Genomic DNA, 115343 nt, shown 5'->3' with positions numbered 1-115343 from the left:
AGGCATTGTGAAGCGCCCGGATGACATCCGGAATATTGAGGTGTTTGAGAAAGATCAGGGCATTGACCTGATGATCACGCTCAAAGACGCACCGTTTGAGCGCTTCAAGCTGAAGCATAGCCGCCGGACGATGACAGGGCGCACAGGTTGCGGCCTGTGCGGCATCGACAGCATGGAAGAACTGTTCCAGACCGTGCGGCCCGTTGCAGAGATGCCGGCGGCGCTTGATGAAGCCGTTGTACGCAAGGCCGTTTGTGCCTTCGATGGCTTGCAACCGCTCAAAAAGCTGAACAGGTCCGTGCATGGTGCTGCGTGGGTGACCTTGGCTGGGGATATTACGCTCGTGCGCGAGGATGTCGGGCGGCATAATGCGCTCGACAAGCTTTTAGGCGCCCTGATGCGGGACGGCACAGACATGACATCCGGCTTTGTCCTGGTGTCCAGCCGCGCGTCCTATGAGATGGCGCAGAAATGTGTGGCGGTGGGTGCACCCGCGCTTGTGTGCCTGTCAGCGCCCACGGCTTTCGCTATCCGGCTGGCGCAAGAGGCCAGGCTCACGCTCGCCAACTGGTCCACTGATGGCCTTGTCAGCTTCTAGCCTTTCGGTTTCAGCAGCAGCTCGTCAAGCGGGCGCCGCTTGGGCGCGAAACTGTTGACCTTATGGTCCGCCTTGTAGCCAACCGAGACGCCGCAGATCAGCTTGTAGTTTTCCGGGATATCGAAGCGGGCTTTCACAGGCCCGGCCCAGGTGGCGAGCGCCGCCTGCATGCAGGTGCCAAGGCCACGTTCTTCGGCCGCCAGCGCCAGCGACTGCAGGAAAATGCCGGTATCCAGGGCCGAGTAGGCCCCAAGGCTGCTTTCACAGAAAACAAACAGAGCCGTGGGCGCGTCGAAAAAGCTGAAGTTGCGGGCCATCTGGGCGTGGCGCGCTGCCTTGTCGCCGCGTTCGATCCCCAGTGTGCCATACAGGCCGTGGCCCGTATCGCGGTAGCGCGCGCCCAACTCGGGCGGGTATTTCATGATGGTGTTAAAGTCGCCGTCCGGTTTGACGCCGCCTTTCATCAAGGCGCCGAATTTGGCGAACAGGCCGGCGCGCTGGACCTTGGCGGCGGTGTTGAAACGGGCGGTCAGTTCAGCCCCGATTTCTTTCGCCACTTCGCCAGAGGCCACGGCAACCCGGTAAGGCTGCACATTGCCCCAGGAAGGGGCGAGAAGGGCGGTTTCAAGAACATCGGTCAGGAGGTCTTCCGGTACCGGGTCCGGCTTGAATGCGCGAATGCTGCGCCTGTTCGCTAGTGCCTCTGTGACGGCCCCGGTTTGAGTCATTGCTGCGTCCTCCCATTATTTCTGCGTGCATATCACCATATTGGCTGTGCGTAACACACGACAAGGATTGTGGCCCCACGAATATGAATTTCTGCTATTCGGCGGACTTCAACCCCGGCATACCGTGGATTTTGATCTCTGGCGTTTTCATGCCGTAGAGGTCAAGGTCCCGGCCCGCGCGCATCATTTGGTCGCGGAACCAGCTGTGGGCCGGGTGGTTCGTCAGCCGTTTGTGCCACACCAAAACACCACCGATCATGTGGCCCGGGGGCGCGATAGGGCTTGGCACAACATGCAGATCAAAGAACTGGTTACATTTGTTGGCGATCCGGCTGGGGACGGTGACGATCATGTCGGTTGTAGCCACCAGCATGGGGGCAGGGCCGAAATTGTTGATCATCATGACGATCCGGCGCTTGAGGCCCATTTCCTCGAGTTGGTCGTCGACGAAACCGTGTGCGTCCCCCCGCGGGGACACCAGCACGTGGCGGGCAGCCGCATATTCTTCAACCGGGATGGCGTCCTTGTAGCGCGCCAGCGGGTGGTTCTTGCTCATCATGCAGACAAAATGGTCGCTGGATACATTCAGGCGTGCGAACCGGTCGGGCACATCGCCAAGGGGCATCAGGCCATAGTCCGCGTCCTGATGGTCAAGCCGTTCGAACAGGCGGCCCTCAATCGGGATGGTGTGGACATTGATACCCGGTGCTTCGTTGGTGATGTATTCGGCGACATAGGGCAGCAGCATCATGGCCACATAATCTGTTGTGGCGATGGTGAAGGTGCGCTCGGCCTTCGCCGGGTCAAACGCCACCGGGTTCAGGGCTTCTTCAATTTCACCAAGCGCCCGCCTGACCGGCAGTTCCAGTTCCAGCGCGCGCGCTGTCGGGCGCATGCCGTCTGTGCCGCGTACGAACAGGTCATCCCGCATCACATGCCGAAGCCGGTTGAGCGCGTTCGACACTGCTGGCTGCGACATGCCAATCTTCTGTCCCGCCTTGGTTGCGTTTCGTGTGCTCATCACCGCGTCAAACACGAGAAGCAGATTCAGGTCGATTCCAGCCAAATTCACCATATGAATATCCAAATTTCGAAATATCAATTTCCATAATATATGGGGCCTTCCCATATAGGCGCAAGGGTCGAACGTGGAGGGCGACACCCCGGGCATCGATTGCTGACAGAATTTGTCAGGGATGCGCGGGTAAGTTGCCCCCGAACCAAACGGGGGTCCCAACCGTTTGATCCATAAGGAAGGCGAGGAGACGCAAAATGCCTAAGACCATGACAGCAATGGACGAGTTTGCCGTCCGGCTGGCCAAATTTGTGATTGGCCACCGGTGGCTCGTTATTTTTGCGACACTTTTGACAACTGCGGCCGTGACCTACGGTGCGCAGTTCTTACAAATGTCGAACAACTATCGTGACTTTTTCTCTGAATCGAACCCTGAGTTGCAGGCGTTTGAGGAGTTCCAGGGAACCTACACCAAAAACGATAATTTCTTTTTCACCATCGTTCCCGAAGAAGGGGATGTGTTTACAGCTGAAACGCTGGCGCTGGTGGAAGAGCTGACCACCGAGGCCTGGCAGATCCCCTTCAGCCTGCGTGTCGACAGTGTGACCAACTTCCAGCACACCTGGGCCGATGAAGACGACCTGATCGTTGAAGACCTGGTCAAGGGCGCGGAAAGCCTGACGGCTGAGGAACTGGCGGAAAAGAGCCAGGTGGCCATCACCGAACCGCTCCTGAGGGACCAGCTTGTGGCCCGCGATGGCCGTGCGATTGCTGTCAATGTGGTGCTGCAGTATCCACAGGTTGACCCGTTCGAGGTGCCGCAGGCGGTTGAATATGCCCGCAATCTGCGCGCTGACCTGCTGCAGAAATACCCAGGCCATAAAATCTACATGACTGGTGTCTCCATGCTGAATATGGCGTTCCAGGAAGCCGGCATGAAAGATGTCATGACCATGATTCCTCTGATGTATGGGCTGCTGCTTCTGCTGATGGCGGTAACGGTTCGGTCGATCGCGGGCACCCTTGTGACACTTCTGATGATCGCTTTTGCCTCCATGATTGGTATGGGCGCGGCCGGTTTCTACGGCGTGGCCCTGACGCCCATTGCGCTGTCGGCGCCGACGATCATTCTGACGCTGGCGATTGCCGATGCGGTCCATATCCTGATTACCATGCGCAACAGCATGAAGGCGGGCATGACCAAGCGGGACGCGCTGATTGAAGCGGTTCGGGTGAATTTCCTGGCGGTGATGATCACGTCGCTGACGACAGCCATCGGCTTCCTGGCGCTGAACTTCGGTGACGCCCCGCCATTCTGGCACCTGGGCAACATCTCGGCTGTCGGCATCGTGGCGGCCTGGGCTATGTCCGTCACCTTCCTGCCGGCCATGATGAGCCTCCTGCCGGTGCGGGCACCGAAGCTGGCGGTGGCAAATGAAAACAATTTCTTTGCACGCCTGGCGGATTTCGTGGTGGCCCACAACAAGAAGCTGTTCTACGGCATTGGCGCGTTTGCCATTGTGCTGATTTCGGCGGTGCCGCAGATTGAATTCAACGACCAGTGGACCGAATATTTCGACGAGAGCATCGAATTCCGCCGCGACAGCGATGCCTCAACCGAATATTTCGGCTTCTACCCGATCGAGTTTTCGGTTCTGGCAAAGGGGGAGGGCGGCGTATCCGAGCCTGAGTTCCTGCAGAAACTGGACGAGTTCACCCAGTTCCTGCGCCAGCAGCCGAATGTGACCCACGTTTATTCGCTGACGGACATCATGAAGCGGCTGAACCGCAACATGCACGCCGATGAGGCCAGTTGGTACAAGCTGCCCGATGACCGTGAGCTATCGGCCCAGTATCTGCTTCTGTATGAACTGTCGCTGCCTTACGGCCTTGACCTGAATGACCGGGTGAATATCGACAAGTCCGCAACCCGGGTAACGGCAACGCTGACCAACACCTCAACCCTTGAAACCAAGGCGTTCCTGGATGCGGCCCGTGGCTGGATCACGGAGAATGCACCGGAATACATGCAGGCAACAGTACCGACCAGCGCGCAGGTGATGTTCACCTATGTGGCGGAACGCAATGTGGAAAGCATGATTGCGGGCAACATCATCGCCATCGTTGCCATCGGCATCGTTATGATGTTCGCGCTGAAATCCGCCCGCCTTGGGGCGCTTTCCATGGTGCCGAACGGCCTGCCGATTGTGGTTGCCTTCGGGGCCTGGGCGCTGATGGTTGGAACCGTGGGCTTCTCGGTTGCGGCGGTGGCGAGCGTGTCGCTCGGCATTGTGGTGGACGACACGGTCCACTTCCTGGCCAAATATGTCCGGGGTATCCGCGAGAAGGGCTATGACCGCGCGGGCGCCATCAAATATGCCTTCGAGACCGTGGGCACGGCGCTGGTGGTCAATACCGTGATCCTGGTGATCGGGTTCGCGTACCTTGCCACCTCCCACTTCAAAATGAATGCAGACATGGGCCTGTTGACGGCGCTGGCGATCACATTCGCCTTGGTGTTCGACTTCCTGTTCCTGCCAGCACTGATGCTGCGCGGGTCAGGCAAGCTCATTTCTGGACAAAAAGATGATAGCGAAGGAGTAAAACAAAATGTTCAAACGCAACCTGCAGAATAAACTGGCCGCCGCGCTGGCGGTGGTCACGCTGGGCTTTTCCCTCATTGCGCCGGTCAAGGCTGATGAGGCGGCAGACAAGGGCTATGAGATCGCGGCCCGGTCTGACCGGTCTGACCTGGGCTTCACCAGTTCCGAAGTGACCGCAGTGATGACACTGACCAATTCGGCCGGCAATACATCAACCCGCGAGATGTATTTCAAGACGCTGGAGAAGGAAAACGAAGAGGTGGGCGACAAGTCGCTCACCGTTTTCGAGACCCCGCGTGACGTGCAGGGTACGGCGCTCCTCAGCCACGCCAAGATCCTGGAAGCGGATGACCAGTGGCTTTATCTGCCGGCGCTGAAGCGCGTGAAGCGCATCAGCTCGACCAACAAGTCCGGCCCGTTTGTGGGGTCCGAGTTCGCGTTCGAGGATTTCACTTCAACCGAGCTCAACAAATATGACTATAAATTCATCGGCGAAGACGAATTCGACGGCATGAAAGTGGATGTGGTTGAGCGCTTCCCGCGCTATGAGAACTCCGGCTATGTGCGCCAGATCGCCTTGGTTGACCAGGACGTCTATCAGGTGCGCAAGATCGATTTCTATGACCGCAAGAACAGCCTGCTCAAGACCCTGACCTTGAAGGATTACCGCGAGTATGAAGGCGGTGTGTGGCGCGCGCACGCGCTTGAGATGGTCAATCACCAGACTGGCAAATCTACCACGCTGACCTACGGCGACTACAGCTTCAAAACCGGCCTGCATGACAATGACTTTGTCAAAGGCGTGCTGAAGCGCATTCGCTAGGGGCCGGTGATGACGAATTCTGTCCTGAGTAAAACCCCGATTGTGGCGGCGCTTCTGGCCCTAAGCTCCCCAGCTGCCACAGCCGGGGAATGGGATGTGTCCGGCTCCGTTGGCACTGAGTTACGTACATTTTTCGAAAAGGGTACGCAGCCCCGCCAGCTGGACACCTTCCAGCCTTCCCTCCTGCTCGAGGGAGACGTGCGCTGGCAGTCTGATAACCGCCAGTGGGATGTGGTTCTGGTGCCATATGCCCGACTGGACGGGAAAGACGGCCAGCGCACGCATGCAGATATGCGCGAAGCCTACGTGCGTTGGACCGGCGACGAATGGGCTGTGCGCGCGGGCCTTACCAAGGTCTTTTGGGGCGTCACGGAAAGCCGCCATCTGGTGGATATCATCAACCAGTCTGACAGCGTTGAGGACATCGACGACGAAGACAAGCTGGGCCAGCCGATGGTGGAAGTATCCACCATTCGCGATTGGGGGCAGCTCACAGCCTATGTGATGCCGCGTTTCCGCAAGCGCACGTTCGCGGGCGCGGACGGCAGGCTGCGGGCCCCTTTGCTGGTCGAGAATGACATGGCCAGGTCTGACGAAGGCCGGGATGATGACGAGGATGTGGATTTCGCCCTCCGCTACAGCCACTATTTCGGTGACTGGGATGTGGGCCTGTCCTTCTTCCGAGGGGCCGACCGCGAACCACGGTTGGTGTTTGATGAGGCGCGTGGCCTTTTCGCCCCCTTTTATGATGACATCACCCAAGTGGGCGTGGACCTGCAATACACCAAAGAAGCGTGGCTGTGGAAGTTTGAGGGCATCGTGCGCGACACGCCGTTCCAGACCTTCGCAGCAACTGTGGGCGGGGTGGAATATACCTTCTACGGCATCACAGACGCGGGCGCAGACCTCGGTGTGCTGGTGGAATTCCAGTATGACGGACGGTCATCAGACCCGCTTGTGGCGCCGCAGACCATCGCAGACAATGACATCTTCATTGGCACGCGCCTCGCGCTCAATGACGCGGAAGACACGGATTTCCTTGGCGGCATTGTCGTGGATGTGGAAGACGGCTCCATGTCGGGGCTGGTGGAAAGCTCCCGCCGGTTTGGCGCCAATTGGGTTGGCGAAATCGAAGGCCGCTTTTTCATCAATGCAGATGCGGACAACCTGCTGTACGGCTTCCGGCGCGACAGCCACGTGATGCTCAGGCTCACACGGTATTTTTAGGAAACTATCAGGGTAATTTCTCGCTTACCCAGTGACTGGAGCGGACGGGGCAGCAGCCCCGCCGCTTCTTTTTTGTCTATTTGAGCAGGTTCGAGACTTCATGCTGGAGCCCGTTGGCTACTTCGGTCAGGCGATCTGCTGATGCCTGCACTGCGTGCGCCACGTCTGCGGCTTTCTGCGAAGCCTGCTGCACTTCGTCCATGCTGTCAGACACTTCCTTGGTGCGCTGGGCGGCCTGATCGACACTGCGGGAAATTTCCTGTGTTGCAGCACCCTGCTGGTTGGTCGAACCGTCGATTTCCGTTGCGATGGCTGTCACTTCGCGGATGATTTCGGAAATCTCCGTGATGGATTCCACCATGCGGCGCGACTGTTCCTGAATGGATTCAACCTGATGCGAAATATCCTCAGTTGCCTTGGCGGTCTGGGTTGCAAGGCTTTTTACCTCGCTGGCCACAACGGCAAAGCCTTTGCCGGCTTCGCCGGCCCGCGCGGCCTCAATGGTGGCATTGAGCGCCAGAAGGTTGGTCTGGTCGGCAATGTCGTTGATCAGCTTTACCACGTCTGAAATTTTGCCGGATGCTTCTGAAAGCTCCTGACCCACGGTATTCGCCTGATCGGCCTTCTCGCTGGCATTGCCGGAAATGCGGCTGGCGTGGGCAACCTGGTCGGCGATCTGGGAAATTGAATTTGCCAGTTCCTCGGTTGCGGCGGCCACGGCCTGCACATTATCTGTCGCCTGGCCAGACGCGTCCGCCACCTTGGATGAAATGCCTATATTCTGTTCGGCAATAGAGGCCATCATGCTGGCCTGATCGGCAAGCGATGCGGTCTCGGCTGCAACTTCACCTGATGACTGGCTCACCATCGCTTCAACTTGCGCCTGGGCCGTGACGATAGCCCATGTGGCCATAGGGCCGATGTAGCCGCCGTGGTCGTCGGTGATAGCATGAATGCTGAGCCCGATTGTTTCCGGGCCAAGTTCGAATTTCGTCTTGAAGGGCAGCTTCTTCGGGTCAACCAAAAGGCCTGGTTGTTGCTGCAGTTCCTGGCAGAAAACGCTTAAATTCTGCCCGACCATGGCGTCTGCCGACACTGAAAGATGTTGTGCGAGGCCGGCCAGTGCTGCCTTGCTGCTGTCATTCATATAGACAATAGCGCCGGTTTGAGGGTCGCACATCATGGCGTTGATCGGCATCTTGTCGACCATCTGGGTCAGCCTGCCGGCTTCCGCCTTGAAGGTTTCGCGTTCTGTCACCCGGGTCCAGGACAGGATCGTGCGCTCATGGCTGCCGTTCTTGTCGCGCAGGATGTTGAAGCGCAGTTCAAGAAACTCGCTGCCAAGCGGCAGTACCCGGTTGAAGGGCAGGGCGGCCGGATCGCCCACCATGGCCTCAAAGTCTTCGCCCCCATCGGAGAAGATATTGATCGATGCCCCCTCAAGCGCGTCCGGGGTGACGGGAAAACTTTCTCCCATCAGCTCCACCGTGTGGCGGCTTGTTGCGTTGGCATAGGTGATCTGGCCGGTCGACGGCTTGCAAAGAATGATATTGTTCGGCAGCGATTCAAGGACATCCGCTTCTGTGAGCGTGGTCGCATTCTCAGCTGCGGCGGATGCGGTCTCCGTCCTTGTTGGCTGTTTTTCCTGTTCCTTCTGGAAAAAACTTAACATGAAAATCCCTCATTTCCCCAATGGTCCCGGCGTGTCGCCGCAACCCGTATCCCATTCTGGTACACCAGTGCCTCTACTTTGCGCAGGATACCTTAAAGCTTGGTTAAGTGTAATGCCAAGCACAGCTGAACCGGCCTTAGAAAAGAGTCAAAAAAAATTCCCAACTTCTGTAAGCTAAGCGTCCTTCATGTAAGGAGACATGTATGGCGTCGCCAGAGAAGCGGAAGAACGAGCAGCTGAAGGCTGAAGGGCAGGCCCCTTCGGACGATGCTCGTGCGCTCTCGCAGGACGACATCAAAGCGCTTTTCAAAAACCATAATGAAGAGCTGGTACGCTACCTGACAAGCCGGCTGAAGTCGCACGAAGAAGCGGTGGAAGTGGCACAGGAGGCATATGTTCGCCTGCTTCGGTTGGACGATACCAGCACCATTGGTTTCCTGCGGGCTTTCCTGTTCCGCACGGCAACCAATATCGCGATTGACCGGATCCGCCGCAAGGGGCTGGCCCAGTCGTATGTGGATCAGGAAGCGCCGCAACAGGTGAACGAGATGTTCGGGTTCACGCCGGAACGCTCCATCGCCGCCAAACAGGCCCTGAGCCGGGTTCTGGAATGTGTGTCCACGCTGCCGCCCAAATGTCGGCACGCGTTTGTGGAGTATAAGTTCAAGAACCGCAGCTACGATGACATTGCCCAGGAAATGGGCCTGACGTCGAGCATGATTAGAAAATATGTGTTACGCGCCCTCGTGCATTGCTCAGATAAAATGAGCGACGAGCTGGATGCGTGGAGTCTTTGAGTTGAGGATGTTGGTAGATGCCTAAGAGCCGCCAAATTGAAAAGAAGGTACTGGACCGGGCCGCAGAATATTATCTGGACCTGCAGGACGGCACCATGGATGCCGACGAGCTGAAAGCCTGGCAGGGCTGGATGGCGGCAAGCGGCGACCACCGGCGCGCCTTTGCCCGGATGGAAACCCTGTGGGGCGTCCTGGGCGAAGCCGAGGCGGATGAGTGGCAGGCTTTTGCCGATCAAACCCAGGCTGACATGGCCAAGGCGGCCACGGAGCCGACTGTGGCGGTACATCCATCAGCGGGCGGGTCGATCCTGTCGATGGTGGCGCCCGCGAATGAGCAACCGTCCGTTCGCAAGAAGCTGTCCTACGCCTGGGTTGGCGCCATCGCCGCTTCTTTTGCAGCTGTGCTGGTAACCACCTTCCTGCTGATGGGCACGCCAGACGGCAGCCAGGCTGTTCGCACCATTCAGTACCAAACCGCTGCCGGGCAACAGCGTGTGGTGAACCTGGCGGACGGGTCTATCGTTGAACTGGGCGCAGGCAGCGCTGTTTCCGTAACCTATTCGGAAGAGAACCGGTCGCTGGTACTGGACCAGGGCGAAGCCATCTTTACCGTTGCCAAGAACCCGAAGCGGCCGTTTATCGTGCGCGCGGGCCAGGGCAGCGTGACGGCCATTGGTACTGTGTTCAATGTGCGCAAGTCTGCTGCCAATGTGGAAGTGCGGGTGCTGGAGGGCACAGTTGCCGTGCGTCCGATTGACGACACAGAAGAGCGTTCGCGTGGCCGGGGCCGTGATAGTGCCACAGCTGTGGCCCAGCCCGTTGCGCTGGTAACAGCAGGCCGACGCACGGCTTATTCGCCTGCAGGCCTGTTGGCACCCATCGTGGAAGCTGACGTTCAGGAAGGCCTGTCCTGGCGTGTGGGCGTGCTGACCATGGTTGACTGGCCAATTGCAGATGTGATCCAGGAACTGAACCGGTATCTGACCGACGAGATCACCATTGGTGACGAAGCCGTGGGCACCATGCGCTTCACCGGCACGGTTTATCCGGACCAGGTTGATGCCTGGCTTGAAGGCCTGCAACAGGGCTACCCGATCGAAGTGGTGCGCTTGGGCGGAAGCACCATTTTGATGTTCGACGAAGAACAAAGCGGGACTTAAGCTTGCTGCAATAATCCTGTAGGCAGCTGGCAACTTTCAGGATAACAAGGGGGGGACGTCCGAAGATACGGGCGAGGTTGCTTTGGCACTGCCAAGGTAGCGGGAGGATCGCATGAAGTTGAGGGGGCGCACCGCCTGGCCGGATACGGCGTGGCAGCGTAAAGTCCTGACCACCAGTGCTGCTGCGGCGATAGGCGTGGCGGCTTTTGGTGTTTTCTCGCCTGCCCATGCGCTTCGCCATCATGACAGCCACGCCCAGGCCTTCCGGATTGTTGACTTCAATATCCGCAGCCAGCGTCTTCAGGATGCGCTTCTGGCCTATTCCGAACAGGCCGGGGTGCAGATCATCCTGCCTGGTGATATGGCCAAAGACAGCCAGCGTCGCAGCCTGAGGGGTGCGCACGATGTGGTTGAAGCACTGGTCACGCTGGTGAGCGGTACGGGCTACAGCTTCAGTTTTACCGGGGAAAATACGGTGGTGGTTCGCCGTCAGGTGCAGATGGGCCAGGGTGTTGCTCCTGTCCCTGCGCGGGCGGAAGTCACGGCAACGCGCGAAGAAGTGCGGTCGTTGTCCCAGCGGCGCGAGGCCGAAGAGCCCTACCTTGAAGAACTAGTCACGGTCGGCACCCGGAACCGGACGCGCACGGTTACCGAAACCGCTGTGCCGGTGGATGTGATCGGCTCAAGCGCGCTCCATAGAAATGGTTATACCCAGACAGGGCGGCTGTTGCAGGCGCTGGCGCCCAGCTTCAATTTCACCGAAACCACCATATCCGACGGCACGGACATCGTGCGCCCCGCAACCTTGCGTGGCCTGGGCCCCGATCAGGTACTGGTGCTGGTAAACGGCAAGCGCCGCCACAGCCAGTCTTGGGTGAATGTGCAAAATACGGTGGGCAAGGGTGCCGTGGGCACCGATATGAACACCATCCCCGTGGGCGCCATCAAGCGGGTGGAAATCCTGCGCGACGGCGCGGCTGCCCAATATGGCTCTGACGCCATCGCAGGCGTCGTCAATATCGTGCTGAAGGATTATGACGAGGGGTTTTCGGGCGCTGCCAGCTGGGGGCAGACTTATGAAGGCGACGGCGACACCTTCTTCGCGTCCTCTACCCTCGGGCTACCCCTGGGGGATGGCGGGTTTTTCAATGTTACCGCAGAATATCAGAACCGGCAGGCCACCAACCGGGCCGACCCGTCCTCGATTACCGGCGATGTGGTGATGCGGATTGGTGAAACCGACGTGGAAGCCATGGCGGTGATGTGGAATATGGCGCTGCCCGGCAAGGGTGGGGGTGAGCTGTATGCCTTTGGCGGCTATATGAACCGGCAGGGGCTTTCGGGCGGCTTTTACCGCCACGCACATCAGGCTGCCCGGTCTGTGCCGCAACTGTACCCCGAGGGCTTCCTGCCGCTTCAAACTACCGACGTCAGTGACTTCAGCCAGGCTGTCGGCTTCAGGCTGGATGCCGATGACGGCTGGCAATATGACCTAAGCGCCACTTATGGCCGCACGCGGTTCGCCTTTGGTGCTGAAAACACGGTGAATGTGTCTGTGGCCTCCGCCGCTTTCTATAACGGCCTTGACCCGCTGGACTATAGCTTCACGGAAGGCTTCTCGGGCGCGCTTGAATTTGAACAGCTGACAGCCAATTTCGATGCTGTCGGCAGTAGTCAGGTCGGCTCCGTGCCGTTCAACCTGGCCTACGGCTTTGAATATCGAAACGAACTGTATGGAATAGAGCAGGGCGACGAGGCCTCCTATAGCTGCGGCATGGTGGATGGTGATTTCGCGCCCTCGATTTTGGATGCGGACGTGTCAGCCGTGTGCGGCTTCCAGGGCTTCCCGGGCTACAGCCCCGATGTTGCCGGTGAACTGGGCCGCTCGAGCTATGCCTTCTATGTGGATACGGAGTTCGAGCCGGCTGAAAACTGGTTCTTCACTGCCGCTGCGCGGTACGAGAATTTCGGTCGCACGGGCAGCAAGATTACCGGCAAACTCTCGGCCCGTTATCAGGCTTCCGAAACCTTGGCAATTCGGGGGGCGGTGTCAACGGGGTTCCGGGCCCCGGCGCTGGCGCAAAGGGCGTTTACGTCCGTCATCACCAACACAAGTGCCGAAGGCCTGACCCAGACCCTTGTGGCGCCAGAGGGCCATATCATTCCGCGCACCTACGGCGTGGACAAGCTGGAACATGAAACCAATACCAACGTTTCTGTCGGGCTGGTCTGGAAGCCAAATGAGAAGCTGAATGTCACGCTGGATGCCTACCGTATCGATATTCGTGACCGCATTGTGCTGGGGCCGACGCTGCCGATCCCCGAGGGACTGAGCCTTGGGCCAATCGAGGCGGGGTCTTTCTTCTCGAACGGTATTGATACAAGCACGCTGGGCGCTGACCTGGTCGCCTGCTACGAGATGGCGCTGAAAGGCGGCGCGTCGCTTGACCTTATTGGATCTGTCAGCTGGAACCAGACCACCATTGAGGATATCAACGCGCCCGCAGGCGTGTCCGACGATGAATTTTTCCCGTTCGCGGAACAGGTAAATGTGGAGCGCGGTCAACCCCGCATCCGCCTTGCGGGCACCGTAGATTACCGCAAGAACCGGTTTGGGGCGCTTCTGCGGGTCAATTATTATGGCAACACGGAATCCGCTTTCTATACGGCTCAGGGCAACAATATACCGCGGGATATAGCAGTGAATGTGCTGGGGCTGGATTACAGCGCCACCACCAAGGCAGGCACCGCCGCGATTGTGGACCTGGAGCTTTCCTATGACATTGGCGAAAACCTGACCTTTGCCATCGGGGCCAATAATCTGTTCAATACATATCCGGACAAGCTGGCCAACAACGATATGTCGCGCTGGATTTCCGAAGGCCGACAGATTGGGGCGTTTGGCAACTTCCGCTATCCGTGGGTGACCATGCCTTGGGGCATAAGGGGCGGCTATTATTATGCCCGGATGGCGTTTGAATTCTGACGGGCAAAGGGGGCTGGGCGCGTGAAAACATTCTCAAATCCCGTAATCTGTTCGTCTCGTCTTATGGTAGATACATACAACTATCTGAAGAATAGGAGGGCATGTATGATACGAAAACCAGCTGCGGCTGGCGGCCTTGGGCGGCTGCTGCGGCTGATGGTAACGCTGATACTTGGGCTAAGTATCTCAGTGGCTGCCGCGGCGGACGATCCGCCGGAAATCCGTTTTGACATTGCGCCGCAGCCGCTCAGGCAGGCGCTCCTCGAGTTTTCCGAACAGGCACGCATTCAGCTGATCCTGGCGGTGGATACCGAGGATATCCCAATCAGCCAGGGCGTGGTTGGGGTGATGACGGCGGAAGACGCGCTTATGCGGCTGATGGAAGGCACCGGGCTCGAATATCATTTCTCAAGCGGGAACACCGTTACCGTCAGAAAATATAAATCAAACCCGAAGCCTCCCATGAGGCCAGAAAACACACCGGGGCAACTGGATGTCGATCAGATATCCGTTGCCCCGGCGTCGTTTGAGGAGATCATCAGCATCGGCACACGGGTGAAGGGGCGCACGGTTGCGGCCACGTCCGTGCCGGTTGATGTCCTCTCAAGCACAGCCCTCGCCTTCACCGGCCAGACGGAGACCGGCCGCATGCTGCAGATGCTGGTGCCCAGCTTCAATTTTTCCAGTTCAAGCGTGTCGGACGGCACAGATGCCCTGAGGCCTGCGACACTTCGGGGCATGAGCCCCGATCAGACGCTGGTGCTGCTGAACGGCAGGCGGCGGCACGCCAGTGCGCTGGTTCATGTGAACACCAGTGTGGGGCGGGGGTCCGCGGGTACTGACATGAACGCTGTGCCCGCTATCGCGCTTGGGCGGATCGAGGTGCTCAGGGACGGTGCGGCGGCCCAATATGGTTCTGACGCCATCGCGGGCGTGATCAACCTGGCGCTCAGGCGCGACCGCGAAGGCGGCATGGTCCAGGTCAGCCGCGGCGGCACCTATGCAGGCGACGGTGACACAACAACCGCCAGCGGGTTCATGGCCTATCCCATAAGCAGCCGGGGCTTTGTGAACCTGAGCCTTGAGTACCGTGACCGGGCGCCTACCAACCGCGCGGGCTTGAGTGCGAACCAACAGTATTTTGGCGTGAACGGTGAAAGAGACTGTGCTGCCACGGCCGAACCTGCGGGCTGTTATGACCCCCGTGAATACACGTTCGACCGGCGGAATTTCCGCATTGGCGACGCGGCAAGCGAACAGTTTGCCGCCGTCCTCAACGCTGAAATCCCGTTTGCTGACGTGGGCCATTGGTACGGCTTCGCAACCTATTCCGACCGCGATAACCTGTCCGCGGGATTTTACCGCCGGGTGACCCAAGCGGAACGCACGGTGGTGGACCTGTATCCAGACGGCTTCCTGCCCTACATCAATACTGAAATCACCGATATTTCAGCGGCAAGCGGTTTGGTATTGAATGATCTGGCGGGCTGGCGCGCGGACATTGGGTTTTCCTATGGCCGCAACGAATTCGCCTACCGCATCAAAAACAGTTTGAATGCGTCGCTGGGGGCAGACAGCCCGCGTGAAGCAGATGCCGGCAGCCTGTTTTTCTCCCAGTCGGTTCTGTCGTTTGACGCAGTGCGCGAAGGCACGGTGGGCACGCACGCCGTAACGTTCGCGATGGGGGCCGAGCACCGGCGGGACCGCTATGAAATCCGCGCGGGCGAGCCTGTGTCCTACAGCGATGGCGGCGCCCTGAATACTGACTGCCCGGGCTGCGACACCAGCCCTGTGCGCTACCAGCAGGGCTTCCAGGTGTTCAGGGGATTCTCAAGGGACAATGTGGTGGACCGGCACCGGGACAGTTTCGCGCTCTATAGCGATCTGGACCTTGAACTGACAGACGACTGGCGCATCGCCGGGGCCGCGCGGTTCGAGCATTATGACGATTTCGGCAGTCGGCTGACCGGCAAACTTACCAGCCGGGTGCGGCTGACGGGCGCACTGGCGCTTCGGGGTGCCATCTCCACCGGGTTTCGGGCGCCGTCCGTGCAGCAGAAATTTTTCAACAGTGTCTCGACCCAGTTTATTGATGCGGGCGGCATGACGGTTGCGCAGGAGCGCGGCACCTTCCGGAACGACAGCGCCTTGGCCCTGGCCATTGGCGTGCCGGAGCTGAAGGAAGAAACCGCCACCAACCTGAGCGCCGGTCTGGTGCTGACACTGCTAAACTTCACGCTGACGGCGGACTATTACCACATCAGTATCGACGACCGGATTGCCATATCCGGCAGTGTGGATATCGCCCGTCTGTTCCCGGATGTCAGTGACCGCATGGGCATCACGAACGGTCAGTTCTTCTTCAATGCCGCCGACACAGTCACCAAGGGGGCCGATATTGTCGCGGTGTATGATTGGCCGCTTTCGTCTGACGACAGCTTTGAGCTCTCTCTCGCCGCCAATTGGAACAGCACGCGTGTGCGCGACGGCAGTATCCGAACCACCATCGGGGACACGCTGGCGGTGCCTTTGTTCACGCCGCAGGATATTTCCATCCTGCAGGATTGGCAGCCGGACAGCCGGGTGATGCTGGCCGCGACCTACCAAACCGGGCCGCTGAGCTTTCTGGTGCGCGCCAACCGTTTTGGTGGTTACCGGATATGCGAAGGATCGTGCGACCAGGTCTCAGGCGAAGGGCTGAATGTGCAGGATTTTGGTGCCGAATGGGTGCTGGACGCGCAACTGAGCTATGAGCTGGAGGCGCTTGGCCTCACGGCCACCATTGGCGCCAACAATATTCTTGGCCAGTATCCGGACCGCAACCTGATCGGGCAGGCGGGTGCGGGTACGCTGCCGGGTATCCTGTCATCGGACGGGGTCTTTACCTACAGCCGCCGGGCCGCACCCTTCGGCTTCAATGGCGGCTATTGGTATGCCCGCCTGAGTGCGCGCTTCTGAGTGCCTGCATCTGATTAGAGAAGCACTGTGATGGTGTCCAGGTCATCAAGCACAAGTCCGATCAGGAACACGCTGCCGCTGGCGCCCAGGTCAATCAGCAAGCCCTCCTGACCGCTTTGGATCACTTCCGAAGCCGCCGCCTCCAGGGCTGTGATGTCGGCGAAAGGGCTGGTGATGGCCGTGAGGTCCAGCGTGTCGGTGCTCAGGTCAAAGTCTGTGACTGTGTCGGCACCGCTTGTGGCGGCAAAGGCAAAAACGTCAGCGCTCAGGCCGCCTGTGAGCAGGTCATCGCCCGCGCCGGCCCACAGTATGTCGGTGCCATCGTCGCCATTGACCGTGTCGTCGCCAGCGCCGCCGAACAGTTCATCGCCGCCAAGGCCGCCCTGCAGCAGGTCGCCGCCCGCGCCGCCGAACAAGGTGTCGTCGCCGGCCTCACCCCAAAGGGTATCGGCATAGTCGCCAGCGCCGCCAAACAGCATGTCTGCGCCTGCGCCGCCGAACAGTTGGTCCACGCCCAGCGCGCTATAGATCATGTCGGCGCCGTCATGCCCATGGATCGTGTCATCACCCGTGCCGCCGCCCAGCTCATCCGCGCCCGCTGCGCCAATCAGCAGGTCGTTGCCGGGGCCGGCCCAAATCTGGTTTGCGGCAAGGCCTGTGATGATGGCCTCGCCTTCATCATAGACGCCATTGTCTGCGATCAGGCCGTCGTCCCAGCCGCCGCCCAGAAGAATGTCATTGCCCTTGCCGCCGAACAGGATGTCGGCGCCGTCATCAAGCGCATTGCCGTTCTCGGGCAGCCAGTCCAGTACATTGCCATCATCCGCGCCGCCACCGACCAGGAAGTCATCCCCCGTGCCGCCGCCGATTATGTCTGCGCCCGCACCGCCAATGAACAGGTCATCGCCCGCGTCCCCTGGGCCTGCCCATATCTGGTCATTCCCCCCATGCGCATCGATCATGTCCCTGCCGAAGCCACCGCGCAATATGTCGCCGGCCGCCGTGCCCTGCAGGCTTTCGATAATCTGGGTGACATCCGGCTGCGGGAACACATCATCCAGCGCGCGGTTTTCCGCGACATACAGCGGGATACCCAGATCGTCCATCTGCTCTGCCAGCGCTTCGAGCACGGTCGAGAAGACGTCCTGGCGGGTACTGTTGAGATATTCGACCAGAAAGACTTCTTTGCCCGCGTTTTCCGCCAGCGTCAGCAGCGCCAGGCTATAGGCCACGCTGTCGGCGTCCTGTACGCTGAAGTCGCTCTGGTTTGTGTTCTCATAGTAGAACTGCAGGTCTTCCTTGCCGACGCCGTCGATGGCATTCAGGTAGGTGCTGTTCTCCAGCAGCTCTTCGCCGTTCTGGCCGATAACCACAAAGGTGCGGTCTGGTTCCACGTCTGCCAGATAGGCCTCGGCGTGGGCGCGGATGGCGGCGACGAAATCGGCCATTTCCTGGCGGTAGTCGACATCTGCGTTCGGCTCCAGCTCTTCCCAATATTCATAGCCGTCGATGATATCCAGATAGACGCCTTCAAAGCCGCCATCGATGATGCGTTCGACATAGTCGAAAATCACCTGCTGCCATTTGTCCATCCAGTAGCGGACCTTGAAATTGCCCACCCATTCGGGGTTTTCATTGTCAATGATGCTGTCGCGAATGGCGATAAAGTCGGCGTCGTCCCAATAGAAGCGGTAATCTTCCGCCTCACCGATGCTGAGGTAAGAGACGATCAGCTTGTCGTCATCGCCGCGCATGACCTCAAGGTCTGCTTCGGTATAGGGCGTTTCCTCGTCGGCATAGTTGGCAAATTCGATCACCACCATGTCAGCGCTGCTGTCGCCGATCTCAACAAGCCGGGCGGCGTCTGTATCACCCAGGTGATAGAGCCAGCTATCAACGTCGGAAAGCGGGTTTTCGCCCATGAAGTGAGTTCCCCAAATCTGGTATCAGTCAACAGTTGTAGGCCGCAGAGCTAGCCTCGTCGAGAGCATGACGCGAAAAAATGACAAAAATGCGAAAATGGTTATTGACCAAATAGTCAGGAATGCATATCGTGCTGGCGTTGCGTTGAGAATGCTGGCCTCAATTGAGGGCAGTGTGCTCAGAGCCATGAAAGTGAAGGGCTCGTTTGGTCGCCATTCAGTGGTGGGCGCCTCCTTTGGCGATAGAGCGAGCAGGACATGTCTTTCGGCCCGGGGCTTACGGCCGACCTTCCAACCCATCTTTCATGTGCTTATGAATGGCGGCAGCCGGTCTAACCCGGCTGCCGCCTTCACTCTTTTCTGGGCCTGTGTAAGAAGCTGATCAACCAGTCTTCAGTGCCGCGAACGTGCCTGTGTAATCAATCGCCACATCATCATCCTGCATCACATGGGCTGTCAGCTGGATACGGGCACGCCCGTGCCTGTCAAAGGTTTTGAGAAATTGCTGCCAGCGTGCGCCGTCGGGCAGGGTTGCGGTGGCCGTGAAATCCGCGGTGACGGGTCGGATATAGTCGATATTGCTGTTTGTGATGACAATCTCAGACGGGTCAGCGTCTTCGCGCAGGTTCACATGCAAGAGCGTCCAGCAGGCCAGCGTGGCAACGGCCTGCAGGCTGCCGCCGAACGCAGTGCGCTTGTGATTGATGTTGGCCTGAAGCGGCGCGGTCAGCGAAATGCTGTCGGTGCTGGCGCGGGCAACGCGCACGCCCATGGCTTCTGAAATGGGGATGTTCCGGTAAAGATAGTCTTCAAGGGCTTCTGGGCTTTTCATATCCTGCGGCTCTCTGTTTGTCATCGAGCCGCAGTTTCAGGATAACGACGGGTGATAGCAAGCTTTCAGTTTCCTCAGGGGCGTCATGAAAGCGGTCAATCATGTCCATCTGGCTGTTGGCGATCACATGGGCCGTGCCGTTCATAAGGGCGACAGTGGTGGGAATGTCGTACGTGGGATTGCCGCTGTCGAGCAAGGTGATAGCGGTCGAAGATACACTGATATCAATGGCAATCAAGCGCGGCAGGCCAATGCCGTTCTGGACCGCGATGATACTGTCGCCATGCAGGGCCAGCCCGTCCAGGCCACCGAGTGTTTGGCCTTCAGGGGCTTCCAGGCGGGCACTCGCGCCCGCTTCCGTATCAATCCGCATCAGGCCCAGCGCATCGGCAACATAAAGGCTGCCGCCCCGGTGGCAGACAATACCGTTGGGGTAATAGAGCCGCCGGTTGATCTGCAGAGGTGTGAGGGACCCGCGATTGCGGTCAAGTACCAGAACGCGCGCGCCCCGGCTGTCGGTGACATAGGCATGCGTGGCTGTCAGGCATAAGTCGTTCAGCTCTGTGGGTGTCCCGGCGGGCATGGGCCAGGACCTGACCAGCGCGCCGGTTTGCCCGTCCAGCAACAGGATTTCGGCGGCTGGGGCATCATCCTGCACGTCGTTGACGTCCGTGCGGTTACGCAACACCCACAGTTGGTTTGCGTCAGCGTCATATTTGATGCCGTAGATCGCCCGCAGCTTGTCGTGCGCGGGCAGCGGCCAGAAGGTGGCTGGCCCGGTTTCGGGAATGACGGCGACGCGGTTCTCGGTGAGGCTGCCAAGGAACAGGCGGCCTGAGGCGCCATCAGCGGCGATGCCTTCTGGGAAGAAGGATGGCGCTTGAAGCCTACGGCCCGGGGTTGCCCGGGGGGCAGGGACGACACGCGCATTCAGGCGCTTTGTAACAGCCAGTGCCTCTGTGCCCTCTGGTACTTCCGCGTCCAGGCCCAGTTGCCAGCCGCGCGCTTCAAGGGCCTGAAGCCAAGGTAAGGCGGCGTCTGGCTGCTCCCGTCGCAGCAGAAAACCGGCGGTGTGATAGATGGCGCTGCTCTCACACCCCTCTGCCAGGATTTCCTGCAGGGGAGGTGGCAGCGTATCTGTGTCTGCCCCCGGAACGCAGGCGTGTGAGACTGACGTCGCCAGCAGGGCGGTGAAGACCGTTATGGTCAGGCTTGTTTTCAGGCGCATTCCTTTTCCCTGTGCTGTCGGTAGGCGGTAAAGGCTTCCTCTGCAGATGCCAGGAAGTCGGGGTGGCCCGGTTGCCAGCCCAGTGACCGTGCAGCCGTGTTGGTGGCCACAATATCCTTTTCCAGATGATCGGCAAAGCCCCCAAGGCGTGCGCGGGCTGCCTCCAAGCTGACGCGTGTTAACGTGCCGCCCTGCAGCAGGCAAATCGCATTCAGAAGCCTTTCATGGGTAACGGGTGTGTCATCGACCGCATGGAAGATACCTGTGGCGCGTTCTTCTATGGCACTGAGGAAAAGGCGGGCGACATCGTCCACATGCACCATAGGCCAGCGGCCATTCGGTTCCCCACACCACAGGACTGTCCCGGACGCGTCCGGCGCGAAGCCGGGCCATAGATAGCCGCCACTGCCGCCATAAACAAACCCCAGCCGAATGACCACTGCCTGTCCGGCTTCCAGCAGCATGTTTTCATGGTCGTTCCACCAGTGATGGCCGTCGGCAATGGCCTGTTCCAAAAGCGCTTCGCCCGACCGATGGCTGGTATAAAGGTTGCCGGTGTAGGCCACATATTTGCCGGACCGAATGAAGGCTTCAACCGCGACACGGTCGATCATGCCCCTGTCTGCGCCGTCCTGATATTCCATTGCCTGGTGAACAATGGCGTCCACGTCCGAAAGGGCTACTTCATAGCTTGCGGGGTGTTCAAGGCTGCCCTTGTGCCACACAAGATGTGGGTGGCTGAAGGCCTGTGGCCTGCGGGTCAGGGCGGTCACCTGGTGGCCTGCTGCCAGAAAAGCCTGAAGGCAGCGGTTTCCAACATAGCCCGATGCGCCCGTCATGAAAATCTTCATTCTATCCTCGCTTCTGTGTTGCTGTGAGGAAGATAGGGCCTGCACTTTCATTTTTAAAATTAATATATTATGTTTCAATCATGCATAATTTTAATACAATGGACCTGAACCTGCTAAGGCACTTTGCCTGCCTGTATGAAAGGCGCAGTGTGACGGCGGCAGCGCACCAGGTGGGGCTGACACAGTCCGCCATGAGCCATGTACTCAAGCGGCTTCGGGATGCCTTCGGAGACCCGCTTTTTGTGCGCGACGGCAAGGCACTGGTGCCAACCAAGCGCGCGGATCAGCTCTATGCCCCCGTGATGGAAGCTTTGGACGGCCTGATGGAGGCCGTTCAGGATGCCGCCGGTTTTGACCCGCAAAGCACAGACCGGCAATTCACGCTGGCGATGGCCGATTATGTCGAGCTCTTGTGCCTGCCGCAGTTGATGCGGCGGCTGCCTGTGGATGCCCCAAAGGCGGCCTTGCGCGCATTTGATCCCGGTAACCAGGATTTGCCCACCACACTTCAACGGGCCGATCTTGCCATCGCCCGGTATACCAAGGCCCCGCCCAACTATCACCGACAAACCCTGTGGCGGGAAGAGTTTGTCACTGTCTGCAGCCGGTCTCACCCGCGGTTGCAGCGGGCAGACCTGACACTTGATGCCTTCCTGGCAGAAGGCCATATGATGGTCTCAACCGACGGGCAGGGGCTTGGCATGGTGGACCAGCATTTGGCGGCAATCGGGCATCGCCGTACCATGGTGCTCAAGACCGGCTTCTTCTATTCGCCGCTTCGGGTTGCGGCGGCAGGTGACCTGTTGGCCACTGTGCCGAAAAGGCTGGCAGAAGCATTGCAGCATGAACTTGACCTGAGGCTGTTTGAGCCGCCCCTAGATCTGCCGGGATTTGACGTTTCCATGGTGTGGGCGCCTCACCAGCATCGTGACCCCGGCCATGCCTGGTTCCGGCGCTGGCTGAAAAAGGCCGTGGCTTTCTAAAGCACGCTTTCGCTGAGGCAGCGGCGGATTTCCGCGAGGAATGCCTGCCTGTCGATGGGCTTGCCTACATAGCCCTGCATGCCGCCTGCTTTCAGGTCGTCCACCACCCCAACAACAGCGTGGGCCGTGAAGGCAATGGCTGGGATACCCCTTGCCCATCCGCCTAGGGCGCGGATGTCGCGCAGGGTTTCCATGCCGTCCTTGCCAGGCATGTTGATGTCCATCAGGAAAACATCGGGGGGCGAGTCCCCTTCCTTCTGCAGCGCAGCGATATGGGCGATCATGTCTTCGCCGCTTGGCAGGACGGTAGCGTCAAAGCCTTCGCTTTCGCATAGTTTTTTCAACACAGCGCGATTGACCGGATTGTCATCCACCGCCACAAGCTTCACCCCTTTCAGGTCGCGGTCCGGGCCAGTCTGCTTGTCTGCGGTTGCCCCTTTCGGCACGTCGGCGGCATGCAGCCTGAGGGTGACGATGAAGGTCGCGCCCTGACCAGGGGTGCTTTCAACGGCAATCCAGCCATTCATCAGCTGTACCAGTTCGCGGGTGATGGCGAGCCCCAGGCCCGTGGATTTGCCTGTTGTGCGGTTTTCCTTCACGGTTTCGAACCGATCGAACAGGCGGGCCTGGGCCTCGCGCGGGATGCCCTTGCCGGTATCGCGGATATGAAGTGTGACAGAATGCTGCCCGCCCTCCACCGGTCGACTACTGGCAGTCACGGTGACCGAGCCATCATCTGTAAACTTGATCGCGTTGCCAATGAGGTTGATCAGGATTTGCCTGAGCGCCTTCTGGTCAATCTGAACCCACAGATCCTCCGGCGTATTGTCTTCAAGCGTTAATTCCAGGTCTTTCTGGGCCGCCAGCGGCGCGAGGCTGAGGATAGTGCGGTTGAGAAGGGAGCCGAGGCTTGTGGGCTCAGGTTTCAGCACGGTCTTGCCGGCTTCGATGCGCGACAGATCAAGGATATCGTTCACCAGCTCCAGCATCATGTCGGCGGATTGGCGCGCCATGGTGACATAGGGCTTCGAGGAATCGGGCAGGTCTTCGCCGGACAGGATGTCCAGCATGCCGACAATCCCGGTCAGTGGGGTGCGGATTTCGTGGCTCATGTTGGCCAGGAAATCAGACTTGGCGGCATTGGCCTTCTCGGCCTGCGTTTTGGCGGCTTCCAGATCGTGGGTGCGCTCTTCAACGCGTTGTTCCAGCGTTGTAAAGGCTTCCGACAGGCGCCGCGCCATGCTGGCCGAAGACCGCGCCAGTTGGTCCAGTTCATTCAGTCCGGCTTTGTTTTTCCCAATTTCGGGCGGCATGGACGTAAACTTGCCACGTGCCAGACTCTGGTTGTGGCGTACCAGCGCCCGAAGTGGTTTGACGATGTCGGACCGGATGGCGAACAGAAGGCTTGCGAGGGCAAGCAAGAGCCCGGCGAACCCCACATACAGCAGGACCCCAGCGCTGTCGCGGGCATCGGCCAGGATCAGGTCTTGCGGGTAGACAGTAACAAAATACCAGTCAGGCCCTTTGATGCGGCCGACCGCGACATAACAGTCTGTTGGCTTGATAGTGGTAACGAATACGTCGGCCTCTGCATGGCCCTGAATGGCGTCATAGATTTCCTTGAGGTCGGGATTATCCGATGTGGTGATATCAAGCAGCCTGTCGTTTGTCTGGCCCTGTTTGGTCAGCGTCGGGTGTGCGATCAGCTTACCGTCTGCTGTGATGATCATGTTGGTGGCGCCTTCGGGCACATCCGCTATGGCATTCTCCAGCAGGTTATCCAGCAGGATGCTGCTGCCCCAGGCGCCAATATGCTTGCCGTTCGCATAGACAGGGGTGTGGCACCCTGTGGTCCAGGTGGCGCCTGTCTGGTCATAGATGATGGGCCGCAGGCTGGTGCAGCGCATCTCGCCGTCCGGATTGTTCGCGGGCAAGGTGATCTGCACCAGCTCCTGACTCGAGAAATCAAAAGAGGCCGGCGCTTCCTTTCGGTAGAACATCAGCCTGTCGGGGCGTGTGGGCGCGTGGATCAGCAGGCTGTTGTCGGGGGTGAAGAAATAAAGGCTCGGCAGGTCCTGGAACTGGGCCTGCCCCACCCGGTAGGCGGTCAGGAACGCAGACAGGAGCATGCGCTTATCTTTAGCGGTCAGGGCCTCGCCGGCTTTGATGAAGGCGCCCATGCCGCTGATCCGCCCGGCAACACCAAGCGGTGCACCGTCAAAAAGGGCGTCAACTGATCGCCGGGTGCCGTCGTCTTGCAGTGGGAAATAGCGGTCGAACGCGGTGCTGACTGCGGCGTCATCCTGGCCATCGGCTGGGTCTGCGTTGAGCGCTTGCAGCAAAGCTGTTGTCGCCTGGGTATGGGCCTTGCTGATGGTCTCGAAAATCTGGCTTTCCCGCGCGGCGCGTTCCTTGATGAACACCTCAAGTTCATTCAGCTTGTTGCGCTCAAGCGCCTTGTTGATGATCAGGAAACCGCTGATGGTGACAAAGCCGATGATAACAGCAATGCGCCAGCCCAGTCCCAGAAGGGCCGAATATGCGAGTGATCTTTTAAACCGTCTGAATCTGTTCACGGCACCGAACTGCATTGTCGCCCCCCTCAGCGCCCCCTGAGTTTGCAGCTTATGGGTTAACAAACCAACAAAAAATTGACCTCACGCGCGTGATCTTTCAAGCTGCGGGCCTATTGCAGGGGAGGGATTGCATATGGCTGAAAACACGCCCATCGGCGAAAGGGAGAACCGGCAGGCTTACTGGCGCGCCAATTTAAGGCTGCTGGCGGTTCTGCTGACCATCTGGTTCGTTGTGTCCTTCGGGTTCGGTATTTTGCTGGAAGATTGGCTCAACCAGTTTCACTTGTTCGGATTCAAGCTTGGATTCTGGTTTGCCCAGCAGGGATCCATTTTCACTTTTGTTGTCCTGATTTTCGTCTATGCCTTCCGCATGCGGACGCTGGACCGACAGTTCGGCGTGGGGGACTAGGGCCATGGACGCACAAAACTTGACTTACCTGTTCGTTGGCGTCTCATTCGCGCTTTATATCGGCATCGCCATCTGGTCGCGGGTAGCCAATACCAGTGAATTTTATGTGGCCGGCACGGGTGTGCACCCTGTGCTGAACGGCATGGCCACAGCCGCCGACTGGATGAGCGCGGCCTCGTTCATTTCCATGGCCGGGCTGATTGCCTTCCTCGGCTATGACGGCAGCGTCTACCTGATGGGCTGGACCGGCGGCTATGTACTGCTGGCACTTCTGCTGGCGCCGTATCTTCGGAAATACGGCAAGTTCACCGTGCCCGAATTTATCGGTGACCGCTATTATTCCGACGCCGCGCGGCTGGTGGCGGTGCTGTGCCTGATTTTCATCAGCTTCACCTATGTCGCGGGCCAGATGCGCGGTGTGGGCATTGTGTTCTCGCGCTTCCTCGAGGTGGAAGTGGACCTGGGCGTGATCATCGGCATGGCCATCGTATTCATGTATGCGGTGCTGGGCGGCATGAAGGGCATCACCTATACGCAGGTGGCGCAATATTGCGTGATGATTTTTGCTTATACGGTACCGGCTATCTTCATTTCCCTGCTGATCACCGGCAACCCGGTGCCGCAGTTGGGGCTGGGGGCAGAGGTGGCTGACGGCTCTGGCCTGACGGTCCTCGAGAAGCTGGATGGCGCGCTCATCGAGCTTGGCTTTACCGCCTATACCGACGGCACCAAATCCACCATTGATGTGTTCGCCATCACGGCGGCGCTGATGGTGGGTACAGCGGGCCTGCCGCACGTGCTGGTGCGCTTCTTCACCGTGCCGAAGGCATCTGACGCCCGCATTTCCGCCGGGTGGGCGCTGGTGTTTATCGCCATTCTCTATACCACGGCGCCAGCGGTGGGCGCATTTGCGCGGCTGAACTTCATTTCAGAGGTCAACGAGACGGAATACACAGAGACGCCGCAGTGGTTCAAAAACTGGGAAGACCTGGGCCTGATTGCCTGGCAGGACAAGAACGGTGACGGCGCGGTGCAGTACCGCCCCGGGGCCCCGTTCGACGGCAAACCGGCGTTCGATGGTGACAAGCGTGGCGAGCACGGCGAACGCCTGCTGGTGAACCCTACCACCGACACCGCCAATGAGGTGTATGTGGACCGGGATATCATGGTGCTGGCGAACCCTGAAATTGCCAAACTGCCGGGCTGGGTGATCGCACTTGTGGCTGCGGGCGGTCTCGCGGCGGCGCTTTCGACCGCAGCCGGGCTCTTGCTCGTCATCTCCACAGCCGTCAGTCATGACCTTCTGAAGAAAACTTTGATGAAACATATTTCCGACCAGCAGGAACTTCGGGCGGCACGCATTGCTGCGGCGGTAGCCATCGGTGTCGCTGGGCTCTTGGGAATTTACCCCGTGGCCTTTGTGGCGCAAGTGGTGGCCTTTGCCTTCGGCCTTGCCGCGGCCAGCCTGTTCCCGGCCATCCTGATGGGAATTTTCTCCAAGAAAATGAACAAGGAAGGCGCGATGGCAGGGATGCTGACAGGCCTTGTCTTTACCTTCGGCTATATCGTCTATTTCAAGTTCATTTCGCCAGAGTTGAACACGGCAGAGCATTGGCTGTTTGGTATATCGCCAGAGGGCATTGGCATGGTGGGCATGATGCTCAATTTCGCCGTCGCCTTTACGGTGGACCAGTTCACACCGGCACCGCCTGAAGATATCCAGCATCTGGTGGAAGATATCCGCGTGCCCATTGGGGCTGCGGGCGCCCAGGACCATTAGCAGGTCGTGCAGAAACGAGAAAAGGCGGGGATGTCCCCGCCTTTTTTTGTGCGTTCCTGCAGGTGTCTTGTCCCTCAGGCCGCCATGGTTACCGTGTGGCTGCCGGCCCGGGTAACCAGCGTCGGGCCCTTGGTCACGCTATAGTCGTGGCTCAATACCGTTGACACATAATGCCAGGTTGAAGACATACTCTCGGGTGTGATGTCCAGCTCGAGCCAGCCGCGGTCCTTGCTGTTGAAGTAGGTCAGCTCGGGGCTGGCCTTCATGGTTTCCTCGCGCACGCGCTCCGGGTCTGCCGGGATATAGGCTTCCATGCCGGGGGAACTGACGCTTGGCGTCGCGAACTCGACCGCGATATTGTCGCCGTCTTTATCCGTTAACTCGAAGCACCAGGCATTGTGGGTGTCGCCAGAGAGAAACACAGCATTGTTGGCATTGTCCCTGATGGATGCATAAACCCGGTCGCGGCAGGCGGGATAACCGTCCCAGAAATCCAGATTGAGCGGCATGCCCATGGACCCTAACATGCGGATGGCATCGAAGCGTTCGCGGCTGATGAATTTCGAATTATCGAAATCAATATCCTCATCCGTCAGCATCGGGATACCGACACGGCCGATCAACAGTTGCTGGCCCAAAATCTGCCACGGCACGCCTGCGGCGCTGGAACGCTGGAATTCTTCCACCAGCCAGGTTTCCTGCTCCGTGCCCAGGATGGTGCGGTCTTCCGCGCCCAGAATATCATGGCGGAATTTTTCCACGTCAGGCAGGTAACTGAATCCCTTGGGCAGGTTTTTCGGGTCTACTGCTTTTACTTCAGCATAGTCGGTCATGGGCACCGGCTTCTCGCCGCGCATGTCGAACGGCACCGGGATGTGTTTAACTGCAGCTTCCGGCAGCGCCTTCAGGGCTTGTGCGTCCAATACTGCCTTGGGGTTGTCCTCATCAGAAAAATCGAATGGGATGGTAGTCATCGGCAGGTCGGCGGCATAATCCAGCTGCTTGTCGCGACCGCACAGGCGGGTATCCAACATGATCAGGCTCGCGAGCCCGCCAATGTCGAACGTGCGGTTGATCTTGTCCAGCCCATGGCCGTTTTCGCGGATCGGCAGCCATTCATGATACGCCTGCACGGCGGCTGCCTTGCGGTCCTCGAACGAGCCTTCGCCTTCATTATGGTTTTCCGCGCCGCCTTTCCAGGTGTTGTTGGCGATCTCATGGTCGTCCCACACGCAGATGAAAGGATGGGCGGCGTGGGCCGCCTGCAGGTCGGGGTCAGCGCGGTAGAGCGCATACCGTGTGCGGTAATCGTCAATGGCGACCAGTTCGTGCTTGGGCCTCACCGTCCGCCCGTGTGCAACCGCCGCGTCGTTGGAATAAACGCCATCGGCATATTCATAGATATAGTCGCCCAGGTGCAGGATCATATCCACGTCGCGCCCGGCCAGCTCCTTGTAGACATTGAAGAAACCCTGCGGGTAATTAGAGCAGGAGATCACGGCCATGCGGGCGTGCAGCGCGCCGTGGCCGGGCAGGGTGCGCGTGCGGCCAGTGGGGCTGGTGTTTCCTTCTGCCAGGAAGCGGTAAAAATAGCGCGTATCGGCTTTCAGGCCCTGGGCATCAACCTTGACCGTGAAGTCTTTCTTCGGGCCGGTGCGGGTCTGTCCCTGGCTGACGATATTGGTGAAGCCGGCGTCTGTAGCGACCTGATAATCCACAGCAATATTGCTGGCGATGCCCGCCTTGGGTACTACCCGCGTCCACAGGATTACCCGGTCTTCAAGCGGGTCGCCGCTGGCAACGCCATGCGTGAAACCCATTTCGGCTTGCGCGCTGGCCACGGTTCCCCGTGCTGCCGCCAGGCCGATCCCTGCGCCAATGCCGCCCAGAAAATGGCGTCTGTTGACCGCTGCTTTTTTAAGAAATGTCATAAATAATCTCCCCTCCCCACTGAAATTGGGGCTTTCATCCTGAGAAATACAACCGCCTCCCGCGGTATCAAGTTCCCGGATCGTTGTTTTAGCAATACATTTGTGGTGCTATTTTGACAATATTGTTAATGACGCCCAAGTGCCTGAAATAAGAGAAAAATACTCATGCTTCATGAGGGTTTTTAATTGTCGCATTCCAGCTGATTTTATTTTACGGTTTCCTAACGTATCTGTGCGATATAGGGGGCGGATAAGGAATTCCATGGCTTAGGTCACGGAAATTAAAGACTTTTTTATGAGCAAAGTACCGGGAAGATTTCTGGGATATGCCTTTTGTGTGGGCGATGTGTTGCTTGAGCTGGATCTTGAGTTCAACATCCAAAACGCCGATGGGGCCATCAAGAACACGCTGGGCGCTGCGGTGGGCGGCGGCAAGACCAATTTCCTCAACCTGCTGACAGACAAGGGCCGCGGCATTATCGAAAGTGCGGCCAAGATGCTGACGGGTGCCAACCGGTTAGGGCCCTTCACAGTTTCCATCGGCAAGGAAGACGGCAAGAAGGAAGACTTCGCCGTTTTCATCGCCAAGCTGCCAACTGCAAATGACAGAATTTATGCTGTTCTTTCAAAGCCCTATAGGGTTGGTGTCAGCAAAAGCAAGCAAGCGCCGGTTAAGGTAGAAGACAAGAAGCAGCAGTTTTTTGAGCGCCTCGAAGGGCTGTTTGAAGGCAACCCGGACGCTGCGGAAAACATGCTGGTGACGGTGCTGGAAGCCAGCAGCGGGCAGGGCATCGACCCGGACAAACAGAAAGTGATCGAGGAGTATCTGAAGTCATTCTCTGTTGGCGGATCACACGCCACCATGCTGGCGGATGATAAATTCGCTGTCGTCCACGACAAAACCAACGAGAAAGCGCAGAAGGTTGATTTCGCGGCGCAGCTGAAGAAGGCCACCGGGGTTGAACTGACGTCGGCCACCATTGATGCTGCAGAATCTAACCTGAGCGAGGAAGACAACCTGAAAGCACTTGTGTTCAGCCTGCAAAGTTTCGCGCGCGACACTAGCGGCGGTGCGGTGGCAGACATCAAAAAGAATTGCTCGACCCTGATCGGGGAGACCACTGAGCGGGTGAAGGCCTTCCGCAAGGTGCTTGAAGACGGGGCTTTCTCGCTGGTGTTCCAGCCGATCGTGCATTTGAAGAAAAACACAATCCATCATTTCGAGGCCCTGACCCGGTTCGAACTGCCGCCGATGATCAAGAGCCAGTGGGAGATGATCCGTTTCGCGGAAGACGTCGGGCTGATTGACGAATTTGATTATGCTGTGGTGACGCGCGCCATCCGCAAGATCAGGGAGCTTCTGAAAAAAGGCGGCGCACCCGGCATTGCCGTGAACCTGTCTGGCCGGTCGCTTTCCAGTTCCGAATTCATGCTGGAGCTGGTTTCGCTTCTGCGCGGCAACAAGGACCTGAAGCAATATCTGTCGCTCGAGATTACCGAGTCCGCCAAGATCCACGACCTGGACGCGCTTGGTGCTTGCGTTCGGGAAATGCGGGATATTGGTTTCAAGGTCTATCTGGACGATTTTGGGGCGGGTGCGGCCGGCTTCCAGTATCTGAAGAAGCTCAGGGTTGATGCGCTGAAGATCGACGGAGACTATATCCGCGATGCCATCCATAACAAGGAAGACCGGGCCTATCTGCGGTCCATGGTCATGCTGTGTCGCGACCTGGGGATTGTAACGGTGGGTGAATGGGTGGAAACAGAAGAACACGCCAAGCTGTTGCGAGAGATGGGCGTGGATTATGGCCAGGGCTATTTCTTCGGAAAACCCAGCCCCAATTTCCTGACCGAACCCATGAAGGCGGGCTAGCCCTTACCGTTTGGGAGGCTCCAGGATCGCTTTGTTCGCGTGGATCACCAGCTTGGTGATTTGCCTTGGGGTCAGTTCCATTTCCCGGATGCACCAGCGCTTGAGGGTCAGGATCGCCACATCATAGGCAATTTCCTGCCTGACAACACGGGCTTCTTCCGGCAGGTCTGCCAGCAGTTCATCATAGTATTCGTAGGCCCGGCCGAGGCCGATCAGCTCAAAATCCTTGATCGCCTGCCTCAGGTCCCAATCAGGCTGGGTAATGGCCTGGCACAGGAACAGGATATAGTGTTTGCCGCCGATTTCCTCTTCTGCCAGTTCCGCCAAAGGCAGGATCAGAACTTCCAGTACCTCATCAAGCGTCGGGTTGCCGGTCCAGTCCTTCATCAGGTTCAGACGCTTTTCGTCGATCTGGCGCGTGCGCTCGCTGATGGTGGCGCGCATCAGGCCTTCCTTGGAGCCAAAATGATACTGAAGCGCAGACTGGTTGCGTTGTCCGGCTTCTTGCAGTATCTCTCTTGTCGAAACGGACGCGAGGCCCTTTTCGGCGATCAGCCGCTCAGCCGCGCTGATGAGCGCAGCCCTCGTGGCATCGGCACGTTTTGCTTTACCGTCTTGTTGCCGGTTCACCCTGGTCTCCCGCAATTGCTTGTTCCCCATCATTTTGATTAATGAAAACCATTAATGCGTGCAAGCGAATTATTTGAACGCTTGTTGGAAAAATATGCCACTTGATTGGTGCGCACGATCCTCAGCGGACCACCAGCGGGATGGCTTTCGTGTCCAGGTCGAAAGACCCGAAGAAGGCCAGAACATCAAGCTTGCTGCCGTCCAACTGGATATCGCCGTCCATCAGGCCGCCCGCGAAGCCTACTTCGCCCCGGATCATCCGGTCATAGGTGGTGCGGTCCAGCGTCAGCGTGGCGTTGGGTTCGCCCTTCAGGCCTTCATGCACGACCAGAATCTGGTTCCGAAGCTCCAGCGTGAAGGCTTCATCCCGGTCCGGGAACACAAAGCTGACGGTCAGCGCCTTGCCTGCGGCTTCTTCGGGCACCAACTTGTAGCGCATCAGGCTCAGCAGCCGATCGCTTGGGATGGCGGAGGCATTGAAGCGTTTCCTGAGGTTCTCCTGGATCGCCACACTATCGATGTCACCATCCAATTCCTTCGCGCCGGTCAGATAGAAGCCGCGCCAATTGGTGTTCAGGGTTTTGTAGCCGATCTGTCGGAAGGCACGGGCCTTCAGCGCCCTTGCCGCCGTGTCGTCGTGATCAATGCGCACCAGATGGGTCAGCAACTCAGACGCCCACTGCGGGTCGCCCTCCGCCATAGCTTTTTCGGCTTCCGCATAGACCCGGTCGCGCCCGCCCATCAGGGCCACGGTGCGGCGTGCGCGCTCTGTTCGCGGCGTCGGGTCAAGGGTTGCGGCGTCGCCATCAAACCAGCTGATATAGCCGGTGAAATAGTTGCGCACACTGTGTTTGACGGTGCCGTAGACCTCCCGCGTCCAGGGGGTGATGGTCAGATGCTCGGGCAGGCGGGGCAGGGCTTCGGCCAGTTCCTCCTGGGTATAGCCCTGGTTGATCAGCCGAACAGCCTGGTCGTGGGTCCACTGGATGGCGTCCCGGTAGGTGCGGAAGATATGCTCGACCTCGTCGCGGCCCTCAACAATCGGACCGTGGCTTGGCACCATTACCTTGGGCTTGTAGGCACGCATATGGTCGATGGCATCGATCCAGGCATTGGCATCGCGTGGCTTGGTGCCGCGAAGGCTGTGCAGGTTCGGGAAGGTGGGGCCCTGAATTTCGTCGCCAGATAGGATCATCTCATAGTCCGGCAAATAGATGCCGATGTGGCTGGCGGCTTCGCCGCCCGTCTGGAACAGTTCCATGCGGATGCCGTCGATGGTCATCTCACGCGTGCCGTCCACAAAAGTGTTGGGTTCCACATAACCCATGGTGCCGGGTTTGATGCGGCCACCAAGGCCGACGTGATAGTTCCGGCCGTCGGTATCGTCATCCAGAAGCGTGCCGTACATATAAAGCGCGCGCATGCCCATGATCTGGATGGTGACGGCATTTTCGTCCTGCATTTCACGCACGAAGTTCGCCGCCGCAATCACGGGCACCTTGCCTGCGCGGGCATCCGCCGGGTCCACGAAGGCGGCCGCCCCGCCCACATGGTCATTGTGGTGATGGGTGTAGATCACGGCCTTGACCGGCTTCCTGGTGCGCTCGCGGATCATCTCAAGCGTCTTTTGGCCGTCTTCGAGCTTCAATGTGGTGTCGACGATGATCAGGCCGGTGCCGCCCTCGATCACTACCGTGTTCGGGATGCCGTTATTGACGTTTGTGTAGAGCCAGACCGGGGCATCTGATGCCTTCTGCACACCTTCTTTGAACATTTTGCCAAATTCGATCAGATAGTCGGGCGCGCTATAGTCGTCTGTGTAGGTGGGTTTGGATTCTGTCTCGTCGCAGCCTGTCAGTATGGCGGCAGACAGGAGCAGTCCAGTCAGCTGTTTTTTCATTTCAAGCGCCCCTCCCAAAGCAAGACTCGAAGTGTTTGACTATATAATGAAGATCATTAATATTCTTGGCAAGCGGCTTGTTCGAAATGCTGTAGGGAGCAGCAGGCAACGCCAGTAAAGGGGAGCAATTTATGTCAATCAGGGCCTGGCTTGTACGCCGGAAAATCAGGGCTGTATTCCGGCCGAAAGAGTTGGAGGCCGCGCCGCAGCAAGCGCGTCTCAAGCATTTTGAAGTGGCGCTGAAGGCCATGGAAAGCAAAATGCCGGGTGCGCCATCGGATGCGACAGTGGAAGCCGTGGATACAGGCACTGTGCGCGGTGAGTGGATCAGCGTGCCGGGTGCACGGGGCGACCGTATCCTGATGTTCAGCCACGGTGGCGGCTATGTCTGGGGTGGGCCAAAGCACTATCGTGACCTGGGCGCACGGCTGTCCAGGGCCATGAAGGCACGGGTGTTCCTGCTGGATTACCGCCTGGCGCCGGCGCATCGCTGCCCGTCAGCTATTGAGGATGCGCTGGCGGCCTATGACTATATCCAGGCTGAAAACCTGGGTGTGCCCATTACCATGGCGGGCGACAGCGCTGGTGGCGGACTGACGCTGGCGACCGCCCATGCCATCCGGGATAGCGAACGCACCATGCCTGTGGCGCTGGCGCTGATTTCCCCCTGGCTGGACGTCACCGGATCTGGCGAGAGTGTGCGCACCAACCGGGACAAGGAAGTCATGCTGGACGCGGACGGCATTCAGATCGCGGGTCAGGTCTATAGCGGGGAACTTTCGCCCGATGACCCGCGGCCGTCGCCGCTGTTTGGGGATCAGGCTGGTTTGCCGCCCACGCTGGTGCAGGTGGGCTCAGAGGAAATCCTGCTCTCTGACAGCACAAGGTTTCATAAGAAGGCCCAGGATGCTGGCTGTAGTGTGCATCTGGACGTCTGGCCGAAGATGCATCATGTTTGGCACATGCAGGCGGGTCTGGTGCCAGAGGGCAAGCGCGCCATCGCCGAGATGGCGGCCTTCTTTGAGCATCATTGGGGGAACTGATCATGGCAAAACTTGAAACCGTCTTCATCACCGGTGCTGCGTCTGGTATCGGGCTTGCCCTTGCTCAGGCACTTGCTGCGCGCGGGGCCACGCTTTATCTGACGGATGTGAATGGGCCGGGGCTTGAGGATGCGGTGGCTGAGCTAACAGCCAGGCAAGTGAATGTCCATTCATGTGTGCTTGACGTGTCCGACCGGGCCAAGTTTGAAGCGGCTGTTGCCGACGCCGAGGCCAAGATGGGTGGTATCGACATCCTCTTCAATAATGCAGGCGTGTCGCTTTCCGACACGGTCGATAAAATGACCTACACAGACCTTGAGTGGGTGATGAACATCAATTTCTATGGTGTGGTTTATGGCACGAAGGCGGCCCTTAAAGGCATGCTGAAGCGCGGGCACGGCCATATCGTCAATATCTCAAGTCTGTTCGGAATTATTGGCATACCCAGCCAGTCGGCCTATTGTGCCGCAAAGCACGCCGTGAAGGGCTTCAATGAAAGCCTGTTCTATGAGCTGCAGGGCACCGGGGTGCTGGTGCATTCCGTGCATCCTGGCGGGGTGGATACCAACATCGTGCGCCACGGCAAGCACCTGCATAATATTGACGGTGATATCGCTGAGGGCGAAACGCAGGAACGTTTTCAGGCACTGGCCATCACCACGCCAGACCAGGCGGCGGCCATCATCCTAGACGGTGTCGAAAAGGGCGACTACCGCATTCTTGTGGGCAAGGACGCCCGCTGGGCCGACCGGCTGTCGCGCTGGATGCCGAACCGGTGGCGCCGCATGTTCATGAAGAAGATGACAGAACGCGCTGGCAAGAGCCCATTTTAATCTACCCCTATAGGGTTGTTTGACTTCGCCGCGTGCCCATCTATCCTTCAGATCAAATCAAAGCATTGATGAGGGAGACGCAACATGCGGCAGCTTTACAAACATTATATTGGTGGTGAGTGGGTCGACCCCGCTGAATTTGCGACACGGGACCTCATCAATCCGGCAACAGCCAAGAAGTCAGGCGAGATGGTGTTGGGCACCGCAGCCGACGTAGACAAGGCCGTGGCTGCGGCGCGTGAGGCGTTTGAGAGTTTCGCATTCACCAGCCGGGAGGAACGGCTGGAACTTCTGAACGCCATCATTGCGGAATACAAGAAACGCATGGCCGAAATGGCTGAGGTGATCACGCTGGAGATGGGCGCGCCCAAGACGCTGGCGGAACGCGCGCACGCGCCCTCAGGCCTTGGGCATCTGATGACCGCCGCCAAGGTGCTGGAAAATTACGAATTTCATGAAGACCGGGGCCCAACCCGCATTGCCAAGGAGCCGATTGGGGTTGTGGGCATGATCACGCCGTGGAACTGGCCGATCAACCAGATTACCTGCAAGGTGGCGCCAGCCATCGCAACGGGCTGCACCATGGTGCTGAAACCCAGCGAAGTGACACCCTATAGCGCCCAGCTGTTCACGGAAATCATGGAAGCCGCAGGCGTGCCCAAGGGTGTCTATAACCTTGTGTACGGCGAAGGCCCAAGCGTGGGCGAGGCCATGTCCGCCCATCCGGGTATCGATATGATGTCCGTGACCGGCTCTACCCGTATGGGGTCAGCCGTGCAGGCAGCCTCAGCACCCACCATCAAGCGCGTGACGCAGGAGTTGGGCGGCAAGTCAGCCAACATCATTCTGGACGATGCCAATCTGGAAGAGGTGGTGGCCCGCGAAACGCTGGCGGCCATGCGCAACACGGGCCAGACCTGTACGCTCCTGAGCCGCATGCTGGTGCCGGCGGACCGCATGGACGAAGCGGCGTCGATTGCCCACCAGGCGGCCTCAAGCGTGGTCACTGGTGATCCCACCAAGGAGGAGACCACCATGGGCCCTATCGCCCACGGCCAGCAGTTTGAAAAAGTCGGCGCCATGATGCAGGAAGCCGTAGACGAGGGCGCACGCCTTGTCGTGGGTGGCCCGGGCCGTCCAGACGGTTGCCCCGAAGGCTTCTTCGTCAAACCAACCGTGTTTGCGGATGTCAAACCTGAGATGACCATCGCGCGCGAGGAAGTATTTGGCCCCGTGCTGGCGATCATGGGCTATGAAACAGAAGATGACGCGGTGCGCATTGCCAACGACAGCATCTACGGCCTGTCGGGCGCGGTGCAGTCCGCCGACCCGGAACGTGCCCGCCGCGTGGCTGCGAAAATGCGCACGGGCATGGTCTATATCAACGGTGCGCCGGGGGATATCTCTGCCCCCTTTGGTGGCTACAAGCAGTCAGGCAATGGCCGCGAGTGGGGCGATCATGCCTTCGCCGATTTCCTGGAGACCAAATCCATCCTGGGCTACAACGCGTAATAGCAACTAGCAGCCTGAGGGTGATGAAGGGGCGCATCTGTGCCCCTTTTTGGTGTCTAACGGTTGCCATGGCGCGATAATCAGGCCAAGTTTAGGGGTAGACGGTCATGCGGCAAGGGAAGCGCGTGGCGGTATGTGGCGGGGGCCTGCTACAACAAAGGCGGTCATGAGACATTTTGTCAGTCATTTTCTGTTCCGGCATTTATTGTTCCGGGGCCTGCTACTCACCTTTATGGTGGCAGTTGCAGCGCGCGGTGACGGGGACCAGCAGAAAGCGCCCATCATGCTGATTGGCGCCCATCTTGAAGGGCGGTTGGATGATGACCCTCAAAGTGGCTACAACCGGTTGATCAGGCGGATCATGCCGATCGACCAATCCCTGGCGGTTTACCAGCGTTATCCGTTGGTGCGGGCGCTTAGGAAATTCGAACAGACGCAGCGGTCCTGTCTTTTTCCAGCGTCGATCAGCGCCTCGGTCGCGCTGACGTCCCTAAAACCAGATGAGCTGTTTGAAAGCGCAATGGTGGATTTCGTCAGTTCTCATATTCTGACGAGAAAAGGGCAGCCCATGATCAACAGCAAAGAGGATGTTTTCGGGCGGACGATCGCTGTCCAGCGCGGTGTGGAATATACAGCCCTGATGGCTGACAGCGACCGCTTCGCCGTCATCCGAACCCCTGATGACAAAACCGCCCTGCGCATGCTGGAAGCCGGGCGGGTGGACGGCATGTATGGTTGGTTTCCGGACGCGTTCATCATTGCTGAGAATACTGGAATCCAGTTACCGGATTTTAACCCAGATTATATATTGTTCGAAACGACAACCCATGTGGTGTGCAAGGCTGGGACCGGCGCCGAACCTTTTGTCGACCACGTCAATATGCGTATCCGGGCGCTGCGCGAGAGCGGGGAGCTGCAAAGGGTTTTAGGGCCGTTTGCCCGTTTAGAAAATAAATAGGGGTAATCATGAAACGAATAAACAGCCTGGCCTTGGGGGTCGCTGTTTCGAGTTCTGCTCTAGTTTCTCTATCCAATCCCGTGGCTGCCGAGACAGCCGTGAATGCGCCAGAAGAAATCACCATCACCGCCCGAAAGCGCAGCGAAAGCCTGAGCGATGTCCCTGCCGCGGTGACCGCACTGGACCGCCAAGCGCTTGACGAACTTGGTGTGGCAGACCTTTCCGACATCAGTGCTTTTGCGCCCAACCTGACCATCGTGGCCGGCAGTGCCCAGTCCAATGCGGCATCCATCTTCATCCGGGGAATTGGCCAGCGTGACAGCCTGCAGACTTTCGAGCAGGGCGTGGGCATGTATGTCGACGGCGTCTATCTTTCCCGCATGCAGGGGTCGATGATGCGTCTGTTTGATGTGGAACGCGTGGAGGTGCTGCGCGGGCCGCAAGGGGCGCTATACGGCAAGAATACCATCGGTGGTGCGGTTAATATTATTACCCGCGATCCCTTTGACGGCGGCGGCAATGCCGAAATTGAATATGGCGCTTATGACCAGAAGACAGCGGCGCTTTATGCTGCTTTCCCGCTGGCGGGCGACACGGCGGCGCTGAGCCTGGCTGCACGCTATTCGAACCGGGACGGCTTTTATAAAGATGCCTTCACCGGCACGGACTATTATGACGATAATGTCTTTTCCGGCAGGCTGAAACTGGCGCTTAAGCCCAGCGACGACGTGCGTCTGACCCTGGCGGCGGACCTCATGGACATTGATGTGGGTCAGTATCTGGGCCGCGCCGAAGACCACCTGTATGTAATCGATCTGGCGCTTGGCCCGACGGTGGTGCGCGAGGCACCCGGGCCGTTTGACGGCGAAACACTGGCGAGCTCCATCGATGCAGAAAATGGCCAGACCAACACGCACTGGGGCCTGTCGCTGACCGCCGAATGGGATCTGTCTGACGTCTATAGCCTGAAGTCCATCACATCCTACCGGCATATGAACCCGGTGCAGTGGCTGGATGCGGATGGCAGCGAGTTTGAGATTGGCGATGTGTGGGCAACCTGGGTGCATGAGCAGGTGAGCCAGGAAGTGCAACTGAGCATCACCCGGGAAAAATGGGACGCCATATTGGGCGCTTTTTACATGACGGAGAAAAGTGTGGCCGTACAGGAGACATTCCTGAACGGATATATTCTTGTCGGTGGCGCCCAGATCGGCTTTTCCCAGCCGGGCCATGACACACAGCATGTCGACAACATGGCCCTGTTCGGGCATGCAAATATCGAGCTGAGCAACGTGTGGACGGTTTCCCTGGGCGCGCGTTGGTCGCGTGACGAGAAGGATTTTGAGCGGGTCAGCGAAACCATGACGGGCGGCGTGATCACAAATGTTTTCGAATTTGAGGGCAGTGGCGCCTGGGACGCCTTCACCCCAAGCGTGACAGTGGATTATCGGTTGACGGAAGATAGCCACCTGTACGCGCGTATTGCCCGCGGTTTCCGGTCCGGTGGCTTTAACGGGCGGATGTTTTCTGCGGCAGACTCTGAGCCCTTCAAGCCCGAATATGTCTGGTCCTATGAAGTGGGCTTTAAGGGGCGCACCATGGACGGGGTGCTGTCTTATGGGCTGACCGGCTTCTATAACGACTACACAGATTATCAGGCGCGGGTGGCCGTCGCGATCGACAGCAGCGATCAGAGCGCCGGGTTCAATTTCCCGACCATCAATGCCGCCAAGCTGGAGATGTATGGCGCGGAGGCAGAGCTGCGGGCCAATCTGGACGTCTGGAGCTTGTGGGGCAATATCGGGCTATTAGGCGCCAGCTATAAGGAATTTCGTGACGACCAGCGCGACCGAACCGGCCAGGAGCCGATCCGCACACCCGACGTGACCTTGAGCGCGGGGGCTGTGTACCATCTGGCGCTTGGAACCGGAGGTAGCGTGGATATCGGCGCTGACGTCAGATATGTCTCAGACTATTACACCAGTGTGGACAATTCGAATCTTCTCTATGAGGACGGCTATTGGCTTGTGGGGGCCAATGCCCGCTGGGTTGATGCCGCAGATAAATGGTCGGTGCGGGCTGGCGTGAAAAACCTTTTCGACACGATCTATCAGGTGGATGCATTCGAATTTCGCACCCTTGGCAACGTTCAGACAGGCTTCTATGGTGAACCTCGAACCTGGTATGTCGCTCTTGGGCGCGTTTTTTGAACGGAGCTGAATTGAAGAACTCCCTAGGTATTTTGTGTGTCATTATTGGTTTCCTGGGCGGGCAGGCAGAGGCGGAAGCGTCTGAAGGTGTGCCCCTTGTGGTGGCCGGGTTCCTGAAGGAAGGGCGGTTTGAAAAGGACGGCACCGGGCACTATGCCGACCTGGTGCGGGCATTGCTCGCGGAAACGCAGGTGCCGACACAGCTGGTGACCATGCCGGTCAAGCGCATGCTGAAGCAGTATGAGGAGGGCGAGGTGCACTGTATGGTGCCGGTCTCGTTCGCTGCGGTGAAAATGAATTTTCCCAGCACGGAACGCGCGGCTGTCGTGGAAAGTGTAGCCATCGATTATATCACCGCTCATATCGTGACAAAGCCAGGCACGCCTGCCGTTACTGATGTCACAGAGCTCAAGGGCAAGAGGCTGGCCGCCTGGGTCGGTGTGCCGCTGGAGCTGTTCCTGCCAAACCTTGATGCCAAAGTTTTGCGGGTGGAATCAGAAGAAAGCGGTATTCGCCTTCTGATGTCCGGCCGGGTGGATGCCATCTGGAGCTGGGTGCCCGATGCTTTCATCCTGTTCGACAGAATGGGACACGGCACGCCCAGCCTTGCGATCGACAAACCGCTTTTCAGTTCGACCGCCCATGTGTTGTGCCACAGGTCAGCCCAATCTGAGGCCCTGATCGCGGATATTGATGCAAGCATTCTCGCTATGCGTGCTGACGGGCGCCTGAAGGAAATCTTTGGGCCGTATGTGCGCATTGTTGGTGTGGATGTGCCGGTGGATATCGGCCAGTAACCGAGGTTTCCGTGAATGGAAAAAGAAAGGCGCCACCCCGAAGGATGACGCCTTTTTGTTTGGCTATGTTGTCAGCTTACATTTTGAAGCTGATCTGACCGTAGAAGTAGCGGCCAGGCGTTGCGTGCACAGTACCGTCGAAGTTGTTCAGGTCACACGTGGAGCAGAACGGTGGGTCCTGGTCCAGGAGGTTCTGAATGCCGAGGGTAATGGCTGTTTCGCCGTCGAACCACTCTGGGCGGTAGGTAACCGCCAGGTCAGTGTAGAGGGTGCTGCCCAGCGTGTTGCCGTCCGCACCGTTCGAGCAATATTGCGTGAAGCCGAAGTCGCCGATCAGGCCACCACATGCTTCTTCAACACTGTCGAGGTACCGGAAGGTCGCGCCCACAGTCCACTGGTCTTTAGTCCAGTCAAGGAACACGGAAGACTTGAACTTGATGTAGGCACGCTCAGGCGAACCAAGCTCGGTGCCGGCACGATCAATTACGTCGAGGCCGCCCGTGGCGTTTGGAACAGACTCTTCGAAGTTGAACAGGTGGCTGTTCACCCACTTGAAGCGCAACTGACCCCAGTCAGCCGGGATGGTTTCAGCGCTGATCGACCAGTCGAAGCCATTGGTGTCAATGCCTGCGATGTTGGTCAGCACGCCCGCGATCCGGGTTACCTGGCCGTTTGACGTACGGGTTACTGCGTTACAGAACACGTCAGCCAGCGTTTCAACACAGCCCTGGAGAACTTCAGACGCGTTTGGCGCCTGGATCACGTTTTCCATTGCGATGTCATAATAGTTGGCTTCAATGGTGATGCCCTGCAGACCCATGCTGTCAGCAAGACCAGCCGGGCTGAAGGTGAAGCCAGCCGTCCAGGTTTTTGCTGTTTCAGGTGTCAGGTTCGGGTTACCGCCTGTGGTCACGCTGATTTGCGGGTTGATCTGAACCAGATCAGCCGGTACGCCAAGCGCCGAACAGTTCGGGTGCTGGGCTGTGCCGCCGCCAGTGCTACAAGGGTCGGTGATCGTGCTGTCGAAGCGCGAACCCGTGTTGTAGAGCTCACCGATGTTTGGTGCACGGAAGCCTTCAGACCAGTTACCGCGGAAGGTCAGGTCATCATTAACCTGCCAAACGGCACCAACCTTGAACACTGTGTTGCTGCCCGACGTATTATAGTCGGAAGACCGGAAAGCGCCGCTCAGGGCAACGTTCTTCGCAAAGTCTTTGTCAGCGATCAGCGGTACGTTCACCTCGCCGTAGAATTCCTTCACGTGGATGTAACCAGCGGTCGGGCTTGCAGGTACGCCTGCAGTCTCGCCGGAGGATACAACATTGTCAGGAATGAACCGGCCGGTTTCTTCACGGTAGTTCCAGCCCAGGGCCACGCCAAGCGGGCCAGCAGGCAGGTCTACAACTTCACCCGCGATGTTGGCTGAGATATCCAGAAGCTTCTGGCGGCTCTCATCTTTTTGCGTGAAGGTGATATAGTCGAGCATGGCTTGAGTGATGGTACCATTGCCGTCCGGGCCCTGACCACCGAAGATGTTCAGAGGCACACAGCCTGGAAGGGCGGCACAGGCATCCGGGTCACCCAGTGCTTCGTTGATCTTGCGAGCATTGAAGGCACCGTTCTTGACCTGATTGGCCTGGCTTTGCGACCAGGTTGCGTTGATGTCCCAGTACCAGGTGCGATCACCGGTGCTGAAGTCACCGTCCAGTGTAGAGGACACGTACCAGGTATCAACATTCTGGGTGAAGACACGTGGGCCTGCCTCGATCGGACGACGGCCACCAAAGGCGAACGTCTCACTGTTCAATTCAATACCGAATGGGTTGAACGGATGGTCTTCTGGAACCACCACATTGTCCATCCAGTAACCTGCACCGGCATCGGCGCCGAAGAACAGAGGCTCAGGTGCGGCCTGGCTGACACTGCGGCGGTTGTTGTAGGCCGCGGAAGTGCGCAGCGTGATGGTGTCGGTTACGTCATACTCTGCCTTGGCAAAGATATTCACACGTTCGCTTGGCGTCATCACCTTGTTGTAAGGCGAATAGTTGAAGCGGTCCTGCAGTGTGAAGGCGTGATAGTCCGAGTTCGGGCCTGTTGGATCGGTTGGGTCAAAGTTTGGCACAACGCCTGCGCCGTCGTTTGGCGTGATCGAACCGAAATCGTTGTTGAACACGAAGCGGCCTTGCGGTGTACCGGAAGACGCACCGAGGTTTTCAAACGGCAGGGCGAAAGCGGTCAGCTCACGGTCGGCGGCTTCAACGCTGCCCTGTTTGGTGTAGCTTACGTCCATCAGGACACGGGTACGGTCAGTCGATGCGCCCCAGGAAACATCATATTCCTGGCTTTCGCCGTCGCCTTCGTCGAACTGGCCATAATAGGCGCTTGCGCGGAAGCCTTCATAGTCGGTGCGGGTCTTGATGTTAACCACGCCCGCAATGGCGTCGGAACCATAAATGGTTGATGCGCCGTCCTGCAGGACTTCGATCGACTGGATGATGCCGGTTGGGATGGTGTTCAGGTCAACTGCGCCTGAAACACCCGATGCGGATGAGCCGCGGATCCAGCGCTTGCCGTCAACAAGCACGAGCACGCGCTTGGAGCCCAGATAGCGCAGGTCGATCTGCGATGCACCAGCCCCGATACCGGAACCGTCTGGCGGGAAGCCAAGGTTACCGGACGAGTTGTTGGTGCGGTTGATGGCAGAGCCGGCAATTGGCAGGCGCTGCAGGAAGTCTGCAACAGACAGCTGGCCGGACGCATCTATGTCCGCAGCTGAAAGCACCTGCACCGGGTTTGTCGCCTCAAGCGGGTTCTGGCGGATGCGCGAACCTGTAACAACAACTTCTTCGAATTCCTCCAGTGCCGTGTCCTGGGCGAATGTAGGTGTACCAAATGTTACGGCGACAGCAGCACAGCCGGCAAGCAGCTGGAGCTTTCGCATAGTGGCAAGTGAGTGTGTCATTGCCTCATCTCCCTTATTTGTTCCTCTCTTAGAACCGGGGACGGCAACGTAAGCAGGCCTGACGCAGGCCTGGCGATCTATGTTTCCTCCCCGGGTATGAGGCCGATATTTTTTTCTGATTTCGACCTCATGAATGCAGTAAAACCGATGGTGGTGCCGGGAGGGTAATGAAAAGTCAAAAATATAGGTATCTGGTGAAACTATATTACCATTGTGTGACTAAAAAGACGCAGCAATCCTGACCTATTAGGCAGCAATTGCAACATCTTGGCCCGCATGTAGGCTGGCTGGACTTTTATTTTGGTTTTGGTGGAACCAAAGTTTAACTGCATTTGCAATTGTTTGAGGTAGCAATGCTGCCTTGGTGCTGCAACTATGGGTTAGGCTAAAGCTGCGGGCCGCGCAGTTTCTCATGGAAATGCTTGCGGCACAGGGCGATGTAACGGTCGTTACCGCCGATCTCGATGGAGGCACCTTCCCGTACGGCATCGCCTTTTTCATCCACCCGCATATTCATCGTGGCTTTGGCGCCACATTTGCAGATGGTCTTCAGCTCGTGAAGCTCGTCCGCGATGGCCAGAAGCCACTGGCTGCCTTCAAACAGGTTGGCCTGGAAATCGGTGCGCAGGCCATAGCACAGCACCGGGATGCCCAGTCTGTCGGCCACGCTTGCCAGCTGGAAGACCTGCCCTTTGTTCAGAAACTGGGCTTCGTCCACAAGCACGCAGTGCAGAGGCGTTTCATTCAGTTGGTTAGTAATCTTGACAAATAGGTCAAGATTCGTGTCGAATATGTGCGCGTCTTCTTTCAGGCCGAGCCGCGAGGCGATGACGCTTTCGCCGAAACGGTCGTCAATGGCCGCGGTGAACAGCATGGTGTTCATACCGCGTTCCCGGTAGTTGAAGCTGCTTTGCAGAAGGGTTGTGGATTTGCCCGCGTTCATCGCGGAATAATAAAAATACAGCTTGGCCATGGCCTGACTACCTTAACGCTCGGGTGCCCTATGTTCTTTGGTCCCGGATTGGGATAAAGTTTTGGCGAGCCTATTAAGTAGTTCATGTTTGGGCAAGCTTTTGGGGAGGAAAAAATGCGGGACGGTAAAATATCGCTGATTAGACAAGCGGTTCGCGCCATGTTGGGCGGCCTGGTGGCATCCTTGCTGGTGGTTGCGACGACGCCCGCAAGCGCACAGGGCGATGACCAGCGCGCGGTCAAGGCGCGTATGGCCGGGTCAGCCCTTTCCTGGGCGGCGGAAAATGGCCGCCTCAGGCAGTTTATGGAAGCATTCCCCAAGGGCGGCGATATTCACAGCCACCTGCGCGGCGCCATCTATGCCGAAAGCTGGCTTGAGTGGGCAGCGGCAGACGGCCTGTGCGCGGACATGAGCGTGCCGGCGCTTCGGTTCAAGGTGAAAGACAGTTGTGCGGCCTCCGGCTGGTTGACGGCGGGAGAAGCGCAAGCGAATGAGGATCACCGCCGGGAGCTTATCAATTCGCTGTCGAACCGGTCCTATGTGCCGACGCTCAACTGGTCTGGTCACAATGACTTTTTCGCCACCTTTGCCCGAATCAGTGCGTCTCCCAAACGGCTGGGGGACCAACTGGCGAACGTAGCAGCGCGGGCAGGGCGGCAAAATATCCTGTATCTGGAGTTGATGGAGACCATCATCCTGCCGGAACTGTTCCCACTGCTATCGGGCACCCAGCTTTCAGGCGATCTGGCGGCGGATTACCAGACGCTGATGTCCGGCCCGTTCGGCCAGGCCATGCCTACACTGGTGGCGTCCGCCCGCACCCAGATCGCGGCGGCGCGGGCGCGCAAGGACCAGCTGCTCCGGTGTGGCACCGCGAATGCGGACGCCGGCTGCGGCGTGAAAATCCGGTTCCTGCATCAGGTGATCCGCGAGTTTGAGCCCGCCATGGTTTACGGCCAGATGATTCTGGGCTGGGCCCTGATGAAGGACGAACCCATGATGCTGGGCATGAACCTGGTGGCGCCCGAGGATGGCCGTGTGGCGCTCAGGGACTATAGGCTGCACATGCGCATGATTGACCATCTTTATACCAACCTGGGGCCCAGGAATGTGGCGCTGCATGCGGGTGAATTGACGATGGGCCTGGTGCGCCCCAAGCAGTTGACCTTCCACATCCGTGACGCGATTGAAGTTGGCCACGCCAAGCGCATTGGCCACGGCATCGCCGTGGGGTACGAACGGGATTCCGAAGGGCTGCTGAAAAAGATGGCCGAAGAGGGCATCATGGTTGAGATCAACCTGACCTCGAACGACACGATTTTGGGCGTCAAGGGCAAGGACCATCCGCTGGTACTGTACCGCGACATGCTGGTGCCCTATGCGCTGTCGACTGACGACGAGGGCGTTTCACGCATTGATCTGACGCATGAATATATGCGGCTCTATACTGAACATCGCGTGCCCTATTTCGAGCTTCGGCACAGCGCTCGAAACTCGCTGACCTACAGTTTCCTGCCGGGCGATAGCCTTTGGGAATCCGAGGCCTGCAAAAAAGATGTGGAAACGGGCGCACAAGCCGGGGCAGAATGCGCGGCGTTTTTAGAGACAAGTGAAAAAGCGAAGCTGCAGTGGGAACTGGAGGAACGGCTTCGCGTTTTCGAAGATGAGCGGCGCATCCCGGAGCGGAAGCGGACCTCATTCAAATAAGCCCCCATGAAGGGGAAAGGCCCATCCGGGCAGTAATGTGTATTTTAGAAGGGAAGTGTGGGGGCTATGGCTGAAACCAACAAGATGCTGGCGGGTGTTGCGGCACCGGCGTCGCAGCTGGCGGCTGATACGAACGCCGGTGTAGCGTTTTTCCTTGATGTTGTCGTGAATATGTTCGTGCTGGCGGGCGTTCTGATGGGCGCGTTTGGCTATCCGGCGGAATATATGTTCGGCAAGATCATCCCGGGCGCCATCACCGGTATCATGATCGGTAACCTGGCCTTTTTCTGGCTGACGAAAAAGACCCGCGAAGCCACGGGCAATGACGCGCTCACCAGCATTCCGCTGGGGCTCGACCTGCCGTCCGTGTTCGGCATGTGTTTCTTCATCATCGGCCCGACATACGCGGCCAATGTGGACACGCTTGGGGTGGACGGCGCGGCTGACAAGGCCTGGGTGCTGGGCATGGCCTGTACTTTCTGGATGGCCGTGATCAAATTCTGCCTGTCTTTCTTTGGCCGTGCGATGCAGCAGCAGCTGCCGCAGATGGCGCTTGTGGGTGCCATGGCTGGTATCGCCACCGTCTGGCTGGGCGCCGAAGCCCTGTTCGGCGTGTTTGCGCTGCCGGAAGTGGGCATCGTGTCGCTGGTGATCATGGGCTTTGCGTTGATCGCAGGCCACCGCCTGCCATTCAATATGCCCGGTGCGATCATCGCCATCGTGGCGGGCACCGTCCTCTATTATATCCTTGCGTTTGGCGGTGCCGGTGACGGCTATATTGTTCGGGAAATGCCTGAACTTGTGCCGGCCCTTCCTGCGCCCACGCTTGGTGGTGCGCTGGCCATGTTCGGTAACGTAACCAACTATCTGGGCATCATCTTCCCGTTCGCGCTGTTGATTGCCGCAAGTGCTGTGAATGTGACAGCGGGCGCCCGCATCGCGGGCGACGAGTTCGACGCGGGCAAGGTGGTGCGCCTTGATGCCGCGGCCACGGCCGTCAGTGCGCTTTTCGGCGGCGTGGTGCAAACCACACCATATTTTGGCCATGCCACATACAAGCGCATGGGCGCGCGCACGGGCTACGCTTTGGGGGCCGCGGGTGTGATCACGGTGGGCGGCTTCCTGGGCGTGATTGCCCTGGCGTCGCAGATGATCCCTGAGGCGGTGTTGAAGCCGATCCTTGTGGTGGTGGCGTGTGATATCCTGCGGCTAGCATTCTCTGGCGGCGACGTGCGGCACGCACCTGCGCTTCTGTTTGCGACTGTGCCGGCGATCCTGAATTATGCCCACACAAAGGTTGATGCTCTCTATCAAATGGTGAAAGGCGGGGCGGCGCAGGCCATCTCCACGGACTGGATGGCAGGCTATTTCATGTTGGGCGCTATGTCACGTGGCTACATCCTCACCAGTTTGCTTTGGGGCGCACTGATTGTCTGGATCATCGACCGGAAGATGATTCGAGCAGCGGGAGCAGCCCTGGCGGCGGCAATATTCACCGAGTTTGGAATCATTCACTCCGTGTCAGACAAGTCCGAAATGTATCTTCCTTGGGCTTTACCAGATTTGGGAGGTGCCGAGTTCCTGGTGCACCGGTTGGCTGTCGGTTACGTGATCGCCGCATTCATGCTATATCTGGCGGGCTTCATTAAAAATAAGCCGACGTCATGAAAAAGAAATCTTGACCCTAGGGTCAAGATTCGGCTTAAAGAGCACAGAATATTTTAAAATTCGGAATGAGCAATGACACCTGAGCCTCTTGTTAATCAGGGCACGAGCTTCCACGCCGACTGGCTGGACGGTATTCGTGTCAACAAAAGTGCGGTGGAGCGCCGTACCGCCTCTCTGGGCGGACGCCGGGCTGTAAAAAAAGACAGCCAAATCGCTTTCATGCTTAAAGCCGTAAGCTGCATCGACCTGACGACGCTGGCGGGCGACGACACGCCTGGACGTGTGCGTCGTCTGTGCCAGAAAGCACGGAACCCGGTGCGGCGCGACATTTTGGCCAAATTCGGCATGGAGGACATGGGCCTGACCACTGGCGCCGTGTGTGTGTACCACTCCATGGTGGCCGAAGCCAATGAGACCCTGAAGGGCAGCGTGCCCATCGCGGCGGTTTCAACCGGCTTCCCGGCGGGCCTTGCGCCCATGGAAACCCGGCTGGAGGAAATCCGCCGGTCTGTGGAAGCGGGCGCAAACGAGATCGACATCGTCGTCACCCGCGCCCATGTGCTGACAGGCAACTGGCAGGCGCTGTATGACGAAGTGAAGGCCTTCAAGGCCGCGTGCGGGCCGGCGCTGATGAAAACCATTCTGGCCACCGGCGAACACGGCAACCTCACGCAAGTTGGCAAGGCCTCCATGACCGCCATGATGGCCGGGTCAGATTTCATCAAAACCTCCACCGGCATGGAAGGCGTAAATGCCACGCTGCCCGTCAGTCTGGTGATGATCCGCCAGATCCGTGATTTCTACCGGGAGACTGGCATCAAGGTGGGCTACAAGCCTGCGGGCGGTATCAAGACTGCGAAGGATGCCGTGGCCTACCTGACGCTGATCAAGGAAGAGCTGGGCACCGATTGGCTGTCGCCCGACCTGTTCCGCTTCGGGGCATCAAGCCTTCTTGGTGATCTTGAGCGTCAGCTCGAGTATCATGCAACGGGCGGCTATTCGGCGTCTTACCGCCACGCGATGGGCTAAGGGGAGTGTGACATGACTGTAAAAGAAAAGTTTGAAAGCATGGATTATAGCCCAGCACTCGAGAGCCGCGCCAACGCCGACAAGTGGCTGGAGGCGAATGGGCGGTCCTTTGGCCTGTTCATCGATGGCGAATGGGTGAAACCAAAGGGCGCGAAACAGTTCGCGACCTACGCGCCGTCCACGGGCGAGAAGCTGGCGGATATCACGGCAGCAGGTCAGGACGATGTGGACGCCGCGGTGGCTGCCGCCCGCAAGGCACAAGGCCGCTGGGCGCTGATTGGCGGCCATGGCCGGGCGAAATATATGTATGCGCTGGCGCGTCTGGTGCAAAAGCACAGCCGGGTACTGGCCGTGCTGGAAAGCCTGGATAACGGCAAGCCGATCCGCGAAAGCCGCGATATCGATATTCCGCTGGTGGCGCGGCATTTCTATCACCATGCCGGCTGGGCCGAGCTGATGGACGAGGAATTCCCAGACCATGAAGCGCTGGGGGTTGCGGGCCAGGTGATCCCCTGGAACTTCCCATTGCTGATGCTGGCCTGGAAAGTAGCGCCTGCGCTGGCGGCCGGGAACACCGTGGTGCTGAAGCCCGCAGAATTCACGTCGCTGACTGCGCTCAAGTTCGCGGAACTTTGTGTGGAAGCCGGGCTGCCGAAGGGCGTTGTGAATATCGTCACCGGCGAAGGCGACACCGGCGCGATGGTGGTGAATTCAGATGTCGACAAGGTGGCCTTCACGGGCTCGACCGAAGTTGGCAAGATCATCCGCCGGGCGATTGCTGGCTCAGGCAAGAAACTGACGCTGGAGCTGGGCGGCAAGTCTCCATACATCGTGTTTGAGGATGCGGATATCGACGGCGCCATCGAAGGCCTTGTGGACGCCATCTGGTTCAATCAGGGTCAGGTCTGCTGTGCGGGCTCGCGTCTCCTGGTGCAGGAAGGCATCGCTGACCGCTTCCTTGAGAAGCTGAAGGCGCGCATGTCCACCCTGCGGGTGGGCACCAGCCTTGATAAATGCATCGATATCGGTGCCGTGGTCGACAAAACCCAGAAGGACACCATCGAACGCCTGCTGGCGGACGGCGAAAGCCAGGGGGCTGTTGTCTGGAAAGCACCGTGCGAGATGCCGGAAGAGGGCGTCTTCTTCCCGCCGACGCTGGTGACCGGTGTGGGCACGGACAACACGCTTTACCGCGAGGAAATCTTTGGCCCTGTACTGACGGCCATCACTTTCCGCACGCAATCCGAAGCCGTGGCGCTCGCGAACAACACACGCTACGGCCTTGCGGCCACAGTATGGTCTGAAAGCCTGAGCCGCGCACTTGAAGTGGCGCCTGCGCTTGTGGCCGGCGTGGTGTGGATCAACGGCACCAACATGTTTGATGCCGCCGCAGGCTTCGGTGGTCGCCGTGAAAGTGGCTTTGGCCGCGAGGGTGGTCGCGAAGGCATGCTGGCCTACATGCGGCCGCGCTATGAGACTGCGCTGAAAGACTGGGCACCTGTCCCAGTGCCTGAAAGCGTGGCCATGCCGAAAGCGGGCAGTGGGCTGGATCATATCGACCGTACCGCCAAAATGTATATTGGCGGCAAGCAGGCACGGCCTGATGGCGGTGACAGCGTAGCGATTGCTGATAAAAAAGGCGCGTTCGCGGGCCTGGTGGGCGACGGCAACTACAAGGATATCCGGAACGCGGTTGAGGCGGCCACGAAGGCCGCAGGCTGGGGCAAATCCACGCCGCACCTTCGCGCCCAGATCCTGTATTATGTGGCCGAGAATCTCAGCGCTCGCGCGGATGAGTTCACAGACCGGCTCAAGTCACTGACCGGGGCAACCCAGAAGGCGGCGGAAGCCGAGGTTGAGCTCTCCGTGAAGCGCCTCTTCAGTGCTGCAGCCATGGCCGACAAGCATGACGGCAGCGTGCACACGCCGCCAATCCGCGGTGTGGCATTGGCGATGAATGAGCCCGTGGGCGTTCTCGGGATCGTGTGCCCTGACGAACATCCGCTTCTAGCGTTTGTGACGCTGATGGCCTATGCGGTCGCGGCGGGCAATACGGCAGTGATGATCCCATCCGAGCGTTATCCGCTACTGGCGACAGATTTCTATCAGGTGCTGGAAACCAGTGACATGCCGGCGGGCGTGGTGAATATCGTGACAGGCAGCCGCGACGCGATGGCGGTGCCGATGGCCAAGCACTATGGTGTCGACGGCTTGTGGTATTTTGGCAGCCGCGAAGGCAGTGCCGAGATCGAGAAGGCAGCGGCCGACAACATGAAACGCACCTGGCTGAATTACGGCAAGGCCTATGACTTCACCAGCCGCGAGCAGATGAGCGCACGCGGCCTGATGGAGCGGGCGTCGGAAGTCAAAAACATCTGGGTGCCCTACGGCGACGCCAACGAAGGCGGCAAGTCCTACTGACGGCGGGGCTATTTCGCCTGACGGCGGGGCTATATCGCCGCAACTGTTCAAAAGAATTGGGACCCGTACCATCTGGTGCGGGTCCTTTTTTTGTCCCAGGGGTGAAAGGCGGCATTTACAACCTGTTTTACCATTTAGATTTGATGGGCTGGCTATTCGCTAAAGGCTTGTGATCTATATTGTTATTTAAAGGGCAATTGTAGATAAAGGGTTGTAGAGTGCTACTGCAGAGCTATCTTTGGGCAGTCAGCAGTGTGATTGGGGTCAGCTATGTCGTTTTCGCCAGAAGCTTATAGAGCTATTGCGGCTTTTATGGGCGAGGTAGATAAGATTACAACTATCGATGTTCTCAGCGACAGTTTGAAAAAACCGCTGAGCCTGCTGGGCGTCAAACATTTACTGTGTATTTCTGCCTATGGTATGCCGGCTCTGCAAGACCGCAAGTTGATGTTCGGTTTCCTGCACAATGACTGGATCACGCATTATGCGAAAAATCACTATTATGTCGATGACGCCCTGCCCAACCATGCCTTGAAGCTAAAGGACTGGGGAGAACCCTTCTGGTGGTCCGAGTTCCTTGCGACGCAAGATCTGACCAAGACCCAACGCAAGATATTTGAGGAGGCATTTCGTTATGGCCTCAAGGAAGGCGTGGTGATCCCGTTGCCGGTGCGGGTCAACGACGAGACAGATGAAGTGCTGGAATATGCCTATGTCAGCGCAGGGGGAGAATTGCGCCGATCGGATGAGTTGGAAAACGTAATCCGGTTGCTGTCTGTTGCCGCGCACAGGACAGCGCGACGTGTTTATCTCAAGGATGCGAAAGGTGGGTTTGCGCCAGATATTGTCGACGTCGGCCCGAACATGGATTTCTCCACATTGACAGCAAGAGAAAGAGAAATTCTTGCGTGGATTGTGGAAGGAAAGCAGCCCAGCGAGGTTGCCGATATTCTTGATATCAAACGCACGACCGTGGTTACCCACTTAAGAAACATCAAGCGGCGCTATAATTTCAGCAGCACCACTGAAATGATTACAGCATTGCACCGCCATAAGGTGTTTATATAAACCCATGATTGCACTACTCATTCTTTGAGAGGAAAGACCGTTCCTCTCTTTCAGGGATATTCTTCTTGCACGGACAATGTGAACAAGAGGAGCTCCCCATGATCCACATCATCAACAAATATAATCGACAGTACTACAGCGATGTATTGCGTAATATGTTTCAACTGCGGCACAAAATCTTCGTGGAGCAGAAAGGCTGGAACCAGCTGGCTCAGGAAGATGGCCTGGAAATAGACCAGTTTGACACAGACGAGACCATCTATTTCCTGAAGCTGGATGAAAACAGTAACATCCTGGGCGGTATGCGGCTTGTTCCCACAGTTGTTGACACTCAACTCGGTACCATCTTCAAGGACTGGTGTGATTTCAAACCAGCGCCTGTGGGCAAAAACACCTACGAGTGGTCACGCTATTTCATTGCGGACAAGAAATATCGCAGTCCCGCCGGATATCCTGTCCATTATGAACTGTTCTTCTCCATTCTGGAATTTGCAGTCTACCGTGGAATCCGGAATCTGACCGGCTTTCTTGAAGCGGTTACTTTGCCACGCCTGAATGCGTTGCCGTGGGATATTGAATATCTGGGCAATATGGTGACATACGGTGGTGTAGGCGACGAGCCCAAAGGAAGGGGCGCCGCTGTAATGGTTGGTGTCAACGAGAGAATGCTGCGGATTACCAAACGAATGAAAGGGATCAAGAAGCCCTATTTAGCGTTGCCAATTGGCGATATGGGGCCTGCGCGGCAGATTGCCTGCACACCTGAAGTCTGTTTCCGGTATCTCACTTTCCTTGAGGAACACCCAGAACATGCAAATATGCTGGCTGCCATGTCGAGCATGATAATCGACTCGCCAAAAGATAGGCGGGCCGCAATTATCGAGGTGTTCGATGGTATTGCACAGGACGAGGCGATGGCTGGATTCGATGCTAGTTTTGCCAAGGTGGTGGCGCCGACGAGCTATTCCCTTAGCGTGCAGTAACGGGCATCTTTCTCCCACTTACAACCTTGATGACGTCGCGTCAGCAAGTGAGTAATTGCGATATCGCAACTTTTACGCTATCTCTGTTCAAGTGATAGTTTGTGGGGAGGAGACTATGCCTCATCCGATTGATGTGACTGTCGGGGCAAGTGTTAGGACTTATCGGCGTCAGCGCGGGATGACTCAGACTGAACTAGGGGCGGCACTCGGGCTGACGTTCCAGCAGATTCAGAAATATGAACGGGGCACCAACCGCATCTCGGCCAGTAAGCTTGTCATGTTGGCTGATGCGCTCAGGGTTCCTGTCGGGGCGTTTTTCGAAGGCTGCGAAGCGGCGGCAAACGACGAACAACCTGATGAGATCAAAGCACTGGTTAAACACTTTGATGATATGCCGGAAGATATTCGCATGGATTTCCTGCGTATGATCCGGTCGATTGCCACGGCCAGCTATTGATCAATTAACAAGTGAACATAAAAAAGGCACCGCTGGTTGCGGTGCCTTTTTCGCATTTATCATTCTTCTGGCTTATGAGGCTTTTGCCAGGAACACCCGCAACAGCTTCTCAAGGTTGACCGCTGCGATGGCGCCATATTCCATGGTTTCATGGTGCGTCAACTCGCCCTGCATACCAGCCGCCAGGTTGGTGATGGAGCTGACGCCCACAACCTTCATGCCGCAGTGGCGCGCCACCAGGCATTCAGGCACGGTGGACATGCCAACCGCGTCCGCGCCCATGGTGCGGAAGGCGCGAATCTCAGCCGGGGTCTCGAAATTGGGGCCCTTCGCCATGATGTAAACACCGGTATGCAGCGTGATGCCTAGCTCTTCGGCTGAGGCCTGCAGCTTCTTCGTCAGCTTGCGGTCCCAGGCTTCGGATACGTCCGGGAAGCGTGGGCCGAAACGGTCATCGTTGATGCCAACCAGCGGGTTGATGCCCGAGAAGTTGATGTGGTCCGTGATCGCCATCAGGGAGCCCGGGCCCGCTTCTTCGCGCAGGCTGCCTGCCGCATTGGTCAGCACCAGCACTTCAACACCCAACGCCCACAGAACACGGGTCGAGAACGCAAGCGTTTCAGCCGGGTGACCTTCATAGGCGTGCGCGCGGCCCTGCATGCAGATCACCGGTTTGCCGCCGAGCGCGCCAATCAGCATCCGGCCGGCGTGGCCTTCAACGGTTGGCTTCGGGAAGCCATCAAGGTCGGCATAGGAAAGCACAGTTGCGTCTTCCATCGCGTCGGCCAGGCTGTTGAGGCCACTGCCAAGAACCATGGCGATTTTCGGCATTTCACCGGCATGTTGACCGCGGATAAACTCCGCACACTTCTGGACTTCTTCAAAGCTCATGGCAGCCTCTTCTCACTACTCGGTTAAACGTCGATCTCGGGCAGGGTCAGGCCCTTGAATTCCTTGATCTCTTCCTTGGTCATGTCCGACAGCTCGTGCGGGAAAACCAGCCAGTCATCGGTTTCATGGCAGTAGAAATCAGGCGTCAGCTTGGTGACATTGCGCTCAGGCTTGTAGAAGACTGTCGCGATTTTGATCACTTCTGGCGTATTGCGGCGGCATTTTTCCTTGATGGTGTCGATGATGGCATCAATCGAACGACCGCTATCGAACACGTCGTCAACAATCAGCAGGCTGTCTTCGGCGTTGATGTTAGCCACGATATATTCAAGGCCGTGCACCTTCACTTCTTTCTGCTGCTGCATGCCGATGTAGGAAGATGTGCGGATCGCGATATGGTCAGTGTGCACACCGTAATAATCCATGATTTCCTGAACTGCGATGCCGGTCGGGGTGCCGCCTCGCCAGACGCCCACGATGAATTTCGGGCGGAAATCGCTTTTTAGAATTTTAAGCCCCAGGTCGAACGAATCGTCGAGAAGTTCCTGGGCAGTTACATATTTCTTGGTAACACTCATCGTGTTCAGGCCCCTTTGGTTCCAAATAATCTGTCGCCGGCATCGCCAAGCCCGGGAACGATATAGGCTTTTTCGTTAAGCCGCTCATCGATCGAGGCTGTCACAACCGGCACGTCCGGGTGGGCATCCGTGAAGGTTTTGATGCCTTCAGGTGCCGCCAGCAGGCAAACAAACCTGAGGTCTTTCGCGCCAATGTCCTTGATCTCCTGCACGGCGCGGACGGCTGAATGCCCCGTCGCCAGCATCGGGTCAAGAACCACGTTCAACCGGTCTGCCGTATCGACAGGTACTTTAAAGAAATATTTTGTCGGTTGAAGCGTTTCTTCGTCGCGCGCCAGACCAATCTGGCCAACCCGGGCCGATGGCACCAGGTCAAGCATGGGGCCAAGAAGGCCATCGCCCGCGCGCAGCACGGAAATGAAGGTCAGCTTCTTGCCCGCGAGCACGGGTGCCTCCATCGGGCACACCGGCGTCTCGATATCGATCTTGCCAAGCGGCAGGTCGCGCAGAGCCTCATAGCCCAGGAACAAACCGATCTCCCTGAGGAGCTTCCTGAATTCGGCCGTGCTGGCCTCTCGCCGCCGCATCAGGGTCAGCTTGTGCTGCACCAGCGGATGGTCGACAACGGTTACATTTTGGGCCATCTTTGACTCCATAAATCTGCTGAAACTGACCATTTCATAGGCAACCTGAAGGCAAATGTCGAACGAATCTTGACCAAAACGTCAAAAATGGTTGACCACGCCCTTCTGCTCTGGTTCCCTTGCGCCGTTCAGCATAAACAAGGCATATAAGAATTGAACATTTATGTTGCCGGGGAGCAAAACGGGCATGACTGGATTTCTGAGGAAAATTGGCGCGACGATCGCGCTGGGTGTTGCATTCACAACGGGCGCCATGGCGGCTGACTTCGCACCTGTGCTTCTTTACGATATCGGCGGCAAGTTCGATAAGTCCTTCAACGAAGCGGCCCACACGGGCGGTGAACGCTTCAAGGAAGAGACCAGCCTTGATTACAAGGACTTCGAACCCAACAGCGAAACCCAGTATGAGCAGGCACTTAAGCGCTTTGCGCGCCGCAAGGCTGACCTGATCATTGCGGTGGGTGTAGGCTATTCGGTGGCTGTGCGTAACGTGGCGTCCAAATACCCGGACGTGAAATTCACGGTTATCGACGCCATCATCGACCTGCCAAACGTGCAGTCAATCACCTTCAAGGAAAATGAGGGTTCGTTCCTGGTGGGCATGATTGCGGCGATGAAGACCGAATCAAACACCATCGGCTTCCTGGGCGGCATGGACATCCCGCTGATTCGCCGGTTCGAGCGCGGCTACCGCCAGGGTGCCGAATATGTGAAGGGTGACCTGACCTTCATTGAAAATTACGTGGGCACCACGCCTTCCGCGTGGAATGACCCGATCAAGGCGGCTGAAATGGCGCGCTCACAGTATGCGCGCGGCGCCGACATCATCTTTTCTGCTGCCGGCCCTTCCGGGCTTGGTTCTATCCAGGCGGCGAAGGATACGGGCAATCTGGCCATCGGCGTGGACAGCAACCAGAACCACGTTGCGCCTGGCTATGTGCTTACCAGCATGCTGAAGCGCGTGGACCTCGCGGTTTACCACGCCATGAAAGCGGCTGAAGCGGGTGAGTGGAAGCCGGGCCATACGGTGTTGGGCCTTGCCGAAGGCGGCGTTGATTTCGCACTGGACGAATATAACGCCGACCTGATCACTCCTGAGATGAAAGCCAAGCTTGATGACGCGCGCGCCAAGATCGTCAGTGGTGAGATTGTCGTAAGCGACGTTGAAGGCAGCAACAGCGGCCATTAGGCCTATCAACCAGTAGGGACGCCCTCTGGGGCGAGGCATATGACCAACGCATTTGCGATCGAGGCCAGGGGGCTGTCGAAAAGTTTTGGCGATGTCAAAGCCAACGATCAGATTGCGCTGAAGGTGCCGGGCGGCACGGTGCATGGCATCGTGGGCGAAAACGGTGCCGGCAAATCCACGCTGCTGAAGATGCTGTTCGGCCTGTACCGCGCCGATAGCGGCGACATTCTTGTATGCGGCCAGACCCAGCATTTCACTGATCCGTCCGACGCCATGGCGGCAGGGATTGGCATGGTGCACCAGCACTTCATGCTGGTGGAGCCTTTCACGGTTCTTGAGAACATCATCCTGGGGGCTGAAGGCAGCGCCAATCTGGATGCCGCCAAGGAGGCCGCGCGGGCGAAACTGTTGATGCTGGAAGACCAGTTCGGCTTCAACCTGCCGCTCGACACCCCGGTCGAGAAACTGTCTGTCGGTGTGCGCCAGCGGGCGGAAATCCTGAAGGCGCTGTACCGTGGCGCGGAAATCCTGATTCTGGACGAGCCCACAGCCGTGCTGACGCCGCAGGAGTGCGAGCAATTGTTCGCGCTGGTGCGCCAGCTGAAGGACCAGGGCAAGACCATCCTGTTCGTCACCCACAAGCTGCACGAAATCATGGCCGTCACCGATGATGTCACCGTGATCCGTGCCGGCAAGACGGTGGCGGAGTGCAAAACAGCGGACACCAACCCCGAGGAGCTCGCGGAACTGATGGTGGGCGCGAAGGTGGTGCGCAAAACCGCCCGCAAACAGCATGAAACGGAAATCGCCCGCCTGCGCCTGACCAGCGTGCATGCGGACGGAGACCATGGGCTGGAACTTAAGGACATCAACCTTGAAGTCTTTGACGGCGAGGTGCTGGGCATCGCGGGCGTCGCCGGTAATGGCCAGACAGAGCTGCTGGAGATCATCACTGGCCTCAGGGCCGTGCGCGAGGGTGTGATCCATATGGGCGGCGAGATCATCGCTGATGACCGGCTGGTGACCAACCCCATCGCGCTTCGCCGTATGGGCATGGCGCACGTAGCCGAAGACCGGCTGAAGACCGGCGTGGTGGAAAGCATGTCCGCGCGCGATAACGCCATTTTGGGTTACCAGCGCGAAAAGGAATTCTCATCCGGCGGCATCCTGAAGCTGAAGGCGATTGCCCAGAAGGCAGCAGCCTATTTCGAAACACAGGACGTGCGCCCCCGGAACCCGGATCTGCCGATTGCGTCCTTCTCCGGCGGTAACCAGCAGAAGCTGGTGATCGCGCGCGAGTTGGCGCACGATCCGCAATTGATGGTGATCGGCCAGCCCACGCGCGGCGTGGACATTGGCGCTGTCACCAAAATCCATGACCAGATCACGGAGCTGAGGAACGCTGGCAAGGCGATCCTGGTGGTGTCGGCAGACCTTGATGAACTGCTGTCCATCTCTGACCGCATCGCCGTAATGTGCGAAGGCGAAATCGTCGGCACCATGAATGTCGAGGACGCGACAGAGACCAAGCTGGGCCTGATGATGGCCGGCGACAAGCGGGAGGCAAGCTGATGGCTGGGCAAAAGAAGCTGCCGTTCTGGGCAGATGCCATCCTGTTGCCGACGCTGAACCTGTTGGCGGCCTTCCTGGTGTCAGGCCTAGTGATCTGGGGGCTGGGTGAAGACCCGCTTGAGGCCCTGAGGCTGATGGTGGACGGTGCCTTCGGTTTCCAGGAAGGGGTTGGCTACACCTTCTATTATGCCACCAACTTTGTGTTTACCGGGCTTGCGGTCTCGGTTGCCTATCACGCCGGTCTTTTCAACATTGGCGGCGAAGGGCAGGCCATGCTGGGCGGGCTTGGCCTGACGCTGGCAGTGTTTCTTGTGGGCGACGTGTCGCCTGTGCTGGCTGTTTTGCTGGCGATTGTTGGTGCCGCCGCCTTCGGTGGTGCCTGGGCCTTCATCCCGGCCTACCTGCAGGCCAAGCGCGGCAGCCATGTGGTGATCACCACCATCATGTTCAACTTTATCGCGTCAGCACTGCTCGCCTACCTTCTTGTGGGGCCACTGCAGCGCCCCGGTGGCCAGATGCCTGAAAGTGCAGACTTCCCTGAAGGCGTGTCCCTGATGCACCTGCAGGACCTGTTCTCGATGATGGGGATCACCTATGAAAGTGGGCCACTGAACCTGTCCGCGCTTATCGCCGTCCTGTGTGCGGTGGGGGTGTGGTTCATGCTGTGGCGCACGCGCTTTGGCTACGAACTCAGGGTCGTGGGCCAGAACCAGAATGCGGCGCGCTACGCCGGTATCTCCGTTACCCGCATGACCGTGGTTGCCATGATGATCTCTGGTGGGCTTGCTGGCATGATGGGCCTGAATGAACTGCTGGGCGAACAACTCAGGCTTCTTGGCAATTTCACGCTCGGCTACGGCTTCGTGGGCATTGCGGTGGCCTTCATGGGCCGCAACCACCCAGTGGGCATCGTGCTGGCCGCCATGCTGTTTGGTGCCCTCTATCAGGGCGGGGCTGAACTGGCGTTCGAAATGCCCAACATTCAGCGGGATTATATTGTCCTGATCCAGGGTCTGGTGATCCTGTTCGCGGGTGCAATGGAGCATCTGTTCCGTGACCCGGTTGAACGCGTCTTCCGACACTTCAGTGAAAGGAGGGCCGCCTGATGGAATTCTTCACTGACATGATCCTGCTCATGGACAGCACGCTCAGGACCGCGACACCGCTGGTGCTCGCTGCCCTTGCGGGGCTGGTGGCAGAACGCTCGGGCATTGTGGATATCGGCCTTGAAGGCAAGATGCTGGCGGCGGCCTTCGCGGCTGCTGCTGCCGCCGCCGTGACAGGTTCGCCCTGGATGGGCATGCTGGCGGGCGTGGGCGCGTCTGTCTTCCTGGCGCTTCTTCACGGCTGGGTGTCGATCGCGCAGCGGGGCAACCAGATCGTTTCCGGCATGGCCATCAATATCGCGGTGGCGGGGCTTGCGCCCACACTGGCGAACTTCTGGTTCCAGAAGGGCGGACAGACTCCGCTGTTGGGCGACGAAGCCCGCTTCAGCACCATCACGCTGCCGTTTGCTGATGCGCTTGCGGACGTGCCGGTGATTGGCGCGCTCTATTCAGAGCTGATCTCCGGCCATAACCTGATCACCTATCTTGCGGCAGCGCTGATCCCGTTGGTGGCCTGGATGCTTTATAAAACCCGCTTTGGCCTTCGCCTGCGGGCCGTGGGCGAAAACCCCGAAGCGGTGGATACCGCCGGTATTTCCGTCACACTTCTTCGCTATCAGGCGATGGTGATTGCGGGTGTGCTGTGCGGCCTGTCGGGCAGTGTGCTGTCGACCGGGCTTGGCGGTGGCTTCATTCGCGACATGTCGGCGGGCAAAGGCTATCTGGCGCTGGCGGCGATGATATTCGGCCGCTGGAAACCGGTGCCAACGCTGCTGGCCTGCCTGCTGTTTGGTTTTGTCGATGCATTGCAAGGCCGCCTGCAGGGTGTTGACCTGCCGCTGATTGGCGAAATTCCGGTACAGTTTACCATGATGCTGCCATACGTGCTGACGGTGGTGATCCTGGCGGGCTTTGCCGGCCGCATGGATGCGCCCAAAGCCAGCGGTACCCCTTATGAGAAGGATCACTAGAATGGCGACAGACATGAAAGCGCTGATTGATGCAGCCATCAAGGCACGCGATGCCGCTTATGCGCCCTATTCGAACCACCCGGTTGGCGCGGCGGTGCTGACGAAGGATGGCCGCGTGTTTGCAGGTGCCAATGTCGAAAACGCGGCATACCCCCTGGGGACCTGCGCCGAGGCGGGTGCCATTTCAGCCATGGTGCTGGCGGGTGAGCGCGAGATTGCCCATGTGGTGGTCGTTGGCCCAGGCGAGGCTACCTGCACGCCCTGCGGCGGCTGCCGCCAGAAGATACGAGAATTCGCCGGACCAGCCGGCAAGCCCATCACGATTTGCGACAAGGACGGCAACATCCTTCTTGAAACCACAAGCGCCGAGCTATTGCCCCACGCGTTCGGTCCCGAAAATATTGACGAGGCCAAAGGGTAAAAGTCATGAGTGTATTCATTCCCCAGGAAGTCATCCGCATCAAGCGCGATGGCGGGACAATTTCAAGTGCGGATATCGAAAAGTTCGTTGAAGGCATCACCGACGGCAGCGTGACGGACGCGCAAGTGTCCGCGCTTGCCATGGCGATCTTCTTCAACGGCATGAGCGCGGAAGAGGGCGCGGCGCTGACACTTGCCATGCGCGACAGCGGCGACGTGATGGACTGGCAGGGCTTCGGCTTTGATGCCGATGCGCCGATTGTGGACAAGCACTCGACCGGCGGCGTTGGCGACAAGGTCAGCCTGATGCTGGCGCCCATCGTGGCGGCCTGTGGTGGGTTTGTGCCAATGATCTCAGGCCGTGGCCTGGGCCATACCGGCGGTACGCTCGACAAGCTTGAAAGCATCCCTGGCTATGATCCATACCCCGATAACGAGATGTTCGCGGGCATCGTGCGTGATGTGGGCTGTTCGATCATCGGGCAGACCGGCAATCTGGCGCCGGCCGACAAGCGCTTTTACGGCATCCGCGACGTCACCGCGACGGTCGAAAGTGTTCCGTTGATCACCGCCTCGATCCTGTCGAAGAAACTGTCTGCGGGGCTGAATGCGCTCGTTATGGACGTCAAGTTCGGTAGTGGCGCCTTCATGGATTCCATGGAAAAAGCCGAAGAACTGGCGGGCAGCATCGTCCGCGTGGCAACGGCTGCGGGCACGCCGACAACTGCGCTTCTCACAGACATGAATCAGGTGCTGGGCACTACGGCGGGCAACGCGGTCGAGATTTTCGAGACGCTTGAGTTCCTCAAGAACCCGGGGCAGGCGGACGCGCGGCTCAAGGAAATCACGCTCGCACTCGCGGCGCATATGCTGGCGCTCTCGGGCGCCCAGCCGGACCTCAAGACTGCGCGCAAGAAGGCCGAAGTAGCACTGACGGATGGTGAAGCGGCGGAAATATTCGCCCAGATGGTCATCGCACAGGGCGGCCCGGTAGACTTTATGGAGCGTGCCGAGGCACACATGCCGCTGGCGCCCGTGGTGAAGCCGGTCTTGCTTGGCGAAGCCGGGTATGTGTCCGCCATGAACACCCGCGCCATCGGCATGGCCGTTGTGGCGCTTGGTGGCGGACGCACCAATCCGGCGCATGATGTGGACCACAGCGTGGGCCTCACGGGGATTTGTCAGATGGGTGACCGGCTTGAGGCAGACCAGCCGTGCGCAATGGTGTATGCTAAAACGGAAGACGCGGCGGATGCCGCGATCCAGGCGGTGCGGGCGTCCGTATCACTGAGCGATACGGCGCCTGACGTGTCGCCGATTGTAGCAAAGATTATCGGAGGGTAAGACCATGGCTCGAGCCTTCATTCTGGTTCTTGACAGTTTCGGCATTGGCGCGGCACCTGATGCTGACCGTTGGGGCGAGGCTGACGCCGACACGCTCGGCCATATCGCGGACTGGTGCGCGGCTGGGAACGTGGCGGAAGACCGCCCGACCGCGGGGCCGATCAAACTGCCAACCATGACCAAGCTGGGCCTCGGCAAGGCTGCCGAACTGGCCACTGGCCGCGAACCCAAAGGCATGGAATATGCGGGTGAGATCACCGGCATGTATGCGGCCTGTGCGGAAGAAAGCTTCGGCAAGGACACGCCCTCCGGCCACTGGGAGATGGCGGGCGTGCCGGTCAAGTTCGACTGGGGCTATTTCCCGCCGGAGTTCCCGAGCTTTCCGGAGGACCTTATTTCCAAGCTGGTGGAGCGTTGCGGCCTGCCTGGCGTGCTGGGCAACAAGGCGGCCTCGGGCACCGTGGTCCTTGATGAGCTTGGTGACGAGCATATGCGCACCGGCAAGCCGATTGTTTACACCTCGGCCGACAGCGTGTTCCAGATTGCGGCGCATGAGGAAACCTTCGGGCTGGAGCGCCTCTATGAAGTGTGCGCGGTGGCCCGCGAGCTGGTGGATGACTATAATATCGGCCGGGTGATCGCCCGCCCGTTTGTGGGCAAGGACGGCAAGTTCGAGCGCACGGGCAACCGGAAGGACCTGGCCACGCCGCCACCCAAGCCAACGCTTCTTGAAAAGCTTGAGGAAGCCGGACGCGAAGTGATCTCAGTTGGTAAGATTGCAGACATTTTCGCTCACAAGGGCCTGACGCAGAAGGTCAAGGCCAATGGTCTTGAAGCGCTGTTCAACACAACGCTTGAGAAGCTTGAAAACGCGCCGGAGGGCTCGCTCACCTTCGTGAATTTTGTCGATTTCGACCAGAGTTTCGGCCACCGCCGCAATGTGGCGGGATATGCCGATGCGCTGGAATATTTCGATACTCGCTTGCCAGAGTTCCTGTCCGGTATGCGGGCGGACGATATTGTGATCCTGACCGCCGACCATGGCTGTGACCCGACCTGGCCGGGCAGCGATCATACGCGCGAGCATGTGCCTTTTGTGGCCTATGGCCCGAACCTCAAACCCGGCAGCGCCGGCGTTCGTAAAAGTTTCGCAGACATCGGCCAGACTGTGGCCACGCATTTGGATATCGCGCCCCTTGACGAGGGCACCAGCGCGATCTGACAACAATGATCTCAAGGGGGAGTATCATGGTACGAATTTTGGGGGCGCTTGTTGCGCTTGTTATGATGGCGGCAGGGTCGGCAGCCCACGCTTATGGCCCGACCGGTCACCGTGTAGTGGCCGAATTGGCATCGAGGCACCTGAGCCCGGAAGCCGCCGCGGCAGTCAAGGAACTGCTGGGTGACGAGTTTATGGCTGAAGCCGCCAACTGGCCGGATGAGATGCGCTCGAACCCGGATGAGTTCTGGCGCCGTACCGCATCACCCTACCACTATATCAACCTGCCTGACGGCCAGACATACGAAGAGAGCATGAAGAACCCGGCGGGGGATGCCATCACGGCGCTCGCGGCCTTCACGGCTACCGTCAAGGACAAGACGGCCTCCCTAGAGGAGCGCCGCAAGGCCCTGTGCTTCATCATTCATATCGTAGGGGACCTGCACCAGCCGCTGCATGCGGGCCGCGCCGAAGATTGGGGCGGCAACCGCATCGATGTGGTGTGGTTTGAGGAAATGAGCAACCTTCACAAGGTGTGGGATGAGGACCTGATCAATTACAAGCTTCTGTCGTTCACAGAATGGGTGCGTTTCCTGGAGCCCAAGATCAAGCCGGCAGACATCACTGAGTGGCAGGACAGTGAACCGCTGGACTGGGTGCGCGAGCTGATCGCCCTCAGGGGCGACATCTATGATGTCGGCAGCGGCATTCTGAGCTACGACTATGTTTACAAATATACCCCGCTGGTGAAATCGCAGCTTTCGAAGGGGGGCATCCGCCTTGCGGGCTATCTGAACAAGGTGTTTACTGCCGAATAAAGGTCGCGGAAATGACTAAACGAATCGGATAGATGGACCGATAGGAAAGGAGGCAGAAATGCCTCCTTTTTTCGTTTGGCGTGTGGCGCTGCATTTAATGCGAATGTCTTAAATGGCGGTTTTTCGTCATACCTGTGCCTTTTGGACCACGGTCTGTCAGATAAAAAAGTTAATGACTAATTAAGGTTTCGGCGAATCTTGACACTTTCGTCAAAAAACTGAAATGAACGACATATAGAAGGTCCCGTGACGCACGGTTTGCGCGCCTTTGGGACTGGTCTTGACCTTTTGGTCAGGATTCGGTTTACTGGCGCGCAGTTATGTGTGGGAACTTTTAAACAGCGAAATAGTTGTTCAAGCATTCGCCTCAAAGGGGCCTCTCGGCAGGGAGTGCGGGTGCCTAATGGAGCTTAGGGAATGAAACGCCAAATGAGAGCTGCTCTCTGCAGCAGCGTTGCACTTGCCGCGATGGCAGCAAGTGTACCTGTAATTGCACAGGAAATTACATCGTCGATCCGTGGTTCGGTGGTTGATGCATCCGGTAACGCCCAGGTGGGTGTGCAGGTTGTTGTCGTGCACGTACCATCCGGTTCGCGCAGCACTTTCACTTCAAACAACTCCGGTGCGTTCGTTGCACGCGGCCTGCGTCCAGGCGGCCCGTACACCGTGACAACCGTAGTCGACGGCAACGAGACTGTTCAGTATGAAGGTCTGGTGCTGAACGTGAGCGAGCCACTGCCGCTGACGCTTTATGTTGCAGCAGCTGGTTCCAGCTTCGAGGAAATCGAAGTAACAGCTGCCCGCATCCAGGCGATCCGTGCCGGTGGCGCGTCGTCTTATGGTTCTGGCCGCATTTCCGAGCTGCCATCCATTGGCCGCGACATCAAAGACACTATCCGCCAGAACCCGTTTGTTGATGTTGGTACCGGTTCCGGTGCAGCGATCTCCATCGGCGGCGGCAACAACCGTTTCAACAGCCTGACTGTTGACGGTGTGCGTCAGGATGATGACTTCGGCCTGAACGGCAACGGTTACCCAACCCAGCGTTCGCCGATCTCCCTCGATACCGTTGAGCAAGTTGGTGTTTCACCAGCACCGTTCAGCGTAGAATTCGGTAAATTCACCGGTGGCCAGATCAACGTTGTGACCAAATCCGGTACCAACGAGTTCCATGGCACTGCCTTCTACCAGTACCGCAACGACAGCACGGCTGGCGACAAGTCTGTAACCCTTGACGGTGAAGACTTTGATGTGGATCTGGGCGATTTCTCCAACAAGTTCTACGGTGCGACCCTTGGCGGCCCGATCATCAAGGACAAGCTGTTCTTCTTCGCAGCTTACGAGAAATTCGAAGGCTCCACGCCGAACACGATCGGTGCTGAAGGTTCTGGCTTTGCCTCTGAAGTTCAGGGTGTAACCCAGGCTGACGTTGAGCGTATCGACCAGATCGCCAGCAGCGTTTACGGCATCGACAACCAGTTCAGCGATACTGGCGGTATTCCGGAAACCGACGAGAAGATCTTCCTCAAGCTCGACTGGAACATCAACGATCGTCACCGTGCATTCGCTTCCTACCAGAAGACTGACGGCAACAGCCTGAGCCAGACCGACCACGGCGGCAACCGCTTCTCCTACAAGTCTCACTGGTATAACCGCTCCGAGAAGCTTGAGGCCTATAACTTCCAGCTGTTCTCCGACTGGTCTGATAACTTCACGACCGAAGTCAAGGTCAGCCGCAAGAAGAACGAAACCGGCCAGGTTGGCCTTGCACTTGATCAAGGCATCGGTGAGATCCAGATCAACACCGATGGCGGTGGCCGTGTGTACCTGGGTATCGATGACAGCCGTCATTCGAACGCCCTCAATAACACCACTTGGCAGGCTAAGTTCAAAGCTGAACTCCTCGCCGGTGACCATACCATGACCTTCGGTTACGAGCTGGACAGCGTTGACGTGTTCAACCTGTTTATTCAGGAAACGCGCGGTGAGTGGCGCTTTGGTTCGATCGACGAGTTCGAGGCCGGCACGCCTGACTTCCTGATCTACCAGAACGCAATCACTAACAACCCGGATGACGGTGCGGCAGAATTCAACCTGACGACGCACACGCTGTATCTGCAGGACCGTTGGGACGTAAATGACAAGCTGACGCTGACCTATGGCCTGCGTGCAGACATCTACTCCCAGCAGAAAGCACCGAACGAGAACCCGAACTTCATCGCACGTCACGGTTTCTCCAACTCGACCTCGCTGAACCACAAGTCCATTATCCAGCCTCGCCTGAGCTTCACGTATGACATCGACGACAAGACCCTTGTTCGCGGTGGCGTAGGCAAGTTCGGTGGTGGTGACCCACTTGTTTGGGTTTCCAACTCTTACTCGCTGGACGGTGTTACGATCGACTCTGAGTTCACGACCGATCCTGCCATCATCAATGGTCTGGACTTCCGTTCCATTCCACAGGTCATCCAGGACGCTCTTGAGCCAGGCAACGGCGACACGTCCGTTATCGACCCTGACTACAAGATCCCATCAATCTGGAAGATGAACCTGGCGGTTGAGCGCTACTTTGACCTGGGTGCACTGGGCGAAGACTGGCACTTCACGGCTGAGGCCATCTGGTCCCGCAACAAGAACCCTGTAGACTGGAAAGAACTGCGTCGTTCCGTAATTGGTACTGCCATTGACGGTTCGCCAATCTACGACCAGCCAGGTGGGTTCGACCTGATGCTGACCAACAACACCGGTGGTGGTTCGAACGTGTATGCCTTCTCCTTCGATAAGTCCTGGGACAACGGCTTCAGCGTATTCGGTTCCTACACCTACACCGATGCCAACATCGCGAACGAGGGCACGAGCTCCACGGCTCAGTCCAACTTCAACTTCGCGGCGCACCTTGACCGGAACAACCGTGCTGTTGGTACGTCGGTATTTGAACGTCCTCACCAGATCAAGCTTGGCGCAACCATGCGTAAAGACTTCTGGGAAGACAACTTCACAACCGTAAGCCTGTTCTACACTGGCCGCTCTGGTCGTCCGTACAGCATCACCCTGGATGAGTTCATTCAGTTTGGTGGTGACCGTTCGATCGACAGCGGCGATGGCCACCTGGTTTATGTTCCGCTTGAAGGCGAAACCGCTGTTCTGGGCTCTGCCGGCGTTGACACAGCGAAAGTTGTGTTTGCTGACGCAGACGTTCAGGCAGACTTCAATGCACTCGTACAGAACTTCGGTCTGAAGCGTGGCCAGTCTGTTGATCTTCAGGGTGAGCGTGCCCCATGGACCAACGACCTTGACCTGCGTGTGTCTCAGGAAGTTCCTGTAGGCAAGTACGGCAAGATCGAGCTGTGGATGGATATGCAGAACGTTCTGAACTTCATCAACAACGGCTGGGGCGAGGTATATGAATCCAACTTCGCTCAACAGGCGATGGTTGATGCGCTGGTTAACCAGTCCACTGGCCAGTTCCTCTACACCAACGTTGAAGCTGCACCGTTCCTGACCTTCCGCGATGTGGACAGCGTCTGGACCGTTCAGTTCGGTGTGAAGTACAAGTTCTAAGGGCCATTTGCCCCCAGTTTTACGCCCGGGGGGCCTCTCCCCGGGCGTTTGTTTTTTAAACCTTTTTATCCATAGACCTTTTTTCATCGCTGTGGTTTAAACGAGTGCGTCGGGAGGGACCCTGTTGAGATGACGAAAAAAGAAGAAAGCGGCCACAAATCCGGTATCCGCCGCGAGAATGTTGCTAAAATTCTGGCAGCTGCAGAGACGGTGTTCGCGGAGAAGGGCTTCAAGGGCGCGAGCGTTGGGCTGATCGCGGAACGTGCGGGCGTGCCTAAGCCTAACGTCTATTATTATTTTGGTGCCAAGGAAGACCTCTACAAGCGGGTGATCGAAGGCGTCTGTTCGATCTGGCTGCATGCGGCCGATACATTCGATGAGACGGAAGACCCGGCAGAGGCCATCCGCACCTACGTATCCTCCAAGATGGACCTGGCCCGCAACCGGCCACACGGTTCACGTCTGTGGGCGATTGAAATGGCCTCTGGCGCGCCATTCCTGCAGGAATATCTGACAGGCACAGTGAAGCCGTGGCTTGAAAGCCGGGAAGCGGTGCTCGAACGCTGGATGTCAGAAGGCAAGCTGTCGCCGGTCAAGGCCCGGTATCTTTTCTATATGATCTGGGCGACAACGCAGAATTACGCTGACTTTGAAGCGCAGATCAATGTGATGAACGACGGCAAGCCGCTGGACGATGAACAGTTCGAGGAAGCCAAGGAAACAGTGATTGCCCTGATCCTGACAAGCGTCGGTCTATAACCGTCCCATCTCCAGAAAGTATCAGAAAGGCGGCCCTTTGGTCGCCTTATTCTTTTTGGTTGAGCAGTTGGATCAATTTGAAGCTGGCACGCCTGACCTGTGCTTCTGTTGGGGTTGTGCCGTTTGTTGACGGTGCAAGGGCCAATAGGCCGTCCTGAAGGCGAAAGTCCACACGACCATCGGTCTCTATGATGGCAAAGCTCTGCGGGAATTCATAGTCACAGCCTGTTTGTACTTCGGTCGCGCGCGGCAGGGCGCGCAGAGGGCCAGCGCCCATTTCAGCCCGAACCAATGGCAGGATGTCCCGGTGGCTCCTGATCCAGTCGGTGGGCACTGAGGCCCCCAGAATAACCAGCGGCACCTTGGTTTGGGCGTCATTGAGGGTGTTGCCATGGCCCAGGGTTCCATTATCGAGAATCTCTTCGCCGTGGTCTGATGTGATGATTACAAGCGTGTTCGTCAGAAGGCCTGATGCCGCCAGTTCGCGCAGCATCTGGCCGATCCGGCGGTCCGTTGCCTGGATAGCAGCCCGGTAGGTGTTGATGTTGGCAATTTCCTGGTCGTCGTAGGGGAAATGGGGGCCGCTGAAGTAGGCCAGGTGGGCCCAGGGCTCATTGCCCATGTGTTTCAGCCTGTGCACCGTCTGGGCCACCACATAGTCGTCCCTGGCACTGTTGTTGCCTGCGGGAGCGAGGTCCCGCACCGCGCCGGGCAGGTAGGTGGTTGCCAGGTCGTACCAGTCCAGCGACTGTGCCTCTGTGGTGCTAACCATATGGCCCGCCTCTGCAAGGGCTGCGAACAGGCCGTGTGCCCGCTTGCTGTGGCGGGCCGGACCGAAGGTGGTGGCCAGTTCGCCAGACAACAGCGTATGCATGCCAAAATGGGTGCAGTTGGCTACGCTGCTGTGGTTAAGCGACAGGAAGCCACGCTTGCCCAGCCCCAGAAGGTTGGGGGCCAGCGACGGGTCATCCTTGATGTCCCCGGAACGGGTGCTGTCGGCAACAACCAGAAGCAGGTTGCGCTTTCGTGTGACCGTCCATGTGTCACCACCGGTGCGCGGGCTGGCGGTGCCGTTATAGGATTGTGCGTATGGGTTGGATGGTCGCGGTCCGAATAAAGGGGTGAACAGCCTTTCGGCATGATAGTGGTGCAGGCCGGTGAAAAAGACCAGGTCACGCTGGCTGTTCAAAAGCCCGGTATCCCGCTGATACAAGAGGAAACCATACAGCGCCTGTGCAGCCACAAGGCTGAGAACAGTCGCTATTATCAGCCTGCGCAGGGGCAGGTGGAACCGCCAGGGCATAAAGCGGGCCGCAAGATACGCCAGTCCGGCAATCAGCGCGAGCAGATACAGAAGCGTGCTCGACAGCCCGATCTGGTCCTGCGCCTGGGGCTGGAACGCAAGCGACAGGACAAAACGGTTCAGGTGCAGGCTGGTGTAGTGGTGAATGGCGATTTCAATCGCCAGTATCGAGACACAAAGCGCGAAGAAGATGTGCGCCGTAATGGGACGGATCATCGCCAGCCCATGTCGGACCAGCACGAAGGCGCAGAACAGAAAAAGGCCATGCAGCAGCGGCACCAACACCGCAAACTTAGGCGTCATTGATGGCCACAGCGCTACTGCCAGCAAAAATAGAATCGTAAATGCTTCAAAGCGATTTGCCGAAGCCTGTACTTGTTTCAACTCGTTCCCCACCCAACGACTGATATATGCAAATATCTCCATTCGATCCTTAGATGGTGTACAGCCTTCACTAAGGTGTGGCAAGCACCTTTTGGTCTAGTCCCTGGCTAGGTCCTCCGGCAGTTTGCGACCACCGGTCCAGAACAGGTATCCTTTCACGATGGCGATGCATGTGCCAATCGTCAAGGCGGTTCTGAGGCCGTCTGCACCTGTGCGCGCGGCTTCGAAGTCACTGATGGCGCCAACCAGGACAGGTCCAAGGCCCATGCCGATCAGGTTCAGCACCAGGAACAGCACCGCGGAGGAAAGCGCCCGCATGCTGGGCGGCACCAATCGGTGGGTCACGGCGATTGAAGGCGCGAGATATAGCGTGGACAGGATCACCACGAGGAAATAAGTGCCAAGCATTACCTCTTTGCTGCTGGTGTGGTAGGTAACCAGCGCAAGTGGGATGGCTGTAACAGCCGTCATGCCCGGCAGCCAGAGATACCAGCGCGGATCTTTTGCGCCGAACCTGTCGGTTAGCGCACCGCCGAGGAACGTGCCGATCATACCGCCAATGCCAGTCACCAGGCCCAGTGTCAGGCCAATCTCGCTTGGGGAAATGCCGTGATAGCGGATCATGAAGCTGGGCATGAAATTGCTGGTGCCATAGCTGACAAACGCCGACATGGCACAGCCGAAGGCGATATAGGGGAAAGATTTCAGCTTGAACAGTATCTGGAAGGTTTCAACCAGGGAATAGCGTTTGTCACTGCCGGGTTTGTCATAGAGGCCGCGGGGCGGTTCCTGAACCGTCATGCGCAGGATAATGGCCAGCAGGACACCCGGGATGCCCACAATCATGAAGGTGGTACGCCAGTCGTAGGCTTCCTGCAGATAGCCGCCCGATGTGTAGCCAAGAAAAATGCCCAGATAGAGCCCTGCTGAATAGACGGCAAGCGCCGTTGACCGCTTGCCCGCCGTGAACATGTCAGAGATCATGGAGTGTGCCGGGGGGCTGCCGCCCGCTTCACCCACGCCTACGCCCATGCGGGCCAGCAACAACTGTGTGAAATTCTGCGCCATGCCGGACAGGGCGGTCATGCCGCTCCAGATCGCCAGCGCAATGGAGATAATATTGCGGCGGTTCATGCGGTCTGCCAGCCGGGCAATCGGCAGGCCAAGGACGGTATAGAAAATGGCGAATGAGAAACCCGACAACAGCCCTAGCTGCGTGTCGGACAGGCCAAGGTCATTCTTGATCGCTTCCTGCAGGATGACCAGGATCTGCCGGTCGATAAAGTTGAACGCATAAACAATTGTCAGAACCACCAGCGCATACGTGCGGGCTCGGTTCGACAGGCTGCCGACCGGCGGCGTCTCCACAGTGTCTTTCATATAACTCCCCTCGCTGCCTTGTTAACAGTCTGGCAGCTTGCGCCTTCCCAAACGCGTACAGAACAAGCTAGGCTGCTTTTGCCGTCCGGCAAGGGCGAAACGTTACGGAAACCTTGGGGGAGGCTGCGTGCCTTATGAAAACTGTCATCCTTCAGTCGCATACAGAAAATGCCCTGACGCCTTGGTTGCGCGGGTGCCTGTCATCGGTTGAGGCTTGGGCCGCGCGGGTGGGCGCCGATTACTGTTTTCTGGGGGACGAATTATTCAGCCATATCCCCCGGTGGGTGCAGGAGAAAGTCTCGCCGCAAACGGTGATCGCCACAGACCTGGCGCGCCTGCGCCTGATGCAGCGTGCCTTACGCGACGGCTATGACCGGGTAGTATGGCTGGACGCCGATATGCTGGTGTTCGCGCCTGAACGGTTTCAGCTGCCAGATGGCACTCACGCCGTGGGGCGCGAGGCGTGGGTGCAGCAAACACATGGCAGCCTGAAGGCCTACAAGAAGGTGCATAACGCCTTCTTGATGACGACAACGGACGATACCTTCCTGCCGTTTTATGCGGACGCGGCTGAACGCATGCTGGCGCGCGCCACGCCGCCGCTGGTGCCGCAGTTCATCGGCCCGAAACTTCTGACAGCGCTTCATAACATGACGGAACTTTGTGTCGAGGAACGGGCGGCTATGCTCAGCCCTCTGGCGCTTCGGGCCGTGCTGAACGGTGGCGGGAAGGCCTATGAGATGACGCTTGAGGGCCACACGGTGCCGCCCGCGGCCTTCAACCTGTCTGCCAGCTATTGCGGCCGGGCAAGCGACGGTGTGTGCAATACAGATGCAGACTATGCAGCTGTTATCGAAAAGCTGATGGCGCCCTAGGGGCGGTTACTCCGCGCGCTGGTCTATACGTTTGCGGAATTCGTCTGCGCTTTCTTTCCGTTCGGAGTAGCGGTCGACCATATAGTCCTTATTACCGCGTGTCAGCAGCGTGAATTTCACCAGTTCCTCCATCACATCCACAATGCGGTTATAGAAGGAAGAGGGCTTCATGCGGTCGTCATCGTCAAACTCGAGCCAGGCTTTCGGGACAGACGACTGGTTGGGAATGGTGATCATGCGCATCCAGCGGCCAATGACCCGCATCTGATTGACAGCATTGAAAGACTGGGACCCGCCACATACCTGCATCAGGGCCAGTGTCTTGCCCTGGGTGGGCCGCACCCCCTGAAGCGCAAGAGGAATCCAGTCTATCTGGGCCTTCATGATGCCAGTCATGGAGCCATGGCGTTCCGGGCTGCACCACACCATGCCTTCAGCCCAGGTCGCCAACTCGCGCAGTTCCAGCACCTTCGGGTGTGTGTCCTCCGCCGCATCCGGCAAGGGCAGGCCTGATGGGTCGAATATTTTTGTTTCACATCCGAAATGGTTAAGAATTCTGCCAGCTTCCATCACCGCGAGCCGACTGAAAGATCGTGACCGCAAAGAACCGTACAGCAGGAGGATGCGGGGTTTCTTGTTCTTATCTTCGAAGTGGAACAGCTGTTCGTCGTCAATCGGCTGCCAGCAATCCTGGTCGATATTCGGGGTGGTGTTGCCTGTCATGGGGGTACTTCCTTACTCGGCGGGTCTGTTTGGCCTTGCGGACAAGGAAAATGGCGCCAGCGGAGCGCCATTTTCAAACTCTATCATTGGCGAGGGCAGCCTAGTCTTCCTTGGCCTCAAGCATCACCTCAACAGCTTTTTCCAGCTGTTTGTCGACGCCTTTGGCAACGTCCTCAGGCAGGTTTTTCACTTTATGGTCAGGCTCGAGCTGCTGGTTCTCCAGATAATTGCCTTCCATGTCACGCTGGCCCACCTGTGGGATGCCGAACACGATATCGCCAGAATGCAGCACTTCCCACCAGACGGCGGTCATGGTGCCAGGCACCGGCATGCCGACAGTGTCGCCGATCTCCAGTGCCTTGTAGGTGTAAGGGAAGGCGTGGGCATCTGAATAGTTGCCTTCGCCCATCACCACGATGGATGGCTTGTACCACTGGTCAAGCGGGTCGCCTTCAAACTCTCGGCCCCGCACTTCCATCTTCAGGTACTGTTCGCCCGATAGCAGCTTGGCCAGGTCGTTATGCAGCCAGCCGCCACCGTTCCAGCGGGTGTCCACCACCACGCTATCCTTGTCGAAGTTGCGGCCCATCAGGTCTGAATAAACCTCGCGGTAGCTGGCGTCATTCATGCCGCGCACATGCACATAGCCAACCTTGCCGTCCGACAGGCTTTCTACAAGCGCCCGGCTCTTTTTCACCCAGCGCTCATACATCAGCTGACTTTCCGCGCCGCCGCTGATCGGCTTGATTACTTCGTCAAAGCGGGTGCCGTCGGCCTTCTCGAAGGTTACACGTGTGCGGTCGCCGGCCTTGTGGTTGAGTAGGGCATGGAGGTTTACGCCGCCCCCGAGTTCCGTGCCGTCAATGGCCACCAGCTTCATGCCGGCTTCCACGTCGCTTTTCGCCTTGTCGAACGGGCCTTTTTCCAGCACTTCTTCAACCAGAAGCGGGCCTTCTGGGGCTGAAAGGTCAAACAGCAGACCCAGGGACGCGGTATCATCGCCGCCATTACCGCCGATATAGTAGGCGCCGGTGTGGGACGCGTTCAGCTCACCCAGCATTTCTTCCATCATCCGGGCGAAATCGCGGTTGTTGCCAATGTTTTCAAGCTTGGCGCTATATTCCAGCTTCATGTCGGCCCAGTCCACACCGTGCAGGTCTGCGGTATAGAATTTGTCCTTCACCTGGCGCCAGATATGCTCGAAGAAATAGGCGCGCTCGGCCTTGCCGTCCAGCTCCATGCTGGCAGACAGGCTGACACCTTTCTTGGCCGCACCACCGCCGTTCAGCTCGAACTTCATGATCTGGCCGCCTGCCAGGACGAACAGGGTTTTCTCGTCCTTGGACAGTTCGATGGTCGCATTGTCGGCGTTCAGCTTGGACAGAAGCTTGGTCTCATGTTCGCGCAGGTCCTGCATCCAAAGGTCATAGCCGCCCTCGAACTGGGACAGGTAGTAAAGCTTGTCCGCGCCCTTCGTCAGCACCGCGTCAGCAAGGTTGGAGGAATGCACGGTCAGGCGCACCGTGCGGTCCTGCATGCCGTCCCATTCGATTTCAACCGACTTGGTTTCGTCTTTCTTTTCTTCTTTTTTGTCGGCGTCTTTATCGCTGGCCTTTTCACCTTCAGTCTTGTCACCTTCTGCCGCTTCTGCCGCTTCTGCCGCTTCTGCCGCTTCGGCCGCTTCCTTGGCCTTTTTCTCTTCTTCCTCTTTCTTCCTCTTGGCGTCTTCCTCCAGCTCTTTCATCAGCTGGTACTCTTCCTTCGACAGGCGGAAGCGGTCATAGGCGTCCTGGTTGAGGAAGCTTGCCATCACGTCAAACTCGCGGCCCCAGCTGCCGTGGTCGCGCTGGCCGTAGCGGCTTGAGAACCACAGAACCGCTTCGCCGCCGGCGTGCCACTTGGGCCCACCGTCCTGATAGCCCGACAGGCTGATATCCACAGGCGCTTTAGTGCCGTCCGCCGGCACGATCGCCACATTGGTGATGAAGATGCGCTTGCGGGCGATGAAATCGATCGTCAGCCACTTGCTGTCCGGCGACCAGTCAAAGGTGATATCACCGTCGGCGTAGGAATAGTTATGTTCCGGCCCGAGAACCTGAACAGCTTCACCAGATTCGATATCCAGAACCTTCAGGATATCGCGGCCAGACAGGAAGGCCACTTTCTTGCCGTCCGGCGAATATTTCGGCTGGAAGGCTTCATTATCGGCATCGAACAGGACTTTTTCGTCGATCAGGGTGCTGGCGAAGAAATATTTCTCGTCTTCATTGCGGATTTTGGCTTCCACCAGTTTCCATTTGCCGTCGCGTTCAGCAGCATACACCAGGCGGTCACCATCCGGGTGGAAATCGACGCTGCGTTCCTGGGTTGGGGTGCTGGTGATGCGTTTGGTTGTCTTGAATTCGGTGGAGGTGACGAATACCTCGCCGCGCGCGACGAAGGCAATCTCCTTGCCGTTCGGCGAAACAGTGAATTCACTGCCAGCGCGGGAGACGGACATGGTCTCTGTGTCTACGCCGTGGCCGTCCACATTGATGTTGATGTCCAGCGCCTTGGGCTTGCCCCTTTCGCCGCTGGTATACACCGTGCCGTGGTGCAGGAAGGCCAAGGTGCCGTCCTTGGCGCGGGTCAGCTCCCGCACCGGGTGTTTGGTGAATTTGGTAATCTGGTTCTGCTCGCCGCTCTTGAGGTCCCGCTTCCACACGTTGAAGGTGCTGTCGGCTTCTTCACTTGTGTAAAAGATCGCGTCGCCCTTGCCCCATAGAGGGTTATGGTCGCCGCCCACAAAGCTGGTCAGCTGTGTGTGCGTGCCTGCCTCACTGTCATACATCCAGATATCGCGGGCGAAGGCGCTGACGTCATGCTTTCTCAGGTCGCTTTCAAGCGCTTTCTCCTCACGGTACAGCAGCTTGCTGCCGTCCTTGTTCCACTGGGCTTCAAAGGCGGGTGTTGTCAGCTCCATCTTTGGTGTGCCGCCAGAGGTGGGCACGCTATAGAGCTCAGACAGGGCGCGGCGCGGGAAGCCGCTGCTGGCTGCACTGTCAGCGCGGGTGGAGCTGAAGGTCACGGCCTTGCCGTCTGGCGTGAAATCATGCGGGATGTCGTTGGCGCTGTGGAAGGTCAGGCGTTTGGCTTCGCCGCCTTCTGCCGGCATGACATAAATATCAAGGTTGCCGTTCCGGTCACTGGCGAAGGCGATCTGCTTGCCGTCGCGGGACCATACTGGGTGGCCGTCCCAGGCTGCGTTAACGGTCAATGGTACAGCCGTGCCGCCCTTCGAGGACACGCTGTAGATATCGCCCTTATAGGCCACCAGAACCGTGTCTCCATCTGGTGAGATGGCGGCATCCGTGAACCAGTCACTGTTGGGTGCCGCGGTGGCGGAAAGGCTGGTGCCGGCAAGAAGGCCCAGCACAAGTGCTGTCGTGTGTTTTTTGAACATGTGTTTCCCCCTTATGGAACGCGTTTGTTTTTATGGGGAGAAACTGTAGCGAAAAATGCCTGCGCGTCTAGTCTCAGCTGAAACTATTGGCCTAGAAAAGGCATAAAAAAGCCGCCCAAAGTTGAGCGGCTTTTCAGCATTATATCTTTGGTTTAATTGGCTGCAGCGTAGGCTTCCACCTGGGACCACACACGCATCAGGTTGCCGCCCAGGATCTTCTGGATGTCAGCTTCGGAATAGCCGCGCTTCAGAAGTCCTTCAATCAGGTTCGGGTAGGAGGCAACGTCCTTGAGGCCGGTCGGCAGGCTATCGCCCACGCCGTCATAATCCGATCCGATGCCCACAGCGTCCACACCCGCCAGCTTGACCACATGATCGATATGATTCAGCACATCTTCAAGGCTTGCGTAGGGGTAGGCGTTTTCGGCCCGGTACTGTTCGGTGAACTGGTCCTTGAGGTCCGTCGAATCTTCAAGTTCTTCGTCGGCCAGATATTCCAGATAGGCCTCGTCGCGCCCGGCGTTATAGACGTTGGCTTCTGCCGTCAGGAAGGCGGAGCCATAGTTGATCATGATCACGCCGCCTTTGGCTGCAAGCGCCTTGATCATCTCGTCCGACATGTTGCGTTCAAACCCAGGCGTGAAATGCCGTGCCGAGCTGTGGCTGGCAATCGGTGGTACGGCCGCGATTTCCATCACGTCACGGAAGGCGTCATCCGACACGTGGCTGATGTCCACCATGATGCCCAGCTCATTCATGCGCTTTACAGCCTGCTTGCCGAAGTCCGACAGGCCGTTCCATTTGCGCTCGGTGTCGTAGGACGAATCCGAGATATGGTTGGCCTTGGAATGCGCCAGCGTGATGTAGCGGATGCCGCGCTCGTAGAAATAATCCAGGTTGGCCAGGTCGCCCGAGATAGGTGAGCCGTTTTCCATACCCAGCGGCAGCGCGATGACGCCGTCTTTCATGGCCTGCTCCACGTCCGCAACCGTCTTGGCGATACGGAATTTGGTTGGGGCGGTTGCCACCATGCGCTCAACAATGCCGATCATTTCCTCGGCATGTTCCTTGGCGCGCGGCGTGCCGTCATAGCTGGCCGGCGTGTAGATGGACATGAAGGGGGCGTTTAGGCCGCCCATGACCGCGCGGGGATAATCGAAGTCACCCTCCTCAGTGGCCTTGGAGACATCTTCCCAGCCAGCGTCAAGGCGGTAGGGTACATCAATATGCGTATCGACGATCAGGGATTGCTGGGCGATGCGGTTGGCATCTGCGCTATAATCTTTCTGCTCTTCGACATTCTCGGAACAGGCGGCAATGGCCAGCATGGATGCGGCTGCGAATAAGGCTCTCACGTGTTAGCTCCCGACTTTTTATCTTTTTGTAAAATGAATTGCTTACGTGGCTAGCGCAGATTCATGGCGGCGGCAAGGCCGCCATGCGAAAATGATGTGGTGTCGGGGTTTTAGCCGATGATCGCGCTTGCCACCTGATAGGTGATGAAGGACGCGATATAAGCCAAGGCAAACAAGTACCCAAGCATGAAGAGCGGCCATTTCCAGCCTGCGGTTTCGCGGCGCGTGACGGCAATGGTGGACAGGCACTGGGGCGCGAAGATGAACCAGGCCATGAAAGAAAAGGCCGTTGGCAAACTCCAGTTGGCGGCGATGGCGGCGCGGACGCCCGCTTCGACCATTTCTTCGCTGCCGCCGATGGAATAAACGGTGCCAAGCGCTGAAATCGCAACCTCGCGCGCGGCCATGCCGGGCACGAGCGCGGCTGAGATTTCCCAGTTGAAGCCGATGGGCGCAAAAATTACCTCAAGCCAGCCGCCAATGATGCCGACAAGGCTGTAGCTGACGGGTGAGGCCGCACCTTCTGGTGCCGCAGGGAAGCTCGCCAGGAACCACAGCAAAATGGTGACGCTGAGGATGATCGTACCAGCCCGGCGCAGGAAGAGACGCGCACGCTCATAAAGGCCGGTCAGGACGTAAGCAAGGCGAGGTGTCTGGTATTTGGGCAGCTCCAACATGAAGGTGTGAGCCTTGCCCTTGGCGACAGTCCGTTTCAGCACCGCTGCAACAATCAGGGCCGCAATGATGCCAGCCAGGTAGAGTGTGAACATGACCACGCCCTGCAGGCCAACCCAATTACCGAACAATGTTGTATTCGGGATAACGGCGCCGATCAGCACAGTATATACCGGAATACGCGCCGAACATGTCATCAGGGGCGCGATCAGGATAGTGGTCAGCCGGTCCTTGGGGTCGGCAATGGTGCGCGCCGCCATGATGCCTGGAATGGCACAGGCGAAGGATGACAAGAGCGGGATGAAGGCCCGGCCGTTCAGGCCCACCGCCGCCATCAGCCGGTCCATCAGGAAGGCGGCACGCGCCATATAGCCCGTGCTTTCCAGCACCAGGATAAAGGCGAACAGAATCAGGATCTGCGGCAGGAACACGATAACCGCCCCCACACCTGCAAGGATGCCGTCCGACAGGAAACTGAGCAGCCAGCCTTCCGGCAGAAGGTCATTCACGCCCGTCTGCAGGTAGGCGATGCCGTCTTCGATCCAGGTCATCGGCGCTTCGGCCCATGAGAAAACGGCCTGGAACATCAGGAATAATATGGCCAGCAGAATGACGGGGCCTGCAACAGGGTGCAGCAGCACATTGTCCAGCACCCGGGTGGTCTTGTGGCCGATGCCTTCGCTCAGGGTCACATCCTTGGCAATCTTCCGGGCTGCACGCTGATAGTCGCGTACACTGGCGCCGAAATAAAGCGTGCTGGGCGCACCCATCTGAAGCGCTTCGATGGTTTTTTCCTTGAGGTCCTGCAGGCCTTTCTTGCGTACGGCCACAGTTTCAACCACAGGCACACCCAGCTTGTGGGCCAGGGCGCTTGCGTCAATGTTGATCCGCTCCCGCGCGGCAAGGTCTGTCATATTGAGTGCGATCACCATCGGCACGCCAAGCGCCCGAAGTTCGATCACGAACCGAAGGTGCTGCGCCAGATTGGTGGCGTCGACCACGCACAGGATGGCGTCCGGGCGGCGCTCGGCCTTGAAAGTGCCCTTCAGAACATCAGTGGTAACAGCTTCATCCGGGCTGCGGGGCGTCATGGAATAGGTGCCGGGCAGGTCGACAAGTTCGATATGATCGTTGCCAAGCAAGGGTCCCGTGCGGCGTTCGACAGTCGCGCCGGGATAGTTGGCCACTTTCTGCCTCAGTCCCGTAAGGGCATTGAACAGGGCAGATTTGCCGCAATTGGGGTTGCCGACAACTGCGACAAGCGATGGGCTACTCATACAAGCTGGACCTTGACAATATTGGCTTCACGGCGGCGTAGGGCCACAGTCATGCGACCGATCCGGACAGCAATGGGGTCACGGCCGATCAGGCTTTGATGCAGGACCTCCACCTCGAGGTCTTCCGCAAAACCCATCTCGCGCAGGCGGTCTGCTGTGTCGGGGTCAATGTCAGGAATATCGGTGGTGTCGAAGGCGATGACATGGCCGAACATGCCGGGCTTCATTGTCCCAAGCGCCACGAGCGCGTCTGCCGCACCGGTCGCTTCGCCTTCAATTTTCTGTTCCTGATTCATGGGCCACGCGCACCTTGAAATTGTTAAAAATGAGAATGGTTCTTAATATTGGTTGGCTCTTAGCATGGAAGTCAAGCACGAACAAGCAGGAACGAAACTCTTGGGGCTGGCAATTTGCCGCAGTATGATGAGCGGAAAGGGAGATTTTATGCAGGCAGGCTATCCTTCAAGCTGGTATGCCCATTCTGTGGGCGCCCACGACGACTATTCAGCGCTTTCCGGCAGCCAACAGGCAGACGTGTGTATCATTGGCGGTGGCTTCACCGGCCTGTCGGCGGCCTGTACCCTCATGGAGGCCGGCAAGACTGTGATCCTTCTTGAGGCGCATCAGGTGGGCTGGGGCGCTTCGGGGCGCAATGGCGGGCAGATGATCCGCGGGTTTGTAGGCCAGGAAAAGCTGGCCAGGCGGTTTGGGGAAGAAGGCGCCAAGGCCGTGGATGCCATGATGTGGGCGGGGCATGACCTGATCCGTCGCCGCATCGATGATTATGGCATCAACTGTGATCTGACACCCGGCTGGCTTGAGGTGGCGTCCACGCCCCGGCAGTTGGCCTCGCTCTATCATCACTATAATGAGATGGAGACCAAATTCCCGGACCGGGGCTGGCATTTCATGGGGGGTGATGAGCTCAGGGCTACCATGGGGGGTGACCAGTTCCTGGGTGGGCTCTTGAGTATGTCGGACGGGCATTTGCACCCTTTGAAGCTGTGTGTCGGGCTGGCGCATGGCGCAGCTTCAAAAGGCGCGAGCATTCATGAACACAGCCCGGTTACGGGGATTGAGCCGGGGCCCCGTGTGCGTGTCATGACAGCAGACGGTGACGTAACGGCCGACCATCTGCTGTTGGCGGCCAATGTGCACCACCAGCTGCCGATCCGGGAGCTGACGGGCACCTCGAGCGCTGCCGCAAGCTATATGATGGCCACTGAACCGCTGGATAGCGCCCTTCTGGATGAGCTGAACCCCAAGCGCTATGCCATCTGCGACACCAAGAAGGTTTGCGACTATTTCCGTATGTCGTCAGATGGGCGTGTGCTGTTTGGCGGGCGGGTGAATTATTCGGGACGCAAGCCGAAATCCGTGCAGGCCAAATTGCTGCCGCGGCTTCTTAAAATCTGGCCACAGCTTGAGGGCGTTAAGATCACCCACGAATGGGGCGGAAGATTGGGCGTGCCTTACGGGCAGGTGCCGCTGATTGGCCGGGTGGGCGACAATATCTGGTTTGGGGCAGGCTATACTGGCCACGGCGTGAATATGGGGAATCTGGCGGGGGATATGCTGGGGCAGGCGATCGCGGGAACCAGCACCCAGCATTTTGATCTATTCGCGAAAATGCCCAAACGGCGGGTGCCGTTCGGGCATTTGTCCTGTGCACGCTGGCTGGGCCAGCAGGCGGTCTCGTTGGCCGTCTTCTATTATTGGCTGAAAGACAGGCTCTAGGTATCAGCCCAGCATGGCGCGGAGCATCCAGCACGCTTTCTCATGGACCGTCAGGCGGTCTGTCAGCAGGCCTGCAGTTACTTCATCACCCGCGTCGGCGGCTTTGCCGATAAGGGGACGGATGCGGTCAGCCACAATCTGGTTGGCGTCCACAAGGGCACGCACCATATCTTCGGCCTGTGCATTTTCATCGCCTTCGCTGATGGTGCCAAGTTCCATATAGGCAGACATGCGGCCGGGTGCTTTCTCGCCCAGTGTCCGGATGCGTTCTGCGATCTCGTCAATCGCGGCGGCCAGTTCCGTATACTGGGTTTCGGTCAGCGTATGCACCGCCTGGAACAGGGGGCCGGTCACGTTCCAGTGGACGTTCTGTGTCAGCACATAAAGCTGCACCGTTTCAGCCAAAACCGGCTTCAGGGCTACGGCCATCTTCTGTTGGTCAGTCTGTGCAAAGCTAGTCATAAAATCCTCCGTTGCTTTGATGAATTATATATAGCGCAGCAGTGCTACAGTGTGAAATTGATTAAATGTGACATTTTAATCGATTTTATCGATTATTTTGGTCCTGCTTTTTCATGTTGCCACAGGCGCCAGCTGTAGAAGATGACATAAAAGGTTATGGGTAGGATTGTGCCCAGTAAAAGGGCTGCCAGATAAGGCCCGGGGACAAAGAAGGATCCCAGGAAAATCAAGCCTCCTGCCACTATGAAAAGTTTGGCTGCGCGCCGGTGCGTTTTCCGCCATACTGTGTCGCTTGATAGCGTCCAAGGAGTGCGTACACCAATGAAGAAATTCGACTTCAGCTTGCTCATATAGTTTCCCATGACTGCGATCAGTACACCGACGGCCGCAATAACGCTATTGGGGCCAATGGGGTCGTACCCGAAAGCACCTGCAACGATGGCCGACTGGGCGACGGTCATCACACCCACGGTGCCTAATATTATGGCATGGATGGCTTTCCGGGACTTGGTGATATTGTCCTTCCGTGGCTCCAGCAGGGGCAGGGCAGCGAAAATCAGCATGATAAGAACCTGGATGCCCGGCAACAGGAAGAAGGCAAAGGCGGGCTCTGCCCAATTGTCGACTTCGCCGTATATGTTCCAGTGCACGGGCACCTGGGTTTCGGGCTCTGTTAAAAGAAAGGCGATCACGCCGGAGGACAGGGTCAAGGCAACCAGCGCCCATGCGAATTTGAATTTCACCAACGTCATTTGATGCTCCCTTTTTTGTCTTTTCCGAAAACCTCGGCCACCAGCGCCAGCATCTCCTCCACCACACTCGTATTCAGGCTGTATGTGATGGTGGTTCCGCTACGCTCGGTCGTTACGAGATCCGCCGCCTTGAGAACATTGAAATGCCCCGAAAGTGTCGACTTTCCGACCTCAAGCTGGTCAGAAATCTCGCCCGCTGTCATGTCTCGGGCTTTCAGCATTGTCAGGATTTGTCGCCTGACTGGCGACGACAATGCGTGAAATACATCTGCCATGCTAGGTCCTTATTTCTGTATTTCGCTAAATACCGAAATAAGGACTGACAAAGAAAAAGTCAAGTGTCTGCCTTAGACCAATTTCAGTAGGACCGCGCCAAAGGCAATCAGCGGCACAGCAAGCCAGCGGCGTCGGCTGATAGGCTCCTTCAGCCACCAGGCACCGATCAACAGTGCGAACAGGATGCTGGTTTCGCGGATTGCTGCGACTTCACCAAGTGAGCCAATACTGTAGGCATAAAGTGCAATCGCGTAACCGCCCTGCGCGATGATGCCGGCAGTCATGCTGGTGCGCCAGCCCTTTCCGGCTGCCTTCAAAATCTGAGGCCCTTGGTGGAGGGCAGAATAGGTCAGGAATATTGGGGCGAAGGCGAGTGATGACCAGATGATGTAAGTCAGCGGCTCGGGTGCGACACGCACGGCCAGGCCGTCTACAATAGTGTAGCTGGCGATCATCGCGCCAGTCAGTAGGGCGAAAAAGAAGCCGTTTTCACGGGCAGTGCCGCCTGTGGTCGCCTTGCCCGTTGAGGTGCTGATGAAAATGCCAATGGCAAGGATTATCACCGCGCCCACCTCAATGAGTGACATTTCCCCTTCCAGGAACAGATAGCTGAAGATGGCCACCAGCGTTGGTCCCATGCCGCGGGCAATGGGGTAAATGAAGGTCAACGCGCCCATCTCCAGCGCCTTTGTGAGCGCCAGTTGGTATATCAGGTGAATGCTGAAGGAAGCCAAAAGCCAGGGCCACAGGTCAGGTGGCGGCAACGGCGCCAGTGGTACAAGGGGCAGGAACAGAAGCCCGGTGAACCCAGAGATGCCCACCATTGCAGCCTTCTTGTCTTCAGCGCGCTTCAGGACTGCGTTCCAGACCGCATGCATGCAGGCCGATACCAGGATCAGGATCGTGGCCAGTGTGTTGTCTGTGAGTGTGCTGTCCGGAAAAGTGATAGTGCGATTACCTCAGTTTGCTACAGGCATCCTGGATGCGGCTGCAGGCTTCCTTGAGGGCTTCGTTTGACGTGGCGTAGGATACGCGGACGTGGGGGCTGAGGCCGAAGGCCGCACCATGCACGGCCGCAACGCCGAAGTCTTCAAGGATATAGGTGACGAAGTCTTCGTCTGTTTCCAGCCGTTTGCCGGACGGCGTGGTCTTGCCCATGCAGCCCGCGACACTTGGGTAGACATAAAAGGCGCCTTCTGGCGTCGGGCAACTGATGCCTTCTGCCGCGTTTAGCATCTCAACGACAAAGTCGCGCCGTTCCTGGAATTTGCCCGCGCGGATAGGCAGGAGGCCCTGATCGCCCGTGAGCGCCGCGACTGTCGCGGCTTGGCTGATGGAACAGGGGTTTGATGTGCTCTGGCTTTGAACCTTGGCCATGGCCTTGATCAGCTTCGCGTCGCCGCCCGCATATCCAATGCGCCAGCCGGTCATGGCATAGGCTTTGGCCACGCCGTTCATCGTTAGCGTGCGGTGGGCGATCGCGGGCACTGCCTGCGCTATGGTTTTGAAGTTGAAACCGTCATAGACGATGTGCTCATAGATATCGTCCGCGAACACCCAGACATGTTCATGGCGCTCGAGCACTGCCCCGAGTGCCTTAATCTCAGCTTCCGTATAAGCCGCGCCCGAGGGGTTCGATGGCGAATTGAAAATCAGCCATTTCGTTTTTGGTGTGATGGCGGTCTCAAGCATTTCGGGCGTCATTTTGAAATTTGTATCGATCGATGTGTGCACAAACACGGGCGTGCCGCCCGCAAGCTGCACGATATCAGGATAGCTGACCCAATAAGGTGTCGGGATCACCACTTCGTCGCCCGGGTTCAGCGTTGCCATCATGGCGTTATAGACCGTGTGCTTGCCGCCCGAGTTCACTGTGATCTGGTCCGGCGTGAACTGAAGGCCGTTCTCGCGCTTGAATTTCTCAATCACCGCGGCCTTGCATTCAGGCGTGCCGTCGACCGCCGTATATTTGGTCTGGCCCTCCCAGATGGCCTTGATCGCCGCTTCCTTGATATGGTCCGGCGTATCGAAATCCGGCTCACCTGCACCCAGGCCAATCACGTCCTTGCCGGCGGCCTTCAACTCGCGAGCCTTGGTGGACACGGCGATGGTGGGGCTTGGGTTGATGCGGTCGAGCGTCTTGGACAGGAAGGTCATGGATATTCTCTGTGTGGCGGCTGCGTGACAGCAGCGGGAACGGTTCCTGCACACATTATGGTGAAGGGGTAGGGCCCGCAACGGTTAGTTGGTCTGGCAAACGAATTGTCGTCCGGTGCTCAAGAAATTGTTGGCGCAAGAGGGCTGGACGATACGTTTGAAAAGGCGCACCGTTCGTTGTCATCAAGTTATCCGCAGGAGCTGGTTCCGTGTCCATCTATGCCTACCTTTCCTTCGCAGGTGCGATGTTCTTCCTGGCGCTGTCGCCGGGCCCGGGGTTGGCCGCGATTGTGTCGCGTACGCTCAGCGCAGGGCAGGCGGCCGGTTTCCGCATGGTTGTTGGCGTGGTGCTGGTGGACTTCCTGTTTCTTGCGCTAGCAATGGCTGGCCTGTCAGCGGTTGCGACCTTGATGGGGCCTTTCTTCATGTTGGTGAAATATGCTGCGGCTGGATATCTGGTGTGGCTTGGCATCAAAGCCTGGCGTACCGCGGGCGCACCTGTCATGGCGGTGAAAGACAAGGCGGCATCGGGCCACAGGGATGTAATGCTGGGCGCGTTGGTCACCCTGGGTAACCCGAAGGCGATCATTTTCTATAGCGCGCTGTTGCCTACCTTCTTTGATGTAGCGCATATGGACCTGACGGCCTATGTGATTTGCTGCCTGATCATTGCGCCTGTGATGTTTGCTGTATGCGGCGGCTATATTCTGGCGGCCAATCGGTCGCGCCTCTTGTTCCAGGACAGGGCGCGCAAGCGTCTGCTGGATCGTGGCATCGGGTCCGTGTTGATGGGGTCGGGAATCCTTGTAGCCACCCGGTGAAAAGAAGGCGGATAGCGCACCAGGCCTGGGATAAGGCCGGCCCAAGGCTGGCGCGCTATTGTCCTCAGAACGGGCAAACCATAGCGACATGATCTGGCCCAGCCGACCCGGACAAGGGTTTGGGGAGAGGAGATCGTCCGGGCGAAGGTGGAAGGCGGCCAGGTGGTTTGGTAGGTCCCAGCCGCCCTCCGAGGGACAAGGTATAATCCTTGTATTCCTTAGAAGCTTGCGCTGATGCCAGCAACAACACCCGCGCTGCCGATGCCGGATACATTGGTGTCAACGTAGGTGACAGACAGCGAGAATTGCTCGAACGCATATGATACGCCTAGGTTCCAGTCCCACTTGTCGTTGCCGAAGGCGCCGTCTTCATAAGCGACATGGCCGGCGAGCGAGAATGGCGTTTCCCCAAGCGGCATGCTGCCGTCCAGATAGAGATAGATGTTGTCGGTGCCGCCTACATTGTCCTGGTCCCAGACATAGGCTGCGCCCGCTGTCCAACTGACAGTTTCCTGGATGGTGCCACCAACCGAGCCATACAGTTCTACATAATAGGTGTCGGATGAGCCTGGGTAGGTATAGGCAAGCACACCAATGTCTGTGGAAAGGTCACCGATCTGGCTGGCGTAACCTGCGTAGATATCAAGCTCAAGCTCGGAGCCGGCATAACTCTCGATCGAGCTGCCCCAGGTGCCGATGTAGAAGCCGCTTTCGTGGCTTACGTCGAAGCCGCCCTGGAATGCCATATCTTTGTCAGACAACGACAGGCCACGAAAACGGTAGTCGGTCACGAGCGCCGCATTGGCGGAAAGCGAGAAGGCGGACGCGCTGTCTTGTGCGGAAGCGGCTGGGGCTACAGCCGCGCCAGCGAGCAGGGTGGCGCCAAGAAAAAGTGATTTTTTCACAGTCAAAAATGATTTAGTGGGCATGGTTTCCTCCGATAATAAATCTGTGTTTTTTGATCCATTCGAAGGCCTAAACAGCAAACTGTGTGCCAATTTGTAATATTCTTATAAAACAGCGGGAATCTGGGATATTTTCTGTTTCATTTGTAACGGAATGCGACATCAAATGATGAAAATATGTCCAATGATTAAAAAATAGACAGGTTGTAGTCACGAAATTGTGCAGCTCCGGGCTTGAAAACAAACCGTGAACAAGGCAGTCTGCCCCAAGTCGAGTCTTTGATATGCGGAGCCCACCATGATTCCTGACGGCGCCAATGTGCCTTTCGTTCCCCACAGGCCGGAACGCCCGGAGAAATCCGAGGCGGGCATTGCCTTCGAACTGGTGAGCGAATTTACGCCGTCAGGAGACCAGCCCACGGCTATCAAGGAGCTGGTTAGCGGTATCGCCGACAAGGAGCGCGACCAGGTGCTTCTGGGGGTTACGGGCTCTGGCAAGACCTACACCATGGCTAAAATCATTGAACAGACCCAGCGCCCGGCACTGATCCTGGCGCCCAACAAGACGCTGGCGGCCCAGCTCTATGGCGAGTTCAAAAGCTTCTTCCCCAATAACGCGGTGGAATATTTCGTTTCCTACTATGATTATTACCAGCCGGAAGCTTACGTGCCGCGCACCGACACGTTCGTGGAGAAGGAAGCCACGATCAACGAACAGATCGACCGCATGCGCCACTCGGCCACGCGTGCTATTTTGGAGCGCGACGATGTGATCATCGTGGCGTCCGTCAGCTGCATATACGGTATCGGGTCTGTTGAGACCTACACGGCCATGACCTTCGCGCTGAAGGCGGGCACGGAAGTGGATCAGCGCGAATTGCTGCGCCGCCTTGTGGCCATGCAATATACCCGCAATGACGCCGCCTTCCAGCGCGGCACCTTCCGGGTACGCGGCGACGTGATCGACATCTTCCCAAGCCACTATGAAGACCGGGCCTGGCGTTTGATGATGTTCGGCGATGAGATCGAGGAAATCGTGGAGTTCGATCCGCTGACGGGTGAGAAGGTGCGCACGCTCGACATGGTGAAAATCTATGCCAACAGCCACTATGTGACGCCGCGGCCAACGCTTGACCAGGCGATCAAGCATATCAAGGCGGAGTTGACGGAGCGGCTCAAGTGGTATGAAGACCGGGGCCGGATTCTTGAGAGCCAGCGGCTGGAGCAGCGCACCCGTTTTGACCTTGAGATGATGGAAGCCACCGGCGCCTGCGCGGGCATTGAAAACTACAGCCGGTATCTGACGGGCCGCCGCCCGGGCGATCCGCCTCCAACCCTGTTTGAATATATCCCCGAAAACGCGCTGTTGTTCGTGGACGAAAGCCACGTCAGCGTCAGCCAGATTGGCGGCATGAGCCGGGGCGACGCCAAGCGTAAATCCACGCTGGCGGACTATGGCTTCCGGCTGCCGTCCTGCATGGACAACCGCCCGCTGAAGTTCGAGGAATGGGACGCCATGCGCCCGCAGACGGTTTATGTGTCCGCCACCCCGGGCGACTGGGAGATGGAGCGCACGGGCGGCGTGTTCACCGAACAGGTCATTCGCCCCACGGGCCTGATCGACCCCGAGATTGACATCCGCCCGGTTGAAACCCAGGTGGATGACCTGATGCACGAGGCGCGCAGGCAGGCCGAAAAGGGTATGCGCGTGCTGGTCACCACGCTGACGAAGCGCATGGCCGAGGACCTGACGGAATATCTGCACGAGAATGGCGTGAAGGTGCGCTACATGCATTCGGACATCGACACACTGGAGCGGATCGAGATCATCCGCGATCTCAGGCTTGGCGCCTTTGACGTGCTGGTGGGTATCAACCTGCTGCGCGAGGGTCTGGATATCCCCGAATGTGGGCTTGTGGCCATATTGGACGCGGACAAGGAAGGTTTCCTCCGGTCAGAGCGATCGCTGGTGCAGACCATTGGGCGGGCGGCACGGAACGTGGAGGGCCGCGTGATCCTGTACGCTGACAAGATCACCCGTTCGATGAAGGCTGCGATTGACGAGACCGACCGCAGGCGCGCCAAACAGCTGGCCTATAACGAGGCACATGGCATCACCCCGCAGACGGTGAAGAAGAACATCGGTGATTCGATGGCTGACGTGTCGGCGGGCGATTATGTCACTGTGGATATCGGCGGCGACGCCCAGCATCTGGTGGGCTCGAACCTCAAGAAGCATCTGGAGGACCTCACAGCCAAAATGCGCACGGCTGCAGAGAATCTGGAGTTCGAGGAAGCTGCAAGATTGCGCGACGAAATCCGCAAGCTGGAGGCGGGCGAGCTGGGGATTTCAGATCCGCGCGTCAAGCCCAGGGGGCGCGCCACCGGCGGCCGCCCCGGCACGCGCACCAAAAAGGCCAAGTCCACACCGAAGCTTTACTAGGGGGCGCACGATGACACGCGATGAATTCGATGCTTACTGTAAGTCTCTAACAGCTACCACGAACGTGGTGCAGTGGGGTAACTCGTCCGTCTGGAAGGTGGGAGGGAAAATCTTCACCATCTGCTCGCACTGGGGACCGGTGGACCGGGACTGCATCAGCTTCAAATGCACCGACCACAGCTATCAGGTACTGTGTGAACTGCCGGGCGTGGTGCCAGCGCCGTACCTCGCGCGCGCCAAATGGGTGCAGGTGCAATCGGGCGAGACGCTCACAGACGATGATATCAAAAGCTATATTGAGGAAGCACACGCCATTATCGCCACCAAGCTGACCAAAAAGCAGCAGCGGGATCTGGGGCTGCTGCCCGCCTGATTGGCAAATTTTGCTATTAGCGGCCCGGTGGATTTGTGTCGAGTGTGGCCTTGAGTGCAGTCACGCGGGGCCCTGCCCAGTCCTTCAAATACGCCAGACGCATATCCGCTTCAGACAGGCGCATCAGATACCCCAGCAGATAGTCATAAGGCACGGCCACAGTGAAGGCGCCTGCCCCGCGGGATGCCGAGCGCACATCCACCCGGAGGGTCGAGCCGGCTTTGACAGCTGCCGTGATATCTTCGAACGCCAGCCGGATGACATATTCCTCGAAGAAGGAGGGATAGTAGGGTGCATTGTTGCTGTAGCGGTCCACCAACGTCAAATTTCGGCCCGCGCCACCAAGGGTGGCCCAGCGGTAATTCTTCCACCAGCCGCGACGATTGGCGTAGGCTTCCGCCGTTGCGTTCCGCGCATCCAGTTGGTCCTGGTCCACAGTGTCGGAAAATTTCACGGTCAGGTAAATCTGCGGGCTGAGCGTGCCGGACACGGGATCATAATAGGTGCGGATGAAATAGCCCACATGGCCGCCATTGCTGCTGAGCGCCAGAATGGCTTCGGCCGAGCTGATGCTGGCATCAGCCCCACGGATACGAAGTCGGCTGTTGCCCGGATCGCGGAAGATGCCGGACTTTTTATAGACAGCCTGAATGTAGGACAGCTGCTTCGAGGCTTCCCTCCGGGCCTTTTTCAGTCGCTTGGCCTCGGCCTTTGCGCGCTTCTTTTCTTCCCGCAGGCGAGCCTTTTCCGCCTTCTTCTTGGCCTTCAGGACAGACTTGAGATGCTTTTTCTCGTCGCGGGAAAGCGGCTTGGTGTCGACAGCCTGCAGTTCCGCAATCGTCATTTCCTCATAGGGCTTGTTGGGTGTGTCGGCCAATACCGGGCCGGATAAAAAGGTCAAGGCAAGTGCGAGCGCTAACAACTGTTTCATGATCATCCCCCATCTTGGATGGTGGGAGAATAGCAAGAACAAAAAGAGAACACAAATAAATTGTGCCAATGCAACTGACTGGAGTGCTTAGGTTCCGGCCTTGGCACGCAGGGCGGCGCGCAGGCGTTCCACCAGCTGTTTGTCAGCTGCTGCCAGATAGTTTTCTTCCGCCGTTCGGGCGAAATAGCCGACCAGATAGGCGAAGGGTATTTCGAGCTGCATGTCGCCTGAGACTTCCGAATGCAGCGTGACCCTGATGCCGCTGCCCACCTTGACCGGTGCGAACAGGTCTGCGGTCTCAACCGGAATTTCAAGTTCCTCGGTTGCGCCAAGCCTGGCTTTGCCGGTGCGCCCTTCAAGGGTGGCGACTGCCAGGTCGATCAGTGTATTCTTTTTGAGGTAGCGTGCAGTATAGCCGTTCCACTGGTGCATGCGGGCGCCCGCGGTGCGGCGACGCGAGGCGGGCATCAGCGTGGTATCGTCTTCCACGGCTTCCGACCCGGTTGTTTCCACCACAATCCAGGACCTGACGGTGCCTGTGGTTTCATCGCGGTGGGAGGCGACATAATATTCGATGATGCCGCGTCGCCCCAAAATCATTAAATTCCTGGCGCTCAAGGACTGGCCACGGGCTTCCTGTCCTGTGCCCTCTGTACCATCATATAACTTGGTCAGCCGGTAGGCCCGCTCAGCCATCTTGTGCATGTCGGTGAAGCTCAACACTGCAGTGTCCTCGGCGGTGGCATCGCCGGCTGCCGGTGCCAGCAGGCATAGGCCCAAGGCAAGCGTGGCCAAAATCAGTTGTTTCATGATTGGTTATCCCCCCCAAAAAAGTGCCAGTCTGTCAATCGATCCCATTTACCGTGCTGCGGCGCTCGAGCTGCATATTGTCTTTCCAGACACCGTGCAGCTTGCCGATACGTTCCCTCACACCGAATACGCGAAAACCACAGGCCTCGTGTATCGCACGCGACGCTTCGTTTTCGGGGAAAATGCCCGCTTGAAGCGTCCAGAGACCAAGCTCTTCCGAGCGTTTGACCAGGGCATTGAGAAGCAATTTGCCCACACCCTTGCCGCGCGCGTCCTCCCCCACATAAACGCTGACTTCCGCCACACCGCCATAAACGCAGCGGTCGGACACCGGCCACAGGATAGCCCAGCCCAGGATCTCGTCGCCTTCCACGGCCACAAGGGCGCTATTTTTCACGCTTTTTCCTTCAAAATCGGCTTGTGCCTTGGGCGTGGTCTCGAAAGTCGCGAGGCCGGTTCTGATGCCCTCCTGGTAGATGCGGTCCACATCGGGCCAGTCAGCAGGGCAATAGTCGCGGGTTGATATCATTTCTGGGAACTCCTTGATCCCTAAAAATCTAGCGCTGAAACCATGAGCCGGGCAAGGCGTAAGTTTCCATAAATCGATGATGTATGTTCATGAGTTCGGGTCGCCATTGCGGGCATCTGTGCGCTGTAAGGCCCGACGGATAAAACCGGGCAGGCGCGGGGTGATGCGCCTGATTTTCCCGTTGGTTACGGGGAAGCGGGCGCGTGTGCGCCTGATCCAGCGCTTTAGTCTGGGGTTGAAGGCGGCCACAGCCAATCCAAGGGCGATCAGGACGATACCGGTTGGTATGGGGAGCGGCAGCGTGATGGCGCCAAGGGTTGCCAGAAGAATAGCCAGGGGCAGAGCGGCCCATTTCAAAAGACGCAGGCGAGCGCGGGTCCATCTCAGGGAAGGAGGTTTCATATTTGTTGCCGGGTCCATACGCAGATTGGCACTGTTCATGCCTGGGAAATGTCTCATAATTATGACTGCAGGCCGGGGGGTGTGGCATTTTCCCGCAACTTGTGGCCTAAAGGGTACAGAGATCAAAGAATTAGGGGAGAACATGATGGAAAATGCACTTTTGGGCCCAGTTCTGGGGCAGGTAGCGGTGACAATTTTGGCTTTCATTATGCTGTTTGTTCGGCGGATACCTGCATTGACTTCGATGAAGGCAACGAACGCGCAACTGCAGGACAAAGCCAATTTGGCGCTGCTGCCGGACAAGGCCAAATTTGCGGGCGAGAACTATAACCACCAGTTCGAGATGCCGGTGCTTTTCTACGTTTTATGTTTGGGGGCCATGGCTACCGGGCTGGGTGACGCGCTGACGGTCCAGCTGGCATGGGCATATGTGGGCCTTAGGCTGGTTCACCATGTAATTCACGTGACTTACAATAAAGTGATGCACCGCTTCGCGGTATTTATGCTCAGCGGGCTTGTGATTGTTGCAATGTTCGGTCAGATTGCCTTCAAATACTGGAGCATCTGATGGCGGATTTTTTCGATCATATCACGGATAAGCACAAAGCTTTCGTTGAAGACCAACCCATGTTTTTCACGGCAACTGCCTGTGCAGAGGGGCGTATCAACCTGAGCCCCAAGGGCATGGACTGTTTCCGGGTGCTGGGACCCAAGCTGTGCGGCTATCTGGATATGACCGGAAGCGGGAATGAAACATCCGCCCATATCAGGAACGACGGGCGCATTACGCTGATGTTCAACAGCTTCACGCGGAATGCGCTGATTTACCGGGTTTACGGTCGGGGCCGGGTGGTGCGGCCGCACCATCCTGAATTCGCTGAGCTGAAGCCGCAATTCCCGGACCTGCCTGGGGCCCGCCAGATTATCCTGGTGGACGTGGAAAGCACGCAAACCAGTTGCGGCTATGCCGTGCCTGAGATGGAGCTGGTTGCCGAGCGCCAGACCCTGAAGAAATTCGCTGAGGCCCGGGGGGAAGACGGTATTCGCGACTATCAGCAACAGAAAAACCTTGTTTCAATCGACGGGTTCGAAACGGGCCTGAACGACTGATGCTATGACCGAAGTATTTGAAGACCATAATCGCCTGATCCCCGTCCGCACGGGACTGTCCGCGTCTGACGCTCAGTTGCTGAAGTCCGTGCTGAACGCCAATGGTGTGGATGTGTTTCTGACCAACGAGAATATGGGCTCCATGAACATCGGCCTGCGAACAGATGTTATGGTACGGGCGATCGACAAGGTGCGGGTGGATGCCGTTCTCAACAAGGTGGCGACCATGCCGCGCTGCCAGCTGCCAACGCGGCTGGACGAGGACGGTGAAGAAATTGCCTGCCGCCACTGCGGGTCCGAGCGGGTGCATCCGTTTGAGGGGGCGGTGCCAACCATCATCCCTGGCATCAAGCTGAAGGCCACAAAGGGAGAGCGCTGGTACCACTGTTTGCAGTGCGACAGCTATTTCAAGAACGGCGTGTCACGTACAGCCAGCTTCCCGCTCGCCCTGATGTGGGGCGCCACCTTGGCGGCGCTCACCCTTGGCATCATCTGGCTGATCGAGTTCCTGCGCTGGCTATAGGCTTCTAAAGGTTCTCCGAAATCGGAAGGGTGCGTACACGCTTGCCACTTGCCGCAAAGATCGCATTCGTCAGGGCCGGAATAAGCGGCGGTAACGCCACTTCGCCGGTGCCGCGAGGGTCTTCGTCGCCAAAGTCCATGATCCGGACATTGATTTCCGGGGGAGCCTCGCCGATCCTCATCATCTGATAGCTGTCGAAGTTGTTGGTGACGGGCACGCCGTCCTCGAAGCGGAAATTACCGTATTTGGCAGCCGAAAGCCCGTCGTTTATGCCGCCCTCCACTTGCGCCCGCACGCCTAGGGGGTTAACTGCCAGGCCACAATCGATGGCGCTGGTTACCTTGTGGACCCGATAGTCGGTGTCACCGATCATCTCAATTTCAACGACATGGGCGCAGGTGCCTGAGAATGTGTGATAGATGGCAATACCCTGGCCCCAGCCGTCCGGCATGCGGCGGCCGTATCTGGCATCTTTTGCAACAGCCTTAAGAATTTTGCGGAAGCGCTCGTATTCCAACAAAGGAAAGGGCCATGTATCCAGTTTCTGAAAATCCTTGCGGCTGTATAGGTCCAGCAGGAAGTCCAGCGGGTCCTTGCCTGCCGCTATGGCCACTTCATTCAGGAATCCCTGAATAACCCAGGCCGCAGTATTATGCTGGGGCCCGCGCCAGGGCCCGCGCCGGACGTTATTTTCAATGTAACCCCATTCGCCTCTATAGTTGTCCACGAGGCCCATCGGCGGTTCCATGGCCGCGTTCCTGATCCAGCCGTCTGCCGCCGTTCTGACGTGCCAACCGGTCAAGCGGCCTTTTGCGTCGACTGCGGCGCGCATCCGGTACATGGCTGATGGGTTTACGTGGTCCTGCTCCATCTCGTCTTCGCGGGTCCAGGTGACTTTCACCGGCGCACCGATCGCTTTTGAAAGAATACAGGCCTCCATGACAAAGTCGGGCGCATATTTGCGGCCAAGGCCGGTGCCACACCGCATCACATTGCTGGTGATCTTGCTTATGGGCAGGTCCGTTGCCGCGGCCGCCGCATTGATGGATTCGGTAATCGACTGGTGGCTGGTCCAGATTTCAGCGCTGTCTGCCTTGACGTCTGCAATGCAGTTGTGGGGCTCCATACAGGCATGCGCCCAGTGGGGGTGATAATAGGTTGCTTCGATGACTTTATCGGCTTCAGCCATTGCTTTGGCCAGGTCGCCGCCTTCTTTGCTGTCAGCCACCTCGCCGGTTTCCAGATGCTCGGCCATTCGGGCTTTCAAAACAGCGCTGCTTTCGCCAGCGGCCCTGCTGCCGTCCCACTCGATTTCTGCCATGTCGGCTGCTTTTTTGGCCCGCCAGAAGCTGTCGGCGATAATGGCAAGGCCAGCTGGCAGGATACGGGGCCTGGAAAGGTCATCCGGTCTGCGGGCAATCTCAACAACATGCTTGACCCCAGGCAAGGCAAGAAGCGCGTCGCGGTCATAGGAAACCAATGATCCGTTCAGGTGTGGACACCGCCGGATAACAGCGTGTTTCATATCCGGAATGTCGGAATCTATGCCGAAGATGGGCTGGCCCGTGGCAATGGCCGTGGCATGGACATTGCGCTGATCCTTGCCGATCAGGGTTCGGTCCTTGGCTGCTTTCGGGGTCGCATTCCCTCTTAAGACGGTATAATCCGTCCGCCGAGTGTCCGAGACAAGATACTTATAGGGAAGGCTTACCTTTGTGTTCTTGTTGTAAACGGCGCCGTTCCTTGTTTCCAGGTGGTTAAGGGGAACGCTCCAGCGGATTGCGGCCGCATGCAGGAACAGGTCACGGGCGTATGCGGCTGTGTGCCTTAGTGGCCCCCAGACCATCATGGTGGATAGGCTGCCGCCCGCACCTTGTGGCATCGGGCCTTCACTGGCGCGGCCCTCTGCATCGGCATGACCCTGAAAGGCCATCATTTCAATGCCGGTCTGATTGGGGTCGAGATCCAGCTCTTCCGCGATGATCTGTGCCGCTGTTGTGATCATGCCCTGGCCCATATCCGGGATTGGGACACAAACAAAAATCTGGCCGTCCTCGGTGAAGCGCAAGCAAGGCGTCACGTTGCCACTATTGTCGGTGTCGGTTGCTAGGACGGATGGAGTAGACGAAATGCTGAGTATCAGGGCTGTTGTGCCAGCGGCGGATTTCAGGAAGGATCGGCGGGATACATGGTTTGTCATCGTGCGTCTCCTTATGCGCCAGCAAGGTTCTGTGCGGCCAGTTTGATGGCCTTGCGGATGCGGTAATAGCTGCCACACCGGCACAGGTTGTCGATGCCGCTGTCGATATCGTCGTCCGTGGGGTTGGGCACCTCCTTGAGGAAGGCGGCCGCTGCCATGATCTGTCCGGCCTGGCAGTAACCACACTGTGCCACATCTTCCTTGATCCAGGCCTCTTGGACCGCGTGCAGGCGCTCGCCGTCGGCAAGGCCTTCAATGGTGGTGATGGACGTGCCGTGAAGGGCCGCCATGGGGACAGAGCAGCTACGGGCCGCTTCGCCGTCTATATGCACGGTACAGGCGCCGCACTGGCCGATACCGCAGCCAAACTTTGTGCCCTTCAGGCCCGCGTCTTCGCGCAAGTGCCACAGAAGTGGCATGTCGCCGTCGCCGCTGAAGCTTGCGGCCTTACCATTAATCTTGAAGGTGACAGTTGTCATGATGCTCTCCCCGCTGATGAACACTCACCGGGGAGGAGTTTACGTTACGAGGTAACGATTGTCGCGGCGCTTGGTCGCATTGCCGCGTCGGCTTGCCGCAAACCTTATATCAATAGCTTAGCTGATCGAAGATCGGGTCTACGCCGCCCCATGTGCCGTGATACTTGTGCAGGATCTGGTCTGCTGGCGTCATACCGGTCTCGATGCTTTCCCAAAGCGAATTGAGGAAGCCTTGTTCGGTATCGCCACTTGAAGACAAGCGTGCGCGCTTCCTGAGGCCCAAGTCTGCAATCTTGAGTACTTCTTCCCCGAGGTCGCGGAAGCAGCCGCCTTTCGGGTCCTGGGTCTCCAGGCCGCGGCGGGGGACATCATCGCGCATCTTGGCGACGTCGTCCGCGCTCCAGCGCTTCACCAGGTCGGCGGCGGCGTCCTGTGCTTCGGTGTCATACAGCAGCCCAACCCATAGGGCGGGCAGGGCACACAGGCGGTTCCACGGACCGCCATCGGCGCCACGCATCTCAAGGAAGGTCTTGAGGCGCACTTCCGGGAACAGGGTGGTCATATGGTCTTCCCAGTCCGCCATCGTGGGCAGTTCGCCCGGCAGGGCCGGCAGTTCGCCCTTCATGAAGGCGCGGAAGCTTTGGCCGGATGCGTCGATATATTTGCCGTCCCGACGCACGAAATACATGGGGACATCCAGCACATGGTCTACCCAGCGCTCAAACCCCATGCCGCTTTCAAACACAAAAGGGAGGGTGCCGCAGCGGTCCGGGTCTGTGTCTGTCCAGATATGGCTGCGGTAGCTTTTGAACCCGTTGGGTCTGCCTTCCGTCAGCGGTGAATTGGCGAACAGTGCGGTCGCCAGTGGCTGCAGGGCCAGGCTGATGCGGAATTTTTCCACCATGTCGGCCTCATCCGCGAAATCCAGGTTTACCTGCACGGTGCAGGTGCGCAGCATCATGTCCAACCCCAGGCTGCCCTTCTTGGGCATATAGTTGCGCATGATGTCGTAGCGCGCCTTCGGCATGACGGGCACCTCTTCGCGCTTCAATGTTGGGTGGAAACCAAGTCCCAGAAAGCCGATATTCAGGCGTTCGCCAATCTCACGAGTACAGCGAAGGTGGCTGGAAGTTTCGTCACAGGTTTGGTGGATATTCTCAAGCGGTGCGCCGGACAGTTCAAATTGCCCGCCGGGCTCCAGCGTCACGGACGCGCCATTCTTTTTGGCTGCGATCAGCTTCCCGCCTTCTTCTACAGCTTCCCAACCATTGTCGACAAAAGCCTGCAATACATCCTTGATGCCGGGCAGGCCGTTTTGACCTTCCCACTCAAGAGGTGCCTTGGTGTCGCGGTGGAAAACGAATTTCTCGTGTTCGGACCCGATGCGCCAGCTGGACCGGTCGGGCTTCGAGCCCTGTTCCATATAGGTCACCAGCTGTGCTTTGGACTCGATGATGGCGCTTGACATAAACAGGGGTCCCCTCGACCGAACAATCGTGCTTAGAAAAAGTAGGGTCTAGATAAGCAGCAATCAAGAAAAGTAAACCCCGGTCACGCGTTAGTGAGGGTCCGGCGAGCCGCAGGTGAGCGCCAACCTGATCAAAAAGTCAGGGTTTATCTGGCTTTTGGCTGGGCAGGAAATTCAGGTGAAAAAATCTAATTTCTGTGTGCAGAAGACCCGTAGGGCACGTTGATGGCGCACGGATTGGCTGACAGGTCCATGCCGTAAATGTGCAGCGTGGTGGCTACTTTGTCGGTTGGATTGAACAGGCGGTGGATGCCCTCTGGGTTCGGGTTTACCGTTGCGACTGCACCGGCGCCGGCCATGATTTTGCCGTTCGAGCGCACGCCGCCTTCAGACGCATTGCAGCGATCATAGGTTTCACAGCCGATCTCACCTGAGATCACGCCCACACAGCCCCAGGCATTATGGCCATGGACCGGTGTTTCAGCGCCGGGCTGCCATTCAAGCTGCAGCACGGAGAAGAAACCCGAAGGGTGGGCGTACAACACCTTGCGCCGGTAGCCGCGCGCGTTCACCGGCGTGTCCGCGAAGTCTTCCAGCTCGATGCGGGGCAGCACATGTTCCATCAGGTGGGCAATCTCATCCTTGTGGCAATCGGGTGCCGCACAGGCAACAGCCGTGCAGGCCTCCTGCACAAGGTTGGCGATATTGATGGTAGACTGGAAGGATGGAATTCCTTCTTTTGGCATGGCAATGTTCCCGCTAACCTAAAAATATTACTTAACGGGGTACAATATACCAATATATAGTCAGTAATTGTTTGCTATTTTCTGGATTAAATGGCTGGTCTGTGAAAAATTTTTCCCTAAACAGCGTTTAAGTGTCACCAATCACCCAAAGCGGATTGCCACAGGCTGATGGCGGACATGGCGGCTGTGTCCGCCCTGAGGACACGCGGCCCCAGGGCTACGACCACCGTATTGGGGTGGGACCGGATGAGCGCGCGCTCATGGTCGTCAAAGCCACCTTCCGGGCCGATCAGGATGCCCCAGGGGCGGGGATTTGATTTATTGTCGGCCGCCTGAAGCGCCACGTGGGCCGGTGTGCCTGTCAGGTCCTCGTCACAGAACATGATCTTGCGGTCCATCGGCCAGTCGGCGATCAGTTTCTCCAACTTCACGGGTTCGCCGATTGTCGGCACATTGAGGCGTTCGCACTGTTCTGCGGCCTCAACGGCGTTTGCAAACAGGCGGTCGGTCTTCACCCGGTCCACGATGGTGCGGCGCGTCAGCATGGGTACCATATGGCTGACGCCCAGCTCGGTGGCTTTTTGCGCCATGAAGTCCAGCCGGGCCTTTTTGATGGGGGCAAAGGCAAGCCACAGGTCGGGCTCTGTGCGCTGCTCCCTGATCCTGGACTCCAGCCGGAGCGTTACAGCTTTTTTCTGGACCGCTGCGATCTCGGATGCCCACTCGCCGTCCCGGCCATTGAAAAGCGCCACCTGGTCGCCCGTGCGGGCGCGCATCACATTGGCCAGATAATGTGACTGGTCCGGCCCCAGCGTCAGGCTGCCGTCACCGGGCAGGGCTGTGTCCACATACAGGCGGTGCTGGATTTTCTTGCTCATGCGTCTTGGTCCGGCTCAGGGAATGTCATTTCCCCCTGATGCCGCGAAGAGGGCGTCATCGCAAGGAAATTTTCTTGTCGCGCGTGTGTGCTACGCTACCTCATGGAGGGGGCGAACGGCCAACAGAAGGGAAACATCATGATCAGGAAACTCGGTGCACTTGCGCTCGTGGGCCTTATGGCAGGCACAGCCGTATCTGCGGAGCCGGTTGAAATCTCGAACGACAGTTTCAAATGTCTCGCCGACATGCAGAAGGTGCGGCATTTCTTTGTCGATAATCTGTTGGGTGACCTTGAGGCCACGCTTGCTGTTGCCAACAACAAGAAGGGCGGCGTGTATCCACCCGGTTCCGTTGTGCAACTGGTGCCGACAGAGGTGATGGTGAAGCGCGAAGAGGGCTGGAGCCCGCGTACAAAAGACTGGGAGTTCTTTGAGCTTGATGTGTCTGCCGAAGGCAGTGAGATCAAGGTGCGCGGCACAGATCAGGCGGTGAACAAGTTTGGCGGCAACTGCCTTGAGTGTCACGAGCGCGCGCGCCCGCAGTGGGATATGATTTGTGAGCAGGGCCACGGCTGCCTGCCGATTCCGATCACCAGAAAGCAGATTGCCCAGATCCAGGCAGCTGACCCGCGCTGTGAACCGGAGGCCGCGAAAGCGGAAGATTAATCCAGCGTCTTGACCATATAGCGCACCAGCTTGCCATTTTTCAGCACGCCGGTGCCCACCTCAGCGAAGCCCATGCGGGCGTGGAAGGCGTCTGAGCCCGGGTTCGGCGGGTCGATATTCACTTCGCAGGCGATGGCGGGTTTGCCGGCTGCGCGGGCGCGGGCGAACAGGTCTTCATAAAGCGCGCGCGCAAGCCCCTGACCACGCGCGCTTTCAGCGGTGATGACCCGGTCGATATAAGCAAAGCTTGGGTACCGGCTTTGAAACCACAGGAAATTAGGGCTGGTGTAATCCGCCGTTTCATCGAATGCGATCAGGAAGGCTTTCGCGGGCGCAACCCCGCAGGCATAGAAGGCGCCGGCGACCATGGCCTGATATTCCTCAGGCCCGAGGTGCGAGGTTTCGCGCACATGGGCTTCATTCAGCGCCAGGATGTCGGCTTCTGCCAAGTTGCTAAGGGGTTGAATATCAACCATAAACACTCCTCTGATCACCTTGTCAGGATAGCCTGCTACTGAGCCTTGGTGCTAGCAATAATTCAAATTTTATGCGTTCCGTGACAGCGTATGCGGGTTGCCGTACACTCAAACCGAGCACTGAGGGCTCCCAAAATGGGAGCGACATCTGGTTGGAAGAGCCATGATACAGAATGTAGCGGGCGCAAATGCGCTTCAGCCGCGGTTGGCGGCAGCAAATGGATTGGACCCGGACCGTGACGCGCTGCGCTTCAACGGCGCCCAGGAACGCGGCTTTGCTTTTGGCAAGCGCAAGCCGGTTGTCGACCAGGTCCAGACATCCGAAACACAATCCCAGACACAGTCCCAGACAGTGGAAACCTATTCGGTGGGCACACAGCCCCCTGCCACTGGTGTTGACGGCGCGGATACAAATGCCGTGGCGGTCACCAGGGACGGCAGCTTCAATATCGATGTGACCATCTCAGGCGAAGACGGTGCAGGCGGTAAAGGGGTGGTCCATTTTGAGGAAGGCGGCAGCTACAGCTTCAGCCTTTCGGATCACCCCGGCGCCAAATACCGCCTGGTGGGCCTTGAAGGCGGGAACGGGGTTACGAACCCGAATAACATCAAGGGCACGATTTTTCTGAACGGGGCCGAGATCAAGCTGGGGGACCTCACGGACAAGGCTAGCGAGTTTTTGAAGAAGCGCGATGAGATCGCCGCCAAGGCAGAGGAGGCACCGGGCCAGGAGAAGAAGCGTGCGGGCGATATCACGCTGGATGACCTGAAGGCCGTGGGTCTTCTGTCCACGCCGGACGTGGGCGTACTGAACATCCATGATGACCGGTTTGACCGCTCGAAATTCACTGATAAGCAGGTGCTTTCCCTGAAGGTGGCGGCAAAGCTGGCGACGCAGGAAACGCTCAATCCGATCCGTGAAGACGAAGACGAGCGCAAAGGCCGGGGCCTGAAGCTCGGACACGCCAAAGAAGGCATCGGTTCCTATGGACGTGGGCTCAAGCTGGGGCACGAAAAGGCCCCGGGTGTTCTGGCCTTTTACGCCTGACCACAAGCGTCATTCGCCGACGTGATCGGCGAATCCACGATACCCTTAGACCCGCCGGTCGTGCCGGCGAGTGACGAATTTTCCATAGCTAAAAAGCCACGACCGCTTCAATAATCGCGCGGGCGTCAAGGCCGTCGGGCAAGCTGCCGTAGGCACCATGGCGCCCGAAGGGGTCAAGCCGGGTGCTGATGTATCCCTCTGCCACCGTGCCGGGCGCGCGTTCCATCAACAGTTTGGCGGATGCCAGCGTGGCCAGCCGTTCCGTCAGCCAACGGCCGCGGGCTTCATTCAGGCCGCCTGCGATGTTGTCTGTCAGGTCCGCCAGCGCGTCATCATAGTGGCTGGACGCGCCTTTGACTTCGCTGAGCCACCCGATGCCGGCTTCAAGGTTTTCACGCTCGCGCATCGCCACCCGCAGCAGATCCAGGCACATGACGCTGCCTGAGCCTTCCCAGATAGAATTCACCGGCAGTTCGCGGTAAATGCGCGCCAAAACGCCGTCTTCCACATAGCCGTTGCCGCCCAGGCATTCCATGGCTTCATATCCCAGTGTGGGGCCGCGTTTGGTGACCCAATATTTGGTCACTGGCGTCATCAGGCGGGCGTAGGCGGCGTTCATGGGGTCATCCATGCGCTCATAGGCGCCGGCGAGGCGGACGCTCAGGTGCGTGGCTGCGGCCACCTCAAGCGACATGTCGGCGAGGAGCGCCGTCATCATCGGCTGGTCGATCAGCTTTTTCTGGAACACCGTGCGGTAGCGCGCGTGATGGACGGCGCGGGAAAGCGCCTGCCGCATCAGCCCGGCGGACCCCAGCGCGCAATCAAGCCGCGTGTAGTTGGCCATGGTCATAATGTTGGCGATACCGCGGCCCTCGTTGCCGATCAGCACGCCTTCAGCTTTGTGGAATTCCACTTCACTGGATGCGTTCGATTTGTTGCCCAGCTTGTTCTTCAGCCGCTGGAAGCGGAGGCCGTTCACCGTGCCGTCAGCCCGGAAGCGTGGCACGAAAAAGACCGAAAGCGCGTTGCCGGTTTGGGCCAGCACCAGAAAGGCGTCGCACATGGGGGCGGACATGAACCATTTATGCCCGGTTATCAGGTAGGGCTGGCCCGCCCCGCCGTTTTCAACCGGTGTGGCCACGGTGGTGTTGGCGCGCACGTCCGTGCCGCCCTGCTTTTCGGTCATGCCCATGCCGATGGTGATGCCGGATTTATCCGCGATCGGGCGGAAGGTTGGGTCATAGGTGTGGCTGATCAGCTTTGGCAGCAGGCGTGCGAATAGGTCGGGCTGGTTCTGCAGCGCCGGGATGGCCGCGTGGGTCATGGTGATGGGGCAGATATGGCCAGCCTCGACCTGGCTCATCATATAATGCTTGGCCGCACGCGCCGCGCCCACGCCCAGGCCCTTTTCGCGCCCGTCGGTGGCCAGCGCGTCAAACGCGCCGCAGTGGATGCCCGCGCGCTTCGACATGTCCATGAAATGGTGGTAGGCGGGGTGGAATTCGACCGTGTCCTGCCGGTGGCCCTGTGTGTCGAACGTGTTCAGTTCCGGCAGGCGAGTGTTGGCCAGATGCGCCTGGTGGAAGGCCTCAGCGGTCCCGAGCTGCGCGCCGAACCGGTTCAGGTCCATCGCCGCCCAGCCCGCGCCCTCCGCCGTCAGCGCGGCCTTTAAGGGTGCGTCGGTCTCATAGAGGTTCACATGGTCATAGACCGGCGGCTGGTTGAACACCTCATGCGTGTCGAACTGATTTTCCATCGTCTGTCCCCCTTCTCTAGCATCCTACACCCAATTTAGGGCAGAGGGGAGAAGAGGGAAGCTTTGAAGCTTATCGTTCTGCAGCAAATTCCGAACATTCCGGTTCAGAATTCGACAGCTTCTCACACAACGCCATGAGTCTTTCCTTATACCCCGCGTATGCTAGAAGATTTTTTGAGCCTTCGACCATTTGGACGGTTTTGTCCTTTTTAGGGTTGAAGGTTAGTGGGACCAAAAACCCGAATTCCCCTTCTGAATTCTGAGCATTCTCCAGCTTGGAGGCCAGTGAATCTGCGTCGGTGAAGCCTGCGGTCCTGAAGTTTGCTTCCCCCTCTGAGACTACTAACTTGATCGGTGTATTATGATCAAATTGCCAGCCGAATTGGGCAAATGCCTTCAACGTTTCGGAATTGTCGTTGCCATCGGAAGTTGCTAGTTCGCTTTGTTCTCTGACCATGGCCTGAATGATATGATCGGATTTCCAGTCTAAGGTTGGTCTTGAGCTATAGCCGCTAATAAACGCGACCATCGCCAGGGCGATGTACAGAGATCCAATAGATCCTGCAGAGAGGTCGGCACCAAACACCTTGAAACGGGATTTTTGCAATTTCTCGCCAACTCCAGACAAGAAAAGACTAAATGAAAGCTTGGTGGCGTATATGCCCCCGAGGATGAAAAGAACTGCTATGAAAGCATTAACCAATGTGTGGGTCAAATCTGGCGCCATGGCTGAACCCCTTGAGATTTTGTTGGGGTTATAGTGCGGTACTCAGCCTTGATCGTCAATGACAAGGACCCTTGCCTGCGCAGCCACTGGCTGTTTTGCACGCTCATGGATTGTATTCTTGCGCTCTCGTATAAGCCTCAAATACTCAGTTTTCACCTTTTAGCCCCGCCACTCGCTTGGGGCTTTGCCGGTCCAGCGTTTGAAGGCGCGGGAGAAACTGGAGGCCTCAGAAAAGCCCACCAGATAGGCCACCTCATTCACGCTGGCCTTGCCGCCTTCCAGATAGCTGATCGCCATGGTGCGGCGCAGGTCATCCAGCAGGGTCTCGAAATTCAGGCCCTCGGCCTTCAGGCGCCTGTATAGCGTCGGGCGGCTGATGCCCATCATTTCCGCCACCTTTTCCATCGAAACCTCGCCCTTGTGCAGCATCGGCAGCACGGCCTTTTCCACTTGTCCGCGCAGGGTTTCTGAGGCCTCCAGCTCGCGCATCAGGGCGTCCGCGTGGTCAGACAGCACGCCGAAGGCATAGCGGTTCTTGGGGCCGGTTGTCAGCTCAAGCCAGCTTTTGTGTGCCTTCAGCGCGTTCCATTTTGCGCCGAAGGTTACGGGCACCCCGAACATCTCTTCATAGACTTTCCAGTGCACGGGCTTGTCGTGGGTCACGTGAAAGGCGCGGTAGGGCAAGGCATCGCCAAAGAAGCGGCTGAAATCCCCCACAAAGCGGGCGAACACGGTTTCTGTCAGCTCCGGCGTCATGTTCGGGTTGGGGCGCTGGTCGATCACCCAGACACAGTCGCCGTCTTCCTCCAGCCGGAAGCGCTGCTTGCCTTCGCCCACGCCGGTGTCCAGCACCAGCTTGGCGTAGCGGTTCATCTGCTGGAAGCCTTCGCCCACGCTGTTGGACGCAAAGGAAATCAGCCCGACAATGGAAAAGTCGTCAAACCGGCTGGCTTTGCCGTACTGGAGTGCCAGGTCCGGCCGGTTCAGCTGTTTGACGGCCGCGCGGATGAGGCCCACAAAGGCGGTGGCGGGCAGGCGGGCGTCCTGGTCATCGAGGGGCGCGTTCTCAAGCCCCACGGCTTTCAGAAGGGCCTCGCGGTCCCCGCCTTCCCCGACGGCAAAATTCAAAAGGTCCCGGATCAGCCCGGCGGCAACTGTTGGCATGATGTATCCCCTCGCGCGCCCTGCTGCCACCTTGCGTGATCTTCTGGGCTAAGTGTTTGATCGCTGCGGTCATTGTGATGCTGCCGCCAGCTTCTTATCTATAGGACATAAATAAGAAAGTCGGCAACGACCGGCAAGACGCGAGGAAATATAATGTCTGATATCACGATGGACGCCGGCACCCCGGTGCGTCCAAAGCGGGCCCGTAACTGGCTCGACCTTTCCGCAAAAACCTGGTTTGTCGTCACGGCCATCGGCCAGTGGCTGTTTGTGGCCTATATCGCGGGCTATTATGGCAAGCGCTTTGCTTCGGGCGGCGTGGGCGGCTTCGCGGACACCCATTTGGCCAATGGCTTCATGGCAGGGGACAGCATGGGCAATGTGGCGCTGGCGATCCATATTCTGGTGGCGGGGCTGATCATTGCCGCCGGGCAGATCCAGCTGGTGCCGGGTATGCGCAACAAAGTGCCGCGCCTGCACCGCTACAGCGGCTGGTTCTATATGATTGCGTCGGTGCTTGTCTCGATCGCCGGGACGTATCTTGTCTGGACCCGCCCGCGGGTGATTGGCTCGCTTATTCAGGATATTGGCGTGACCGGCAGCGGCGTGCTGGTGATGGCCTTTGTGCCGCTCGCGCTCTATTACGCCATCAAGCGGGATTTCGCCGCGCACCGGCGCTGGGCGCTGAGGCTTTTCATGGTGGTGAGTGCGGTGTGGTTCCTGCGCCTGATGACTTTCGGCTGGTTCCTGACAACTGGCGGCATCGGTATTGACGGCAAGACCTTCTCAGGCCCGTTCCTCTATGTGGTCAGCTTTGCGCAGTATCTGCTGCCGCTTGCGGTGCTCGAGCTGTATTTCTGGGCCCAGAAGGGCAAGAACAAGGCGCATCGCGGCAAGGTTGCCGGTGTGGTGTTCCTGATGACAGCCTTCATGGCTGTGGGCGTTGTGGGCATCAGCAGTTTCTCCTGGATTCCCAAGATATTTGGCTGATCGGGGCCTGTAATCAAGGATACTGGCTGCGTTGGCGTGGGCGCGCAGCAGCCAGTACACGGCATGGAGCTTTGGTTCCGTGCCGCTAAACTATTCTTGGCCTTGCCAAATTTCCCCGATATGCAAGGATGCTTGCAAGCATGGTTAATGATTGGGGAGCCACAGATGGCACAGGACGTTCCGGTAAGCTGCACATGCGGCAAGGTGAAAGGCGTCATCAGGGGGCTGGCGCGCTCGAACAGCAATCATGTGCAGTGCCCGTGCAAGGGGTGTCAGTCTTATGCCCACTATCTGGGCCGTGCGGACGACATGATGGACGGGGTCGGCTATTCGAATATCTTCCAGATTGACCCGGCCAGTTTCGAAATCACCGAAGGGCATGACCATCTGGCCTGCGTGCGCATGACGCCCAAGGGGCCACTCCGCTGGTTCACAGACTGCTGCAAAACGCCGCTGGGCAACACTTTGCCGAAAGGCGGTATTCCTTTCATTGGTGTGCTGCCTATCTGCACCGGCCATAAGGGGACAGACCCGGCCGTGGTTGATATGGTTGGACCCGTGCGGGCGGTGGCCAATGAAAAACGGCCGCAGAGTTTCGGCCAGAAGCTCAAGACCTGGGGCATGCTCGCGCACCTGATGCGCCTGACGATCTGGTGGCGCATTCGCGGCGGCAAGAGCTGGAAACCTTTCTTTGACAAGGACACCCTGCGGCCGATCCGGAAACCGATCACGATTTCAGACGCTGAGCGCGAGGCACTTGAAGCCAAGGTGATCTGATCTGGCTTGACTTATCGCGTGCCCGCGCGTACGCCGCTAGGCATGTTTTGGCGCACACAAAAAGACGTGGTGAAAACGGCGGATGCCGTTGAGGGCAGTTTTGTCTATCGGCATGCGCCGAAGGCCGTGCGGCCCTACCTGAAGCTCGCGCGGATGGACCGGCCCGTTGGCACGTGGCTCTTGCTGTGGCCGTGCCTGTGGTCGACAGCGCTGGCGGCAGACGGCGCGCTGACGCTGCATCATGCTTACCTTATGCTTCTGTTCGCCATCGGCGCGCTGGTGATGCGCGGCGCAGGCTGTACCTATAATGACATTATCGACCGGGACTTCGACGGCGCGGTCGAGCGCACCAAAAGCCGCCCCATTCCGGCTGGTGAGGTCAGCCTGAAGGGCGCCTGGGCCTTCCTGGTGCTGCAGTGCCTGATTGGCTTCCTGGTGCTGATCCAGCTGAATGTGTTCGCCATTATGGTGGGGCTGGGCTCGCTTGTGCTGGTTGCAGCATATCCCTTTATGAAGCGCATCACCTACTGGCCGCAGGCGTGGCTGGGGCTGACCTTCAACTGGGGCGCGCTTGTCGGCTGGGCCGCAGTGCGCGGCAGCCTGGACTGGCCAGCGGTCATTTTGTACGCAGGTGGCCTGTTCTGGACGCTGGGGTATGACACGGTTTATGCCCATCAGGACAAGGAAGATGATGCGCTGATCGGCGTCAAGTCGACGGCCCTTGCACTGGGGGCGAAAACCCGGCCTGCCATCAGCTTATTCTACTGCTTATTTATTTTTGCCCTTTTGGGCGCAGGAATCCTTGCAAATCTGGGCATAATCTATTATCCCGTGCTCGCGTTTGCGGGGCTTCACCTCGCCGCACAGATCAGGCGCGTCAACATTGATGATGCTGCCGTCTGTTTGGAAGTTTTCCGCTCGAACATCGCGTTTGGCTGGATCGTGTTTGCGGCCCTTCTTCTGGGGCAAGCCATCCAGTAGCCTCCCCGGCGTCCACTCTGGTGTTTGTGCGATTTTTTGAGTAGCCCCATGCTAGGTTTTCGGGGCAAATTAAAGGACGCATATCCATGGATATCAAGAAGATCTCCGTTGGCGAAAACGCCCCTTGGGACGTGAACGTTATCATCGAAGTGCCAGCTGGCACCGAACCCGTGAAGTATGAGCTCGACAAAGAATCAGGCGCATTGTTCGTGGACCGCATCATGCACACCAGCATGCGCTACCCATGTAACTATGGCTTCATCCCGCACACGCTGGCGGATGACGGCGATCCTGTAGACGTGCTGCTGGCGAACCGCACCCCGATCATGCCGGGTGCTGTTGTGCGCTGCCGTCCGCTTGGTGTTCTGATCATGGAAGATGAAGCCGGCATGGACGAGAAGCTCTTGATGGTGCCTGTCGACAAGCTGCACCCCTTCTACAAGGACGTTCAGAGCTACGACGAACTGCCGAAGATTTTCCTCGACCAGATCGCGCATTTCTTCCAGCACTATAAAGACCTCGAGAGCGGCAAATGGGTGAAAATCAAGGGCTGGGAAGGCCCTGAAAAAGCTGCCCAGCTGATCGAAGAAGGCATCAAGGCCGAAGCTGCAGCGGGCTGATAAACGCTCATACATCAAGATTTCGGAAAGCCCGGCTTACCTGCCGGGCTTTTTTTCTGCCCTGTGATGTCCGTCACACCCCAGTGGTGTGACTTATGATTTCATGCCACGCGTGCCGTAAGGAAAAAATGGGTACCTGGAAAACGGACGGAGCAGATAAAATGACACTCTATGAAGCAGTAGGTGGCGAACCGGCGGTCAATGCAGCTGTTGACCTGTTCTACGACAAGGTGATGGCGGACCCTCTTCTAGCGCCCTTCTTTGAGGGCGTGGAAATGGGTGCGCAGAACCGCAAGCAGAAGGCCTTCTTCACAACGATCTTCAAAGGCGAAACCAGAGGTGCCGACGCCTACATGCGCAAGGCCCATGCTGGCCTCGTTGAGGAACGCGGGCTTTCGGATGCGCATTTCGATGCTGTAGCAAAGCATCTTCTGGCAACCCTCGAGGACCTGAAGCTCCCGAACGGTCTGATTGGCCAGATCATGGGCGCCGCGGCGGGGTTGCGGGACGCGGTCCTGAACCGGTAGATTGGGAATACAACAGTGTAAAAAGAAAGGCCCGCTGGAATTAACCAGGTGGGCCTTAAGGTGGAGAGTGGGGCGCTGGGGAGCCCCTGGGGTAATGCGGTTTAATAGTGGAAGAAGTTCAGCTTGTTGCCGTCTGGGTCACGGAAATAGCCGGCGTAAAATCCCTGGTCGCCCCGTGGGCCCGGCGCACCTTCGTCTGATGCGCCCAGTTCAAGCGCTTTGGCGTGCATGCGGTCCACCATTTCCTGGCTGTCAGCCTGAAGCGCAACCATGACGCCGTTGCCGACGGTGGCGGCTTCCTTGTTGAAGGGCAGGGTGACGCTGAATTCTGTGCCTTTGCCAATGGACCAGACTTTGAAAACGTCAAAATCCATGGTGCGCTTGGCGCCCATTTCCCCCAGCAGGGCATCATAAAAGGCCGATGCTTTGCCTATGTCGTTGGTGCCGACGGTAATATATCCGATCATTGGTTTTCTCCTCTACTGATCGTGTCGTGATGTTATGGTTTGGTGAATTGTTCGCGGGCGCGCTTCACTTCAAGGCGGCTTTTGCACCCTTCGGCGTGATCATTTACCAGCCCCATGGCCTGCATGAAGGCATAGACGGTGGTGGGGCCGACAAATTTCCAGCCCCTTTTTTTGAGTTCCTTCGACAGCGCAATGGATTGCGCGGTGGTTGAGGCAAGCTCGTGTTTGATTTCCTGGGCGTCCGGTGCCTCATAGCGCCAGAAAAAGGCAGCCAGAGATCCTTCGGTCTCAACCATTTCCCGGGCGCGGGATGCATTGTTGATAACGGCTTCAATTTTGCCCCTATGACGCACGATGCCTGCGTCGCCAAGGAGGCGCTCCACGTCGGCCTCATCAAAACCAGCGACCTTGTGGAAGTCGAATCCTTCGAAGGCAGCGCGAAAATTCTCCCGCTTGTTCAGGATGGTCAGCCAGCTTAGGCCAGACTGGAACCCTTCGAGGCAAATTTTCTCAAACAGCCGGGTGTCGTCATCCACGGGGAAGCCCCACTCATGGTCGTGATAATGGATATAGTCTGGCGTGGCGGCACACCAGTTGCAGCGGGAATGGCCATCCGGGCCTTCAAATGTCTTGCGCATTGGCTTGCCCCTAGTGTCCGGTGGGCATCAGGAAGGCGAGGCGCTCATCTGTTCGTGCGGGGGTGACCTCATGAATTTCGGGGATGGCGATACCTTCCACCACGAAGGGGTCTTCATGGATGAATGATTCCAGTTCCGTGCGTGACACGCCGTGTGCCAGAATTGCACCGCCCAAGCCGGGTTCAAGGGTGCCAACGGTCAGGAAGGTGCCGGCATCGAACCCCTTGCCGATCCATTCCTTGTGAGTGGCCATAAATTCAGGCACGCGACTTTTGTCGCCCGCCAGTTTCAGAAATATAATAAACATCGTCTGTCCTCTCGATCCGCCCCGGTTGCTCGGGGCGGTCACTTGTTATGAAACAGTCACTCCGCAGCGATGCCTTTGAGCATCTGCGAGCCTTCAGGATACCAGCGCTGCATGCCGCGTTCAAAATAGGCCACCAGGTTGGGGTGGGCCGCGACCAACGGTATGGGCCATGTCTTGATCGGAGAGGCATAGAAGTTGGCGACAAAGCTGAACACAGTCGCATCCAGATAGGTTGGCTGGTTCGCAAGGAACCATTCCTGGTCGCCGAGCAAGGTGGCCAGGCAATCAATGTCCGATTTGATGAGTTGGCGCTGTTCGTCTGTAGAATGCCGAGCAAATCCTGAGAATGTATAGCCTTCACGCATTTCACGGCGCATGGGGGCGCCGATCCCGTCTGGATCGCCCTGAAGGAAAATCTCCTTTGCCTGTACCCAGCCTTCATCCTCCACCCAGCGGGACCAGGCCAAACCATGGACCGTGCGGTCATCCAGCATGCGGCAAACGGCATGGCCCACGGCCTTGGAATCGTCCGACAGGCCTCCATTCAGTGTGGCGCCATATTTTTCAATTAGGTAAAGGCGGATGAATTCGCTGTCCTCAATGATCTCATCGCCATCCTTGAGTACAGGCAGTTTGCCCTTTGAGAAACCTCTGGGGTCCTCGGGCATGACGGTTTCAAAGTCGAGTCCGGCAAGCTTCAACAGGATCTCGACCTTGTTACAGAAAGGGCTGGGGTTAAAAAAGCCGGGCGCTGTGGGGAATGCGTAAAGGGTTAGTGATGTCATCTTATTGCTCCTCGCTATCGTGACTTGGGTCGTTGAAGAGCTTATACGCCGCCCTAGTGACAGTTTTTGTCAGGAGTGTTTGGCGAGTTTTCATTCGTTGAAAATAACCGGGAATGGGGCCTGGTTAGAATTTGATGCCACGTATTAAAAATATTTATGGATTTTCATGCTCTTTCAGGCTTTTATGCCGATGTCGCTGCGGGACAGTGGTGACCTTGGGCTGAGGGCTTGCGCCGTTGGGCCGGATATACAACAAGCAGCAAAAGCTGCGACGATAGCGAGAGAAAAAATGTTCAAATCAACTGTACTCTTTGGTTCCGAAGAACCGAAGGGCTGGGCGCCATGGGCGCTCCTTGTCCCTGTCATTGCCATTCTTTTTACCGTTATTTCGCTGGTTGGCGGTACGGTGATCCTGCGTTCTACGGGGCTGATTCCCGCGCGCGGTGCGCCGGTTTTGCCTGCTGAGCTGGCGGCCTCTCTGATTGTGCCCTTCGGCCTTATGCTGGGGCTTCTGTTCCTGTGGCTTCGGTTTGTCGAAAAGCGTTCTCTGGCTTCCATTGGCCTGCAGGGCGAGGGCACAGGTAAGCGCTTCTCGTGGGGGTTTGCCATCGGTGCGATCATGATAGGTGTCACTGTCATGGGGATCTGGGGTACGGGCGGTTACAGGGTCGGTGGGTTTGCCCCCGCCTTTGCAACGCCGTCGTCGTTGGCCGCGATGCTGCTGCTGGCTGTGGGGTTTACCGTACAGGCAGGTGTTGAAGAGATGGTCATGCGGGGATGGCTTCTGTCTGCGATGTCGCGCAAAGTTGGTGTGATCGTAGCCTCTTGTACGAGTGCGCTTCTGTTCACGCTTCTGCATTTTGACCCAGACAACCCCAACCTGCTGGTTGATGCAGTAACTTCCATTCTGTTCAGCCTGTTCGCCTGCTACTGGGCTATCAAGTCGGGTAGTATTTGGGGGATCATTGGTTGGCATGCCGGCTGGAACTGGTTCCAGGGGGTTGGTTTCACCATTCCGGTAACCGGCCAGCAGGCTACTGTGCCTGCTTTGATCGCCGAGATGGCGGCTGTGGGGCCGATTTGGCTGACAGGCGGGGAAGTCGGGCCGGAGGCAAGCGTTGTGTGTGCCGGGGTGCTGGTCGTGGCAGGGGCTATGATGGTGGCCCGTTTAAAACGGGCTTAGAGGCCTGGTCCACAAGAAAGTATGATGGAAGCCCGGTTGGCAGTAATGCCTGCCGGGCTTTTGATTTACGACCAGTCGAAATTGTCGATTTCCGTCCGTTGCAGCACACGGCGGTAGGGCGCAGGCGCCCGACGGGTCACCGCATCCATTGCGCGGTCGAAGGTGGCAAACTTCTCACGCGTGCGCCGCACAAGGCGGGTCACCCACGGCGTGGTGGGAATCAGGAACAGTAAGCCGATCATGAAGAAGATCAGGCCAAAGGGAATGGGCGTCAGCATACCAAAGATGCCGAATATACAGAAAACACTACCGATCAATTGGCACAAAATGCGTACCACAGGTTTTCTCCGTTCGCTGTCGTTTGGGCGGACAGTTGCCGCGCCATAAGTTTTATCTATTTATAGGATCAATATAATGTGGCTTAACAATGGCTTCAAGGTGACCCATACAAGGAATTGTGTTCTTTGGTGCAAGGAAGCCTGCGGATCGGTGCCGCAAGAATTTGTTGCAAATGAAACTAATCGGCGGTATCTGGTGGCCACTGGTCGATCTGGCCCATCTGGTCTTTGATCCCGGTGTTCTGTTGTCCCATTCTTTTCAAGCGGGAGTCAGCGATGAAAAAAGTTTATGCGAGTTCCGAGGCGGCGCTTGATGGCTTGCTGTTTGACGGCATGACCATGATGGCCGGCGGCTTTGGGCTGTGCGGTATTCCGGAAAATCTGATTGCGGCGGTCCATAAGGCTGGTGTGAGGGATTTGACGGTCATTTCCAACAACTGCGGTGTGGACGGCTTCGGCCTTGGTATCTTGCTCGACGCCAAGCAGATCAAGAAGATGATCTCGTCCTACGTGGGCGAGAACAAGGAGTTCGAGCGCCAGTATCTGGACGGCGAGCTGGAGCTGGAGTTCAACCCGCAGGGCACACTGGCGGAACGCATCCGCGCGGGCGGCGCCGGTATCCCGGGCTTTTATACCAAGACAGGTGTGGGCACGCTGATCGCCGAAGGCAAGGAACATAAGGACTTTGACGGCCAGACCTATATCATGGAAACCGGCCTTGTGGCTGATGTCTCGATCGTCAAGGCCTGGAAGGCGGACACGGAAGGCAACCTGGTGTTCCGGAAGACCGCCCGCAACTTCAACCCAATGATGGCCACTGCAGGCAAAGTAACCGTGGTGGAAGTCGAGGAACTGGTCGAGCCGGGCGAGCTTGACCCGGATCACATCCACACACCGGGCATTTTCGTGCAGCGTATCGTCAAGGGCACGTTCGAGAAACGCATCGAACAACGCACAGTTCGTCAAAGGGAGGCTGGCTAATGGCTTGGGATCGTAACCAGATGGCGGCGCGTGCGGCGCGCGAGCTTGAAGACGGCTTTTATGTGAACCTCGGGATCGGGATCCCCACCCTGGTGGCCAACTATATCCCCGACGGCATGCATGTGACGCTGCAGAGCGAGAACGGCATGCTGGGCATGGGCCCGTTCCCCTATGAGGATGAAGTAGACGCTGATCTGATCAACGCCGGCAAGCAGACGATCACGGAGCTGCCGACCTCGAGCTATTTCTCCTCGGCTGACAGCTTCGGCATGATCAGGGGCGGGCACATCAACCTCTCCATCCTTGGTGCCATGGAAGTGG

The 115343-nt window shown here is 58.1% G+C and carries 100 protein-coding genes (1 of these 100 running past the window's edge); 53 read left to right on the top strand and 47 right to left on the bottom strand.

Features of this window, described 5'->3' with window-relative positions; translation table 11 throughout:
- Positions 1-598: the 3' portion of a formate dehydrogenase accessory sulfurtransferase FdhD gene (gene fdhD / locus B3Z17_RS15585; protein WP_286830721.1), read on the top strand. It extends 176 nt beyond the left edge of the window; the window shows 598 of its 774 coding nt (coding positions 177-774); its start codon lies off the left edge, out of view; its stop codon occupies positions 596-598.
- On the opposite strand, the gene B3Z17_RS15580 is transcribed toward fdhD, so the two are convergent.
- The gene (locus tag B3Z17_RS15580; RefSeq protein ID WP_068307617.1) at positions 595-1326 is read right to left on the bottom strand and encodes a nitroreductase; all 732 of its coding nucleotides are present in this window, start codon (positions 1324-1326) and stop codon (positions 595-597) included. The two genes, fdhD and B3Z17_RS15580, sit on opposite strands and share 4 nt — an antisense overlap.
- Before the next feature lie 94 nt (positions 1327-1420).
- A complete protein-coding gene (locus tag B3Z17_RS15575; protein ID WP_286830720.1) occupies positions 1421-2401 on the bottom strand; it encodes a LysR family transcriptional regulator in 981 nt (326 codons plus the stop codon).
- A 197-nt stretch (positions 2402-2598) separates the two neighbouring features.
- On the opposite strand from B3Z17_RS15575, the gene B3Z17_RS15570 reads away from it, so the two are divergent.
- From B3Z17_RS15570 to B3Z17_RS15560, 3 genes are read left to right on the top strand one after another with little or no spacing between them, the layout of a single operon-like run.
- Positions 2599-4977, top strand: coding sequence for an efflux RND transporter permease subunit (locus B3Z17_RS15570; protein WP_286830719.1), 2379 nt, complete (start codon positions 2599-2601; stop codon positions 4975-4977).
- The gene (locus B3Z17_RS15565) at positions 4952-5767 is read left to right on the top strand and encodes an outer membrane lipoprotein-sorting protein (protein ID WP_286830718.1); all 816 of its coding nucleotides are present in this window, start codon (positions 4952-4954) and stop codon (positions 5765-5767) included. The genes B3Z17_RS15570 and B3Z17_RS15565 overlap by 26 nt, the downstream gene beginning before the upstream one ends.
- Before the next feature lie 9 nt (positions 5768-5776).
- On the top strand, positions 5777-6994 hold the full coding sequence (locus tag B3Z17_RS15560) for a porin (RefSeq protein ID WP_286830717.1): 1218 nt from the start codon (positions 5777-5779) through the stop codon (positions 6992-6994).
- A 76-nt stretch (positions 6995-7070) separates the two neighbouring features.
- On the opposite strand, the gene B3Z17_RS15555 is transcribed toward B3Z17_RS15560, so the two are convergent.
- Positions 7071-8666, bottom strand: coding sequence for a methyl-accepting chemotaxis protein (locus tag B3Z17_RS15555; protein ID WP_286830716.1), 1596 nt, complete (start codon positions 8664-8666; stop codon positions 7071-7073).
- Between the two features lie 203 nt (positions 8667-8869).
- Between B3Z17_RS15555 and B3Z17_RS15550 the strand changes: the two genes are divergently transcribed.
- The 4 genes from B3Z17_RS15550 (at position 8870) to B3Z17_RS15535 (ending at position 16567) form a co-directional block, all read left to right on the top strand.
- A complete protein-coding gene (locus tag B3Z17_RS15550) occupies positions 8870-9463 on the top strand; it encodes an RNA polymerase sigma factor (RefSeq protein WP_068307608.1) in 594 nt (197 codons plus the stop codon).
- Positions 9464-9480: 17 nt separating this feature from the next.
- Positions 9481-10623, top strand: a complete 1143-nt coding sequence (locus B3Z17_RS15545; RefSeq protein WP_286830715.1) for a FecR family protein — start codon at positions 9481-9483, stop codon at positions 10621-10623.
- 112 nt (positions 10624-10735) lie between these two features.
- Positions 10736-13609 (top strand): TonB-dependent receptor plug domain-containing protein, encoded by a 2874-nt coding sequence (locus tag B3Z17_RS15540; protein ID WP_286830714.1) that lies wholly within the window; start codon positions 10736-10738, stop codon positions 13607-13609.
- Between the two features lie 105 nt (positions 13610-13714).
- A complete protein-coding gene (locus B3Z17_RS15535) occupies positions 13715-16567 on the top strand; it encodes a TonB-dependent receptor (protein ID WP_286830713.1) in 2853 nt (950 codons plus the stop codon).
- Between the two features lie 14 nt (positions 16568-16581).
- Here the strand turns inward: B3Z17_RS15535 and B3Z17_RS15530 are convergent, their stop codons facing one another.
- The 4 genes from B3Z17_RS15530 to B3Z17_RS15515 all read right to left on the bottom strand — a co-directional run bounded on the left by B3Z17_RS15530 (position 16582) and on the right by B3Z17_RS15515 (position 21388).
- Complete coding sequence (locus B3Z17_RS15530) at positions 16582-18489, bottom strand: MJ1477/TM1410 family putative glycoside hydrolase (protein ID WP_286830712.1); 1908 nt, start codon at positions 18487-18489, stop codon at positions 16582-16584.
- A 382-nt stretch (positions 18490-18871) separates the two neighbouring features.
- A complete protein-coding gene (locus tag B3Z17_RS15525; protein WP_286830711.1) occupies positions 18872-19321 on the bottom strand; it encodes a YiiD C-terminal domain-containing protein in 450 nt (149 codons plus the stop codon).
- Positions 19299-20549 carry a hypothetical protein gene (locus tag B3Z17_RS15520; protein ID WP_286830710.1) on the bottom strand — a complete coding sequence of 417 codons (1251 nt, stop codon included), beginning with the start codon at positions 20547-20549 and terminating at the stop codon, positions 19299-19301. Before B3Z17_RS15520 ends, B3Z17_RS15525 begins: the two co-directional genes overlap by 23 nt.
- Positions 20540-21388: an NAD-dependent epimerase/dehydratase family protein gene (locus B3Z17_RS15515; RefSeq protein WP_286830709.1), complete on the bottom strand. Its 849-nt coding sequence runs from the start codon at positions 21386-21388 to the stop codon at positions 20540-20542. The genes B3Z17_RS15520 and B3Z17_RS15515 overlap by 10 nt, the downstream gene beginning before the upstream one ends.
- Positions 21389-21480: 92 nt before the next feature.
- On the opposite strand from B3Z17_RS15515, the gene B3Z17_RS15510 reads away from it, so the two are divergent.
- Positions 21481-22383 carry a LysR family transcriptional regulator gene (locus B3Z17_RS15510; RefSeq protein WP_286830708.1) on the top strand — a complete coding sequence of 301 codons (903 nt, stop codon included), beginning with the start codon at positions 21481-21483 and terminating at the stop codon, positions 22381-22383.
- On the opposite strand, the gene B3Z17_RS15505 is transcribed toward B3Z17_RS15510, so the two are convergent.
- Positions 22380-24974 (bottom strand): ATP-binding protein, encoded by a 2595-nt coding sequence (locus B3Z17_RS15505; protein ID WP_286830707.1) that lies wholly within the window; start codon positions 24972-24974, stop codon positions 22380-22382. The genes B3Z17_RS15510 and B3Z17_RS15505 overlap by 4 nt on opposite strands.
- Before the next feature lie 118 nt (positions 24975-25092).
- Between B3Z17_RS15505 and B3Z17_RS15500 the strand changes: the two genes are divergently transcribed.
- Positions 25093-25368 carry a DUF4212 domain-containing protein gene (locus B3Z17_RS15500; RefSeq protein WP_286830706.1) on the top strand — a complete coding sequence of 92 codons (276 nt, stop codon included), beginning with the start codon at positions 25093-25095 and terminating at the stop codon, positions 25366-25368.
- A 4-nt stretch (positions 25369-25372) separates the two neighbouring features.
- Complete coding sequence (locus tag B3Z17_RS15495; protein WP_286830705.1) at positions 25373-27148, top strand: sodium:solute symporter family protein; 1776 nt, start codon at positions 25373-25375, stop codon at positions 27146-27148.
- A 74-nt stretch (positions 27149-27222) separates the two neighbouring features.
- Here B3Z17_RS15495 and B3Z17_RS15490 read toward each other — a convergent pair whose 3' ends face one another.
- On the bottom strand, positions 27223-29079 hold the full coding sequence (locus tag B3Z17_RS15490; protein ID WP_286830704.1) for an alkaline phosphatase D family protein: 1857 nt from the start codon (positions 29077-29079) through the stop codon (positions 27223-27225).
- Positions 29080-29374: 295 nt separating this feature from the next.
- Between B3Z17_RS15490 and B3Z17_RS15485 the strand changes: the two genes are divergently transcribed.
- The gene (locus B3Z17_RS15485) at positions 29375-30952 is read left to right on the top strand and encodes an EAL domain-containing protein (protein ID WP_286830703.1); all 1578 of its coding nucleotides are present in this window, start codon (positions 29375-29377) and stop codon (positions 30950-30952) included.
- Between the two features lie 3 nt (positions 30953-30955).
- Here the strand turns inward: B3Z17_RS15485 and B3Z17_RS15480 are convergent, their stop codons facing one another.
- Together B3Z17_RS15480 and B3Z17_RS15475 are read right to left on the bottom strand one after the other, a co-directional pair.
- On the bottom strand, positions 30956-31582 hold the full coding sequence (locus B3Z17_RS15480) for a TetR/AcrR family transcriptional regulator (RefSeq protein WP_160328642.1): 627 nt from the start codon (positions 31580-31582) through the stop codon (positions 30956-30958).
- 121 nt (positions 31583-31703) lie between these two features.
- On the bottom strand, positions 31704-33482 hold the full coding sequence (locus B3Z17_RS15475) for an alkyl sulfatase dimerization domain-containing protein (protein WP_286830702.1): 1779 nt from the start codon (positions 33480-33482) through the stop codon (positions 31704-31706).
- 131 nt (positions 33483-33613) lie between these two features.
- Here B3Z17_RS15475 and B3Z17_RS15470 point away from each other — a divergent pair, with 131 nt between their 5' ends.
- The 6 genes from B3Z17_RS15470 to B3Z17_RS15445 all read left to right on the top strand — a co-directional run bounded on the left by B3Z17_RS15470 (position 33614) and on the right by B3Z17_RS15445 (position 40835).
- Positions 33614-34525: an alpha/beta hydrolase gene (locus B3Z17_RS15470; RefSeq protein ID WP_286830701.1), complete on the top strand. Its 912-nt coding sequence runs from the start codon at positions 33614-33616 to the stop codon at positions 34523-34525.
- A 2-nt stretch (positions 34526-34527) separates the two neighbouring features.
- A complete protein-coding gene (locus B3Z17_RS15465; RefSeq protein ID WP_286830700.1) occupies positions 34528-35358 on the top strand; it encodes an SDR family NAD(P)-dependent oxidoreductase in 831 nt (276 codons plus the stop codon).
- 84 nt (positions 35359-35442) lie between these two features.
- Positions 35443-36870, top strand: a complete 1428-nt coding sequence (locus tag B3Z17_RS15460; RefSeq protein WP_286830699.1) for an aldehyde dehydrogenase family protein — start codon at positions 35443-35445, stop codon at positions 36868-36870.
- A gap of 283 nt (positions 36871-37153) precedes the next feature.
- Positions 37154-37828 carry a substrate-binding periplasmic protein gene (locus B3Z17_RS15455; protein WP_286830698.1) on the top strand — a complete coding sequence of 225 codons (675 nt, stop codon included), beginning with the start codon at positions 37154-37156 and terminating at the stop codon, positions 37826-37828.
- An 8-nt stretch (positions 37829-37836) separates the two neighbouring features.
- On the top strand, positions 37837-40038 hold the full coding sequence (locus B3Z17_RS15450; RefSeq protein WP_286830697.1) for a TonB-dependent receptor: 2202 nt from the start codon (positions 37837-37839) through the stop codon (positions 40036-40038).
- An 11-nt stretch (positions 40039-40049) separates the two neighbouring features.
- Entirely contained in the window at positions 40050-40835 is a 786-nt protein-coding gene (locus tag B3Z17_RS15445) for a substrate-binding periplasmic protein (RefSeq protein WP_286830696.1), read from the top strand.
- 76 nt (positions 40836-40911) lie between these two features.
- Here the strand turns inward: B3Z17_RS15445 and B3Z17_RS15440 are convergent, their stop codons facing one another.
- Both B3Z17_RS15440 and B3Z17_RS15435 read right to left on the bottom strand, forming a co-directional pair.
- Positions 40912-43797, bottom strand: a complete 2886-nt coding sequence (locus B3Z17_RS15440) for a TonB-dependent receptor domain-containing protein (RefSeq protein ID WP_286830695.1) — start codon at positions 43795-43797, stop codon at positions 40912-40914.
- Positions 43798-44182: 385 nt separating this feature from the next.
- Positions 44183-44770: a thymidine kinase gene (locus tag B3Z17_RS15435; RefSeq protein ID WP_286830694.1), complete on the bottom strand. Its 588-nt coding sequence runs from the start codon at positions 44768-44770 to the stop codon at positions 44183-44185.
- A gap of 114 nt (positions 44771-44884) precedes the next feature.
- On the opposite strand from B3Z17_RS15435, the gene B3Z17_RS15430 reads away from it, so the two are divergent.
- The 7 genes from B3Z17_RS15430 (at position 44885) to B3Z17_RS15400 (ending at position 54103) form a co-directional block, all read left to right on the top strand.
- Positions 44885-46477, top strand: coding sequence for a hypothetical protein (locus tag B3Z17_RS15430; RefSeq protein WP_286830693.1), 1593 nt, complete (start codon positions 44885-44887; stop codon positions 46475-46477).
- 66 nt (positions 46478-46543) lie between these two features.
- Positions 46544-48145 (top strand): hypothetical protein, encoded by a 1602-nt coding sequence (locus B3Z17_RS15425; protein ID WP_286830692.1) that lies wholly within the window; start codon positions 46544-46546, stop codon positions 48143-48145.
- A 72-nt stretch (positions 48146-48217) separates the two neighbouring features.
- The gene (gene deoC, locus B3Z17_RS15420; protein WP_286830691.1) at positions 48218-49174 is read left to right on the top strand and encodes a deoxyribose-phosphate aldolase; all 957 of its coding nucleotides are present in this window, start codon (positions 48218-48220) and stop codon (positions 49172-49174) included.
- A 12-nt stretch (positions 49175-49186) separates the two neighbouring features.
- Positions 49187-51595 carry an aldehyde dehydrogenase family protein gene (locus B3Z17_RS15415; protein ID WP_286830690.1) on the top strand — a complete coding sequence of 803 codons (2409 nt, stop codon included), beginning with the start codon at positions 49187-49189 and terminating at the stop codon, positions 51593-51595.
- Positions 51596-51865: 270 nt separating this feature from the next.
- Positions 51866-52663 (top strand): helix-turn-helix transcriptional regulator, encoded by a 798-nt coding sequence (locus B3Z17_RS15410; RefSeq protein ID WP_286830689.1) that lies wholly within the window; start codon positions 51866-51868, stop codon positions 52661-52663.
- Positions 52664-52761: 98 nt separating this feature from the next.
- Positions 52762-53646, top strand: coding sequence for an acyl-homoserine-lactone synthase (locus B3Z17_RS15405; protein ID WP_286830688.1), 885 nt, complete (start codon positions 52762-52764; stop codon positions 53644-53646).
- Between the two features lie 115 nt (positions 53647-53761).
- On the top strand, positions 53762-54103 hold the full coding sequence (locus tag B3Z17_RS15400; RefSeq protein WP_286830687.1) for a helix-turn-helix domain-containing protein: 342 nt from the start codon (positions 53762-53764) through the stop codon (positions 54101-54103).
- Positions 54104-54175: 72 nt separating this feature from the next.
- Here B3Z17_RS15400 and B3Z17_RS15395 read toward each other — a convergent pair whose 3' ends face one another.
- From B3Z17_RS15395 to upp, 3 genes are read right to left on the bottom strand one after another with little or no spacing between them, the layout of a single operon-like run.
- Complete coding sequence (locus tag B3Z17_RS15395; protein WP_286830686.1) at positions 54176-54994, bottom strand: purine-nucleoside phosphorylase; 819 nt, start codon at positions 54992-54994, stop codon at positions 54176-54178.
- 23 nt (positions 54995-55017) lie between these two features.
- Positions 55018-55572: a phosphoribosyltransferase gene (locus B3Z17_RS15390; protein ID WP_068307538.1), complete on the bottom strand. Its 555-nt coding sequence runs from the start codon at positions 55570-55572 to the stop codon at positions 55018-55020.
- A gap of 5 nt (positions 55573-55577) precedes the next feature.
- The gene (upp, locus tag B3Z17_RS15385; protein ID WP_068307835.1) at positions 55578-56216 is read right to left on the bottom strand and encodes a uracil phosphoribosyltransferase; all 639 of its coding nucleotides are present in this window, start codon (positions 56214-56216) and stop codon (positions 55578-55580) included.
- Between the two features lie 187 nt (positions 56217-56403).
- Between upp and B3Z17_RS15380 the strand changes: the two genes are divergently transcribed.
- From B3Z17_RS15380 to B3Z17_RS15335, 10 genes are all read left to right on the top strand, one after another.
- The gene (locus tag B3Z17_RS15380; protein ID WP_286830685.1) at positions 56404-57405 is read left to right on the top strand and encodes a BMP family lipoprotein; all 1002 of its coding nucleotides are present in this window, start codon (positions 56404-56406) and stop codon (positions 57403-57405) included.
- 39 nt (positions 57406-57444) lie between these two features.
- Positions 57445-58977 carry an ABC transporter ATP-binding protein gene (locus B3Z17_RS15375; protein ID WP_286830684.1) on the top strand — a complete coding sequence of 511 codons (1533 nt, stop codon included), beginning with the start codon at positions 57445-57447 and terminating at the stop codon, positions 58975-58977.
- Positions 58977-60083, top strand: a complete 1107-nt coding sequence (locus B3Z17_RS15370; RefSeq protein WP_286830683.1) for an ABC transporter permease — start codon at positions 58977-58979, stop codon at positions 60081-60083. Before B3Z17_RS15375 ends, B3Z17_RS15370 begins: the two co-directional genes overlap by 1 nt.
- A complete protein-coding gene (locus B3Z17_RS15365) occupies positions 60083-61054 on the top strand; it encodes an ABC transporter permease (protein WP_286830682.1) in 972 nt (323 codons plus the stop codon). Before B3Z17_RS15370 ends, B3Z17_RS15365 begins: the two co-directional genes overlap by 1 nt.
- A gap of 1 nt (position 61055) precedes the next feature.
- A complete protein-coding gene (locus B3Z17_RS15360) occupies positions 61056-61475 on the top strand; it encodes a cytidine deaminase (RefSeq protein WP_286830681.1) in 420 nt (139 codons plus the stop codon).
- Between the two features lie 5 nt (positions 61476-61480).
- The gene (deoA, locus tag B3Z17_RS15355; RefSeq protein ID WP_286830680.1) at positions 61481-62818 is read left to right on the top strand and encodes a thymidine phosphorylase; all 1338 of its coding nucleotides are present in this window, start codon (positions 61481-61483) and stop codon (positions 62816-62818) included.
- 4 nt (positions 62819-62822) lie between these two features.
- The gene (locus B3Z17_RS15350; RefSeq protein WP_286830679.1) at positions 62823-64040 is read left to right on the top strand and encodes a phosphopentomutase; all 1218 of its coding nucleotides are present in this window, start codon (positions 62823-62825) and stop codon (positions 64038-64040) included.
- A gap of 26 nt (positions 64041-64066) precedes the next feature.
- Positions 64067-64855 (top strand): S1/P1 nuclease, encoded by a 789-nt coding sequence (locus B3Z17_RS15345; RefSeq protein WP_286830678.1) that lies wholly within the window; start codon positions 64067-64069, stop codon positions 64853-64855.
- A gap of 417 nt (positions 64856-65272) precedes the next feature.
- The gene (locus B3Z17_RS15340) at positions 65273-68416 is read left to right on the top strand and encodes a TonB-dependent receptor (RefSeq protein WP_286830677.1); all 3144 of its coding nucleotides are present in this window, start codon (positions 65273-65275) and stop codon (positions 68414-68416) included.
- A 129-nt stretch (positions 68417-68545) separates the two neighbouring features.
- On the top strand, positions 68546-69175 hold the full coding sequence (locus B3Z17_RS15335) for a TetR/AcrR family transcriptional regulator (protein ID WP_068307521.1): 630 nt from the start codon (positions 68546-68548) through the stop codon (positions 69173-69175).
- A gap of 46 nt (positions 69176-69221) precedes the next feature.
- Here B3Z17_RS15335 and B3Z17_RS15330 read toward each other — a convergent pair whose 3' ends face one another.
- Positions 69222-70781 (bottom strand): sulfatase-like hydrolase/transferase, encoded by a 1560-nt coding sequence (locus B3Z17_RS15330; RefSeq protein ID WP_286830676.1) that lies wholly within the window; start codon positions 70779-70781, stop codon positions 69222-69224.
- 177 nt (positions 70782-70958) lie between these two features.
- Positions 70959-72242 carry a spinster family MFS transporter gene (locus tag B3Z17_RS15325; RefSeq protein WP_286830675.1) on the bottom strand — a complete coding sequence of 428 codons (1284 nt, stop codon included), beginning with the start codon at positions 72240-72242 and terminating at the stop codon, positions 70959-70961.
- Positions 72243-72376: 134 nt separating this feature from the next.
- Between B3Z17_RS15325 and B3Z17_RS15320 the strand changes: the two genes are divergently transcribed.
- Positions 72377-73117, top strand: a complete 741-nt coding sequence (locus B3Z17_RS15320; protein WP_286830674.1) for a hypothetical protein — start codon at positions 72377-72379, stop codon at positions 73115-73117.
- Between the two features lie 6 nt (positions 73118-73123).
- Here the strand turns inward: B3Z17_RS15320 and arsH are convergent, their stop codons facing one another.
- The 5 genes from arsH to B3Z17_RS15295 all read right to left on the bottom strand — a co-directional run bounded on the left by arsH (position 73124) and on the right by B3Z17_RS15295 (position 80885).
- The gene (gene arsH, locus B3Z17_RS15315) at positions 73124-73840 is read right to left on the bottom strand and encodes an arsenical resistance protein ArsH (RefSeq protein WP_286830673.1); all 717 of its coding nucleotides are present in this window, start codon (positions 73838-73840) and stop codon (positions 73124-73126) included.
- A gap of 100 nt (positions 73841-73940) precedes the next feature.
- Complete coding sequence (locus B3Z17_RS15310) at positions 73941-77282, bottom strand: S41 family peptidase (protein WP_286830672.1); 3342 nt, start codon at positions 77280-77282, stop codon at positions 73941-73943.
- A 152-nt stretch (positions 77283-77434) separates the two neighbouring features.
- Positions 77435-78610: a dipeptidase gene (locus B3Z17_RS15305; RefSeq protein ID WP_349680335.1), complete on the bottom strand. Its 1176-nt coding sequence runs from the start codon at positions 78608-78610 to the stop codon at positions 77435-77437.
- Positions 78611-78747: 137 nt separating this feature from the next.
- Positions 78748-80589, bottom strand: coding sequence for a ferrous iron transporter B (feoB, locus tag B3Z17_RS15300; RefSeq protein ID WP_068307509.1), 1842 nt, complete (start codon positions 80587-80589; stop codon positions 78748-78750).
- Complete coding sequence (locus B3Z17_RS15295; RefSeq protein WP_074519421.1) at positions 80586-80885, bottom strand: FeoA family protein; 300 nt, start codon at positions 80883-80885, stop codon at positions 80586-80588. Before B3Z17_RS15295 ends, feoB begins: the two co-directional genes overlap by 4 nt.
- Before the next feature lie 148 nt (positions 80886-81033).
- Here B3Z17_RS15295 and B3Z17_RS15290 point away from each other — a divergent pair, with 148 nt between their 5' ends.
- A complete protein-coding gene (locus tag B3Z17_RS15290; RefSeq protein WP_286830670.1) occupies positions 81034-82326 on the top strand; it encodes an NAD(P)/FAD-dependent oxidoreductase in 1293 nt (430 codons plus the stop codon).
- A gap of 3 nt (positions 82327-82329) precedes the next feature.
- Here the strand turns inward: B3Z17_RS15290 and B3Z17_RS15285 are convergent, their stop codons facing one another.
- From B3Z17_RS15285 to B3Z17_RS15265, 5 genes are all read right to left on the bottom strand, one after another.
- Positions 82330-82788: a Dps family protein gene (locus tag B3Z17_RS15285; RefSeq protein ID WP_286830669.1), complete on the bottom strand. Its 459-nt coding sequence runs from the start codon at positions 82786-82788 to the stop codon at positions 82330-82332.
- A gap of 92 nt (positions 82789-82880) precedes the next feature.
- Positions 82881-83540 carry an SdpI family protein gene (locus tag B3Z17_RS15280; RefSeq protein ID WP_286830668.1) on the bottom strand — a complete coding sequence of 220 codons (660 nt, stop codon included), beginning with the start codon at positions 83538-83540 and terminating at the stop codon, positions 82881-82883.
- On the bottom strand, positions 83537-83815 hold the full coding sequence (locus tag B3Z17_RS15275; RefSeq protein ID WP_068307498.1) for an autorepressor SdpR family transcription factor: 279 nt from the start codon (positions 83813-83815) through the stop codon (positions 83537-83539). The genes B3Z17_RS15280 and B3Z17_RS15275 overlap by 4 nt, the downstream gene beginning before the upstream one ends.
- Positions 83816-83887: 72 nt before the next feature.
- A complete protein-coding gene (locus tag B3Z17_RS15270) occupies positions 83888-84694 on the bottom strand; it encodes an EamA family transporter (RefSeq protein ID WP_286830667.1) in 807 nt (268 codons plus the stop codon).
- A gap of 76 nt (positions 84695-84770) precedes the next feature.
- On the bottom strand, positions 84771-85973 hold the full coding sequence (locus tag B3Z17_RS15265) for a pyridoxal phosphate-dependent aminotransferase (protein WP_286830666.1): 1203 nt from the start codon (positions 85971-85973) through the stop codon (positions 84771-84773).
- Between the two features lie 209 nt (positions 85974-86182).
- Between B3Z17_RS15265 and B3Z17_RS15260 the strand changes: the two genes are divergently transcribed.
- Positions 86183-86794: a LysE family translocator gene (locus B3Z17_RS15260; protein WP_286830665.1), complete on the top strand. Its 612-nt coding sequence runs from the start codon at positions 86183-86185 to the stop codon at positions 86792-86794.
- Between the two features lie 218 nt (positions 86795-87012).
- Here B3Z17_RS15260 and B3Z17_RS15255 read toward each other — a convergent pair whose 3' ends face one another.
- Positions 87013-87723, bottom strand: a complete 711-nt coding sequence (locus B3Z17_RS15255; protein WP_286830664.1) for a TorF family putative porin — start codon at positions 87721-87723, stop codon at positions 87013-87015.
- A 274-nt stretch (positions 87724-87997) separates the two neighbouring features.
- Here B3Z17_RS15255 and uvrB point away from each other — a divergent pair, with 274 nt between their 5' ends.
- Together uvrB and B3Z17_RS15245 are read left to right on the top strand one after the other, a co-directional pair.
- A complete protein-coding gene (uvrB, locus tag B3Z17_RS15250) occupies positions 87998-90142 on the top strand; it encodes an excinuclease ABC subunit UvrB (protein WP_286830663.1) in 2145 nt (714 codons plus the stop codon).
- Between the two features lie 10 nt (positions 90143-90152).
- Entirely contained in the window at positions 90153-90515 is a 363-nt protein-coding gene (locus B3Z17_RS15245) for an MmcQ/YjbR family DNA-binding protein (RefSeq protein WP_286830662.1), read from the top strand.
- Between the two features lie 16 nt (positions 90516-90531).
- Here B3Z17_RS15245 and B3Z17_RS15240 read toward each other — a convergent pair whose 3' ends face one another.
- From B3Z17_RS15240 to B3Z17_RS15225, 4 genes are all read right to left on the bottom strand, one after another.
- Positions 90532-91446: a hypothetical protein gene (locus B3Z17_RS15240; RefSeq protein ID WP_286830661.1), complete on the bottom strand. Its 915-nt coding sequence runs from the start codon at positions 91444-91446 to the stop codon at positions 90532-90534.
- Positions 91447-91533: 87 nt separating this feature from the next.
- Complete coding sequence (locus B3Z17_RS15235) at positions 91534-92256, bottom strand: hypothetical protein (RefSeq protein WP_286830660.1); 723 nt, start codon at positions 92254-92256, stop codon at positions 91534-91536.
- Positions 92257-92290: 34 nt separating this feature from the next.
- Positions 92291-92785, bottom strand: coding sequence for a GNAT family N-acetyltransferase (locus tag B3Z17_RS15230; protein WP_286830659.1), 495 nt, complete (start codon positions 92783-92785; stop codon positions 92291-92293).
- 87 nt (positions 92786-92872) lie between these two features.
- Complete coding sequence (locus B3Z17_RS15225) at positions 92873-93187, bottom strand: hypothetical protein (RefSeq protein ID WP_160328638.1); 315 nt, start codon at positions 93185-93187, stop codon at positions 92873-92875.
- 142 nt (positions 93188-93329) lie between these two features.
- Between B3Z17_RS15225 and B3Z17_RS15220 the strand changes: the two genes are divergently transcribed.
- The 3 genes from B3Z17_RS15220 to B3Z17_RS15210 are packed head-to-tail and all read left to right on the top strand — an operon-like array spanning position 93330 to position 94820.
- Complete coding sequence (locus tag B3Z17_RS15220) at positions 93330-93755, top strand: MAPEG family protein (protein ID WP_160328637.1); 426 nt, start codon at positions 93330-93332, stop codon at positions 93753-93755.
- A complete protein-coding gene (locus tag B3Z17_RS15215) occupies positions 93755-94297 on the top strand; it encodes a pyridoxamine 5'-phosphate oxidase family protein (protein WP_286830658.1) in 543 nt (180 codons plus the stop codon). Before B3Z17_RS15220 ends, B3Z17_RS15215 begins: the two co-directional genes overlap by 1 nt.
- A 4-nt stretch (positions 94298-94301) precedes the next feature.
- Positions 94302-94820 (top strand): hypothetical protein, encoded by a 519-nt coding sequence (locus B3Z17_RS15210; protein WP_068307473.1) that lies wholly within the window; start codon positions 94302-94304, stop codon positions 94818-94820.
- 4 nt (positions 94821-94824) lie between these two features.
- Here B3Z17_RS15210 and B3Z17_RS15205 read toward each other — a convergent pair whose 3' ends face one another.
- From B3Z17_RS15205 to B3Z17_RS15185, 5 genes are all read right to left on the bottom strand, one after another.
- Positions 94825-97020, bottom strand: coding sequence for a xanthine dehydrogenase family protein molybdopterin-binding subunit (locus B3Z17_RS15205; RefSeq protein WP_286830657.1), 2196 nt, complete (start codon positions 97018-97020; stop codon positions 94825-94827).
- An 11-nt stretch (positions 97021-97031) separates the two neighbouring features.
- Positions 97032-97499: a (2Fe-2S)-binding protein gene (locus tag B3Z17_RS15200; protein WP_286830656.1), complete on the bottom strand. Its 468-nt coding sequence runs from the start codon at positions 97497-97499 to the stop codon at positions 97032-97034.
- A gap of 109 nt (positions 97500-97608) precedes the next feature.
- A complete protein-coding gene (locus B3Z17_RS15195) occupies positions 97609-98967 on the bottom strand; it encodes a glutamate--cysteine ligase (protein WP_286830655.1) in 1359 nt (452 codons plus the stop codon).
- Between the two features lie 188 nt (positions 98968-99155).
- Complete coding sequence (locus B3Z17_RS15190) at positions 99156-99713, bottom strand: cysteine dioxygenase (RefSeq protein ID WP_286830654.1); 558 nt, start codon at positions 99711-99713, stop codon at positions 99156-99158.
- A 134-nt stretch (positions 99714-99847) separates the two neighbouring features.
- Complete coding sequence (locus tag B3Z17_RS15185) at positions 99848-100591, bottom strand: 16S rRNA (uracil(1498)-N(3))-methyltransferase (RefSeq protein ID WP_286830653.1); 744 nt, start codon at positions 100589-100591, stop codon at positions 99848-99850.
- A gap of 138 nt (positions 100592-100729) precedes the next feature.
- On the opposite strand from B3Z17_RS15185, the gene B3Z17_RS15180 reads away from it, so the two are divergent.
- Complete coding sequence (locus B3Z17_RS15180; RefSeq protein WP_286830652.1) at positions 100730-101257, top strand: hypothetical protein; 528 nt, start codon at positions 100730-100732, stop codon at positions 101255-101257.
- On the opposite strand, the gene B3Z17_RS15175 is transcribed toward B3Z17_RS15180, so the two are convergent.
- The gene (locus tag B3Z17_RS15175; protein ID WP_286830651.1) at positions 101254-101733 is read right to left on the bottom strand and encodes a GNAT family N-acetyltransferase; all 480 of its coding nucleotides are present in this window, start codon (positions 101731-101733) and stop codon (positions 101254-101256) included. The two genes, B3Z17_RS15180 and B3Z17_RS15175, sit on opposite strands and share 4 nt — an antisense overlap.
- Positions 101734-101896: 163 nt before the next feature.
- On the opposite strand from B3Z17_RS15175, the gene B3Z17_RS15170 reads away from it, so the two are divergent.
- Complete coding sequence (locus B3Z17_RS15170; protein WP_286830650.1) at positions 101897-102781, top strand: hypothetical protein; 885 nt, start codon at positions 101897-101899, stop codon at positions 102779-102781.
- A gap of 88 nt (positions 102782-102869) precedes the next feature.
- Here B3Z17_RS15170 and B3Z17_RS15165 read toward each other — a convergent pair whose 3' ends face one another.
- The 3 genes from B3Z17_RS15165 to B3Z17_RS15155 all read right to left on the bottom strand — a co-directional run bounded on the left by B3Z17_RS15165 (position 102870) and on the right by B3Z17_RS15155 (position 106428).
- Positions 102870-104537 carry an isovaleryl-CoA dehydrogenase gene (locus B3Z17_RS15165; RefSeq protein WP_286830649.1) on the bottom strand — a complete coding sequence of 556 codons (1668 nt, stop codon included), beginning with the start codon at positions 104535-104537 and terminating at the stop codon, positions 102870-102872.
- A 70-nt stretch (positions 104538-104607) separates the two neighbouring features.
- A complete protein-coding gene (locus B3Z17_RS15160; RefSeq protein WP_286830648.1) occupies positions 104608-105264 on the bottom strand; it encodes a hypothetical protein in 657 nt (218 codons plus the stop codon).
- A gap of 159 nt (positions 105265-105423) precedes the next feature.
- Positions 105424-106428, bottom strand: a complete 1005-nt coding sequence (locus B3Z17_RS15155; RefSeq protein ID WP_286830647.1) for an AraC family transcriptional regulator — start codon at positions 106426-106428, stop codon at positions 105424-105426.
- A gap of 153 nt (positions 106429-106581) precedes the next feature.
- Between B3Z17_RS15155 and B3Z17_RS15150 the strand changes: the two genes are divergently transcribed.
- The 5 genes from B3Z17_RS15150 (at position 106582) to B3Z17_RS15130 (ending at position 110323) form a co-directional block, all read left to right on the top strand.
- Entirely contained in the window at positions 106582-107418 is an 837-nt protein-coding gene (locus B3Z17_RS15150; RefSeq protein ID WP_286830646.1) for a DUF2306 domain-containing protein, read from the top strand.
- A gap of 165 nt (positions 107419-107583) precedes the next feature.
- Entirely contained in the window at positions 107584-108195 is a 612-nt protein-coding gene (locus tag B3Z17_RS15145; RefSeq protein WP_286830645.1) for a DUF6151 family protein, read from the top strand.
- 42 nt (positions 108196-108237) lie between these two features.
- Positions 108238-109176: a 4-hydroxybenzoate octaprenyltransferase gene (ubiA, locus tag B3Z17_RS15140; RefSeq protein ID WP_349680334.1), complete on the top strand. Its 939-nt coding sequence runs from the start codon at positions 108238-108240 to the stop codon at positions 109174-109176.
- A gap of 86 nt (positions 109177-109262) precedes the next feature.
- Positions 109263-109796, top strand: coding sequence for an inorganic diphosphatase (gene ppa / locus B3Z17_RS15135; protein WP_286830643.1), 534 nt, complete (start codon positions 109263-109265; stop codon positions 109794-109796).
- Between the two features lie 161 nt (positions 109797-109957).
- A complete protein-coding gene (locus B3Z17_RS15130; RefSeq protein WP_286830642.1) occupies positions 109958-110323 on the top strand; it encodes a group I truncated hemoglobin in 366 nt (121 codons plus the stop codon).
- A 101-nt stretch (positions 110324-110424) separates the two neighbouring features.
- Here the strand turns inward: B3Z17_RS15130 and B3Z17_RS15125 are convergent, their stop codons facing one another.
- From B3Z17_RS15125 to B3Z17_RS15110, 4 genes are read right to left on the bottom strand one after another with little or no spacing between them, the layout of a single operon-like run.
- Positions 110425-110790 (bottom strand): VOC family protein, encoded by a 366-nt coding sequence (locus B3Z17_RS15125; RefSeq protein WP_286830641.1) that lies wholly within the window; start codon positions 110788-110790, stop codon positions 110425-110427.
- A gap of 32 nt (positions 110791-110822) precedes the next feature.
- Complete coding sequence (locus B3Z17_RS15120) at positions 110823-111428, bottom strand: DNA-3-methyladenine glycosylase I (protein WP_286830640.1); 606 nt, start codon at positions 111426-111428, stop codon at positions 110823-110825.
- Between the two features lie 10 nt (positions 111429-111438).
- Positions 111439-111735 (bottom strand): YciI family protein, encoded by a 297-nt coding sequence (locus tag B3Z17_RS15115; RefSeq protein WP_286830639.1) that lies wholly within the window; start codon positions 111733-111735, stop codon positions 111439-111441.
- Positions 111736-111791: 56 nt separating this feature from the next.
- The gene (locus tag B3Z17_RS15110) at positions 111792-112520 is read right to left on the bottom strand and encodes a glutathione S-transferase family protein (protein ID WP_286830638.1); all 729 of its coding nucleotides are present in this window, start codon (positions 112518-112520) and stop codon (positions 111792-111794) included.
- 289 nt (positions 112521-112809) lie between these two features.
- On the opposite strand from B3Z17_RS15110, the gene B3Z17_RS15105 reads away from it, so the two are divergent.
- Complete coding sequence (locus B3Z17_RS15105; RefSeq protein ID WP_286830637.1) at positions 112810-113703, top strand: CPBP family intramembrane glutamic endopeptidase; 894 nt, start codon at positions 112810-112812, stop codon at positions 113701-113703.
- Positions 113704-113768: 65 nt separating this feature from the next.
- Here the strand turns inward: B3Z17_RS15105 and B3Z17_RS15100 are convergent, their stop codons facing one another.
- Positions 113769-114041 (bottom strand): hypothetical protein, encoded by a 273-nt coding sequence (locus tag B3Z17_RS15100; RefSeq protein ID WP_286830636.1) that lies wholly within the window; start codon positions 114039-114041, stop codon positions 113769-113771.
- A 276-nt stretch (positions 114042-114317) separates the two neighbouring features.
- On the opposite strand from B3Z17_RS15100, the gene B3Z17_RS15095 reads away from it, so the two are divergent.
- Entirely contained in the window at positions 114318-115022 is a 705-nt protein-coding gene (locus B3Z17_RS15095; protein WP_286830635.1) for a CoA transferase subunit A, read from the top strand.
- Positions 115022-115343, top strand: a 322-nt coding sequence (locus tag B3Z17_RS15090) for a CoA-transferase (protein WP_286830634.1), incomplete at its 3' end; no start/stop codon positions are given. The genes B3Z17_RS15095 and B3Z17_RS15090, both read left to right, overlap by 1 nt.

Source organism: Kordiimonas sp. UBA4487, from assembly GCF_002389025.1.
In the GTDB taxonomy this organism is placed as follows: Bacteria; Pseudomonadota; Alphaproteobacteria; order Sphingomonadales; family Kordiimonadaceae; genus Kordiimonas; species Kordiimonas lacus.
This window is presented reverse-complemented; position numbering and strand designations above follow the sequence as displayed.

Coding starts and splice junctions, on each gene's coding strand:
- B3Z17_RS15580 (WP_068307617.1), bottom strand. CDS start 1,326: ATGACTCAAACCGGGGCCGTCACAGAGGCACTAGCGAACAGGCGCAGC.
- B3Z17_RS15575 (WP_286830720.1), bottom strand. CDS start 2,401: ATGGTGAATTTGGCTGGAATCGACCTGAATCTGCTTCTCGTGTTTGAC.
- B3Z17_RS15570 (WP_286830719.1), top strand. CDS start 2,599: ATGCCTAAGACCATGACAGCAATGGACGAGTTTGCCGTCCGGCTGGCC.
- B3Z17_RS15565 (WP_286830718.1), top strand. CDS start 4,952: ATGTTCAAACGCAACCTGCAGAATAAACTGGCCGCCGCGCTGGCGGTG.
- B3Z17_RS15560 (WP_286830717.1), top strand. CDS start 5,777: ATGACGAATTCTGTCCTGAGTAAAACCCCGATTGTGGCGGCGCTTCTG.
- B3Z17_RS15555 (WP_286830716.1), bottom strand. CDS start 8,666: ATGTTAAGTTTTTTCCAGAAGGAACAGGAAAAACAGCCAACAAGGACG.
- B3Z17_RS15550 (WP_068307608.1), top strand. CDS start 8,870: ATGGCGTCGCCAGAGAAGCGGAAGAACGAGCAGCTGAAGGCTGAAGGG.
- B3Z17_RS15545 (WP_286830715.1), top strand. CDS start 9,481: ATGCCTAAGAGCCGCCAAATTGAAAAGAAGGTACTGGACCGGGCCGCA.
- B3Z17_RS15540 (WP_286830714.1), top strand. CDS start 10,736: ATGAAGTTGAGGGGGCGCACCGCCTGGCCGGATACGGCGTGGCAGCGT.
- B3Z17_RS15535 (WP_286830713.1), top strand. CDS start 13,715: ATGATACGAAAACCAGCTGCGGCTGGCGGCCTTGGGCGGCTGCTGCGG.
- B3Z17_RS15530 (WP_286830712.1), bottom strand. CDS start 18,489: ATGGGCGAAAACCCGCTTTCCGACGTTGATAGCTGGCTCTATCACCTG.
- B3Z17_RS15525 (WP_286830711.1), bottom strand. CDS start 19,321: ATGAAAAGCCCAGAAGCCCTTGAAGACTATCTTTACCGGAACATCCCC.
- B3Z17_RS15520 (WP_286830710.1), bottom strand. CDS start 20,549: ATGCGCCTGAAAACAAGCCTGACCATAACGGTCTTCACCGCCCTGCTG.
- B3Z17_RS15515 (WP_286830709.1), bottom strand. CDS start 21,388: ATGACGGGCGCATCGGGCTATGTTGGAAACCGCTGCCTTCAGGCTTTT.
- B3Z17_RS15510 (WP_286830708.1), top strand. CDS start 21,481: ATGCATAATTTTAATACAATGGACCTGAACCTGCTAAGGCACTTTGCC.
- B3Z17_RS15505 (WP_286830707.1), bottom strand. CDS start 24,974: ATGCAGTTCGGTGCCGTGAACAGATTCAGACGGTTTAAAAGATCACTC.
- B3Z17_RS15500 (WP_286830706.1), top strand. CDS start 25,093: ATGGCTGAAAACACGCCCATCGGCGAAAGGGAGAACCGGCAGGCTTAC.
- B3Z17_RS15495 (WP_286830705.1), top strand. CDS start 25,373: ATGGACGCACAAAACTTGACTTACCTGTTCGTTGGCGTCTCATTCGCG.
- B3Z17_RS15490 (WP_286830704.1), bottom strand. CDS start 29,079: ATGACATTTCTTAAAAAAGCAGCGGTCAACAGACGCCATTTTCTGGGC.
- B3Z17_RS15485 (WP_286830703.1), top strand. CDS start 29,375: ATGAGCAAAGTACCGGGAAGATTTCTGGGATATGCCTTTTGTGTGGGC.
- B3Z17_RS15475 (WP_286830702.1), bottom strand. CDS start 33,482: ATGAAAAAACAGCTGACTGGACTGCTCCTGTCTGCCGCCATACTGACA.
- B3Z17_RS15470 (WP_286830701.1), top strand. CDS start 33,614: ATGTCAATCAGGGCCTGGCTTGTACGCCGGAAAATCAGGGCTGTATTC.
- B3Z17_RS15465 (WP_286830700.1), top strand. CDS start 34,528: ATGGCAAAACTTGAAACCGTCTTCATCACCGGTGCTGCGTCTGGTATC.
- B3Z17_RS15460 (WP_286830699.1), top strand. CDS start 35,443: ATGCGGCAGCTTTACAAACATTATATTGGTGGTGAGTGGGTCGACCCC.
- B3Z17_RS15455 (WP_286830698.1), top strand. CDS start 37,154: ATGCTGATTGGCGCCCATCTTGAAGGGCGGTTGGATGATGACCCTCAA.
- B3Z17_RS15450 (WP_286830697.1), top strand. CDS start 37,837: ATGAAACGAATAAACAGCCTGGCCTTGGGGGTCGCTGTTTCGAGTTCT.
- B3Z17_RS15440 (WP_286830695.1), bottom strand. CDS start 43,797: ATGACACACTCACTTGCCACTATGCGAAAGCTCCAGCTGCTTGCCGGC.
- B3Z17_RS15435 (WP_286830694.1), bottom strand. CDS start 44,770: ATGGCCAAGCTGTATTTTTATTATTCCGCGATGAACGCGGGCAAATCC.
- B3Z17_RS15430 (WP_286830693.1), top strand. CDS start 44,885: ATGCGGGACGGTAAAATATCGCTGATTAGACAAGCGGTTCGCGCCATG.
- B3Z17_RS15425 (WP_286830692.1), top strand. CDS start 46,544: ATGGCTGAAACCAACAAGATGCTGGCGGGTGTTGCGGCACCGGCGTCG.
- deoC (WP_286830691.1), top strand. CDS start 48,218: ATGACACCTGAGCCTCTTGTTAATCAGGGCACGAGCTTCCACGCCGAC.
- B3Z17_RS15415 (WP_286830690.1), top strand. CDS start 49,187: ATGACTGTAAAAGAAAAGTTTGAAAGCATGGATTATAGCCCAGCACTC.
- B3Z17_RS15410 (WP_286830689.1), top strand. CDS start 51,866: ATGTCGTTTTCGCCAGAAGCTTATAGAGCTATTGCGGCTTTTATGGGC.
- B3Z17_RS15405 (WP_286830688.1), top strand. CDS start 52,762: ATGATCCACATCATCAACAAATATAATCGACAGTACTACAGCGATGTA.
- B3Z17_RS15400 (WP_286830687.1), top strand. CDS start 53,762: ATGCCTCATCCGATTGATGTGACTGTCGGGGCAAGTGTTAGGACTTAT.
- B3Z17_RS15395 (WP_286830686.1), bottom strand. CDS start 54,994: ATGAGCTTTGAAGAAGTCCAGAAGTGTGCGGAGTTTATCCGCGGTCAA.
- B3Z17_RS15390 (WP_068307538.1), bottom strand. CDS start 55,572: ATGAGTGTTACCAAGAAATATGTAACTGCCCAGGAACTTCTCGACGAT.
- upp (WP_068307835.1), bottom strand. CDS start 56,216: ATGGCCCAAAATGTAACCGTTGTCGACCATCCGCTGGTGCAGCACAAG.
- B3Z17_RS15380 (WP_286830685.1), top strand. CDS start 56,404: ATGACTGGATTTCTGAGGAAAATTGGCGCGACGATCGCGCTGGGTGTT.
- B3Z17_RS15375 (WP_286830684.1), top strand. CDS start 57,445: ATGACCAACGCATTTGCGATCGAGGCCAGGGGGCTGTCGAAAAGTTTT.
- B3Z17_RS15370 (WP_286830683.1), top strand. CDS start 58,977: ATGGCTGGGCAAAAGAAGCTGCCGTTCTGGGCAGATGCCATCCTGTTG.
- B3Z17_RS15365 (WP_286830682.1), top strand. CDS start 60,083: ATGGAATTCTTCACTGACATGATCCTGCTCATGGACAGCACGCTCAGG.
- B3Z17_RS15360 (WP_286830681.1), top strand. CDS start 61,056: ATGGCGACAGACATGAAAGCGCTGATTGATGCAGCCATCAAGGCACGC.
- deoA (WP_286830680.1), top strand. CDS start 61,481: ATGAGTGTATTCATTCCCCAGGAAGTCATCCGCATCAAGCGCGATGGC.
- B3Z17_RS15350 (WP_286830679.1), top strand. CDS start 62,823: ATGGCTCGAGCCTTCATTCTGGTTCTTGACAGTTTCGGCATTGGCGCG.
- B3Z17_RS15345 (WP_286830678.1), top strand. CDS start 64,067: ATGGTACGAATTTTGGGGGCGCTTGTTGCGCTTGTTATGATGGCGGCA.
- B3Z17_RS15340 (WP_286830677.1), top strand. CDS start 65,273: ATGAAACGCCAAATGAGAGCTGCTCTCTGCAGCAGCGTTGCACTTGCC.
- B3Z17_RS15335 (WP_068307521.1), top strand. CDS start 68,546: ATGACGAAAAAAGAAGAAAGCGGCCACAAATCCGGTATCCGCCGCGAG.
- B3Z17_RS15330 (WP_286830676.1), bottom strand. CDS start 70,781: ATGACGCCTAAGTTTGCGGTGTTGGTGCCGCTGCTGCATGGCCTTTTT.
- B3Z17_RS15325 (WP_286830675.1), bottom strand. CDS start 72,242: ATGAAAGACACTGTGGAGACGCCGCCGGTCGGCAGCCTGTCGAACCGA.
- B3Z17_RS15320 (WP_286830674.1), top strand. CDS start 72,377: ATGAAAACTGTCATCCTTCAGTCGCATACAGAAAATGCCCTGACGCCT.
- arsH (WP_286830673.1), bottom strand. CDS start 73,840: ATGACAGGCAACACCACCCCGAATATCGACCAGGATTGCTGGCAGCCG.
- B3Z17_RS15310 (WP_286830672.1), bottom strand. CDS start 77,282: ATGTTCAAAAAACACACGACAGCACTTGTGCTGGGCCTTCTTGCCGGC.
- B3Z17_RS15305 (WP_349680335.1), bottom strand. CDS start 78,610: ATGCTGGCCATTGCCGCCTGTTCCGAGAATGTCGAAGAGCAGAAAGAT.
- feoB (WP_068307509.1), bottom strand. CDS start 80,589: ATGAGTAGCCCATCGCTTGTCGCAGTTGTCGGCAACCCCAATTGCGGC.
- B3Z17_RS15295 (WP_074519421.1), bottom strand. CDS start 80,885: ATGAATCAGGAACAGAAAATTGAAGGCGAAGCGACCGGTGCGGCAGAC.
- B3Z17_RS15290 (WP_286830670.1), top strand. CDS start 81,034: ATGCAGGCAGGCTATCCTTCAAGCTGGTATGCCCATTCTGTGGGCGCC.
- B3Z17_RS15285 (WP_286830669.1), bottom strand. CDS start 82,788: ATGACTAGCTTTGCACAGACTGACCAACAGAAGATGGCCGTAGCCCTG.
- B3Z17_RS15280 (WP_286830668.1), bottom strand. CDS start 83,540: ATGACGTTGGTGAAATTCAAATTCGCATGGGCGCTGGTTGCCTTGACC.
- B3Z17_RS15275 (WP_068307498.1), bottom strand. CDS start 83,815: ATGGCAGATGTATTTCACGCATTGTCGTCGCCAGTCAGGCGACAAATC.
- B3Z17_RS15270 (WP_286830667.1), bottom strand. CDS start 84,694: ATGCATGCGGTCTGGAACGCAGTCCTGAAGCGCGCTGAAGACAAGAAG.
- B3Z17_RS15265 (WP_286830666.1), bottom strand. CDS start 85,973: ATGACCTTCCTGTCCAAGACGCTCGACCGCATCAACCCAAGCCCCACC.
- B3Z17_RS15255 (WP_286830664.1), bottom strand. CDS start 87,723: ATGCCCACTAAATCATTTTTGACTGTGAAAAAATCACTTTTTCTTGGC.
- uvrB (WP_286830663.1), top strand. CDS start 87,998: ATGATTCCTGACGGCGCCAATGTGCCTTTCGTTCCCCACAGGCCGGAA.
- B3Z17_RS15245 (WP_286830662.1), top strand. CDS start 90,153: ATGACACGCGATGAATTCGATGCTTACTGTAAGTCTCTAACAGCTACC.
- B3Z17_RS15240 (WP_286830661.1), bottom strand. CDS start 91,446: ATGAAACAGTTGTTAGCGCTCGCACTTGCCTTGACCTTTTTATCCGGC.
- B3Z17_RS15235 (WP_286830660.1), bottom strand. CDS start 92,256: ATGAAACAACTGATTTTGGCCACGCTTGCCTTGGGCCTATGCCTGCTG.
- B3Z17_RS15230 (WP_286830659.1), bottom strand. CDS start 92,785: ATGATATCAACCCGCGACTATTGCCCTGCTGACTGGCCCGATGTGGAC.
- B3Z17_RS15225 (WP_160328638.1), bottom strand. CDS start 93,187: ATGAAACCTCCTTCCCTGAGATGGACCCGCGCTCGCCTGCGTCTTTTG.
- B3Z17_RS15220 (WP_160328637.1), top strand. CDS start 93,330: ATGATGGAAAATGCACTTTTGGGCCCAGTTCTGGGGCAGGTAGCGGTG.
- B3Z17_RS15215 (WP_286830658.1), top strand. CDS start 93,755: ATGGCGGATTTTTTCGATCATATCACGGATAAGCACAAAGCTTTCGTT.
- B3Z17_RS15210 (WP_068307473.1), top strand. CDS start 94,302: ATGACCGAAGTATTTGAAGACCATAATCGCCTGATCCCCGTCCGCACG.
- B3Z17_RS15205 (WP_286830657.1), bottom strand. CDS start 97,020: ATGACAAACCATGTATCCCGCCGATCCTTCCTGAAATCCGCCGCTGGC.
- B3Z17_RS15200 (WP_286830656.1), bottom strand. CDS start 97,499: ATGACAACTGTCACCTTCAAGATTAATGGTAAGGCCGCAAGCTTCAGC.
- B3Z17_RS15195 (WP_286830655.1), bottom strand. CDS start 98,967: ATGTCAAGCGCCATCATCGAGTCCAAAGCACAGCTGGTGACCTATATG.
- B3Z17_RS15190 (WP_286830654.1), bottom strand. CDS start 99,713: ATGCCAAAAGAAGGAATTCCATCCTTCCAGTCTACCATCAATATCGCC.
- B3Z17_RS15185 (WP_286830653.1), bottom strand. CDS start 100,591: ATGAGCAAGAAAATCCAGCACCGCCTGTATGTGGACACAGCCCTGCCC.
- B3Z17_RS15180 (WP_286830652.1), top strand. CDS start 100,730: ATGATCAGGAAACTCGGTGCACTTGCGCTCGTGGGCCTTATGGCAGGC.
- B3Z17_RS15175 (WP_286830651.1), bottom strand. CDS start 101,733: ATGGTTGATATTCAACCCCTTAGCAACTTGGCAGAAGCCGACATCCTG.
- B3Z17_RS15170 (WP_286830650.1), top strand. CDS start 101,897: ATGATACAGAATGTAGCGGGCGCAAATGCGCTTCAGCCGCGGTTGGCG.
- B3Z17_RS15165 (WP_286830649.1), bottom strand. CDS start 104,537: ATGGAAAATCAGTTCGACACGCATGAGGTGTTCAACCAGCCGCCGGTC.
- B3Z17_RS15160 (WP_286830648.1), bottom strand. CDS start 105,264: ATGGCGCCAGATTTGACCCACACATTGGTTAATGCTTTCATAGCAGTT.
- B3Z17_RS15155 (WP_286830647.1), bottom strand. CDS start 106,428: ATGCCAACAGTTGCCGCCGGGCTGATCCGGGACCTTTTGAATTTTGCC.
- B3Z17_RS15150 (WP_286830646.1), top strand. CDS start 106,582: ATGTCTGATATCACGATGGACGCCGGCACCCCGGTGCGTCCAAAGCGG.
- B3Z17_RS15145 (WP_286830645.1), top strand. CDS start 107,584: ATGGCACAGGACGTTCCGGTAAGCTGCACATGCGGCAAGGTGAAAGGC.
- ubiA (WP_349680334.1), top strand. CDS start 108,238: ATGTTTTGGCGCACACAAAAAGACGTGGTGAAAACGGCGGATGCCGTT.
- ppa (WP_286830643.1), top strand. CDS start 109,263: ATGGATATCAAGAAGATCTCCGTTGGCGAAAACGCCCCTTGGGACGTG.
- B3Z17_RS15130 (WP_286830642.1), top strand. CDS start 109,958: ATGACACTCTATGAAGCAGTAGGTGGCGAACCGGCGGTCAATGCAGCT.
- B3Z17_RS15125 (WP_286830641.1), bottom strand. CDS start 110,790: ATGATCGGATATATTACCGTCGGCACCAACGACATAGGCAAAGCATCG.
- B3Z17_RS15120 (WP_286830640.1), bottom strand. CDS start 111,428: ATGCGCAAGACATTTGAAGGCCCGGATGGCCATTCCCGCTGCAACTGG.
- B3Z17_RS15115 (WP_286830639.1), bottom strand. CDS start 111,735: ATGTTTATTATATTTCTGAAACTGGCGGGCGACAAAAGTCGCGTGCCT.
- B3Z17_RS15110 (WP_286830638.1), bottom strand. CDS start 112,520: ATGACATCACTAACCCTTTACGCATTCCCCACAGCGCCCGGCTTTTTT.
- B3Z17_RS15105 (WP_286830637.1), top strand. CDS start 112,810: ATGTTCAAATCAACTGTACTCTTTGGTTCCGAAGAACCGAAGGGCTGG.
- B3Z17_RS15095 (WP_286830635.1), top strand. CDS start 114,318: ATGAAAAAAGTTTATGCGAGTTCCGAGGCGGCGCTTGATGGCTTGCTG.